The organism is Streptomyces sp. SLBN-8D4 (assembly GCF_049739545.1).
GTDB lineage: Bacteria > Actinomycetota > Actinomycetes > Streptomycetales > Streptomycetaceae > Streptomyces > Streptomyces canus_C.
The window spans coordinates 4,841,647-4,956,989 of the sequence record NZ_JBMGQC010000001.1 but is presented as its reverse complement, the minus strand read 5'-3'; the positions used below and the strand labels follow the sequence as shown (position 1 = coordinate 4,956,989).

The following is a 115,343-nucleotide window of genomic DNA, read 5'->3' as shown; positions in this document are numbered from 1 at the left end:
TCGTACGTCCGTATCGGGCTCTGTGCCTCGTCGGCCAGGCCGGGTATCTCCTCGGCGAGTGCCGCATCCTTCTCGCGGCCGGTCTCCGTGCCGGGTGGCGCTGTGTCCGAAGCGTCGGGCGGCGGCGCTGTGACCTCGGCCGACGGGCCCGCCTCAGTGGCCGGCGGAGCTGCTGGAGAGGCGCCTGCCCATGGCCTGCCGACCGGGCGCGGCGCGGTCGGCCTGCTTCCCTCTGCCGTCTCGTCCGCGGCACCGGGCGCCGTCGTCGGCTGATGGTGTGGAGCGAACCAGCCGGCCCCGCCCCCGGAGGCGCCGTTGTCGGCCGACATACCGGTCGGAGCGTCCATGGTGTGCCTCGCCTCGAACATCTTTCGGTCGGTCTGCACTTCCTCGGCCGGAAGAGTCCTGCTTTCCCCCGCGGACGGCTTGTCTTCCCACTCGACGTCCCGGCCGACGCGACCACATTCAGCCCCTGCGCGCAGTCCCCTGCAGCGTGCCACCGCGTACGGACGCCGTGGCCGCATAACCACGAATGCGGGTCTTCGATCTGTCCGTCCCGTTAGGCTGCATTGCCCCCATCACTGGGCGTGGCGCACCAATTCATAGGCTTCCCACAGATCCATGCCGTCGTAGGAGTGGGTCGAGATGTCGGACAGGTGATGGTCCGCGTTGACCGCCACCGAGACCGGCACCACGGCGAACAGGTCCTTGTCGGAGGATGAGTCGCCGTAGGCGATGCAGTCGGCCCGTGTCACTCCGAACTGCTCGCACAACCGGTCCGCGATCAGCACCTTGGCGGCGGCACTGAGTGCTCCGGTGGACTCCACCGGCTCGGTGAAGGGGACGGCCGGAAAACGGGACCCGTACGCGGCATGAGCCCCCCAACCGGTGAGCCGTTCCACAAAGAAGGACGGCGAGAGAGATACGACCGCGCAATAGTCGCCCTGTCCCCTGATCTCCGCCCAGACCTCACGAATACGGGCCAGCCATGGAGCCCCTTCGAAGGCCGCGACGACGTGCGCCTCGGTCAGGGACGCCCACAGTGCGTAAACCTGCTGCGCGTATTCGGGCGGCCCTATCAGCCCGGCCCCGATCGCCTGGTCGAGCGCCACTGTCTCTGCCTCGAGTCCGAGTTGCCGGGAAATCTGTACGGGCGCGCTGGTCCCGTGCAGCAAAGTGCCGTCGAGATCGAAGAGATGAAGTCTCGCCATGTCGTGAGGCTAGTGGTCCAAAGCCCGGTGAAGCCTCATGGGGTACTTCCGGCCGATCGCCGGACGGTCGTCGTTCTCCGATGTTTCACGTGAAACACCCAGTATGTGATCGGGCCCTGTGCGCTTGGCCACGACATGACCAAAAGCCCGTACGCACCCCGGGAAACAGGTGGACGCCAAGGCCACCCGTCGGACAGCCTGACCTGCGTGCCGACTCCTTCTCTCGCCGCTCTCCCCATCCGCCGTCTGACGCATTCGTGATCTCAACGCCTGCGCGGACTTGTCCGAGGACCGGGGGTGGCCACGCGAGGAGTACAAGTGGGGCCTCCTCCTCGCGGCCGGAAAGGGCTACGGCATCGACGACCCCGGCGGAGGCCTCGTCACCGCCTGCGTGGTCACGGAGTACGGCCCCTACAGCGAGCCCGATCTGGGAGCGATCGGGATGGTGCTGGTCGCCGAACGGCACGCCCGACAGGGCATCGGCCGTCGGCTCATGCGGCACATTGTCTCCGCCATGGGCAGCACCCCGCTGACTCTTCACGCCACGCCCTACGGCCGCCCGCTCTACGAGGAACTGGGCTTCAAGGTCACCGGCCAGGCGGAGATGCTCCGTGGACACTTCAGTCCGGACGGCCTCACACCGGCGGTGCGCACGCGCGCGGCCACCGCCGAGGACCTCGCCGCGATTCTCCGGCTCGACGAGGAGGTGCTCGGTACGGATCGCACGCACCTCATCACCCGGTTGCCCGCCTTCGCCGACCAGTTCCGCGTCGCCGAGGAGAGCGGCCGGCTCACCGGATACGCGGCTGCCTGGCCCAACATGGACACCCATGTCGTGGGCCCACTGATCGCCCGTGACACCGAGACGGCGCAGGCACTCCTCACATCGCTCGCCGCAGGTACCGACCGCCCCCTGCGCACCGACATCGACGTACGGCACGAAGAGCTACGGGCCTGGGCCAGGGAACGCGGTCTGGCGCCGGTCGCCCTCAACGCGGTCATGACGTACGGGATCCCGGAGCTGCCGGGCGACTGGAGTCGGCGGTTCGCTCCGCTGACGGTGGCCGCGCTCTGAGGCACGCCTGCACGACAGCGCCGGCGCCCCGGGCTTCGGGGAACCGGCGCCGCCGTACCCGACCGCGGGCCACGCGGTTTCAGTGGTGCACGGTGTTTCAGTGGCGCACCGCGGTCCGCTGCTCCGCGGGCGTCGCCCCTGCGACCACGGCGCTGGGAGCGCTGTGCCGGCGCTCCAGCGCGGCCGAGAGGAACGCCAGGAGGAGAGCGCCCGTGGCCAGCGCTGCGCCCACCCAGTTGGGGGCGGTGTAACCGAAGCCGGCCGAGATGACCAGTCCGCCCAGCCAGGCGGAGAGGGCGTTGCCCAAGTTGAAGGCGCCGATGTTGACGGCTGAGGCGAGCGTCGGGGCCGCGTGCGCCTGGTCGAGGACCCTCTTCTGGAGCGGCGGCACGGTCGCGAAGCCCAGGGCGCCGATGAGAGCGATCGTGAGGCCGGCCAGGACCTTGTGGTGCGCGGTGAGCGTGAAGAGCGCGAGCACGACGGCCAGGGCGCCCAGGGAGACGTACAGCATGGGCATCAGGGCCCGGTCGGCGTACTTGCCGCCCACGAGGTTACCGCCGACCATACCGAGGCCGAAGAGGACCAGCAGCCAGGTCACCGAGCCGTCGGCGAAGCCGGTCACGTGGGTCATCATCGGCGCGATGTAGGTGATGGCGGCGAAGACACCGCCGAAGCCGAGGACGGTCATCGCCATGGCGAGCAGCACTTGGGCGTTCTTGAAAGCGGCCAGTTCGTGACGCAGGCGCACCCCCTCCGGCCTGGGCATCTCGGGGACGAGCTTGGCGATGCCGACCAGACCGACGACACCGAGGGCCGCGACGGTCGCGAAGGTGAGACGCCAGCCGGCGCTCTGACCGATCAGCGTGCCCAGGGGGACGCCGACGACGTTGGCGACGGTCAGTCCGGTGAACATCATCGCGATGGCTCCGGCCTTCTTGTCCGGAGCCACCAGGTCGGCGGCGACGACCGAGCCGATACCGAAGAAGGCTCCGTGGGCGAGAGAGGCGACCACACGGCCGATCAGCATCACGGTGAAGGCCGGGGCGAGGGCGGAGAGCAGGTTGCCGACGATGAACAGCCCCATCAGCAGCATCAGCATCCGCTTGCGCGAGATCTTGGTGCCGAGGGCGGTCATCAGCGGGGCGCCGAACATGACGCCGAGCGCGTAGCCGGTGACCAGGAAGCCGGCGGTGGGGATGGAGACCCCGAAGTCGTCCGCGACCTCGGGCAGCAGCCCCATGATCACGAACTCGGTCGTTCCGATTCCGAAGGCCCCGATCGCGAGGGCCAGAAGCGCGAGCGGCATGGGGGGTGACACCTTCCCAGACGATTGCAGGAGCATGTTGCGCACGTTCACAATAATTGCAGACGCTCTATATTGGCAAGCGACGGTAATCGCGAATCGTCCCTGCCTCCCCGGCAGGCACCTCGGGACGGAGGAAGCAGGCCCCATGACCGCCACAGACCCCTCGCTCACCGCCCTCGCCCAGGGCTGGTGCGCGCTCTCCCTGCTGCACGGACGGATCGAGGCCCACATCGAGAAGGCCCTGCAGTCCGCCCACGACCTCAGCGTGCGCGAGTACTCCCTGCTCGACGTCCTGGGCCGCCAGCACGACGGCGAGGGCGGACACCTGCAGATGAAACAGGTCGCCGACGCCGTCGTCCTCAGCCAGAGCGCCACCACCCGCCTGGTCACCCGCCTCGAGGACCGCGGCCTGCTCGCCCGCTACCTCTGCCCCACCGATCGCCGCGGCATCTACACCGACGTCACCGACACCGGCCGCACCCTCCTCGACCAAGCCCGCCCCACCAACGAGAAGGCCCTCCGAGAAGCCCTCGACCAAGCCGCCACCCACCCCGAACTCGCCCCCCTCGTACGAGCCCTGGAGGCCCTCGGCACACCTGCGGTGCCCGCACACGAGTGCCCCGCATAGGGTTCGGACATGGGAGAACTCGACATTCGGCCTGCCACGACGGACGACGTCTCCGCGATCGTCGACATGCTCGCCGACGACCCCTTGGGCGCCCAGCGTGAGTCCCCGGACGACCTGGCCCCCTATCTGGCCGCGCTGGAACGCCTCTCCTGCGACCCGAACCAGCATCTGGTCGTCGCCACGCGGAAGGATCGCGTGGTCGGCACACTGCAGCTCACCGTCGTCCCGGGGCTGTCGCGGCGCGGTGCCACCAGATCGATCATCGAAGGGGTGCGCGTCCACGCCGACGAGCGTGGCAGTGGGCTCGGGTCCCGGCTCATCGAGTGGGCCATCGAGGAATCCCGCCGTCAGAACTGCCAGTTGGTACAGCTGACGTCCGACAACACCCGCACGGACGCCCACCGCTTCTACGAACGGCTCGGTTTCACAGCCTCACACGTGGGCTTCAAGCTGGCCCTCTGATCCTGGCCGTGGCCGCTTCCTCACTGCACGGCAAGGCGCCCTGTTTCACGTGAAACAGGGCGCCGCTTCGGTCAACCGGCCAGGGACACCTAGCCGATGCCTCGCCACCCCTCCGGATCCAGTCCACCCGGCACGGAAGACCCCTCGTCGTACGGCTGCCGGGTGAACACGAACGAACCGAGGTCGAGATGGTCCACGGATTTGTCAGGCCGCCGTACGGCCTTGAGGACCTCTCCTTGGAAGTAGCCCTCCAGGCCGGTCCAGGTGCCGTCGGCGTTGGCCCGGAACCGCGAGCGCCGGCCCGCGCCCGACAGGGGCTCCAGCGAGACGAGTCCATCCGCCGTCAGCCGTAGGGCGAATCCGTTCGTGCCCCAGTACCACTGACCCGCCAACTCCAGTGCGGGTGCATCGGCTTCCCGCATCGGGCGCCACGGCTCGGGGATCCTGGGCTCGGCCTCGGCGACGATCCGTACGAGATCAGCCCCTACGACGGACAGCAGCGGGCCAGACGTGCAGTTGGCCAGCACGACCGCGGCGACATCGTCCGTCACGCTGATCGTGAGATTCGCGAGGAAGCCCGGCAGCGAGCCCGAATGGCCCACGAGCAGCCGTCCCTCGCGGTGCTGGATCTGCAATCCGAGCCCGTACGTGGCACCGTCGGCCAGATCCCCCGTCCCGGAGGGTGCCGCGGGCGTGCGCATCTCACGCACGGTCTCCGCGCACAGCACCCGGTCGTCCCCGTGCGCCAGGAAGACCGCGAAGCGCGCCAAGTCCTCTGTGGTGGACCAGAGTTGCCCGGCTGGAGCCATGCGTCCCAGGTCCTCGGAGGGCTCGGGCAGCATCGCGTCGGCCCACGGATGGACCGCCCAACCGCCCGCATGGGGTGCTTCCGGTCGGCCACTGGTACGGCCGAGGCCAAGAGGTGTGAGTACTTCACGCCGGAGCACCTCCTCCCACGGAGCCCCGCGCAGCTTCTCGACGAGTGCTCCCAGCAGGGTGTAGCCGGGGTTCGAGTAGTGGAAGAGTCGTCCCGCCGGATGCAGGAAGGGGTCCTCGCCCAGCACGTCGGCGAGTTCGGGACGCAGAGCCCCTGAGGTGCGCTCCCACCAGGGCGCTGGGGACTCGGCGGCCAATCCACCGGTGTGGGCGAGGAGTTCGGCGACGGTGGCCTCCCCCGCTCCCGTGCCGGGTACGTGCTTCTCCAGCGGGTCGCCGAGGTCGAGCAGCCCCTCGTCACGCAGTCGCAGGACGAGGACGGCGGTGAAGGTCTTGGTGATCGAGCCGATGCGGTACTGCACGTTCTCGTCCGGGCCATGCCCGTCCACCGAGGTGCGCGTACCGTGCCACACGGTCCGTCCGTCCCGCACGACCGCCGCGACCAATGAGGGTGCCCTGCCCTCCGCCTGGGCCACGGCGATCCGGTGCAGCAGCGCCCGGCGCGTGCCGGGGAGCAGCTCTTCCTGAGATGTCGTCATGCCCCCAGTCCATCGCGCGAGGGACGCGGACGTCGACTTCTTTAGACCCGGGGAGATGGTGGACGGCCGACACGGATGCCGCGAGGCGCGAACCTCAGGTCTGAGCCATGTCCACGAAGCGCGAGTAGTGGCCCTGGAAAGCCACGGTGATCGTCGCCGTCGGGCCGTTACGGTGCTTGCCCACGATGATGTCCGCCTCGCCCGCGCGGGGCGACTCCTTCTCGTAGGCGTCCTCGCGGTGCAGCAGGATCACCATGTCGGCGTCCTGCTCGATGGAGCCGGACTCACGCAGGTCGGACACCATGGGCTTCTTGTCGGTGCGCTGCTCGGGACCACGGTTGAGCTGCGAGAGCGCGATCACCGGGACCTCCAGCTCCTTGGCCAGGAGCTTGAGGTTACGGGACATGTCCGAGACCTCCTGCTGACGGCTTTCGGAGCGCTTGGAACCACCGGCCTGCATCAGCTGCAGATAGTCGATGATCACGAGCTTGATGTCGTTGCGCTGCTTCAGCCGCCGGCATTTCGCCCGGATCTCCATCATCGACAGGTTCGGGGAGTCGTCGATGTAGAGCGGTGCTGAGGACACCTCGGGCATCCTGCGCGCCAGCCGGGTCCAGTCCTCGTCCGTCATGGTGCCCGAACGCATGTGGTGCAGGGCCACCCGCGCCTCGGCCGACAGGAGACGCATCGCGATCTCGTTGCGCCCCATTTCCAGGGAGAAGATGACGCTGGCCAGGTTGTGCTTGATCGAGGCCGCGCGGGCGAAGTCCAGCGCGAGGGTGGACTTGCCCATGGCGGGACGGGCCGCGATGACGATCATCTGACCCGGGTGCAGGCCGTTGGTGAGCGAGTCGAGGTCGGTGAAGCCGGTCGGCACACCGGTCATCTCGCCGCTGCGCGAACCGATCGCCTCGATCTCGTCGAGCGCGCCCTCCATGATGTCGCCGAGCGGCAGATAGTCCTCGCTGGTGCGCTGCTCGGTGACCGCGTAGATCTCGGCCTGGGCGCGGTTGACGATCTCGTCGACGTCGTCGTCGGCCGCGTATCCCATCTGGGTGATGCGCGTCCCCGCCTCGACCAGGCGCCGCAGGACGGCCCGCTCGTGGACGATCTCCGCGTAGTACTCGGCGTTCGCCGCCGTCGGAACGGTCTGGACGAGGGTGTGCAGATACGATGCGCCGCCGACCTTGTTGATCTCGCCGCGCTTGGTGAGCTCGGCGGCGATCGTGATGGGGTCGGCCGGCTCGCCCTTGGCGTAGACGTCCAGAATCGCCTGGAAGATCGTCTCGTGGGCGGGCTTGTAGAAGTCGTGGCCCTTGAGGACCTCGACGACGTCCGCGATGGCGTCCTTGGACAGAAGCATGCCGCCGAGAACGGACTGTTCGGCGTCCAGGTCCTGGGGCGGGACCCGCTCGAAGGCCGTGCCCCCGCCGTCCCATGTGTCCGTGTCTCTGCCGCGGTCGTGCTGCTCGTCGCGCCCCCGGCCCCCGTCGCCGCGGCGACGCGAGGAAGGCAGACGATCACTGGGACCGCTGTCGGCCCACGGGTCGTCCAAGGGCTCGGAAATACTCACCGAGCCACCTCCTCCCGTCCGCCGAGCGGACCTCGCCGTGCTTCTCAGTTCTACGGCACGGCACTGACAAATGAGACGCCCAACTCCGGTTCTGGCGCGTCGGTTTTGTGATGGTTTACAAGCCGACGGACGGAGCGGGTGCCGGACCACCGTAGGCCCGTCGGCACCGTCAGCCAATCTGGTTATCCACAGGCCATGTGGACGACGGCCCGGATGCTGTGGAGAACTCCGCAAAACCTGTGCACGACCCGGTGGACAGCCCTGTGAACAAGCTCCGCTCCATCCGCAAAGACATGCTCTGACCTGCATCTTCGCCGTCCACCGGCTGTGCAGAAGAAAAACTTTCCCGGTCGACTCAAGATCAGTTCGAACTGTACACACCGGTACGCACGTCCCGAATACAGGTAAGGGTCTAACATCCATTGCATCACTTACCTGTGGACGATTAGATTGGTGCACATGACACAGGCGTCCGCGACCCCCAAGGCCACCCGGCGACAACACGACCGCGAGATCGTCGCACTCGCCGTTCCGGCCTTTGGCGCGCTCGTCGCCGAGCCCCTCTTCGTCATGGTCGACAGTGCGATCGTCGGCCACCTGGGCACCGCCCAACTCGCCGGTCTCGGCATCGCCTCGGCCCTGCTCACGACAGCCGTCAGCGTCTTCGTCTTCCTCGCATACGCCACCACTGCCGCCGTCGCCCGACGTGTAGGAGCGGGCGATCTCCAGGCTGCCATCCGCCAGGGCATGGACGGCATCTGGCTGGCGCTGCTGCTCGGTGCTGCCGTCATCGCCACCGTCCTGCCCGCCGCGCCGTCGATCGTGGAGCTCTTCGGTGCTTCCGACACCGCTGCTCCCTACGCGATCACCTATCTGCGGATCTCGGCCCTCGGCATCCCGGCCATGCTGGTGGTGCTCGCTTCGACCGGGGTGCTCCGAGGACTGCAGGACACCAAGACTCCGCTCTACGTCGCCATCGCCGGCTTCGTGGCCAACGCCGTCCTCAACGCAGGCCTCGTCTACGGCGCCGACCTCGGCATCGCGGGCTCCGCCTGGGGCACAGTCATCGCCCAGTGCGGCATGGCCGCCGCCTATCTCGCGGTCGTCGTCCGCGGAGCCCGCAGACACGGCGCCTCTCTGCGCCCCGACGCCACAGGAATCAGGGCCTCCGCCCAAGCCGGTGTCCCTCTGCTCGTCCGCACGCTTTCCCTGAGGGCGATCCTGATGATCGCAACAGCCGTCGCAGCTCGCCTCGGTGACGCCGACATCGCCGCCCATCAGATCATCCTGTCCCTGTGGAGCCTGCTCGCCTTCGCACTGGACGCCATCGCCATCGCCGGGCAGGCCATCATCGGGCGCTATCTGGGCGGCGGCGACACCGAAGGCGCCCGCCAGGCATGCCGTCGGATGGTGGAGTGGGGCATCGCGGTCGGAGTCCTTCTCGGTGGGCTGGTCGTCCTCTCACGACCGCTGTTCCTTCCCCTGTTCACAAGTGACTCCGCGGTCAGGGACACTGCTCTGCCCGCACTGGTGATTGTGGCCCTCTCCCAGCCGATCTGCGGTGTCGTCTTCGTCCTGGACGGCGTACTGATGGGAGCGGGCGACGGTCCCTATCTCGCCTGGGCCATGGTGATCACCCTGGCCGTCTTCGCTCCCGCAGCGCTGCTCGTGCCGGCACTGGATGGCGGTCTCACCGCACTGTGGGCAGCGATGACGCTGATGATGGTGATCCGCATGCTGACGCTCTGGCTGCGCACCCGCTCAGGCCGCTGGCTCGTCACCGGCGCGACCCGCTGACCGTTTCACGTGAAACATCGCGGGCCGTCACGTTTCACGTGAAACACCACGCGTTCCACAACCGGCTCGGGCACGCAAGAGGGGCCGTACCTCGTAGGTACGGCCCCTCTCACCGATACTCAGGACAACCGCAGCGGTCAGGCCGCGACGACCTCGATGTTGACCTTGGCGGCAACCTCGGGGTGCAGACGCACGGACGTCTCGTGGGAGCCCAGGGTCTTGATGGGCGAACCCAGCTCGATGCGTCGCTTGTCGACCTCGGGGCCACCGGAAGCCTTGATCGCGGAAGCGACGTCGGCAGGGGTGACAGAACCGAAGAGACGACCGGCGTCGCCGGAGCGGACGGCCAGGCGGACCTTGACGCCCTCGAGCTGGGCCTTCACCTGGTTGGCCTGCTCGATGGTCTGGATCTCGTGGATCTTGCGAGCACGACGAATCTGCTCGACGTCCTTCTCGCCGCCCTTGGTCCAGCGGATCGCAAAGTTCCGCGGGATCAGGTAGTTGCGAGCGTAACCGTCCTTGACGTCGACGACGTCGCCCGCGGCACCGAGGCCAGAGACCTCGTGGGTGAGGATGATCTTCATTAGTCGGTCACCCTTCCCTTATCGCGCGGTGGAGGTGTAGGGCAGCAGCGCCATCTCACGGCTGTTCTTGACAGCCGTGGCGACGTCACGCTGGTGCTGCGTGCAGTTGCCGGTCACGCGGCGGGCACGGATCTTGCCGCGGTCGGAAATGAACTTCCGCAGCATGTTCGTGTCCTTGTAGTCCACGTACGTGACCTTGTCCTTGCAGAAAGCGCAGACCTTCTTCTTAGGCTTGCGCACAGGCGGCTTCGCCATGGTGTTTCTCCTGTGTGATCAAGAAGTGTGGGTACGACCCACCCCTCGGCCCAGGGCCTAGAAGGGGGGCTCGTCCGAGTAGCCGCCGCCACCGCCGCCGCCGGAGTTTCCACCCCAGCCACCGCCACCGCCGCCGGCCGGGCTGCCACCGGCGGGAGCGCCGGTCGCCCAGGGGTCGTCGGCCGGAGCGGCGCCGCCCTGCTGACCGCCGCCGGGGCCACCGCCCCAGCCGCCGCCACCCTGGCCGCCACCGCCACCGCCGCTGTAACCGCCCTGGCCACCACGTCCGGCACCGCCGGCAGTCTTGGTGACCTTGGCCGTGGCACTGCGCAGGCTGGCGCCGACTTCCTCGACGTCCAGCTCGTAGACCGTGCGCTTGACGCCCTCACGGTCCTCGTAGGACCGCTGCTTCAGCCGGCCCTGCACGATGACGCGCATGCCTCGCTGGAGCGACTCGGCGACGTTCTCCGCCGCCTGACGCCAGACCGAGCAGGTCAGGAACAGGCTTTCGCCGTCCTTCCACTCGTTGGTCTGACGGTCGAAGGTGCGGGGGGTGGACGCGACACGGAACTTCGCGACCGCCGCACCGGAAGGGGTGAAGCGCAGCTCGGGGTCATCGACAAGATTGCCGACGACCGTGATGACGGTCTCGCCTGCCATGGGGAACCTCTCGGCGGGTTTGCTGCTCTGGCTGCTTGGTTGCTGCTACTCGAATCCCGGGATCAGCTGAGCGGAAGCTCAGTGGGTCTCGGGGCGGAGGACCTTGGTCCGGAGGACCGACTCGTTCAGGTTCAGCTGGCGGTCGAGCTCCTTGACGACCGCAGGCTCGGCCTGCAGGTCGATGACCGAGTAGATGCCCTCGGGCTTCTTCTTGATCTCGTACGAGAGCCGACGACGGCCCCAGGTGTCGACCTTCTCGACCTTTCCGTTGCCCTCACGGACGACGGAGAGGAAGTTCTCGATCAGGGGGGCGACAGCGCGCTCCTCCAGATCGGGGTCGAGGATGACCATCACCTCGTAGTGACGCATGTGGAACCCACCTCCTTTGGACTCAACGGCCACGGTCGTTCCGTGGCAGGAGGGTTGTGATGCGTACGCAACGGTATCGGCCGCCACTGACAATCGGGGCTTCCTCGCGGTAGTCCCGGTCGTGACATGGGCAGACACCGTGCAGACGGTACAGACTACCCGCACACCGGCTTCCGGTTGAAATCCGGCCCCTGAGGCGGTCACTCTGTACACATCGGGTGTGTATGGCGCTACCGTGCGCCGTCTTCCGCAGGAGGTGCCCTATGGCACAGGCAATGCGACCCAACACCGCCGGAGGCCTTTTCGCCACGGACGGAAAGCCCCACCCCCTCCAGGACACGCTGCTCGCCGTGACCCTGGTGCTGGGCATCACGGCTTTCGTCTCGGCGATGTTCCACAACCTGCACCTGCTCAGCTCCTGGACCGGTCTCGTAGGCATCCTCACCGGTGCCTACGGCCAGTGGATCTCGGAGACGACCCGGGAGCGCTTCGGACTGATCCTCGGTCTAGGCGCCGCTGCGGTCGGTTTCTTCCTCGGCATGGCGCACGGCGGCCTCTTCGGTGGAGTCATCAGCTGACGCCACGGGCACTGTCCGCTCGACACCACCCAAAGCACCACGGAACGCCGCGGCGGCCCATGAGCCGGGGCGCAGGTTCCGTACGCTCAGTCAGGGCGCTCTCAAGGCGCAGTAGGCTTCGGCGCGAGAGCCGGAGCCCCTGTACCCATGGGGACACACCAGCCCGAGGAGCGCCCCGAAATGAGCCTGACCCTGAGGACGATCAGTCGCGAGCAGCATCTGGCGTACATCCAGAGCCTGCCGTCGGCGAGCCACATGCAGGTTCCGGCCTGGGCAGACGTCAAGGCGGAGTGGCGATCCGAGAGCCTCGGCTGGTTCGACAAGACCGGCGAACTCGTCGGTGCGGGTCTCGTCCTCTACCGTCAGCTGCCCAAGATCAAGCGCTATCTCGCCTATCTGCCCGAAGGCCCGGTCATCAACTGGTTCACGCCGAATCTGACCGAGTGGCTGGAACCGATGCTCGCGCACCTCAAGCACCAGGGTGCCTTCTCCGTGAAAATGGGCCCGCCGGTGATCATCCGGCGCTGGGAGGCCACCTCCATCAAGGCCGGCATCCAGAACCCGGACGTGAAGCGCCTGCGCGACATCGAGGCCGACTTCATCGAGCCGCGCGCCTTCGAGGTCGCCGACAAGCTGCGCCGCATGGGCTGGCAGCAGGGCGAGGACGGGGGAGCCGGTTTCGGGGACGTGCAGCCACGCTACGTCTACCAGGTGCCGCTCGCGAACCGCTCCCTGGAAGAGGTCCACAAGAACTTCAACCAGCTGTGGCGCCGCAACATCAAGAAGGCCGAGAAGGCCGGTGTCGAGGTCGTCCAGGGCGGTTACCAGGACCTCGAGGAATGGCAGCGGCTGTACGAGATCACGGCGGTGCGCGACCACTTCCGGCCCCGCCCGCTGTCGTACTTCCAGCGCATGTGGACGGCCCTCAACAGCGAGGACCCCAACCGGATGCGGCTGTACTTCGCCCGGCACGAGGGCGTGAACCTGTCGGCGGCGACGATGCTGATCGTCGGCGGCCACGTCTGGTACTCCTACGGCGCCTCCGACAACATCGGCCGTGAGGTCCGGCCCTCGAACGCGATGCAGTGGCGGATGCTGCGTGACGCCTACGCGCTCGGCGCGACCGTCTACGACCTGCGAGGCATCTCCGACTCGCTGGACGAGACCGACCACCTCTTCGGTCTGATCCAGTTCAAGGTGGGAACGGGCGGCCAGGCCGCCGAGTACCTCGGCGAGTGGGACTTCCCCCTCAACAAGCTGCTCCACAAGGCCCTCGACATCTACATGTCGCGCCGCTGACGTCGCGCTCTTCGCTTCAATAGCTCGCATACCTCTGATACACCGCAGCCACCAGAAAGGTTCCGGGTCCGGCCATGGCGCTCACGCTCTACGTCGACACCGCGCGCTGGCGTGCGCACCACAAGCACGTGCAGGAGCAGTTCCCGGGGCTCGTCCCGGTCTGCAAGGGCAACGGCTACGGCTTCGGGCACGAGCGGCTGGCAGAGGAGGCCACGCGGCTGGGCTCGGACGTCCTCGCCGTCGGCACGACCTACGAGGCCGCTCGGATCAAGGACTGGTTCGGCGGTGACCTGCTGGTGCTGACGCCGTACCGACGGGGCGAGGAACCCGTGCCCCTGCCCGACCGGGTGATCCGTTCGGTGTCGTCCATCGACGGGGTCTACGGCCTGGTGGGCGCCCGCGTGGTCATCGAGGTGATGTCCTCGATGAAGCGGCACGGCATCAGTGAGCAGGAACTGCCGCAGTTGCACGCCGCCATAGAGAACGTCCGCCTCGAGGGCTTCGCGATCCACCTGCCGCTGGACCGCACCGACGGCTCGGACGCCGTCGAGGAGGTCATCGGCTGGATGGACCGGCTGCGCGCGGCCCGGCTGCCGCTGCACACCATGTTCGTCAGCCACCTCAAGGCCGAGGACCTCGCCCGGCTGCAGCAGCAGTTCCCGCAGACCCGCTTCCGGGCCCGCATCGGGACCCGGCTGTGGCTCGGGGACCACGACTCCACCGAGTACCGCGGCGCCGTCCTGGACGTCACCCGCGTCTCCAAGGGGGACCGCTTCGGCTACCGGCAGCAGAAGGCGGCCTCCGACGGCTTCCTGGTCGTCGTGGCGGGCGGTACGTCGCACGGAGTGGGGCTGGAGGCCCCGAAGGCCCTGCACGGCGTCATGCCACGCGCCAAGGGGGTTGCCCGGGCCGGCCTGGCCACGGTCAACCGGAACCTTTCTCCATTCGTCTGGGGCGGCAAGCAGCGTTGGTTCGCCGAGCCGCCGCACATGCAGGTCTCCATCCTGTTCGTGCCCTCGGACGCCCCGGAGCCCAAGGTCGGCGAGGAGCTGGTGGCCCATCTGCGGCACACCACCACCCAGTTCGACCGAATCGTCGATCGCTGATCGCTTCGAGAACTGCTCGCAAAAAGGCCGTACACGGTTTTCCGTGTACGGCCTTTCCCACGAGTGGCCCAACTGGCGTACGCCACACAGGGGATGTTCGCTCAGAGCGAACGGTCGGTGCCTTCCCGGTCGCTGCCCCACTCCACCGGTCCGTCGAACTGGGCGGCGTGCCGCGGCCGATGGGCGGCGGCGCCGAGCACGAAGACGTCCTCAGCACCGTCGAGCACACCGCCCGAGGGATCGTCGTCCCCGGCCCGCCGCACCACGTCCCGCTCCGGCATGAGGATGTCGCGCAGGACCATCGCGCAGAGGTACGCCGTGCCCATGAGATGCAGCCCGATGGCCCAGTGGTAGCCGTCGGTCGGCAGGCCCTTGTGGGCGTTGCCGCTGGTCGTGTACGCGAGGTACATCCAGATCCCCAGGAAGTACGCGACCTCGCACGCCTGCCAGATGAGGAAGTCGCGCCACTTCGGCCGGGCCAGCACGGCCAGCGGAACCATCCACAGGACGTACTGCGGCGAGTAGACCTTGTTGGTGAGGATGAACGCGGCGACGATCAGGAACGCCAGCTGGGCGAAACGGGGCCGGCGCGGGGCGGTCAGGGCCAGCGCGGCGATGCCCGCACAGGACAGCAGCACCAGCAGCGTGGCGAACGTGTTGACGGTGTCGGTGCTCCACGGGTCGCTGGAGTTCTGGGCCAGGATCAGCCAGAAGGAGCCGAAGTCCACGCCCCGCTCCTGGCTGAACGTGTAGAACTTCGACCAGCCGTCGAAGGCGAAGAACATCACCGGCAGGTTCACCACGAGCCAGGAGACGGCCGCCCCGCCCAGGGCCTTGCCGAAGTCCCGCCACTTGCCCGCCCGCCAGCACAGCACGAACAGCGGGCCGAGCAGGAAGGCCGGGTAGAGCTTGGCGGCCGTGGCGAGCCCCAGGAGGACACCGAAGGCGAGCGAGCGGCCCCGCGCCCACATCAGCATCGCGGAGGCCGTCAGAGCGACCGCCAGGAGGTCCCAGTTGATGGTTGCGGTCAACGCGAAGGCGGGCGCCAGAGCGACCAGCAGACCGTCCCAGGGGCGGCGGGCGTGGGTACGGCTCACGCAGACGACGATGACGGCCGCGCAGACCATCAGCATCCCGGCGTTGACCATCCAGTACCACTGCTCCTGGTCCTGGATGCTGCCGCTTCCGGGCGTGAGCCAGGCGGCGACCTCCATGAACACACCGGTCAGCACCGGGTATTCGAGGTACTGCATGTCACCGGGGAGCTTGTCGAAGTACGGGACGAGTCCGTCGGCGAAGCCGCGTCCCTGATACAGGTGCGGGATGTCCGAGTAGCACGCGTGGGTGTACTGGGAGCTGGCGCCGAAGAACCAGCCGCCGTTGTAGCAGGGCGCCTTCTGGACCAGGCCGAGCGCGAACACGCCGATGGCCACGAGCGCGATGACCCGGACGGGCGTCCACCAGGAGGTTCCCAGCAGGGCGCGCCGCCCGAGGGGGCCACCGATGAACTCGCTGCCGTTCCTGGAGACCTCGTCGTCCTTGGTCGGACGCACTGGGTCCGAGTCGTGCACGCTCGCTGGCGTCGATTCAGCACTGGGCATGCGGCCCATCCTGCCGTACGAGGCCAGGAGTACGCCGAGGGCCGCCGCACCTGGTGGGTGCGACGGCCCATGTTTCACGTGAAACACCCTCGACGGGGCATTTGGCGACTAACCGCCTGGGCCGCCGAAGAGACCTCCATTGCCATTGCCGTTGGTATTGCCGCCGTTCCCGTCCGTCGATGTGGCCGTGGGTGTCGAGGTCACACCTCCGTCGGTGCCGCCGTTGTCCGTACCGCCCGCGTCGCTGCACTGCCAGTCGAACCGACAGGTCTCCGTCGCCGTGGGCGTCGGTGACGTCAGCGTCTGGCTGGGCGTCGGGGTCGGAGTCGGGGTGGGCGACTCCGTCTCGCTGGGCGTCGGAGTGGGCGTCGGACTCGGCTCCTCGTTGACGATCTCACCAATGGGCTCCGGCGTCGGGAAGGAGATCGCCTCCTGGCCCTTCAGTGCCTGCTCCATGTAGTCGTGAAAGATCTCGGACGGGAACGACGCACCATGGATCTTCTCCTGGCCACCCGTGCCGTACATCTCCAGGAACGTGCGGTTCTTCTTGGTCTCGTCGTCGTCCAGCCGGAACATAGTGATCGCAGTGGACAGCTGCGGGGTGTACCCGACGAACCAGGCGGACTTGTTGCCGTCGGTCGTACCGGTCTTGCCCGCCACCTCACGGCCGGTCAGCTGGGCGTTGGTGCCGGTGCCCTTGTCGACCACGGTCTTGAGGACGTCGGTGACGTTGTCGGCGACCTTCTTCTCGAAGGCCTGCTGGGGCTTCGCCTTGTGAATGAAGACGTCGCCGTCCTTGCTCGTGACCTTGTCGACGGAGTACGGCTCGTTCTGCTTGCCACTGGCCGCGAAGGTCGCGTACGCCCCCGCCATGCGGATCGCGCTGGGGTCGGAGATACCGATGGAGAAGGACGGGAAGCTCGTACCGGCCAGGCTGTCCTCCTTGAGACCCGCGTCCATGGCCGACTCCTTCACCTTGTCCAGACCGACGTCCATGCCGAGCTGCACGAAGGCGGAGTTCACCGACTCCCGCATCGCCTCACGAAGGTCGATCTGGTACTTGGGCGGAGAGCCGTAGGACTGCTTGCCGTCGTTCGTCTGGTTCCACTCCTTGCCCTTCTCGTTCTTCCAGATCGAACCGTCGTAGTTCCTGATCTTGAGGTCGTTCTTGCCGCTGAACAGGCTCTTCGCATTGACGACCGTGCGCTCGTCCTGCGCCTGGCTCTCGCCGAGGTCAGGATCGCGCACGCCCCACTTCATCGCCGCGGCGAGCACGAAGGTCTTGAACGTCGAACCGACCTGCGCACCGGTCGAGTCGCAGTTGTTGGTGAAGTGGGTGGTCGCGTCCTCGCCGCCGTAGCAGGCCCGGATCGCCCCGGTGGCCGGATCCACCGACGCCCCGCCGAACTGGACGTAGGTGTCCTTGTCCGGGCGCTTCTTGGGGTCGATGTTCTCCTTGCGGACCTTCTTGACCGCCGCCTCGAGCTCGCTGACCTTCTTCTTGTCGAAGGTCGTGTAGATCGAGTAACCGCCCTGCTGAAGCTGGTCGGCACTGATGATCTTGTTGTTGATCAGGTATGCCTTGGCGAGGTCGACCAGATAGCCGATCTGGCCCTTGAGCTGGGTGTTGGAACGGGGGTTCTGCCACCTGGGAAGCGTGGTGTACCTGGCCCGGTCCGTTGCGCTGAGGTGACCGTATTCGACCATCTTGTCGAGCGTGTCCTGCATCTGCCGCAGGGCCCGCCGCTGGTTGGCCTCGGCCGTGGCATTGGCCGAATCGATGGAGGTCGCGCCCGCCGGGTCGTAGTACGTGGCGCCCTTCAGCATGGCGGAAAGGAAGGCGCATTCGCCCGGGTTCAGGTCCTTCGCGTCCTTGTTGAAGTACGCGCGCGCGGCTGCCTGGATGCCGTAGGCGTTGCGGCCGTAGTACGCGGAGTTCAGGTACCCCGCCATGATCTCGTCCTTGTTGACCGTGGCGCCCACCTTGATGGAGATGAAGATCTCCTTGAACTTGCGCGTGACCGTCTGGGACTGGTCGTTCAGGCGCGCGTTCTTGACGTACTGCTGGGTGATGGTGGAGCCACCCTGGGTGTTGCCGCCCCTGGCCATGTTGAACACGGCGCGGGCGATGCCCTTGGGGTCGATACCGCTGTCGGTGTAGAACGTCTTGTTCTCCTGCGACACGACGGCGTACTGCATCGCCTTCGGGATCTGCGCGAGGTTGACGATCTGGCGGTTCGTCTCGCCACCGGTGGAGACCATCTCGGTGTCGTCGGACCAGTAGTAGACGTTGTTCTGCGCCGTCGCGGTCTGGGCGACGTTCGGAACGCTCACGAGCGCGTAACCGACGCCGGCGACCGCGACCAGGCTTCCGATGAAGCCGATGAACAGACCCGTCACCAGCTTCCAGGACGGCACCCAGCGCGCCACGCCGTACTTGCCCGCGCGCGGGTAGTCGACGAGCCGCTTCTTGCCCGGGTCGGACGCACGACCCCGACCTGTCGGCGCTCCACGCCGGCCTCCTCGGCCCGGCTCCGCCTCTCTGCGGCGACCACCACCCGTGCTTCTCTGGGCGGCGCGGCGGGCCTCGGCACGGCCGCTGTACGGACGTTCCTCGCCTCCCGGATCATAGGGAGCCGACTCCTGGGAGCTCGTCCCATAGGAGTCCGCAAGAGACCCGGTGGCGCCTCGCGGAGCCGCGCGGCGGCCGGAGGACGAGCCGGACTGGCCGCGTCGGGCCGCGGCACGTCCGCCTCCCTGCGGCTGCGGCGGTTTGCGACGGTGCTCGCTCATCGAACGACTACTCCTCGGGCAGGCGCACCTTTGCGCGCCTGGAAACGGCGGCTGGTTTCCGGTCCCCCCGAAGTACGGATGTGGTCGGTTCCGCATTCATCCGTACCGCACCGGGACAGCGACGCCCCCCAGGCGTCACTCGGTTCCCGGTGGTGTGCATGCCGCACAGACTACGCACCGTCAAAACCTGCCGAGCTCCGAAGTTCACCCCAAATCAGGCAACTTGGATCACATGAATCATTGATGTGATCCCGTTCACCGTCCCCCCACTTGTCGCTTCCGGAAGAGCGTTCTATCGTCTTGATGTATCGAGTCGATACATCGGTGCGAGATAGAGACGAGGAGGCGACGATGAGCCGGCGTTCCGGGATCCTCGAATTCGCCGTACTCGGCCTGCTCCGCGAGTCCCCGATGCACGGCTATGAGCTGCGCAAACGTCTCAACACGTCACTGGGCGTGTTCCGAGCGTTCAGTTACGGCACGCTCTACCCCTGCCTCAAGACGCTGGTCGCCAACGGCTGGTTGATCGAGGAACCGGGGCACACCACCGAGGACGCCCTCGCCGCACCACTCGCAGGGCGTCGCGCCAAGATCGTCTACCGGTTGACGGCGGAAGGTAAGGAGCACTTCGAGGAACTGCTCTCGCAGACGGGTCCCGACGCGTACGAGGACGAGCACTTCGCCGCTCGTTTCGCCTTCTTCGGGCAGACCTCGCGCGACGTCCGCATGCGAGTCCTCGAAGGCCGCCGCAGCCGGCTGGAGGAGCGCCTGGACAAGATGAGTGCCTCGTTGGCACGCACCCGGGAGCGCCTCGACGACTACACGCTTGAGCTCCAGCGCCACGGGATGGAGTCCGTGGAGCGCGAAGTGCGCTGGCTGAACGAGCTCATCGAGAGCGAGCGGGCCGGCCGGGACCTGAAGGGTCCCGGCCATGGAGAACCCGCTCGCGACACCACAGAGGGAGCGCCGGGCGTCCTGCCCCGGCCCGGGGACACCCCCGGGCCGGATACGCCCGGCGACACCGCCACGTGAGGTCCCTGCCAGGGCCTCACTCGTACACACAGGGAGCAACCGGAATGGGTTCGGTTCGCGTAGCCGTCGTCGGCGTGGGCAACTGCGCCGCGTCGCTGGTTCAGGGCGTCGAGTACTACAAGGACGCCGATCCGGCGGCCAAGGTCCCCGGACTGATGCACGTCCAGTTCGGCGAGTACCACGTCAGTGACATCGAGTTCGTCGCCGCGTTCGACGTGGACGCCAAGAAGGTCGGCCTCGACCTCTCGGACGCCATCGGAGCGTCCGAGAACAACACCATCAAGATCTGCGACGTGCCCAGCACCGGTGTCACCGTCCAGCGCGGCCACACCCTCGACGGTCTCGGCAAGTACTACCGCGAGACGATCGAGGAGTCCGCCGAGGCCCCGGTCGACGTCGTCCAGGTCCTCAAGGACAAGCAGGTCGACGTCCTGGTCTGCTACCTCCCCGTCGGCTCCGAGGACGCGGCGAAGTTCTACGCCCAGTGCGCCATCGACGCCAAGGTCGCCTTCGTCAACGCCCTCCCGGTCTTCATCGCCGGCACCAAGGAGTGGGCGGACAAGTTCACCGAGGCGGGCGTCCCGATCGTCGGTGACGACATCAAGTCCCAGGTCGGCGCCACCATCACGCACCGCGTCATGGCGAAGCTGTTCGAGGACCGGGGCGTGATCCTGGACCGCACGATGCAGCTGAACGTCGGCGGCAACATGGACTTCAAGAACATGCTCGAGCGTGAGCGCCTGGAGTCCAAGAAGATCTCCAAGACGCAGGCCGTGACCTCCCAGATCCCCGACCGGGACATGGGAGCGAAGAACGTCCACATCGGCCCGTCGGACTACGTGGCCTGGCTCGACGACCGCAAGTGGGCGTACGTCCGCCTCGAGGGCCGTGCCTTCGGTGACGTTCCGCTGAACCTGGAGTACAAGCTCGAGGTATGGGACTCCCCGAACTCCGCCGGTGTCATCATCGACGCCGTGCGCGCCGCGAAGATCGCCAAGGACCGCGGCATCGGCGGTCCGATCCTGTCGGCCTCCAGCTACTTCATGAAGTCCCCGCCGGTCCAGTACTTCGACGACGAGGCCCGCGAGAACGTCGAGAAGTTCATCAAGGGTGAAGTCGAGCGCTAGGGCTCACTCACAACGCTCCTGCCAGGGCTGCAGAGGGTCCCCGGGCTGTGCCGCCCGGGGACCCTCGCCGTGTGTGAGGCTGTGTCCCATGTCCGTCGTCCGCGATCTGCGTGTCCTTCTCCGCTTCCGGGACTTCCGGCGTCTGCTCTCCGTACGTCTGCTCTCCCAGGGCGCGGACGGCGTCTTCCAGATCGCGCTCGCCGCCTACGTCGTGTTCTCCCCGGAGAAGCAGACCTCAGCCTCCGCGATCGCCTCCGCGATGGCGGTCCTCCTGCTCCCTTACTCCTTGGTGGGCCCTTTCGCCGGCGCCCTCCTGGACCGCTGGCGCCGCCGCCAGGTCTTCCTCTACGGCAATCTCGTGCGCGCCCTGCTGGCATCGGCGACGGCCGTCCTGATGCTGAGCAACGTCCCGGACTGGCTCTTCTACGTCTCCGCTCTGTGCGTCACCGCCGTCAACCGCTTCGTCCTGTCCGGCCTCTCGGCCGCACTGCCCCGTGTCGTGGACGAGGAGCGGCTGGTGATCGCCAACTCCCTTTCGCCTACGGCCGGAACGCTCGCCGCGACTGCGGGCGGTGGCCTCGCTTTCGTCGTACGGCTCCTGGTCGCCGACTCCGACGCGGCCGTGGTGCTGCTGGGAGCGGGGCTGTATCTGTGCGGTGCGCTTGCCGCACTGCGCATGCCACCGGAACTGCTGGGCCCCGACCGTGAGTTGATCCAGCCCCGCCTGGACGCTGCCCTCGCCGGCACGGCCCGCGACCTGGCCGCCGGTGTACGGCATCTGGCCGCCCCCGCACGCCGGTCGGCCGCTCGGGCACTAGGCGCGATGTCGGTCATGCGCTTCTGTTACGGCGCTCTGCTCGTCACGGTGCTGATGCTCTGCCGGTACGCCCTGACGTCGGATCCGGACGACGGACTCGCCCTGCTGGGACTGGCGTTGGGAATCTCCGGCGCCGGCTTCTTCGTCGCCGCGGTCATCACCCCATGGGCGGCCGGGAAACTCGGACCGAAGCGCTGGATCGTCGTGTGCGCGGCAACCGCCGCGGTACTGGAGCCCGTCCTCGGGCTCCCCTTCGCCACCGCCCCCATGCTCATCGCGGCGTTTGTGCTGGGCCTGATCACCCAGGGTGCGAAGATCGCCACGGACACGATCGTGCAGTCGTCCGTCGACGACGGGTTCCGCGGCCGGATCTTCTCCGTGTACGACGTCCTGTTCAACATCGCTTTCGTCGGAGCCGCAGCCGTAGCCGCCCTGATCCTGCCGCCGGACGGTCGCTCGGCGCCCCTGGTGGCCGGTGTCGCCGCGCTCTACGCAGCGATCGCTGTGGCGATGACTAGGGAACGGCAGCTGGCGATGGAACGATGAAGGGGCGATGTTTCACGTGAAACACCGTCCCTCGAAGCGTACGGGGTCATGTTTCACGTGAAACATGACCCCGCTTCACGGCCTCAGTCCTGCGCGGCCCACCACTCCTTGAGGGCGGCCACCGCTTCGTCGTGCTCCATCGGCCCGTTCTCCAGGCGAAGCTCCAACATGTGCCTGTACGCGCGGCCCACGGCAGGACCGGGTCCCACGCCGAGGATCTCCATGATCTGGTTGCCGTCGAGGTCGGGCCTGATCGAATCCAGCTCCTCCTGCTCCTGAAGCTGGGAGATCCGCTCCTCCAGACCGTCATAGGCACGCGACAGCGCGGCCGCCTTGCGCTTGTTCCTGGTCGTGCAGTCCGAACGGGTCAGCTTGTGGAGCCGGTCGAGCAGCGGGCCCGCGTCCCGCACATAGCGGCGAACCGCCGAGTCCGTCCACTCCCCGGTGCCGTATCCGTGGAAACGCAGATGAAGCTCGACGAGCCGTGAGACGTCCTTCACCAGGTCATTGGAGTACTTGAGCGCCGTCATCCGCTTCTTGGTCATCTTCGCTCCGACCACTTCGTGGTGGTGGAACGAGACCCGGCCGTCCTTCTCGAAGCGGCGAGTGCGCGGCTTGCCGATGTCGTGAAGCAGTGCGGACAGGCGGAGGGAGAGGTCGGGCCCTTCCTTCTCCAGCGCGATGGCCTGCTCCAGGACGATCAGTGTGTGCTCGTAGACGTCCTTGTGCCGGTGGTGCTCATCGCTCTCCAGCCGGAGGGCCGGAAGCTCGGGCAGGACATGCTCGGCGAGTCCCGTGTCGACCAACAGCGTCAGTCCCTTGCGCGGATGGGCGGACAGGATGAGCTTGTTCAGCTCGTCCCTCACCCGCTCCGCGGAGACGATCTCCAGGCGTCCGGACATGTCCGTCATCGCGGTGACCACCTCGGGCGCCACCTCGAAGTCGAGCTGCGCCGCGAAACGTGCGGCCCGCATCATCCGCAGCGGGTCGTCCGAGAAGGACGCCTCCGGAGTGCCCGGCGTCCGCAGCACACGCGCCGCGAGGTCGCCGAGGCCACCGTGCGGGTCGATGAACTTCTTCTCCGGGAGAGCGACGGCCATCGCGTTCACGGTGAAATCGCGCCGGACGAGGTCCTCCTCGATCGAGTCGCCGTACGACACCTCGGGCTTGCGTGAGGTGCGGTCGTACGCCTCGGACCGGTAGGTGGTCACCTCGATCTGGTAGCCGTCCTTCTGCGCCCCCACGGTGCCGAAGGCGATCCCGACCTCCCACACGGCGTCCGCCCACGGCCGAACGATCTTCAGAACGTCCTGAGGACGAGCGTCGGTCGTGAAATCCAGGTCGTTGCCGAGCCGGCCGAGCAGTGCGTCCCGGACCGAGCCGCCGACCAGGGCGAGTGAGAACCCGGCCTCCTGGAAACGGCGGGCGAGGTCGTCGGCGACAGGAGTGACCTCAAGCAGTTCGTTCACCGCGCGGTCCTGCACCTGATGCGGGGCACTGAGGTTGTCTTCGTTGGCGTTCGGCACAACAGAAGAGGGTACGTGGCCCGGACGTCCACAGGCGCCTCCATTAAACGTGCACAGACTCGCCACCGGAACCTGCACAAGGTCTGCTCCGGAGACTCACGAGCACGCTCCCCTTTATACGTGCACATTCAGGACAGTGCGGCGGAGTCCCCCGATCTTGTGGAGCAGTCCGCGGCACTTCCCCTCAGCGCGCATCGTTACCATGCGTGGACGCACATTCCGACGACCACTGACGACGACGAGGGACGGGCGAGCGCGTGGCCGAGGCGGCAGACTTCCAGGGGACGAGTCCCTCACCTGCCCGCCGCTGGCTGCGGCGCACAGGGGCCCTGCTCGCAGGGGTCCCGCTATTGGCCGGCCTGTGCCAGCTTCCCGCCGCGGCACCCGCCCAGGCCGCCGACGCCTCCGGGTCGGTGGCCGTCGCGATCGACACGCTCAGCCCCAGCGCACCTACGGACGGTGACACACTCACCGTGTCGGGGACGGTGACCAACAACGGCAAACAGCCTGTCACCGCCGCTCATGTCGGACTGCAGGTAGGCCCCGAGCTGAACACGCGCTCGTCGATCGACACCGTCAGCAACGGCAAGGACTCCCTCCAGGGCGACACGGGGTCCGAGGTCGACGGCAAGTACGAGGCGAAGTTCGCGAAACTGACCCCCGGAGTGGCACAGCCCTTCTCCCTCTCCGTGCCGGTCGACGAGTTGGGCCTCGGTGACGCCGGCGTCTACCAGTTCGCCGTCTCCCTCTCGGGCAGGACCGCCGCACAGGCGTGGGATCAGCCCCTGGGCATCCAGCGGACCTTCCTGCCGTGGCAGTCCGACGAGGCGGACACGAAGACCAGGACGACGTTCCTGTGGCCACTGATCTCCTCCGTGCACATGACGGCGGAGACCGGCTCGAACGCCCAGCAGACGCCAGTCTTCCTCAACGACGACCTCGCCGAGGAGATCTCGGCGGGCGGCCGCCTGGACCAGATGTTGTCCCTGGGCGAGAACCTGGACGTCACGTGGGTGATCGACCCGGACCTGCTGGCGTCCGTCGACGCGATGACCCGCAGCTACCGGATCCAGGGCGAGGGTGACACCACCACCCCGGGCACCCACCAGGCGCTCGCCAAGCAGTGGCTGGCCAGGCTGCAGAAGGCGGTGGAGGACAAGGAGGTCGTCGCCCTTCCGTTCGCCGATCCCGACCTCGCTTCCCTGGCCCACAACGGCACGAGCGTCACCGGCTCGCTCAGCCATCTCGACGAGGCCACCGACGTCGCGGCGACCACCGTGCGGACCGTGCTCCATGTGACGCCGAGCACCGACTTCGCCTGGCCCGTGAACGGTGCGGTGGACCCGTCGATCGTCAAGGTCGCCACCTCCGCCGGCGCAGACAAGCTGATCGCCCGCAGCGACAGCCTCCAGGAAACCGCCGGACTGACGTACACGCCTTCCGCGGCCCGTCCCATCGGCGGCGGCACCACGGCGGTCGTCGCCGACGCACGGCTCTCGACAGCGTTCCAGGGCGATCTGACGAAGGCCTCCTCCGCCACGCTCGCCGTCCAGCGGTTCCTCGCCCAGAGCCTCGCTCTCGATCTCCAGACGGACAAGCAGCGCAGCATCGTCGTCGCCCCACAGCGCATGCCCACGGCGAGCCAGGCCGCCGCCATGGCCGAAGCGATCACCGCGCTGCAGGGCGGCAACTGGTCACAGACCCAGAAGCTCTCGGCGGCGGCCGCGGCCAAGCCCGACCCCGGGGCCACCACCAAGGTGCCCGCCGCGTCCGCCTACCCCGCCTCGCTGCGCAGGCAGGAGCTGCCGAAGTGGGCCTTCCAGCAGATCGCGAGCACGCAGAACAAGCTCGACAACTTCAAGGTGATCCTCTTCGACCAGTCCCGCGTCGTGACCCCCTTCGGGCTGGCCATGAACCGCGGGATGTCCACGTCGTGGCGGGGCAGCGCAACCGGGGCGAGCAGCTTCCGCACTGACGTCGAGGCCTACATCGACGACCTGATCTCCCAGGTCAGCCTGATCGACAAGTCGGAGACCAAGCTCTCCGGCCGCAGTGCCACGATCCCCGTGACGGTGCAGAACAACCTGGTGCAGGGAGTGAAGCACCTGAGGCTGCGGCTGACCTCGCTCAGCCCCAACCGGCTCGAGATCGGTGGCGCCTCCTACGACGAGCAGGCGGTCGAGGTCTCGGGCGGACACAGCCAGACGGTGAAGTTCACCACGACGGCCAACGCCAACGGCAAGGCCTCGGTGATCGCCCAGCTGTACACGGAGGACGGTCAACCGTACGGCGAGGCCGTACGGTTCGACGTGAAGGTCACGGAGTTCACGGCCACGGTGATGCTGGTCATCGGCGGCGGTGTCCTGCTGCTGGTGCTGGCAGGATTCCGGATGTACACCCAGCGCAAGCGCGCGGCAGCCCGTGAGGCCGAGCAGAGCGGTCCCGACGACGAGGCGGTCGAAGCCGCGGACGGTCCGGAGAACCCGGAAGGCCCGGAGGACCGTCTCAAGGAAGAGGCCGCCACCGCGACCGGGGCAGAAGACCCGGAGCAGCCGAGTGACCTGACAGCGGACACCGCAGCGGAAAGCGCCGACCCGTCCGGCACGGGTGAGAGAGTGGACCGTTGAGGATGTCGTGGCCGGTGGGCCCGGGACGATGAGGTGGGGTAACCATGAACGCGCCGTACGACGGTGATCGCGGTCAGGGCGCGGGCAACTCGGATCGCCCCGAGGGGCCGCCGCCCGAGCATGGCCAGGTGCCACCACAGGCTCCCGCGGACATGTACCTCCAGGACGCCTACGACCAGGACCCCTACCGGGCTCAGGACCTCCATGCCCAGGACCCGGTAGCCGAGGCCCTCTACGACCGTGCCGCGCATCCCCCGCCGCCCCCCGGCACCCATCAGCCACAGCAGCCGCTGTACTCCCAGCCGCCCCAGTCCCCTTACGCCCCGGACCCGAACGTGTGGGCACAGACCCCGGCGCCCGAGCCGGAGGGCCCGACGCAGTACCTGCCGTACGGCGACGACCCTCGCACCACCCAGTACGTGGGCGTCGACGATCTGGTGAGCCAGGCCGGCGAGGAACGCCACGAGCCTGACGCCTTCGCCCACCTCTTCCGCGACCAGCAGCAGCGCGGCGGCCGCCCGACGGATACCCCGTCGGTACCGGGGCCGGGCGGACCGCCGCCGGCACCGCAGTTTCAGGCTCCCGCGGCGGCTGCGCCTTCGGCCGACCAGACCATGAATCTCGGTACTGCGACGGCCGCGGCGGCGCCCGCAACTCCCGCGGCCCCCGCGAAGCAGGGTGGGAAGGCCACAGGTTTGCTCAAGTCGAGCGCCGTGATGGCGGCCGGCACGATGGTCTCGCGCCTGACCGGCTTCATCCGTTCGGCCCTGATCGTGTCGGCGCTGGGTGTCGGTCTGCTCGGTGACACCTTCCAGGTCGCCTACCAGCTCCCGACGATGATCTACATCCTGACCGTCGGTGGCGGCCTCAACTCCGTGTTCGTACCGCAGCTCGTACGTGCCATGAAGGAGGACGAGGACGGCGGCGAGGCGTACGCCAACCGGCTGCTGACCCTGGTGATGGTGGCGCTGGGCGTGCTCACCGGGATCGCGGTCCTCGGCGCCCCGTTCCTGATCCGTCTGCTGTCCGACTCGGTGGCCAGCGACCCGGCGGCCAACGAGGTGGGCATCACCTTCGTCCGCTACTTCCTGCCCTCCATCTTCTTCATGGGCATCCACGTGGTGATGGGGCAGATCCTCAACGCGCGCGGGAAGTTCGGCGCGATGATGTGGACCCCGGTCCTGAACAACATCGTCATCATCGTGACGCTCGGCACGTTCATGTGGGTCTACGGCACCGCGGCCGACTCCGGCATGAAGGTCTCGAACATCCCGCCGGAAGGGCAGCGCCTCCTCGGTATCGGCGTCCTGCTCGGTCTCGTCGTCCAGGCGCTGGCGATGATCCCGTACCTGCGCGAGACCGGCTTCCGGATGCGGCTGCGCTTCGACTGGCGCGGCCACGGCCTCGGCAAGGCCGTGACGCTCGCCAAGTGGACCGTCCTGTTCGTCCTGGCCAACCAGGCCGGCGCGATCGTCGTGTCGCAGCTGTCCACTGCGGCGGGCAAGGACTCCCCGGTCGACGGCACCGGCTTCTCCGCCTACGCCAATGCCCAACTCATCTGGGGCCTGCCGCAGGCCATCATCACCGTCTCCCTGATGGCGGCTCTGCTGCCGCGCCTGGCCCGCTCGGCGGCCGAGGAGGACGGCGGCGCAGTCCGTGACGACATCTCCCAGGGCCTGCGCACCACAGCCGTCGCGATCGTCCCGATCGCCTTCGGGTTCGTCGCCCTCGGTATCCCGATGTGCACGCTGATCTTCGGCTCTTCCGGTATCAGCGAAGCCACGAACATGGGCTTCATGCTGATGGCCTTCGCCCTCGGCCTGATCCCCTACTCGGTGCAGTACGTCGTCCTGCGTGCCTTCTACGCCTACGAGGACACCCGCACCCCCTTCTACAACACGGTCATCGTGGCGGCGGTCAACGCGGGCGCCTCCGCCCTGTGTTACGTGGTGCTGCCGCCCCGCTGGGCCGTGGCGGGCATGGCCGCCTCCTACGGTCTCGCATACGCGATCGGCGTCGGCGTCGCCTGGAACCGGCTGCGCAAGCGCCTCGGCGGTGACCTGGACGGCAACCGCGTCCTGCGGACCTACGCCCGGCTCTGCATCGCCTCCGTCCCGGCGGCGCTGCTCAGCGGAGCGGCCTGTTACGGCCTCGGTCACTCGCTCGGTCAGGGAGTTGTCGGTTCGTTCGCCTCTCTGATCGCGGGTGGGGCGGTTCTGCTCGGGATCTTCTTCATTGCCGCGCGCAAGATGCGGATCGAGGAACTGAACTCGCTGGTCGGCATGGTCCGGGGGCGTCTGGGGCGCTGAGGCAGGGGTACGCGCACAACCATCGTCCGCCACTGTGTGTCGTGCATAGCGTCGGACTGTGGGCACAATTGGATTCTGCGTCGCACGGCGCGCAATGAATGGGGAGGCAGGGAACGACGGTGGCGGAACGGAGCACGGCTGCCGTCGACGTGGCAGACAACAGCGGTGACAAACCGCTGACCGCCAAGGCGGACCAGTCCACGGCCGACGGCGTGGCCAAGAACCGGGAGCGGGACACGGAAGACGTCGAGGCACAGGGGAGTGGCGGGACCGAGAGTCCTGGCAAAGCGTCACCGCCGGAGTTGCACAGCGGCCACAAACTGGCCAGACGCTACCGTCTCGAGGAGTGCGTCACCCGTCTGGACGGGTTCAGCAGTTGGCGTGCCGTAGACGAGAAACTCCGTCGGGCCGTCGGCGTGCACATCCTGCCCGCGGACCATGCGCGGGCGCGCTCCGTCCTGGCCGCGGCCCGTTCCTCCGCGCTGCTGGGGGACCCGCGCTTCGTCCAGGTCCTGGACGCCGTGGAGGAGAACGACCTCGTCTACGTCGTCCACGAGTGGCTGCCCGACGCGACCGAGCTGACCGCCCTCCTCGCTCCCGGCCCGCTGGAGGTGTACGACGCCTACCAGATGGTCAGTCAGGTGGCGTCCGCCATGGCCGCGGCCCACCGCGAGGGGCTCGCGCACCTGCGGCTGAACCCGAACGCGGTCCTGCGTACGTCGAGCGGGCAGTGGCGCATCCGCGGCCTCGCCGTGAACGCCGCGCTGCGAGGCGTCAGTTCGGAGTCTCCGCAGCGTACGGACACCGAGGCGATCGGCGCGCTCCTGTACGCGGCGCTCACCCAGCGGTGGCCGTACGAGAGCGACGCCTACGGTCTGGCCGGTCTGCCCAAGGACGTCGGTCTCATCGCGCCCGACCAGGTGCGGGCGGGTGTCCACCGTGGGCTGTCCGAGCTGTCCATGCGGGCGCTCGCCAACGACGGTGCGACGGCCTCACGGCACGAGTCGGCGTGCACGACACCCGAGGAACTGGTCAAGGCGATCGGTGAGATGCCCCGCATCCGCCCGCCGGAGCCGGCGTTCACGGCCCCGCCCGACTACCAGCGCACGACGTACCAACAGGGCACATACGGCCGCCCGGCGCCCCACGCCGGTGTCACCTCGCCCGTACCGGCCCCGCCACCGCCGTTGCAGAGCCGTACGGGCCGAGCCCTGAAGTGGGCGGTCTCCGCCCTCCTCATCGCCGCCCTGGGTCTCGGCAGTTGGCAGCTCGCGGACGCGCTGATGGACCGTGACGGCAAGTCGGACGAGAACCAGACCCAGACGACCGACGACGGAGACAAGAGCCCGACGAAGAAGGCCGGCGCTCCGATCACCATCGTCAAGGGGTACGACTTCGACCCCTTCGGCGACGGATCCGAGAAGCCGGCCGACATAAAGAAGGCCTACGACAACGACGTCTCGTCGTACTGGGAGACGAAGTTCTACGAGGGCGCCGACTTCGGGAACCTCAAGCCGGGCCTGGGGATAATCCTCGATCTCGGCAAGGTGCAGGACATCGGCAAGGTCACCGTCACGTTCATGGGCGACACGTCCGTCGAGCTGCGCGCCGCCTCGAGCGACGCGAGTTCCAGGCCGACCACCTTCGACGCCTACACCAAGGTCGCCGAGGGCTCCGGTACGGGTGTCCCGCTGAAGCCGGACAAGGCCGTGAAGTCCCGCTACCTTCTGGTCTGGCTGACCAAACTGCCCCTGACAGAGGAAGGCACCTACCGCGGCCGGGTGGCGGACATCAAGGTCACCAGTTAAGGCTGAGGAAGGGGTTCGATGGCAGATGACAGCGCGTACGGCGACGCCAGCGATCAGGACCTCCTGACCCGTCATGTGGAGGGCGACCCCGACGCCTTCGGTGAGCTCGTGCGGCGGCACCGGGATCGGCTCTGGGCCGTCGCCCTCCGCACCCTCGGGGACCGCGAGGAAGCCGCTGACGCCGTTCAGGACGCCCTGGTGTCCGCCTACCGGGCCGCGCATACCTTCCGGGGCCAGTCGGCGGTCACGACCTGGCTGCACCGGATCACGGTGAACGCCTGTCTGGACCGCGCCAGAAAGGCCGCCTCCCGCAAGACATCTCCCGTGGACGACACCGAGCGCCTCGAACAGCTCCTGGAGCCGCACGAGTCCGCCTCGGCGCCCGCGGAGCGCAACGACCTCCACCGCCAGCTCCTGGAGGCCCTCGGCACGATCCCGCCCGACCAGCGCGCCGCCCTCGTCCTCGTGGACATGCAGGGCTACCCCGTTGCCGAAGCCGCCCGCATCCTCGACGTGCCGACAGGGACGGTGAAGAGCCGCTGCGCCCGAGGCAGAGCCAGACTGCTCCCCCTTCTCACTCATCTGCGGCCGGAAAACGCCGGAGACGGCAGAGAAGGGGGCGTTGGACGGAACCGGACTCAGGGGACATCCGTCCCACCCGCAGCGGGACCTCCGTCACAAGGCCCGCCGGATTCAGGATCAAGCGATTCAGCTGCAGTGAAGGGCGGAGGTGGGCGAGCGTGACTTCCACGACGGACACAGCCGGGCACCCGGACGTCGCGGAGATCTCCGACCTCACCGAAGGCGTCCTGCCCCCCTCCAGGACCGCGGACGTACGGCGGCATCTGGACCAGTGCGACCTCTGCGCGGACGTTCACGCGTCGCTGGAGGAGATCCGTGGCCTGCTCGGCACGCTACCGGGCCCGCCTCGCATGCCCGCCGATGTCGCCGGCAGGATCGACGCCGCCCTCGCCGCGGAGGCTCTCCTCCAGGCAACTGCTCCCGAGATCGTGAACGCACCGGAGCCGATCGAGAGCGCGCATGTTTCACGTGAAACATCGCCCACCGCCGACCGCCCGGCGGGACACGCCCGCACTTCCACCACCGGCCCGGGCCGCAAGGACCGCCGCAGGAACGGGCGTCGAAAGGTTGCCGTCCTCGGGGCCGTCTTCACCGTCGCCGCACTGGGATTCGGCTCCGTCCTGTTCTCGGCGTTGGACGACGGCAAGTCGACCGGCGCGGCAACCGGACATGTCACTGCTCCCGCCGACACCTTCTCCGCGAGCGGACTGGAGAAGCAGGTCTCGGGCCTTCTCGCCGACAAGAAGAGTGCGACCGGCGGGTCTCAGGCTCCGCACGCCAGCATGGGCGCGGCGAGCATCCCGGGCTCCGAGGATCCCCGTACCCTGCTGACGCCCGAGGTTCCCCGATGCATCCAGAACGGCATCCACACCAGTGACTCGCCGCTCGCCACCAAGAACGGCGTCTACAAAGGCACGGACGCGCTTCTGGTCGTGCTGCGTGATCCCTCCGACAGCACCCGGATCACCGCGTACATCGTGGATACCTCGTGCGTGAAGAACGCACCGACGGGCGCCGCGAAGGTTCTGCTGAAGCGGTCCTACGCGCGCTCCTGAGCGGTCACGCATCGTCTTCGTCCTGCGTGGTAATGCGTACGGTGTGGCCTCTCCGTGTGCCCGGACACACCGGGAATGCGCGCCCCTTAGGATCCGTTGGGTGGGGTGAGAGTTCTGCGAGGGGCTCCACCGGTCCGACGACGCAGTCCAGAGACGAGGAACCAAGCCGTGAGCGACGTCCGTAACGTGATCATCATCGGCTCCGGGCCCGCCGGCTACACGGCGGCGCTCTACACCGCGCGCGCGTCGCTGAAGCCGCTGGTGTTCGAGGGCGCCGTCACCGCCGGTGGCGCGCTGATGAACACCACCGAGGTGGAGAACTTCCCTGGCTTCCAGGACGGCATCATGGGCCCCGAGCTCATGGACAACATGCGCGCCCAGGCGGAGCGCTTCGGTGCCGAGCTCGTCCCGGACGACATCGTCAGCGTCGACCTGACCGGTGAGATCAAGACCGTCACCGACACCTCGGGGACGGTCCACCAGGCGAAGGCCGTGATCGTCACCACCGGTTCGCAGCACCGCAAGCTCGGCCTGCCCAACGAGGACGCCCTCTCCGGACGCGGCGTCTCATGGTGTGCCACGTGTGACGGATTCTTCTTCAAGGACCAGGACATCGCCGTGATCGGCGGCGGTGACACCGCGATGGAGGAGGCGACCTTCCTCTCCCGCTTCGCCAAGTCCGTGACGATCGTCCACCGCCGTGACACCCTGCGCGCCTCCAAGGCGATGCAGGAGCGCGCCTTCGCCGACCCGAAGATCAAGTTCGTGTGGGACAGCGAGGTTGCCGAGATCCAGGGCGACCCCAAGCTCTCGGGTCTGAAGCTGCGCAACCTCAAGACCGGCGAGATCTCGGACCTGGCGGTCACCGGCCTGTTCATCGCGATCGGCCACGACCCGCGCACCGAGCTCTTCAAGGGCCAGCTCGAACTGGACGGTGAGGGCTATCTGAAGGTGGAAGCGCCTTCGACCCGCACCAACCTGACCGGTGTCTTCGGCGCCGGCGACGTGGTCGACCACACGTACCGCCAGGCGATCACCGCGGCCGGTACCGGCTGCTCCGCTGCTCTCGACGCCGAGCGTTTCCTCGCCGCCCTCGCGGACGAGGAAAAGGCCGAGCCCGAGAAGACCGCTGTCTGACCCCCCATCCCGCCCCACCGCACCAACCCAGTTAAGGAGCCCGCCGTGGCCGGCACCCTGAAGAATGTGACCGACGATTCCTTCGAGCAGGACGTCCTGAAGAGCGACAAGCCCGTCCTGGTGGACTTCTGGGCCGCCTGGTGCGGACCGTGCCGTCAGATCGCTCCGTCCCTTGAGGCGATTGCCGCCGAGTACGGCGACAAGATCGAGGTCGTCAAGCTGAACATCGACGAGAACCCGGGTACGGCCGCCAAGTACGGCGTCATGTCCATCCCGACGCTGAACGTGTACCAGAGTGGCGAGGTCGCCAAGACCATCGTCGGTGCCAAGCCGAAGGCCGCGATCGTCCGCGACCTTGAGGACTTCATCGCCGAGTGATGTTTCACGTGAAACACGATGGGGCCGGTCCGAAAGGGCCGGCCCCATCGCGTTACAGAGGGCGCAACGCCGGTTCCTTCTGTACCGCTCCCAGAAGCCGGTCCAGTGCCATCTCCACGTCTTCCTTCCAGGAGAGCGTGCTGCGCAGCTCCAGCCGCAGCCTTGGGTACGTGGGGTGGGGCCTGACCGTCTTGAAGCCCACGGCGAGGAGATGGTCTGCGGGAAGCAGACAGGCGGGCTCTTTCCAGCGGGCATCGCCGAAGGCCTCGATGGCCTTGAAGCCCCGCCGCAGCAGGTCCTTGGCGACTGTCTGGACCATCACGCGGCCCAGCCCCTGCCCCTGATAGCCCGGCATGATGAACGACGTCATCAACTGGACGGCGTCCGGAGAGACAGGGCTCGTGGGAAACGCCGTCGAGCGAGGAACATACGCGGGAGGGGCGTAGAGGACGAAGCCGACCGGCACGTCGTCGACGTAGACGATCCGGCCGCACGATCCCCAGTCCAGGAGGACGGCGGAGATCCAGGCTTCCTTCTCCAGAGCGGCTGTTCCCGCTTTTACCGCGGCTTCTCCGCTGACGGGGTCCAACTCCCAGAAGACGCACGAGCGGCAACGCTGGGGGAGGTCCGGAAGGTTGTCCAGCGTGAGCGGTACGAGCCGACGCCCCATGAAGGCTGTTCCTCGCTTCCTTCGCCCGCCGCATCGCGGGCGGCCGTCAGAGCGCTCCGTTCCCTGAGCAGGCTGCCAACGAATCCGCCGACCGCCCCCAGTCCCAGGCCCGCGCTCACCAGTCCGCTTCGGCTCATCGTTCGCATGGCCCCTGCCTCCCCTCAGAGGTACTGCCGGGTGGATGTACCGCACCCAGTCGCATCGTATCCACCCAGCGATTCCATCGATACCGCCTGAAAGCAAAGAGCGGGCCGTGCTCCGGGGCACACCGGACACGACCCGCTCTCCGTCCTCGCCTGAACGCTGTCACCCTGGCGATCCTGGCTCAGCCCTCCGCCTCGTCGTCCTCGCCGTCCAGCAGGCTCTTCTGCAGAACCGGTCCCTCACCGGGGGCGAGGGAGCTGAGGATGCGTTCGAGGTCTTCCATCGAGGCGAACTCGACGGTGATCTTGCCCTTCTTCTGACCCAGATCGACCTTCACTCGCGTCTCGAAACGGTCCGAGAGACGGGTCGCGAGGTCGCTCAGCGCCGGAGAGACCCGAGCGCCGGCGCGCGGCCCCTTGGAACGCTGGGCGGTCTGCGGCCGCGACCCCATGAGAGTCACGATCTCCTCGACCGCACGCACCGAGAGGCCCTCGGCCACGATCCGGTGGGCCAGCCGGTCCTGCTCCTCCGAGTCCTCGACAGAGAGGAGGGCACGGGCGTGTCCGGCGGAGAGCACTCCGGCGGCCACCCGGCGCTGCACCGACGGTGAAAGCTTCAGCAGACGCAAGGTGTTGGAGACCTGCGGACGGGACCGGCCGATGCGGTCCGCCAGCTGGTCGTGCGTGCAGTTGAAGTCCTTCAGCAACTGGTCGTAGGCGGCTGCCTCTTCCAGCGGGTTCAGCTGCGCACGGTGGAGGTTCTCCAGGAGGGCGTCCAGGAGAAGCTTGTCGTCATCGGTGGCTCGCACGATCGCGGGGATCGCGTCCAGACCGGCCTCACGACTGGCCCGCCAGCGCCGCTCGCCCATGATGAGCTCGTAGCGGGCGGGACCGACCTGGCGTACGACGACCGGCTGGAGGAGGCCGACCTCCTGGATGGAGGTGACCAGCTCCTGCAGGGCGTCCTCATCGAACACCTCACGCGGCTGGCGCGGGTTCGGCGTGATGGAGTCGAGGGGGAGCTCCGCGAAGTGGGCACCCATGGGAGGCGCGGGTGTCTCCGCATAACCGTTGACCGAGGGCGTCTCGGTTTCATGTGAAACAGGCGGCAGCGTGGCCACCTTCGCCGCGGCCACGCCACGATCGGTCGTCAGCATCGGAACGGACGCCGGAGACGCGGAACCGGTGCCCCCCATCGCCGCCGGGGTCGGCGTCTTCTCCGTCGGGGCAGCGGGGATCAGTGCGCCGAGACCACGACCCAAACCCCTCCGTCGCTCGCTCACTGGATCCCCTCCACCATGTTCGGATTGCTCTGTGCGCCGATGTGCGCCTGCGTCGGGTCATAGCTGACGCCGACGCCCTTCAGCGCGATCTCTCGCGCCGCCTCAAGGTAGGACAGGGCGCCGCTTGATCCTGGATCGTAGGTCAGCACCGTCTGTCCATAACTCGGCGCCTCGGAGATACGGACCGAGCGGGGAATGCTCGTCCGCAGCACCTCCTCGCCGAAGTGGGTGCGCACCTCGTCCGCGACCTGGGACGCGAGACGCGTCCGGCCGTCGTACATGGTGAGCAGGATGGTCGATACGTGCAAGGTGGGGTTGAGGTGGCCCCGCACCAGATCGACGTTGCGCAGCAGCTGTCCCAGGCCCTCCAGCGCGTAGTACTCGCACTGGATCGGGATGAGGACCTCCGCACCGGCCACGAGCGCATTGACCGTCAGCAGGCCGAGCGAGGGCGGACAGTCGATGAGGATGTAGTCCAAGGGCTGCTCGTACGCCTGGATGGCGCGCTGCAGTCGGCTCTCACGTGCCACCAGGGACACCAGCTCGATCTCCGCACCGGCGAGATCGATGGTGGCGGGGGCGCAGAAGAGGCCTTCGACATCTGGGACCGGCTGAACGACCTCGGACAGCGGCCTGCTGTCGACCAGGACGTCATAGATGGACGGGACTTCGGCGTGGTGGTCGATACCCAGCGCGGTGGACGCGTTGCCCTGGGGGTCGAGGTCGACCACCAGGACACGGCCGCCGTGCAGAGCCAGCGAGGCAGCAAGATTGACGGTCGTCGTCGTCTTGCCCACCCCGCCCTTCTGGTTGGCAACGACCATGATCCGGGTCTGCTCGGGCCGTGGCAGGCCCTCGCCGGCGCGACCAAGAGCCTCTACCGCCAGTTGGGCAGCACGACCGATCGGAGTGTCGTCCATCGGGGGCGGTGTTTCACGTGAAACATCCTCCCCCATCGACTCGGTTCGGGGACCGGGGACCGGATCGGTCATCGGTCCCGCGATGTTGGCGTCGGACCGCAAGGATTCACTCTCCTCGACTTCAGGCTCGCAATGAACAGAGCCTCCCATGTCTTCGGGGTCGTGAACCAGTGAGGCCTGTTGTTCTGTGGAGAAATCCACCTCTGTGGACAACTCCGTTACCTCTCCGAGTGACCCGAGAGGCTTTCGGTCGCGGGGTTCGGCCGCGGCGCGGCCCCGGCTGATGATGCCGTGCAGCAGTGAGCGACGTTTCACGTGAAACACGATGCAGGGCAGCCGTGCCCGTTCTGCCGCGACACTCCGGCATGCATAGGTTTGACAGCTTGTGTGGAGTAAGTCTCGTCGGCAGGACGGATCAGCGACGCCGACGGGTGCGGCCGGTGCGGGCCGCCTTGGCACGCTTGGCCGCGAAACGTACACCGCCGGGACTTTCCCCGACTTCGACCCTCACCACAGTGGACAACGGATCGACCACGCCCTCACCCACATGCAGGATGGAGGTCCCCACGGCACCGAGCTTGCTCAGGGCCGTACCTGCCGCCTTGAGCTCCTCCTCCGCGGTGTCGCCCTTGAGCGCCAGCATCTCGCCGTAGGGACGCAACAGCGGGACACCCCAGGTCGCCAGCCGGTCCAGCGGGGCCACCGCCCGTGCTGTCACCACGTGCACGGGAGTCAGCTTGCCCATGACCTCCTCGGCACGGCCCCGCACGACCGTCACATGGTCCAGCCCCAGCAGCTCCACGACTTCCGTCAGGAAGGTCGTACGCCTCAGCAGCGGCTCCAGCAGCGTGATCTTCAGGTCTTCACGGACGAGGGCCAGAGGAATGCCGGGCAGACCGGCACCGGAGCCGACATCGCACACCGTCACCCCCTCGGGAACGACCTCCGAGAGCACCGCGCAATTGAGCAGATGCCGCTCCCACAAGCGGGGCACTTCACGAGGACCGATGAGACCGCGCTGCACACCCGCCTCAGCGAGCAGCTCGGCGTACCGCACCGCGTCCTCGTAGCGATCGCCGAACACCTCGCGCGCCTGCTCGGGCGCGGGGGGAAGCTCCGCTGCCTCCGTCACGGGGAACCGTCCTTCCGTACCGCATCAGCGCACCGGGCGCCGATCATCAGAACTATCAGGCTGACAAAGTTCGGCCCCGCCTGCTCTACAGACGGGGCCGGAGGAACGTACGGACCGATCAGGCGGGAAGCACGACGACGAAGCGCTGTGGCTCCTCGCCCTCGGACTCACTGCGCAGCCCGGCAGCCTTGATCGCGTCGTGCACGACCTTGCGCTCGAACGGCGTCATCGGGTCGAGCTTCACCGACTCGCCCGAGCTCTTCACCTCGGCGGCGGCCTTGGCGCCCAGCTCGGACAGCTCGGCGCGCTTCTTGGCCCGGTAACCGCCGATGTCCAGCATCAGCCTGCTGCGGTCCCCGGTCTCACGGTGCACAGCCAGGCGGGTGAGCTCCTGCAGGGCTTCCAGCACCTCGCCGTCACGACCGACCAGCTTCTGCAGGTCGCGACCGCCAGCGTCGCTGATGATCGAGACAGCGGCGCGGTCGGCCTCGACGTCCATGTCGATGTCGCCGTCGAGATCGGCGATGTCGAGCAGACCTTCGAGGTAGTCCGCCGCGATCTCGCCTTCCTGCTCCAGGCGGGTCAGGGTGTCTGCACCCTCGGCAGCGGCGGAGGTGGTGCCTTCCGTCACGGGATGGACTCCTTCTTACTTCTTGGACGGGGACTTGGGCCGCTGCGGACCCTTGCGCTGTCCGGACTGGGCCTTGCTGCGGGTACCGCCGCCGGACTGCTTCTTGGCGGGAGCGGCGGGCTTGGCGTCCTCGGGCTCGTCGGACTTGGTCAGCGAGGTCGGCTCCGACGACGGTGCGTCATCAGCCGCCTTCGAGCCGGCCGCAGCCGCGCCCGACTGCCGCTGGGACTTGCTCTGCCGCTTGGGCTGCTGACGCTTGGGAGCCGCCGCGCTCGCCGTCGAACCGTCCTCGGTCTGGACCGCGGCCTGGGAGTCGCTCTGGATGACCGAGCCGTCGGCCTGGGCCGCGAGGCCCGCCTTGTTCAGACCGTTGATGAACTTGCGCTCGAACTCGTTGCGGTCGCGGCCCTTGGCGACGATCGCCTTGATGATCGTGCGCTCGCTGCGCTTGCGGGCCTTGCCGTGGCTCGTGACGTGCTTGGTGAGGCGCTCCAGGTAGGCGGCCTGGGCCTTGGAACCCGGGGTCGGGTTGTTGTGGATCACGTACATCTGCTGGCCCATGGTCCACACGTTGGTGGTCAGCCAGTAGACGAGGACACCGACCGGGAAGTTGATGCCGAAGACGGCGAACATGACCGGGAAGACGTACATCAGCATCTTCTGCTGCTGCATGAACGGCGTCTTGACGGTGGTGTCGACGTTCTTCGTCATCAGCTGGCGCTGCGTGTAGAACTGCGACGCCGACATCATGACGATCATGACCGCGGTGACGACCCGCACATCGGTGACCGTGGCGCCCAGCGCCTGGACAGTGGCGGAGCCGTCCTTGAACTTCGCGGCGAGCGGAGCGCCGAAGATGTGCGCCTTACGAGCGCTGGCCAGCAGCGACTCGTTGATGACACCGATGGTGTCGCCCGTCGCGATGCCGTTGAGCACGTGGTACAGGGCGAAGAAGAACGGGGACTGCGCCAGGATGGGAAGGCACGAGGAGAGCGGGTTGGTACCCGTCTCCTTGTACAGCTTCATCATCTCTTCGGACTGACGCTGCTTGTCGTTCTTGTAGCGCTCCTGGATCTTCTTCATCTCGGGCTGGAGCGTCTGCATGGCCCGCGTCGACTTGATCTGCTTCACGAAGAGCGGGATCAGGCAGATACGGATCAGGATCACGAGGGACACGATCGACAGGCCCCAGGCCCACCCGGTGTCAGGGCCGAAGATCTTGCCGTACACCGTGTGGAACTGGACGATGACCCAGGAGACGGGTGTCGTGATGAAGCTGAAAAGACTGGCAATCGTGTCCACTAATCATGCTCCTTGGGCATGGGACGGAGTCTCTGCGGCCGGGCTCGAAGGATTCTGCCCCTCGGTGGCCGAGGCGGCGGAGGGCCCGCCCCTACGTGCACGCCAGGCGTTACGCAGCATTTCGTGCCACCGCGGACGCTTGCGCGGCGGGACATGGTCCACACCGCCCAGCGACCACGGATTGCACCGCAGGATGCGCCAGGCGGTGAGTGCCGTTCCCTTGATCGCACCGTGCCGGTCGATGGCCTGGTAGCCGTAGTGGGAGCACGACGGGTAGTACTTGCACACCGGCCCCAGCAGCGGGCTGATGGTCCACTGGTACAGCTTGATCAGCGCCAGCAGCGGGTACTTCATCGTGCGCCCCCTCCCAGCAGCCGCTGAACGGCGGCATCCAGGTCTCGGGCCAGCTGTTCGTGATCGGCGTCGCCCGCCTCGGGCAACGCTCGTACGACTACCAGGCTACCGGGGGGAAACAGGAGGACCCTGTCGCGCATCAGATGGCGAAGCCTGCGCTTCACCTTGTTACGCACCACGGCACCGCCCACGGCCTTGCTCACGACGAAACCCGCACGCGGCGGGGGAGCGCTCTCCCCAGGCGCGTGCGGGTCCGTGGCACCGCTACGAAAATGGACGACGAGGGACGGGCGGCCGGCCCGGCGCCCTCGTCGTACTGCGGTCGCGAAGTCCTCGCGCCGCCTCAGCCGATGCTCGGTAGGCAGCACGACGTCATGACCTGATCGGGATCAGGCGGACAGGCTGGCGCGACCCTTGCCACGACGGTTCGCGAGAATCGCGCGGCCGGCACGGGTACGCATCCGCAGGCGGAAGCCGTGGGTCTTGGCGCGACGACGGTTGTTCGGCTGGAAGGTGCGCTTGCTCACTCGGGGGCTCCAGAAATCAATCGGTGGTGGCGGGTGCCGTCCTGGCTGTCACCGTGCGCCCACGAGTAGCTCGCAGTTACGCCCGTGTGCACCGCTTACCGATCACCTGACGCGATCTGTGCCCATCGGAGGCAGGCGGCAGCAGCCATCGACAACTCGACCTGGTTACGGTACGCGCGGCTACGCCATCCGGTCAAACCAGTGGTCACCGGGAGACACTATCCACAGGCTGGGGACAACAACTTGAACCGCACCCGTCGCCCTGACTACCGTGACTGAACTCCGATTCGTTCCGTTGACCCCTGTCTTTCGGCTCCACCCCATTTGAATCCCGACTCGTCCCACAACCACACGTTCGTGGGACCCGTGAGAGAGCGTGCCCTGTGGCTGACGTACCTGCCGATCTTGCCGCAGTGTGGCCACGCGTACTCGAGCAGCTTCTCGGTGAGGGCCGAGTCCAGGGTGTGGAGGCGAAGGACGAGCACTGGATCCGGCGCTGCCAGCCGCTCGCGCTGGTCGCCGACACTGCCCTGCTCGCCGTACCGAACGAATTTGCGAAAGGCGTACTGGAGGGCCGGCTGGCCCCGGCCGTCAGCGAGACGCTGAGCCGCGAGTGCGGACGGCCGATCCGCATCGCGATCACCGTCGACGACTCCGCGGGCGAGCCCTCGGCACCGCCCGCACCTCCGGCCCTTCGGCCCCAGTCGCGCTACGAGGAGCCGGAGCTTCCCTCCGGCCAGTACGACAACCAGTACGAGGGCTACGGCCGTCACCGCGCCGACGACTCCCACCAGGGCCGCGGCGAACAGCGACCCGGGCACCAGGGCGACCGCTCGCCCCGCCCGGACCAGCTCCCGACCGCGCGCCCCGCCTACCCCTCGGAGTACCAGCGCCCCGAACCCGGCGCCTGGCCGCGGCCGGCACAGGACGAGTACAGCTGGCAGCAGCAGCGGCTCGGCTTCCCGGAGCGCGACCCGTACGCGTCACCGTCACAGGAGCCCTATCCGCAGGAGCCGTACGGGCAGGAGTCGTACGGCCCCTCGTCGCAGGACTACCGCCCGCAGTCGATGGAGCGCCCGCCCTACGACGGCCCGCGCTCCGACTACAACCAGCGGCCGGAGTACGACAAGCCGCGTCCCGACTACGACCAGCCCCGGTCCGACTACGACCAGCGCGACAACCGCCGGGACCTGGCCGATCCGCAGTCCGGCTCCGGCCGTGTGCACCGCGGCGGTCCGGTCGGCTCCAACCTGCCCACCACCGGCGCCCCCGGCCCGCTGGCCGCGCAGCCCGCGCCGGCGACCGGCCCCGGCGAGCCCACCGCGCGGCTGAACCCGAAGTACCTCTTCGACACGTTCGTCATCGGCGCCTCCAACCGCTTCGCCCACGCGGCCGCGGTGGCGGTCGCCGAGGCTCCGGCCAAGGCCTACAACCCCCTCTTCATCTACGGGGAGTCGGGGCTGGGCAAGACCCACCTGCTGCACGCGATCGGGCACTACGCGCGCAGCCTGTATCCCGGCACGCGCGTGCGGTACGTGAGCTCGGAGGAGTTCACCAACGAGTTCATCAACTCCATCCGTGACGGCAAGGGCGACAGCTTCCGCAAGCGCTACCGCGAGATGGACATCCTGCTCGTCGACGACATCCAGTTCCTCGCGGACAAGGAGTCGACGCAGGAGGAGTTCTTCCACACCTTCAACACGCTCCACAACGCCAACAAGCAGATCGTGCTGTCCAGCGACCGGCCGCCCAAGCAGCTGGTGACGCTGGAGGACCGGCTGCGGAACCGTTTCGAGTGGGGTCTGATCACCGACGTCCAGCCGCCCGAGCTGGAGACCCGGATCGCGATCCTGCGCAAGAAGGCGGTCCAGGAGCAGCTCAACGCCCCGCCGGAGGTACTGGAGTTCATCGCGTCCCGCATCTCACGCAACATCCGTGAGCTGGAGGGCGCGCTGATCCGGGTGACGGCGTTCGCGTCGCTCAACCGGCAGCCGGTGGACCTGGGCCTGACGGAGATCGTGCTGAAGGATCTGATCCCCGGCGGCGAGGACTCGGCGCCCGAGATCACCTCGACGGCCATCATGAGCGCCACGGCGGACTACTTCGGCCTGACCGTCGAGGACCTGTGCGGCACCTCGCGCGGCCGCGCCCTCGTCACGGCCCGCCAGATCGCCATGTACCTGTGCCGCGAGCTGACGGACCTCTCGCTGCCGAAGATCGGCGCCCTGTTCGGCGGCCGCGACCACACGACCGTGATGCACGCGGACCGCAAGATCCGCAATCTGATGGCCGAGCGGCGCTCCATCTACAACCAGGTGACCGAGCTGACGAACCGCATCAAGAACGGCTGAGGTCGGCGGCGCTGCGGCGTCGGCCACGGCGGCCCGAGGCCGCGGTCCGCCAGGACCTTCGGTCGGATGCCGTGGAGGAGTTCGCACGGCGGCTCCGCGAGGGTCTCGCCCGCCGCGTCGTGGGACTTGGCCAACTGATCGGCGGGGTGCGTCGGCGGGGCCCCCGCCGAGGCACCAGGCCCAAGGTCATCGTCAAAGCAACCAGGCGCTGCCGGGCGCCGTCGTGCAGATCGCCTTCGATGCGCCGGCACTCCGCCGCCAAGGCGCGGCAACAGATCTACGGCGTCCAGGGCGCCCTGGGGACGAGGTCCCGGGCGCCCTTCGTCATGCCCGAGGTCACGTTGCCGTAGCCGGGTGTTCGATTCCCCGCAGGGTTACGGCCTCTCTCCACAGATCCGGTGACTTTTTCCCGTCCACATCCTGGGGACTGCGAAGTTGTCCAGATCGCGGTCCACAGGCTTGCTGGGGAAAGGCGATCAGGCCAGGTCAGGTGGCTGTGGATTGGTGGACGAAGGATCTCCACAGACTGTGGACAGCGAGAAGATCCACAGGCTGTGCACCGAGTTGTCCACCGGCAACCCACAGGTTGGAGCCGGTTGTCCCCAGCGATCAGCGGCTTCTCCACATGCCTGTCCACTGTTCGGCAACGCGACGCGCCTGATCACCGGGTCGAGTGAAAGGCGTCACACGAAGGTGCCGGGTTGGGCTGTGGGAAAGGCGGGTAAAGCTGGGGACGGCGCTGGGGAGAAGTCGCCTCAGGCTGTGCACGGAGTGTGCAGAACTTTCTGTTCTCCACAGAGACACCCGGTTGTCCACCGCCGTCGCCCACAGGGCCAGTGGACAAAATTCCTGCTCTGAGCTGGGAAAACGGGGTTATCCACGGTATCCACAGCCCCTACTACTACTCCCAACTAGAGAGAGCTGGGAATCCGTTTCGAAGTGGGGCCTGTGCACAACTCGCTGTCCGGCTCCCGACTGCCCCTCGTCACGACTTGACCCCGAGAGGCACCTACTGTCAGTGGGGTGCGTCAGACTGTTCCCCGGTGTCCTTCCCGGCACAGGGACCGACGACACCGAGACAGACGACGAAGCCAGGCAGGCCGAGCAGCGCCGGCAACAGCAGGAGGCGGCAACAGTGAAGATCCGGGTGGAACGCGACGTACTCGCGGAGGCAGTGGCCTGGGCGGCGCGCAGCCTCCCGGCCCGTCCGCCGGCGCCTGTCCTCGCCGGCCTTCTCCTGAAGGCCGAGGAAGGCCAGCTGAGCCTGTCCAGCTTCGACTACGAGGTCTCCGCGCGGGTCTCCGTGGAGGCCGAGGTCGAGGAGGAGGGCACGGTGCTCGTCTCCGGCCGCCTGCTCGCCGACATCTGCCGCGCACTGCCCAACCGCCCGGTGGAGATTTCCACAGACGGTGTACGGGCGACGGTGGTCTGCGGCTCCTCGCGCTTCACCCTCCACACCCTGCCTGTGGAGGAGTACCCGGCGCTGCCCCAGATGCCGAGCGCCACGGGCACCGTCCCCGGTGAGGTCTTCGCCTCCGCCGCCGCTCAGGTGGCCATCGCCGCGGGCCGTGACGACACGCTCCCCGTCCTCACCGGTGTGCGCATCGAGATCGAGGGCGACACCGTCACGCTGGCGTCCACCGACCGCTACCGCTTCGCGGTCCGCGAGTTCCTGTGGAAGCCGGAGAACCCGGAGGCGTCCGCGGTGGCCCTGGTGCCCGCCAAGACGCTCCTGGACACCGCCAAGGCCCTCACGAGCGGCGACAGCGTCATCCTGGCGCTCTCCGGTTCGGGCGCGGGCGAGGGCCTGATCGGCTTCGAGGGCGCGGGCCGCCGTACCACCACGCGTCTGCTCGAAGGCGATCTGCCGAAGTACCGCTCGCTGTTCCCGACGGAGTTCAACTCCGTGGCCGTGATCGAGACCGCCCCCTTCGTGGAGGCCGTCAAGCGTGTGGCTCTGGTCGCCGAGCGCAACACCCCGGTGCGGTTGAGCTTCGAGCAGGGCGTGCTGATCCTGGAGGCCGGTTCCAGCGACGACGCACAGGCTGTGGAAAGGGTCGACGCCCAGCTGGAGGGCGACGACGTCTCGATCGCCTTCAACCCGACCTTCCTGCTGGACGGCCTGAGTGCCATCGACTCCCCGGTGGCCCAGCTCTCCTTCACGACGTCCACCAAGCCCGCGCTGCTGAGCGGCAAGCCGGCCCTGGACGCCGAGGCGGACGAGGCCTACAAGTACCTGATCATGCCGGTGCGCCTCAGCGGCTGAGCATGCCGACCGGCCTGGACCGGCCGGCTGCTGGGGGTGTGGGGGTCGGCCCCCACAAGATCGCAGCATGCCGGTGCGCCTCAGCGGCTGAGCGTGCCCGGTGCGGCTGAGCGGCTGAGGCAAAGCCCCAGGTGAGGGCATACGTTTGAGCGCGTATGCCCACAGGTGTGCGTGAGCGTCCGGGTTTAGGCTCGTACGTGGGTACGAAGATGCCCCACACGCCACAGCAACCTAAGGAACAACTGATGGAGCTCGGTCTCGTCGGCCTCGGCAAGATGGGCGGCAACATGCGCGAGCGGATCCGCCGCGCAGGCCACACCGTGATCGGATACGACCGCAACCCGGACCTCGCCGATGTCCACAGCCTCAAGGAGCTTGTGGACGCGTTGCAGGGCCCGCGGGTCGTGTGGGTGATGGTCCCGGCCGGTGCGCCGACCCAGGCGACCGTCGACGAGCTGGCCGAGCTCCTGGAGCCCGGCGACGTCGTGGTGGACGGCGGTAACTCCCGCTGGACGGACGACGAGAAGCACGCCGAGGAACTCGCCGCCAAGGGCATCGGCTTCGTCGACTGCGGCGTCTCCGGCGGCGTATGGGGCCTGGAGAACGGCTACGCGCTGATGTACGGCGGCGACGCGGAGAACGTCGCCAAGGTGCAGCCGGTCTTCGACGCCCTCAAGCCCGAGGGCGACGCCGGAGCGGTGCACGCCGGCAAGGTCGGCGCGGGCCACTTCGCGAAGATGGTCCACAACGGCATCGAGTACGCGATGATGCAGGCCTACGCCGAGGGCTGGGAGCTCCTGGAGAAGGTCGACTCCGTGACCGACGTCCGGGAGGTCTTCCGTTCCTGGCAGGAGGGCACGGTCATCCGTTCCTGGCTCCTCGACCTCGCGGTCAACGCCCTCGACGAGGACGAGCACCTGGACAAGCTGCGCGGTTACGCACAGGACTCCGGCGAGGGCCGGTGGACCGTGGAGGCCGCCATCGACCACGCGGTGCCGCTGCCGGCGATCACCGCCTCCCTGTTCGCGCGGTTCGCGTCCCGCCAGGACGACTCGCCGCAGATGAAGATGATCGCGGCGCTGCGCAACCAGTTCGGCGGCCACGCGGTCGAGACGAAGTAATCCACAGGGCTGTCACCACAGTCCACAAGCTGGGGGAGGTCGGCGACCGACCATGCACGTCACGCACCTGTCGCTGGCCGACTTCCGCTCGTACGCCCGGGTCGAAGTCCCGCTCGACCCGGGCGTCACCGCGTTCGTGGGCCCCAACGGGCAGGGCAAGACGAACCTGGTCGAGGCGATCGGCTACCTCGCCACCCTCGGCAGCCACCGGGTCGCCTCCGACGCTCCCCTGGTTCGCATGGGCGCCGACCGCGCGATCGTCCGGGCACAGGTCAGACAGGGCGAGCGGCAGCAGCTGGTCGAGCTGGAGCTGAACCCCGGCAAGGCGAACCGGGCCCGCATCAACAGGTCCTCGCAGGTCAGGCCCCGTGATGTGCTCGGGATCGTACGTACGGTGCTGTTCGCGCCGGAGGACCTCGCGCTGGTGAAGGGCGATCCGGGTGAGCGGCGCCGCTTCCTGGACGAGCTGATCACCGCGCGCTCCCCGCGCATGGCAGGCGTCCGCTCCGACTACGAGCGGGTCCTCAAGCAGCGCAACACCCTGCTGAAGTCGGCCGCCCTCGCGAGGCGGCACGGCGGCCGCTCCATGGACCTGTCCACCCTCGACGTGTGGGACCAGCACCTCGCGCGCGTGGGCGCCGAGTTGCTCGCCCAGCGGCTCGACCTGATCGCCGCGCTCCAGCCCCTGACCGACAAGGCGTACGAACAACTGGCCCCGGGCGGCGGCCCGGTCGCCCTGGAGTACAAGCCGTCCGCGCCCGGCGAGGCACACACGCGCGAGGACCTCCACGAGCAGCTGATGGCGGCGCTCACCGAGGTGCGCAAGCAGGAGATCGAGCGGGGCGTGACCCTCGTCGGACCGCATCGGGACGATGTGAATCTCAAACTCGGTCAGCTGCCCGCCAAGGGATACGCCTCGCACGGCGAGTCCTGGTCGTACGCGCTGGCGCTGCGCCTCGCGTCGTACGACCTGCTCCGGGCCGAGGGCAACGAGCCCGTGCTGATCCTCGACGACGTGTTCGCCGAACTGGACAGCCGTCGCCGTGAGCGGCTGGCCGAGCTGGTCGCGCCCGGTGAGCAGGTCCTGGTGACGGCGGCGGTCGAGGACGACGTGCCACACGTCCTGACGGGCACGCGGTACGCCGTGTCCGAGGGGGCGGTGGAGCGCGTATGAGCGACGAAGCACGCCCCGCCGAGAACGCCGAGAAGCCCAAGGCCGCCGAACCCTCCGGCGTCGACCTCGCGCGCGTGGCGCTCCGGGCGGCGAAGGAACAGGCACGCGCGCGTGGGGACGCGGCTCAGCAGAAGCGGCAGGCGCGGCGCGGTGGCGGTCTGCGCTCCGGCGCGCGCGCCGACGGACGCGACCCCATGGCGTTCGGCGCCGCCATCAACCGCCTGATCACCGAGCGCGGCTGGGAGACGCCGGCGGCGGTGGGCGGAGTGATGGGGCGCTGGCCGCAGATCGTGGGCGAGGACGTGGCCAAGCACTGCGAGCCGGAGAAGTACGACGAGGACGAGCGGGTCCTGGTGGTGCGCTGCGACTCGACGGCCTGGGCGACGAATCTGCGGCTGCTCGCGCCGCAGTTGGTGGCACGGCTGAACGAGGATCTCGGGCACGGCGCCGTGAAGTTGATCAAGGTGAACGGCCCCGGCGGGCCCCCTCGTCGCTACGGTCCGCTGCGTGCCCCAGGCAGCGTGGGACCCGGTGACACCTACGGGTGACAGACATCACATCAAGGGCGTCGGCGGTGCCTTCGGGGCGCCGCCGACGCCTTTGTCGTGGCACTGCACGCGGTCGCGAATTCCGACCTGACTCCCAAGTAGCCAAGGCTTGACAGCCAGAAGCGCTGAAAGCCTGCGTGAGCCTCTTGGAGCCCCGCTCCGTATATGGGGACCCGGAAGACGCCGGTTCAGGGCGGCACATGCGGACTCAGGTACCCGCAAACCCCCATCAGTGTCGGCGCTACCGGTAGACTGGAAGCCAATCCCGCCCCGCCCGTGGGGACCGCCCGGGAGAAGCTGAGCAACGCTGATCAAGGCTTACCAACGCAACATGCCGCAGCCGCTCCGGCAACCCGCCGACGAGCCCGGCTCGTGCTGTGCCAGAAAGGGCGCTTCGTGGCCGATTCCGGCAACCCCAACGAGAACATTCCGTCCACCGACGCCGAGGCGACCTCGTCGAACGGCGAGGTAACCGCCTCGTACGACGCCAGCGCCATCACCGTCCTCGAGGGTCTGGACGCGGTCCGCAAGCGACCCGGTATGTACATCGGCTCGACCGGCGAGCGCGGCCTGCACCACCTGGTGCAGGAAGTCGTCGACAACTCCGTGGACGAGGCACTGGCCGGCCACGCGGACACCATCGACGTGACGATCCTCGCCGACGGCGGCGTGCGCGTCATCGACAACGGCCGCGGCATCCCGGTGGGCATCGTCCCGTCCGAGGGCAAGCCGGCCGTCGAGGTCGTGCTGACCGTGCTGCACGCGGGCGGCAAGTTCGGTGGCGGCGGCTACGCGGTCTCCGGCGGTCTGCACGGCGTGGGTGTCTCCGTCGTGAACGCCCTGTCGACCAAGGTGTCCGTCGAGATCAAGACCGACGGCTACCGCTGGACGCAGGACTACAAGCTGGGCGTGCCGACGGCCCCGCTGGCCCAGCACGAGGCCACGGACGAGCACGGCACCACGGTCACCTTCTGGGCCGACCCGGACATCTTCGAGACCACCGAGTACTCCTTCGAGACGCTCTCGCGGCGCTTCCAGGAGATGGCGTTCCTCAACAAGGGCCTGCGGATCAACCTCACCGACGAGCGCGAGTCGGCGAAGGCCACCGCCGGCGCGGACGAGGCGGGCGAGGACGAGAAGCACGAGGTCAAGACCGTCTCGTACCACTACGAGGGCGGCATCGTCGACTTCGTGAAGTACCTCAACTCCCGCAAGGGAGAGGTGGTCCACCCCACCGTGATCGACCTCGAGGCCGAGGACAGGGACAAGAGCCTGTCCCTCGAGCTCGCGATGCAGTGGAACGGCGGTTACAGCGAGGGTGTGTACTCCTTCGCGAACATCATCCACACGCACGAGGGCGGCACGCACGAAGAGGGCTTCCGCGCCGCGCTGACCTCGCTGATCAACAAGTACGCGCGCGACAAGAAGCTGCTGCGCGAGAAGGACGACAACCTCACGGGTGACGACATCCGCGAGGGTCTGACCGCGATCATCTCGGTGAAGCTGAGCGAGCCGCAGTTCGAGGGCCAGACCAAGACCAAGCTGGGCAACACCGAGGTGAAGACCTTCGTCCAGAAGGTCGTCTACGAACACCTCACCGACTGGCTGGACCGCAACCCCGTCGAGGCCGCGGACATCATCCGCAAGAGCATCCAGGCGGCCACCGCGCGCGTGGCGGCCCGCAAGGCCCGCGACCTGACCCGTCGCAAGGGTCTGCTGGAGACCGCGTCCCTGCCGGGCAAGCTCTCCGACTGCCAGTCGAACGACCCCACCAAGTGCGAGATCTTCATCGTCGAGGGTGACTCCGCCGGCGGCTCGGCCAAGTCCGGCCGTAACCCCGAGTACCAGGCCATCCTCCCGATCCGCGGCAAGATCCTGAACGTCGAGAAGGCGCGGATCGACAAGATCCTGCAGAACCAGGAGATCCAGGCACTGATCTCCGCCTTCGGCACCGGAGTCCACGAGGACTTCGACATCGAGAAGCTGCGCTATCACAAGATCATCCTGATGGCGGACGCCGACGTCGACGGCCAGCACATCTCCACCCTGCTGCTGACCTTCCTGTTCCGCTTCATGCGGCCGCTGGTCGAGGCCGGGCACGTGTACCTCTCCCGTCCTCCCCTGTACAAGATCAAGTGGGGCCGGGACGACATCGAGTACGCGTACTCCGACCGCGAGCGCGACGCACTGATCGAGATGGGCCGCCAGCGCGGCAAGCGCATCCGCGAGGACTCCATCCAGCGCTTCAAGGGTCTCGGCGAGATGAACGCCGAGGAACTGCGCGTGACCACCATGGACCAGGAGCACCGCGTCCTCGGCCAGGTCACCCTCGACGACGCCGCCCAGGCGGACGACCTGTTCTCCGTCCTGATGGGCGAGGACGTCGAGGCACGCCGGCAGTTCATCCAGCGCAACGCCAAGGACGTCCGCTTCCTCGACATCTGAGTCGGTCTCAGCTGACCGCACCAGGAAGGATCTTCACCCGCAATGGCCGACGACATCACCCCTGCCACCCCCGAAGCAGGCGGCATCATCGCCCAGCGTGTCGAGCCCGTCGGGCTCGAGACGGAGATGCAGCGCTCGTACCTGGATTACGCGATGTCCGTCATCGTGTCCCGCGCGCTGCCGGACGTCCGGGACGGCCTCAAGCCCGTCCACCGCCGCGTCCTGTACGCCATGTACGACGGCGGCTACCGCCCCGAGCGCGGCTTCTACAAGTGCGCGCGCGTGGTCGGCGACGTCATGGGCAACTACCACCCGCACGGCGACTCCTCGATCTACGACGCCCTGGTGCGCCTCGCCCAGCCGTGGTCGATGCGGATGCCGCTGGTGGACTCCAACGGCAACTTCGGCTCCCCGGGCAACGACCCGGCGGCGGCCATGCGCTACACCGAGTGCAAGATGGCGCCGCTGTCCATGGAGATGGTGCGTGACATCGACGAGGAGACCGTCGACTTCACGGACAACTACGACGGCCGCTCCCAGGAGCCGACCGTCCTGCCGGCCCGCTTCCCGAACCTGCTGATCAACGGCTCGGCCGGTATCGCGGTCGGCATGGCCACCAACATCCCGCCGCACAACCTGCGCGAGGTCGCGTCCGGCGCCCAGTGGTACCTGGAGAACCCCGAGGCCTCGCACGAGGAGCTGCTGGACGCGCTCATGGAGCGCATCAAGGGCCCCGACTTCCCGACCGGCGCACTCGTCGTCGGCCGCAAGGGCATCGAGGAGGCGTACCGCACCGGCCGTGGCTCCATCACCATGCGCGCGGTCGTCGAGGTCGAGGAGATCCAGAACCGCCAGTGCCTGGTGGTCACGGAACTGCCGTACCAGACCAACCCCGACAACCTCGCGCAGAAGATCGCCGACCTGGTGAAGGACGGCAAGGTCGGCGGCATCGCGGACGTCCGGGACGAGACGTCGTCGCGTACGGGCCAGCGGCTCGTGATCGTTCTGAAGCGTGACGCGGTCGCCAAGGTCGTCCTGAACAACCTCTACAAGCACACGGACCTGCAGTCGAACTTCGGCGCCAACATGCTGGCGCTCGTCGACGGCGTCCCGCGCACGCTGTCCCTGGACGCGTTCATCCGGCACTGGGTGGCGCACCAGATCGAGGTCATCGTCCGCCGTACGAAGTATCGGCTGCGCAAGGCCGAGGAGCGGGCGCACATCCTGCGCGGTCTGCTGAAGGCCCTGGACGCCATCGACGAGGTCATCGCGCTGATCCGGCGCAGCGACACCGTCGACATCGCGCGCACGGGCCTGATGGAGCTCCTGGAGATCGACGAGATCCAGGCCAACGCCATCCTCGAGATGCAGCTGCGCCGACTGGCCGCCCTGGAGCGACAGAAGATCGTCCAGGAGCACGACGAACTCCAGGCGAAGATCACCGAGTACAACGAGATCCTCGCCTCGCCGGTGCGCCAGCGCGGCATCGTGAGCGCCGAACTCGCCGCGATCGTCGAGAAGTACGGCGACGACCGCAAGACCATGCTGGTGCCCTACGACGGCGACATGTCCATCGAGGACCTCATCGCCGAGGAGGACATCGTCGTCACGGTCTCGCGCGGCGGCTACGTCAAGCGCACCAAGACCGTCGACTACCGCGCCCAGAAGCGCGGCGGCAAGGGCGTACGCGGCACGAAGCTCAAGGAAGACGACATCGTCGACCACTTCTTCGTCTCCACCACGCACCACTGGCTGCTGTTCTTCACCAACAAGGGCCGCGTCTACCGGGCGAAGGCCTACGAACTGCCGGACGCCGGGCGGGACGCGCGCGGACAGCACGTCGCCAACCTGCTGGCCTTCCAGCCGGACGAGGCGATCGCCGAGATCCTCGCGATCCGCGACTACGACGCGGCGCCGTACCTGGTGCTCGCCACAAAGGCGGGTCTGGTCAAGAAGACGTCACTGAAGGATTACGACTCTCCGCGTTCCGGTGGTGTCATCGCCATCAATCTGCGGGAGCGCGAGGACGGTTCGGACGACGAACTGATCGGTGCCGAACTCGTCTCGGCCGACAGTGATCTGCTTCTGATCAGCAAGAAGGCGCAGTCGATCAGGTTCACCGCTTCGGACGACACCCTGCGTCCCATGGGCCGTGCCACCTCGGGTGTCAAGGGCATGAGCTTCCGCGAGGGCGACGAGCTGCTCTCGATGAATGTTGTTCGACCCGGTACGTTCGTGTTCACTGCTACGGACGGCGGGTACGCGAAGCGGACCCCCGTCGACGAGTACCGCGTCCAGGGTCGCGGCGGCCTCGGCATCAAGGCTGCCAAGATCGTGGAAGACCGCGGATCGCTCGTCGGAGCGCTGGTGGTCGAGGAGACCGACGAGATCCTCGCCATCACGCTGTCCGGCGGTGTGATTCGTACGCGAGTCAGCGGAGTCAGGGAGACGGGCCGTGACACCATGGGCGTCCAACTGATCAACCTGGGCAAGCGCGATGCCGTGGTCGGCATCGCACGTAACGCCGAGGCGGGGCGTGAGGCGGAGGAGGTCGAAGGCGATGTGGCCGACGACGAGACCGTCGAAGGTGCCGCCGAGACCATCGGCACGGACGAGGGTGAGGCACCCTCGGCCGAGTAGCACGAGGAGTGAGTCATCGTGAGCGGAGCCACGGGCGCCGGATCGACCGGAACCTCTAGGGGGCCGACCCCCGGCACGGAGGCGGACGGCGGCGGCCGTGGCTCTGCCGCGCGTGCGACGGACGCGCGGGCCGCGGATGCGCGGACTCCGGAGGCGCGGCCGACGGAACCGCATCCGACAGATACGCACACGACTCAACTCAAGGCGATCAAGCCGCCCGCGACGGAGTCGCGCTCGCCCGAGGCTCGTGGATCCCAGGGGGGACCTGTGACGGACACCCAGCCGCCGGCCCAGCCGACGGCGCCCGCCGCACCGCCGCAGGCTGCGGTACAGCCCCAGCCTTCGCCCTCTCCGCTGCCGGGGGAACGGCAGCCGCAGCAGCAGGCCGGCCCGTACCACCCGCCGCAGGCCTACCCGACACAGGCCGCCCAGGCCGGTGCCGTACGCCGTCCGCGCACCGGCGCGCGCACCATGCCCCGTACCCGCAAGGCACGTCTGCGGGTGGCCAAGGCCGACCCGTGGTCCGTCATGAAGGTCAGCTTCCTGCTCTCCATCGCGCTCGGCATCTGCACGATCGTCGCGGCCGCCGTGCTGTGGATGGTCATGGACGCGATGGGCGTCTTCTCGACGGTCGGCGGGACGATCGCCGAGGCAACCGGCTCGAACGAGTCGAACGGCTTCGACCTCCAGGCGTTCCTCTCCCTGCCGAACGTCCTGATGTTCACGTCGATCATCGCGGTCATCGACGTCGTCCTCGCGACGGCGCTCGCGACCCTCGGCGCGTTCATCTACAACCTCTCCGCGGGCTTCGTCGGTGGCGTCGAGCTGACGCTGGCCGAGGACGAGTAACCCTGCCTCAAACGTGCGGGGGCGGTCCTCGGGGAACCGATTTTGGGACTGCCCACGTCGTGCGCTAATCTTCAGGAGTCAGCGCGCGGGACACACTCCGCAGAGCGCGGCGGGGCTATAGCTCAGTTGGTTAGAGCGCATCCCTGATAAGGATGAGGCCACAGGTTCAAATCCTGTTAGCCCCACCAGCACGAAGACCCTCAGCCGATCACGGTTGGGGGTTTTTGTCATCTACGGCGGACGCATGGCTTGGGGATGCTGCCAAGCGTGTCGAGTCGGTCAGGGTGACCAGGCGTGGGTGGTCATGGCCGACCCCGTAGGCGGCGAGCTCTGTGTCTCGGGCCATGGTGTCGGTGCGAAGCCCTGAGCGGCTTGAGCACGTGCAGGGGCTGGTGAACACGGATGGTGTGTTCATCATGTGCGGTGTCCTTCGGAGTGCGTCCCGCAGGTGTTTCCGTGCGGTGCGGTGTGCGATGTCGTCACTTCTTCGGCGCTGCTTCGAGGCGTCTGCGCTGCGTCTTTGCTGCATCGTCGCTGCTTCTTCGGTGCGTGTGCGGTGCGTCTTCAGTGGGTCTTCGGTTCGGCTTGGGTGGTTCTCGGGCGGGGCGGTGGGCTTCAGGTGCAATCCGCGCCGGCCGCTTCGGCTGTGTCCGCTTCCGTGCCCGGGTGAGTGGCCGTGTCCGCGGCCGTGTCCGTGTCGGGGAGGGAGCGGGGGCGGCAGCTGGGAGTCTTTCCGTGGGCCTCCGCCCGGATGCGCTGCTTCATCGTGGGGGGCAGGGACCTGGCGTAGGACCAGAGGCCCTGGGAGATCGCCGGGGGCTCCGGATGTGCGACGGTGCTGTTGCCGGCCGGCTGGGTCTGCGGTACGGCAGCGGCTGCGGTCGTCGTGATGAGTCCGAGCGCCGTGAACAGCGCGAGGACGGCGGTGATGACGACGGTCCACAGCTTCATGACCTTGTTCCGGGCCATGGTCCCTCACTTTCGGGTTGGGCGATTTGCGTACTTTCCTCATGATGTGTATGGGCGCCGTGAAATCACGGACCTGAGCCTGTGGCGCGTCGATCTTCAGATGAACACCACACGGATGGGTGCATGAAGGGAGAAAAAGTGGAGAATCGGTGCGAAAGAGGCTGAAGTGACCGTGCGGGGGGTGTGATCACCCGCTGATCGGAGGTCCCTGTTCCGCTTCTACTGGGCCGTTCCCGACGGGAGTTGAGGGCCCGGACGCAGGTCACCGATCGGTATCGGTCGGTGTGTATAGTCGGGCGCCAGAGGTCCCCTACGTCAAGGAAAGACGAGGTCGCGCGGTGAAGAAGCTTCTCCTGGTCGCACTGGCCGCCATCGGCGGGCTCCTCGTGTACCGCCAGATCCAGGCGGATCGCGCCGAGCAGGATCTGTGGACGGAGGCGACTGACTCCGTGCCCACGGGTTCGTGAGGACCGACATCCGGTTCTGAGCAGACCCCGGCCGTTGTTGCGGTCGGGGTTTTGTGTTGTCCGGGGCCAGGTTCGGTGCCGGAATCAGCGGCGACCGGGGGTTTCGGACGGTCGTACGGATTGCGAGGGTGGGCGGCGGCCCGGCGGCCCGGCGGGGCAGGATGGGCCAGGCCCGCCCGGCCGCACGGGCGGGCATGGCGCATCGGTGACGGTCGGTCGTAGGAGCTCGGGCGCGGGCACGGAGGGGTGGCGCGGGATGGGGCGGCGGTGTACAGCGTGGTGGCGGGTGGCCGTCGTGACGGTCGCGGGGGTCGTGCTGGGCGCGGTGGGCGGTGCGCCGGGATCTGTCGGCTTCGCCGCGTCGGCCGCTCCCCTCAGGTCCCCCTCGGCTTCTCCTTCTTCGTCAGTCACGGCTTCGTCGTCCACTACGGCCTCCTCCTCGACCACGGATTCCGCGTACGCCTTCGCCGAGGGAGCCCCATCGGTCAGGGCAGCTACGGACACCGGGGACGCCGAGCGTCTTGTCCCCGGCACCACGTACCGGAGTTCGCTGCCGAGCGAGGGCAAGGTCTACTACCGCCTCGTACTCGACGGCACGTCGACCGCGTACGTCGCCGCGACGGCCGTACCCCCGGCGGACACCGTGGTCACCCCGACAGAAGGCGTCAGGGTGTCCGTACAGGACGCCGACGGCCGTACCTGCTCCGCGCCGGACACCGCCAGCATCGGCGCCGGCCGCAGCCCGCGACCTCTCACCGTGTGGGGCGTGCGTCAGCTCCCGTCGAGCCGGTCGCTGTGCCGGGGCGCCGGTACGTACTACGTGGTCGTCGAGCGGGTGCTGCGCACCGAGTCCTCGCCGGGCGACTGGGACCTGGAGCTCGCGCCCGTGCTGGAACCGCGGCTGCGGGAGGCCGGTTCGACCAGTGCGCCCGAGGCCTGGGACTCGGCCACGCCCTCGCCTCTCGGCGGTAAGGCCGTACGGCGGCGGGGCGGCGGGGGCTTCACCTCGGCGACCGCGCTGGAGCAGGGGGCCTGGCGCGACGACGTACGGCCCGGACAGACGCTGTTCTACAAGGTGCCCGTCGGCTGGGGACAGCAGGTGTACGCCACGGCCGATCTGAGCAGCGCGGGCGGTGGCGGGGCGGGTGGGGGCTTTGTGCCGGGGGGCGTGAATCTGGCGCTGTACAACCCCGTGCGCGGCCTCGTCGACGACACGAGCATCAGTTACAACGGCAGCCAGAAGTCGGGCGCGCTCGCTGCCCTGCCGCCGGTCGGGTACGACAACCGGTACGCCGTTTCCGACCGGGTGGGCGGGATGCGGTTCGCCGGGTCGTACTACCTCGTCGTGCATCTCGCCGCGCGGGTGGGCGAGCAGTTCGGGGACGGGCCGCTCGGGCTGACGCTGCGTGTGCGGGTGAAGGGGCAGGCGACGGCCGGGCCCGCTTATGCGGGGCGGTCCGAGCCTTCTGGGATCTTCCAGGTGGGGCTTCTCGGGCGGGGCTCGGGGGCGGTGGGGGACGCGGGTTCGAGCGACGCTGGTGGGAACGGCGGTGGCGGCGCCGGGATGAAGCTGCTGGCCGTCGGGGGGATCGGGGCGGGGACCTTGCTCTTGGTGGTCCTCGGGGTGTGGGTCGTGGCGGGGCGGCGGAGGGCTGCCGGGGTGTAGGGCGGCGGGGCGGAGCGGCTCGGGGCCGAGCGAGTCGGGTCTCGGGGGCTTCGGATTGTCCAGGTTTCAGGGGTGTATGTGCCGGGGCCTTGGGGGTGCCGGAGCTCGGAGCTGGGTGTCCGGGCTGAGTACGGCTGCTGTGCGGACGGGCGGGGCGACTGACTGCGATTCCCGGGCTGCGGGTGGGTCAGGACAGGACTGTGGGGCTGCCTGGGGCCGCGACCGCTCAGGAGGCCGGTCTGTCGGCGTGCCGGGCCCTCAGATCTGGGTGAGCGCCCAGAACCCCACGGCGTAGCAGGCCAGGGCCAGGAGCAGGAGAGGGATCGCCACCTTTGCGGGCGGGCCACTGCGGCGTGCTCGCGAAATCGACCTGGCGGGGAGTGGAACCTGCGGGCTCTGAGCGGTGTACGAAGCAGTAGAGGTATCAGCGTGGAGCTGGTGCGGGGCCGGTGCCGGAGCCCGCGTGGGGAAGCGTGGGGCGTGGGGTTGGGGGGAGGGCAGGACGTGAGTGGAGGGTGTGGGGTCGTGGGGGGAGACGTAGGCGGAGTGTGCCGGGGTGGCAGGCCGGTGCGGTTGTGCTTGGGCCTGTGGATGCGGGTGGCGGTGGCGCGGTTGTGGCTGGTGCTCCGGTGGAGTGGGGGGCTGCGAACGGGAGTCGGTGGGCTGGGGCGGCGGCAGGTGGAAGCTGCCGGTTTCCGACGCCGAGGATGGGCCGTCAGCGGAAGCGGGCCAGGGGGTCCCTTGGTCTGTGGTGGGGGAGGACGCGTTGGTGCCGGTGTTCGGATGGGTAGCGGGGGCGGCGGTACCCGGGGAGTGCGGAGGGCCGGCCTCGCGGGGCCAGGACGTCTGGTCGGCCTGTTCGGGCCACGGTGCCGGGTGCGATTCCCTGGGCCAGGACGCCGAGTTCGCCTCCGCGGGCCAGGCGGGCGGGTTGCCTTCAGCAGGCCGAGATACGGGTCTGCTCTCCCCTGGGCGCCGGGAGACGTCGCTGCCCTCGCCGGGCCAGGACTGGTCGCCTCCTCGATCGGGCCAGGACGACTGGTTTCCCCCACCGGGCCAGGAGGCCGCCCCGTACGCTTCGCCGGGCCGGAACCCAGGCCCGTTCGGCTCACCAGGTTGGTAAGCGGGGCCGTTGGCGTCGCCGGGCGGGTAAGCGGGCCCGTTCGCGTTGCCGGGCTGGTAAGCGGGCCCGTTCGGCTCACCGTGCCCGTGGGCGGCCCCGTTCGCCTCGCTGGGCTGGTAAGGCGCCTCGCTTGCCTCGTGGGGCTGGGGAGGAATGCCACCTGCCTCGCTCTGCCAGGAGGGCACCCCGCCTGGCGCCTCGGGGTGGGAGGACCGTCCGTTTCCTTCACCGGACCAGTTGGGCGCTCCGCTTGCCTCCCGGGGCCGGGAGGGGGTGGGCCCATCGCCTGGCTGGACGGAAGGCCCGCCTGCTTGATCAGGCCGGAATCCCGCCGCGTTGCCATCGCCGGACCAGGAGGGGGCCACGCTCGGGTCCTCGGGCTGCGAGGCGGACGGCCCACTGTCTGCGCCGGGCCGGGGAGGGGTTCCGCTCGCTCGGCCAGGCCGGGGCTCCAGCCCGTTTCCTTCGTCGGGCCAGGAGGGGGCCCGCTCCGCCTCCCCAGCCCGGAAGACGCCCGGCCCATGCCCTTGGCCGGACCGGAAGTAGGCCTCGCCCGCGTCACCAGGCCGCGGCCCCATCCCATGTCCTTGTCCTTCACCGAACCAGGAGGGCGCCTCACCCCTCTCACCTGGCTGGGAAGCCCCGCCGCCGTTGCCCTGACCAGGGTCCGAAGGCCACTCACCGACCTCACCAGCACCGCGCGCCCCACCGCCACCGGCCCCAGAGCCGGCCCCAGCATCAGCACCAGGTCCAGCAGCACCGCCAGACGTCCTACCGGCACCTGATTCAGCAGCGGCACCGGATCCAGCACTAGCGCGAGTCCCAGCAGCACCACCGGACCCAACACCAGCCCCGGGCCCAGCAACACCACCGGCTCCGACACCGAAACCGGACCCGGCGCCGCCGGCGCCCGCGGAAGGAACCCCGCTCCTCCCACCACCCCCGAACGAACCGCCGCTCCCCTCACCCATTCCGAAGGCCGTCGCTCCCCCTGTCCCGGACCCCCCGTTCCGTGTCCGGTTCGGGTCCACGCCCGGTGCCTGCTTGAGGGGGCCTGCCGGGCCGAACCCGGGGGGCAGGGGGCCGAGTTGGTCGAAGATTTCGATGGTCTCGTCGTCGGGGCCGGGGTCAGAGAGGAGTTCTCTGGCGGCGGCGAGGGCTTTGCGGGCCCCCGTGGCGGTGCGGAAGCGTGCGTGGGGGTCCGGCTGGAGGAGAGAGGCCACGACCTGCCAGAGCGGTTCGGGGACGCTCTGGGGCGCGCCGGGGGTGCCGTGGGCGGCGAAGTACTGGATGAGCGCCTTGGCGTCGGGCTTGGCGCCCTCCAGGAGGTACAGCGCGACCAGGCCGACGGCGAACAGGTCGGCGGGGAAGTCCGGTTCCGCGCCCATCATCTGCTCGGGGGCGAGATAACCGGGCGTGCCCACGACGAGGTTGGTCTCGGTCAGGCGGGGTTCGCCCAGCCGCATGGCGATGCCGAAGTCGGACAGCCGCAGCCGCGGGCGGGCCGTGCCGGTGGCTTCGAGCAGGATGTTGGCGGGCTTGATGTCACGGTGCACGACACCTTCCGCGTGCACCGCGGCCAGCCCCGCGAGGAGTTGGTCGAGCAGGGTGCATACGAAGGCGGGCGGCAGGGGGCCGTAGTCCCCGATCAGATGGACCAGCGAGCCGCCGGCGACCAGGTCCATGGTGAACAGGACCTTGTCGTCGTCGGCGGCCCAGCTGGCGGGCGCGAGGACATGGGGGTGGTCGATCCGCAGGGCCTGTTCGCGGACGAAGCGCAGCAGGGAGTGGGCGTCGCTCTGCAGCAGGACTTTGGCGGCCACGTAGCGGCGGCGCCGGTGGTCCCAGGCACGCCAGACGGCGCCGACGCCTCCGCGTCCGATCGGATCGGCCAGTTCGTACCGGCCGGCGAACACCTCGCCCATGACTGTGTGTCGCTCCTCCCCCTGCGGCTACTCCCCGGGTTACCCCCCTTGCTTCCCCCTCGATGAGCGATACGACCCCTCGCGGCCTCCCGGATGAGAGATACGGCCCCGTGTTCCTCGTCCCCTCGGCGGCCGACACACCCCCGTATGTCGCCCGCCGGTGAGGAGCGCGACCCCCCGCGCTCCTCCCTGGCACCGGCACCGCCCCGGCCCGGCTGCCGAACCCCCTTCGGTGACCGGGCGGACGGCTCAGTTCTGGTGGGACTGGTAGTGCGTGACCGCGTCGGAGGTGCGGCCGGCGCCGTAGACCCGGAGGAACTCTGCCAGTTCCGGGTGGGTCGGGGCGAGAGTGTCGGCGGCGTCGATGATGTCTCCGGCGGCGGCGACCGAGCGCAGCAGCGACTGGATCTCGCGGACGACCCGCTTGACCGTCGGCGCACCCGAACTGCTCGTCGTGGTCGTGGTGTTGCTGAGCACCGAACCCCCCTGCGACTTCTTGATCTCGTCCATGCGCTCCGTCGCCTCGGCCGCGCTCACGCTGCCGTCCGCGACCTGCCCCGCCAGGTCCTGCAGCAGCTGCACCCGCTGGACCACGGCGGGATTGCCGATCTTCGCCCGCTGACCGCTCATCAGCTGTGACAGCATCGGAGCGGACAGTCCCAGCACCCCCGCGAGACGGGCCTGGTTGAGGCCCAGGTCCTCTATGAGCTTACGGAAGAGCGCCCCCAGCGGCTCCCCGTACCAGTTCCGCTGCAGTTCCCGCGCTCTTGCGGTCGCTTCCTGCTGTGCGGCGTCCATGTGCGTCTCCCCATCGCTTCCCCAAAAAACCGTGGTTCGCGACAGCGAACCACGCCGAGCATCTTACGGAGAGTGGTCGTTCGCGGGGACCCCCAATCCCTTTTGCGGAATCCTGGGGGTGACCCGGTACTCTGGTCTGCGACGCCCACCGGTACGTGGTTCTTCCGGCGGACGTTCCTCTTCCCGGGGCCTTAGCTCAGTTGGTAGAGCGCTGTCTTTGCATGGCAGATGTCAGGGGTTCGACTCCCCTAGGCTCCACCCCAGGAATCCCCTCCGACCTGCGAATACGCGGGCGGAGGGGTTTTTCGTGCGCGCGGTGGAAGCGGTCCGGAACGCCGGCGCCGGGCGTCGTCCGCTCGACCGGCCTACCTCATCAGCGAGCGATACACCGCAGCCGACCTCGGATGGGCCCGGCAGCCCCACACACCGTGCGGGCAGTAGTCCGTGATGGCCTGGTAGAGGGGACGCTGCCGGGCGAACCAGGTGAGCATGCCGCGCATGTACGCCGGGTCGTCGCCGTTCTCGTACAGGCCCCACTCCTGGTAGGAGAAGGGTTTGCGGTGGGCGCGGGCGAAACGGACATGGGCGCGCAGGCCGTACGGCTCGGTCACCTGGTCGGAGAAGCGCAGGCCGCGCGGGGCGTCGTAGGCGTCCATGCCGATGATGTCGACGACCTCGTCGCCCGGATAGCAGCGTGGCCACGGGATCGCGTCGCGGCCGCGGTTGGGCGTGAACTCGAAGCGGAAGCGCCGGCCGGGCACCGAGCGCATCGCCCGCACGATCCTCGTCCAGTACGCCTTCCACGCGGCCGGGTCCGGGCCGCAGCGGTGGGTGTAGGTGGTGCCGTTCATCTCCCAGCCGAGGACGACGATCGTGTCCGGGACGCCGAGAGCCGTCAACCGCCGGGCCAGGGCGCGGAAATGGCCGTCGTAGTCGCCTTTCGCACCGCGCCGGAGTTCCTCGCGGACCGTGCTGTCGGGGAGGTGGGCCTCGGTGCGCTCCAGCATCGGCACGTCCAGGACGAACATGCGCCGCGGGTCGGCTCGTCACCAGGACGCCCAGGCCTCCAGGTAGCCCGGCGCTCCCTCGATGTTGCTCCAGCGGTCGCCGGGCAGGTACACGTGCCCGACCCGGGGCGCCGGGCCGCCGAGCCAGGCGCCGAACGCGTCGAGACGGCCCACGTCGGCGGGCTCGTAGCCGACGTACGCGCCGTACGCGGAAGCCGCCGCGGGCTCGGGGGCGCGGGCGGTGCAGGCCGAGGCCAGGAGCAGCAGTACGGCGGCCGGGGCGAGCGGCCCGCGGCGCGAGGGGTTCATCAGGGCGGCGGTCCGTCCGGTGGGCAGAGGTGTCCCCGCGACTGTGGTGCACGGGAGCCCTGCCGTACCGGTTCGCTCACACCGTCGGGTGAACATGACGGTGGGGCGGAGAACTTCCGCCCCACCGCTGGTACACGCCGGTTTCGGCGTCAGCGCCCTTCGTCGTGCCTTGCGGCGTCCTCCTCGGCCTCCTTCGCCTCGACCTCCGGGTCGAGGACGGACTGGCCGGTGCCGTCCACGGATGTCAGTCGCCCCGTCTCGGGCACCTCGGTCGCGGCGGGCGGCTCGACCAGCCAGTCGGGGTTGGCCTGCTTGTCCCACCACTTCCAGGCGGCGTAGGCTCCGCCCGCGACGACGCCCGCGACCGCCAGCGCCTTGGCGAGCCGTCCTGCGCGGGCCCGCCGCTCGTGCTTGCGGACCAGCTTCTGGACCTCCTTGGGCGAGATCTGACCGCGCAGTGCGGCCAGTGCGGCCACGCTGCGGGCTGTGGCCTCCTCACGGACCGGGCCGGCCGCGGCGACGGCCTGCTCGATCCTCGGGCGGGAATAGTCGGCGGCCTGCCGAGCTGCCTTTCGGGTGCGTTCGGCGGCCTCGTGGGCGGCCTGGTCGACCTTCGGCGGAACATGCGGTACGGGCCTGCTCCAGACGCGGCGCGAGATGAGCGCCGTACTGGACACGCGCCTGCTCGGCCGCAAGGGAGACCTTGGGCGCGAGCCGTACGCGTGCCTCCGTCGCGTAGTGCGAGGCCTTGTCCTTTGCCGTGTCGGCGTAGGGCGCCACCACTTCCGCGGCGTGCAGCACGCTGTCCTTCGCCGAGCCGGTCGCGGCGCGCACGCTGTCGATGCGGGTCACGGGATCCTCCTCCTCGGTGGCGTACGGTAATTCGACTTTCCACCCTTTTACGGATCATGCCTGCCGGAGCGCAGCCCGGCACCTGAGGGCGGGCATCCGGATCAATAACGGATGAATGCGTGGCAACAGGAGCTTGTCGACGACAATGCCACGGATCGCCGCTCCGCGCCCCTGCCCGGACTCTCCTCGGCCGGATCCGTGCGAGGATCGGTCGGGCACAAGAAGACAACGGAAGGCAGATCGTGGCCGAGCAGCTTTACGCCACCCTGAAGACCAACCACGGCGACATCGAAGTCCGGCTCCTGCCGAACCACGCCCCGAAGACGGTCAAGAACTTCGTCGAACTCGCCCAGGGCGAGCGCGAGTGGACGCACCCGGGCACCGGTGAGAAGTCCACCAAGAAGCTCTACGACGGCACGATCTTCCACCGCGTCATCAGCGGCTTCATGATCCAGGGCGGCGACCCGCTGGGCACCGGCATCGGTGGCCCGGGCTACGAGTTCGAGGACGAGTTCCACCCGGACCTCGGCTTCAACAAGCCCTACCTGCTCGCCATGGCCAACGCCGGCCCCGGCACCAACGGCTCGCAGTTCTTCATCACCGTCTCCCCGACGGCCTGGCTGAACCGCAAGCACACCATCTTCGGCGAGGTCACGGATCCGGCCAGCCAGAAGGTCGTCGACGCCATCGCCGGCGTCAAGACCACCCGCCCCAACGACCGTCCGGTGAACGACGTCGTCATCGAGCAGGTCGTCGTGGAGACGCGCCAGGGCTGAGGCCCCGGGCAACCACCGCGAAGGGAACCAAACGCCCCGCTCAACCGTAAGGATGAGCGGGGCGGTGCATGTGGGCACGACGGCTCAGGGCGAGTTAGGGGATGGCATGAATCAGGAGGCGGGCACTTCACCGGAGGCCCAGAACCTGCCTGGCTGCTACCGGCACCCGGACCGTGAGACCGGCATCCGCTGCACCCGCTGCGAGCGCCCGATCTGCCCCGAGTGCATGGTCAGCGCCTCCGTCGGCTTCCAGTGCCCCGAGTGCGTGCGCGACGGGGGCGGCAGCGGCCCGGCTCCGGCCACGGCGAGGCCCCGCACCATCGCGGGAGGTACGGTCACGTCCGATCCCCGCCTGTTCACGAAGATCCTGATCGGGATCAACATCGCGGTGTTCATCGCCATCCAGGCCAAGGCGTCCCTGGCGGCGGACCTCAGCCTCGTCGGTGCCTGGCCGCCGAAGCCGTTCCAGCCCACCGAGGGTGTCGCGGACGGGCAGTACTACCGCCTGGTGACCTCGATGTTCGCGCACCAGGAGATCTGGCACATCGGCTTCAACATGCTGAGCCTGTGGTGGCTCGGCGGCCCCCTCGAAGCCGCCCTGGGCCGGGCCCGCTATCTCGCGGTCTACTTCGTCTCCGGTCTGGCGGGCGGCGCCCTGGCCTATCTGCTGGCCGGCCCGGTCACCCAGACGCTCGGCGCCTCCGGTGCCATCTTCGGCCTCTTCGGCGCGACCGCGGTCCTGATGCGCCGGCTCAACTACGACCTGCGGCCGATCATCGCGCTCCTGGTGATCAACCTGATCTTCACCTTCAGCTGGAGCGGCATCTCCTGGCAGGCCCACATCGGTGGCCTCGTCGCCGGGCTCATCACGGGCTACGGCATGGTCCACGCCCCGCGTGAGCGGCGGGCGCTGGTGCAGTACGGCACCTGTGCGCTGGTTCTGCTGGTCATCGTGGTCATGATCGTGATCAGAACGGCCCAGCTGACCTGACGGGGCCCGCACACCCCCTGTGAGCGGCCGTTGTCCACAGCGCGTGCCCGATCTTGTGCATACAGTGCGGGAACAGCTGTGCCCCCTGGCACTGACCCGCGTTTTCGCAGGTCAGGTAGGGGGCGAACAGGCTTGCGGAAGCTGGTGCGATGGTCGTACCGGCGTCAACACCCGATGGGTTATCCACAGATCGTCGTCTTTTCCCCAGGCCCTGTGGAAATTGCTCCAAGCTGTGGATAACTCAGCGGATACCCCTGGGGAGAGCTACTTCCACTGGGTGGAGACGCCGAATCCGGCGGCGATGAAACCGAAGCCCACCACGATGTTCCAGTTGTCCAGGGCGTCGATGGGCAGGGAGCCGTCGGTCACATAGAAGACGACGATCCAGGCGAGCCCGATGAGGAACATGGCCAGCATCACCGGGGCGACCCAGGCGCGGCTGTTCAGCTTGATGGCGGTCGCCTGCTTCGCCGGGGGCGGCGTGTAGTCGGCCTTCTTGCGGATACGTGACTTCGGCACGAGGGTCTCTCCTGTCGATGCGCTGCGTGGCCGCGCAGGTAACTGGTCGGGCTCCGGGCAGCGTACAAGGGGACTCTTAGCGCTCCCCCGGGCGTCCGTTAGCGTAGTGCTTCCGCGGCGCCGAAGGAGATAAGGGTACGTTGAGCAATTCTGCCGACTCCCCCCAGTCCGGATCCAGTCCTGTCCGCAGGCGAGGTTTCCGGCCGGTGCGGGTGCTCACCGCGGCCGTCTTCGCTCTCGCGGGACTCATTTTCTTCACGAGTTTCAATACGGCCAAGGGCACCGACATCCGCACGGACGCCTCCATGCTCAAGCTCTCGGACCTCATCCAGGAGCGCAGCCGCAACAACGGCACGCTCGACGAGTCGAACGGCTCGCTGCGCCGGGACGTCGAGTCGCTGGCCGAGCGCGACGACGGCAGCACCAAGGCCGAGGACGACAAGCTCGCCGCCCTGGAGGACCGGGCGGGCACCCAGAAGATCAAGGGGAAGGCGGTCACGGTCACGCTCGACGACGCCCCGCCGAACGCCACCGCCAAGCTCCCCGGCTATCCCGAGCCGCAGCCCGACTACCTGGTCATCCACCAGCAGGACCTCCAGGCCGTGGTCAACGCCCTGTGGAAGGGCGGCGCCAAGGGCATCAAGGTCATGGACCAGCGGCTGATCTCCACCAGTGCCGTGCGCTGCGTCGGCAACACCCTGATCCTCCAGGGCCGCGTCTACTCACCGCCGTACAAGATCCAGGCGGTCGGTGACCCCGGCAGGCTGAAGCAGGCGCTCGCGGACTCCAAGGCGATCCAGAACTACATGGTCTACGTCAACGTCTACGGCCTCGGCTGGAATGTCGCCGACGACGGCACGGTGACTCTTCCCGGCTACTCGGGCACAGTGGATCTGCAGTACGCCAAGCCCGTGGAGTGAGCACGGTGTGAGTCCCTGGAGCCGCCGGTGCGTGTCGTCGTCCGGACCGTCAGCGAGCTGTGCATCACCGCCGGCGCCCTGATCGTGTTGTTCGTCGCCTATGTGCTGTTCTGGACCGGTGTGAAGGCCGACACCGTCATGGACGACCAGATCGACCAGTTGCAGCAGCAGTGGTCGCAGGGGAGTGTGCGGCAGCCCAAGGTGACGGCCGGCGCCTCCGCCTCTCCCGCTGCCTCTCCCGCGCGGCCGGCGCCGTACCGGAGCGGGAAGCCCTTCGCGATCATGTACATCCCCCGGCTCGGTTTCACGTGGAACAAGCCCGTGCTCGAAGGCACCCAGGTCGGCACCCTGAAGAAGGGTCTCGGCCACTACGCGAACACCGCGCAGCTCGGGCAGCCGGGCAACTTCTCGGTCGCCGGGCACCGGCGCACCTACGGCGATCCCTTCAAGGACTTCCCGCGGCTGCGGCGCGGAGACGCGGTCGTCCTGACCGACGGAACGACCTGGTTCACGTATCGGATCGACAAAGGGCCTTACAAAACCGTGCCCTCCGACATTGAGGTGATCGATCCTGTGCCACGTAAATCCGGGTACACGCGGCCTGGCCGCTATCTCACGCTGACCACGTGCGATCCGGAGTGGGGCCACAGTCACCGGCTGATCGTCTGGGCACACCTGGACTCCACACAGCCTGTGGAGGACGGCAAGCCTGTTGCCCTGCGCCGTTAGTCTGGTGCGGTACGGCGTGTGTGTGGTGCCGTGGTGCGACGGAAGGGACGGCATGTACGGCTGGATCTGGCGGCATCTGCCGGGCAGCGCATGGGTGAAGGCGCTGCTCTCACTCATGCTGGTCGTTGCTGTGGTCTACGTCCTGTTCCAGTACGTGTTCCCGTGGGCCGAACCGCTGCTGCCCTTCAACGATGTGACGGTGGACAACCAGTGAGCGCGCGCATTCTCGTCGTCGACAACTACGACAGCTTCGTCTTCAACCTGGTCCAGTACCTGTATCAGCTGGGCGCGGAGTGCGAGGTGCTGCGCAACGACGAGGTGTCGACGGCACACGCCCAGGACGGCTTCGACGGCGTCCTGCTCTCGCCCGGCCCCGGCACACCGGAGGAGGCCGGGGTCTGCATCGAGATGGTGCGCCACTGTGCCGCGACCGGGGTCCCCGTCTTCGGTGTCTGCCTCGGCATGCAGTCGATGCAGGTGGCGTACGGCGGTGTCGTGGACCGCGCCCCCGAGCTGCTGCACGGCAAGACCTCCCTGGTGGAGCACGAGGGCAAGGGAGTCTTCGCCGGTCTGCCGACGCCGTTCACGGCGACCCGCTATCACTCGCTGGCCGCCGAGCCGGCGACGGTCCCGGCGGAGCTGGAGGTCACCGCGCGGACGCACGACGGGATCGTCATGGGGCTGAGGCACCGTGAACTCCCGGTCGAGGGTGTGCAGTTCCACCCCGAGTCGGTGCTGACGGAACACGGTCACCTGATGCTGGCCAACTGGCTGGTGGAGTGCGGGGACCAGGGCGCGGTGGCGAGGTCGGCGGGGCTCGCCCCGGTGGTGGGCAGGGCCACGGCGTGACGGCCCTGCGCCCCGAGCGCGAGGACTTGTACGGCGACGCGTCGTACGAGTCCTACGGCGGCGACCCCTACGGCGGGCAGTCCTTCGGCGCTGCTTCCTACGTCGATGAGCCGTACGCCGAGAAGCCCTTCGCCGAGGGGCAGTACACCGAGCAGCCTTCCGGCGGGGTGTCGGACGGCGGAGTGTCCGACGGCCGGGCGTCGGCGCCGTACGTGCCGCCGGCCGACGACGAGACGGTGGCGCTGCGGATACCCGATCCGCCCCCACCCTCCATTTCCGCCTCCACGGCCTCTTCTGTCACATCCGCCACTGGATCCCCACAGGGGGGCCGTGCGGCCCGCAGAAAGGCCGCCAAGGGCCGTCACGGACGCCATGGCGGCGGAGCCGCAGCCGAAGCGCAGCCGGAGCAGGAGTCGCCGGACGGCAGGCCGCTGTCCCGCGTCGAGGCCCGCAGACAGGCGAAGGCGCGCAAACCCGGCGCGGCCGTCGTCGCGAGCCGTGCGATCGGTGAGGTGTTCATCACCACCGGTGTGCTGATGCTGCTGTTCGTCAGCTACCAGCTGTGGTGGACCAACGTCCGGGCGCACGCGGCGGCGGACAAGGAGGCGAGCAGCCTCCAGAACGACTGGGCGAGCGGCAAGGGCGCCCCGGGCACCTTCGAGCCGGGCCAGGGCTTCGCCCTGCTGCACATCCCCAAGCTGGACGTGGTGGTGCCGATAGCCGAGGGCGTCAGCAACAAGAAGGTGCTCGACAAGGGCATGGTCGGGCACTACAGCGAGGGCGCGCTGAAGACTGCGATGCCCGACGCCAAGACCGGCAACTTCGCTCTCGCCGGTCACCGCAACACGCACGGCGAGCCCTTCCGCTACATCAACAGGCTCAGCCCGGGCGACTCGATCGTCGTCGAGACGCAGGACGAGTACTTCGTGTACAAGATGACGTCGACGCTCCCGGTGACGGCTCCGAGCAACACAAGCGTGATCGCCCCCGTCCCCAAGGGATCCGGATTCACCACGGCCGGCCGCTACATCACCCTCACCACCTGCACGCCGGAGTTCACCAGCAAGTACCGCTTGATCGTCTGGGGCAAGATGGTCGAGGAACGGCCGCGCAGCAAGGGCAAGCCGGATGCGCTCGTCCAGTAAGGGCAGATGATCAGTGGCAGCGACCACAGAGCAAGAGCAGAAAGCCGGCAGCCCCGCGCCGCGCCGCCGCGGCACCGGCCGGATCGCGATGGCGGTCAGCTTCTTCGGTGAACTCCTCATCACGGCAGGCCTGGTGCTCGGCCTGTTCGTCGTCTACTCGCTGTGGTGGACGAACGTCGTCGCCGACCGCGCGGCGGACAAGCAGGCCGACAAGGTGCGTGACGCCTGGACCGAGCGGACCACGGGCGGCCCGGGCGCGCTGGACACCAAGAACGGCATCGGCTTCCTGCATGTCCCCGCGATGAAGAACGGCGAGGTCCTGGTCGAGAAGGGCACCTCGACGAAGATCCTCAACGACGGTGTCGCCGGCTACTACACCGACCCCGTCAAGGCCACGCTCCCCACCAGCGGCAAGACCGGCAACTTCGCCCTCGCCGCGCACCGGGACGGCCACGGCGCGAAGTTCCACAACATCGACAAGGTCAAGAAGGGCGACCCGATCGTCTTCGAGACCAAGGACGAGTGGTACGTCTACAAGGTCTACGCCGTCCTTCCCGAGACCTCGAAGTACAACGTCAAGGTCCTCGGCCGGGTCCCCAAGGAGTCCGGCAAGAAGAAGGCCGGCCACTACATCACGCTGACGACGTGTACACCGGTGTACACGTCCCGGTATCGGTATGTGGTGTGGGGGGAGCTGGTCCGCACCGAGAAGGTGGACAGCGAGCGGACGCTGCCGAAGGAACTGGCCTAGCATGACGGAGGCCCGAAGCCGCAACTTTCTCTTGCGGCTTCGGGCCTCTTGCGCCGACCGGCGACCCGATCGTCTTCGAGACGCGGGACGCCCTACGACACCCTGACGACCTGCACCCCGGTGTACTACCCCGGATCAGTTCACAGCCAAGATCTTCTTCGCGCGCTTCAGAGACTCCTGCCACTTCGCGCGTTCAGCGCGAATCTCCTTCCCGTGTTCACGCAGAAGCTCTGTTTGGTATCCAGTTTCGACCCGCTGCCAGGTTTCCACGTAATGGATTGCAGCCTTGCATTTGACGTCCGCCATGGCGGTCTCGACCTCGACCTGTGCCGGTTTGCGCACGAAGTCCGCATCCGAAGTGGGAAGCCACCTTTTGTCACCTGCGGCTTTGTGCGGATTCGGGTACACGTGCCCGGCACGCTTCATACAGCTGCTCCAAGCGGCGTCGGCGGCGAGCGCTTCGGGATCACGCGTAGTCCGTTCCCAGGCTTCACGTGATGCGTCGGCGACAGGCGAGATCTCCATTTCTTTTGAATCCGAGATTGCCAGCGCCTTGCGTGCCTTTCCCCTGCAGCCGCCGGCAGGGTCCATCGAACCGTCATCTGATTCGCCTGTGTACAGCGCGGTCAGCTGGTCGGTCAATTTGGTGTCGCGCCGCTTCTCGTCCTTGATCCGTTCCGCCAGTTGCTTGCGCGTCACCCCGGCGGCCGGTGGAAGATGGTACCCGTATTCGGCAACTGTTCGTTCGTCTATGACCCCGTATCGCCGTTCATTGGGAGAGTGCGGAATTCCCATCAACGGCAGAGGGGCGGGCCAGGACGCACCCTCGGCAGTCATGCATTTCTGAGCCAGCACATACGTTGCTCGCTCCACGATGCTCTCTTCCTGAGCAGTGGGGACGTACGCGTCCAGCGGGAGCACGGGTACGACGACACCTGCCACCTTCTGGGTGGGCAGCGCTCTGTCCCTCTGCTCCTCTGAGGCCTTATGGGGTGAATCGAGACCCAGTGAACTGCACGCCGAGCTGCACAGGAGAGTGGCAAGAAGCAGCGGGGCGAGGGAACGCTTAGTGGCTACTCGTGAGGGCATGACGCTGTGCTCCGGATTGCGCAGGTCGGTACAGCAGAGCGGTGGGGCCCCGAGCGGAGCCCCACCGGACAGTGCTACGGGCAGGCGGTGTTGCTGGTGAAGCAGTGCGACGAAACCGAGTAGTAGGACTTGAGGTAGCCCACGCTGTGACCCGACGGGACGCTGAGCGATATCCCGGTGTAGTTCTGGCCGGAGAACAACTTGACCGAGTTGTCGGGATCCTTGTTCTCGGCGCCACCCGTGTTGTTGTCGATCGGCGTCGAGGTGCCGTAGAAGGTGCTTCCCGCGTAACTCGTCTTGCTGTACAAGGTGTCGTAGACAGGGCTGTTAATGTCGTTCTCTTGGTGCAGGCAGACCTCGCCACCGTTGGACGATTCGCACACCCCATTGTATGAGCCGGCATAAGCCGGACCAGCAATGACGACCGCGCCAACAGTTGCACAGGTGGCCGCAAGAACACGCAGTGAACGCTTCACGCTTTCAGTTCCCTTTTCGGTCAGGGGCTATCACCGAATTAATGGTTAGCCGCTCGAACCTTACATGATCATGACCTGAAGGGCGCCAGGGTATGCTGCGTGTGAGGTATGTCACGTGCCATTGTCTATTGGGATGAATCAAATTGTGAAGCATTGCTGTTGAACGCCCGTTGGGCCTGATTTCTGTTACTTAGGGGCCCGAGCACGTGGAGCTGTGGAAGCAGCCTGCCCGTGCAACAGGAAAAGCCAGGGCCCCGGCACCCTCGAGAGGATGCCGGGGCCCTGACTGGCGCTCTTGGCAACGGCTCGGCCGTCAGCCGCCGGTACCGCCGAAGAAGTTGGTACCGCCGTTGTCGTTCCCGCCGTTGTTGTTGCCGCCCACCGTGGTGAGGGTGATCGTCGTGCCGCCGGGGTTGTCGACGCCGGTGTTGGGCTGCGGGTCCTCGCCGGTGACAATCGCGTTGTCGCTGGAGTCACCGTTGAACTGGATCTGGGTGAAGCCGGCCGCCTGCAGGGTCTGTTTGGCCTGCTTCACGGTCTGGCCCCGCACCTCCGGCACGGGCGTCTGCTGCTTGACCTTGCCGACCTTGATCGTCACCGTCGAGTTCTTGTCGACCTGCTGGCCCTGATCCGGAGACGTCGAGATGACCTTGCCGTCCAAGTTGGGGTCGGTGGTGGGTTCGTCGACGCAGGTGCCGACCAGGTTGTTGGCCGTCATCTGAGCCCTGGCCTCGTCACACGACTTGCCGGCGACGTCGGGCACGGTCGACTTCTCCTCGGCCTTCGCCACGGTGAGGGTGATCGTCGAGCCCTTCTGGACCTCTTGGCCGAGGTTCGGGTTCTGCCCCAGGACGATGCCCGGTTCCTCCGGCGACACCTTTTCCTTCTTCTCGACCTTGAACTGGTACTTGTCGCCCTCCAGCAGCGCCTTGGCCTCGTCGAAGCTCTGGCCCAGGACACTGGGGACGGCCACCTTCGGCGCCCCGGTGGACACCACGATGCTGACGGCGGAGTTCTTGTCGACCTTGGTGCCGCCCGTCGGGTTCTGCTCGCAGATGTTGCCCTTGGCGGTGTTCTCGCACGCCTTCTGCGTGACCTCGCCTAGCTTCAGGTCGACGTTGCCCAGTTGTCTGGTGGCGTCTGCCTGCGTCTGGTTGACGAGGTTCGGCACGGCCACCTGGTCGTTGCCCGCACCGCCGCCGCTGAAGATCCACTTGCCGATCAGGATCGCGCCGACGAGCACCAGGATGCCCGCCACCACCAACAGGATCGTCGAGGTGTTCGACTTCTTCTGGCGGCGCCGGTCGGGGCGGTCGTCGTAGCCGTAGCCGCCGTCGTCCGGGTTCATCGGCGGCAGCATGGTGGTGGCTCCGGCGTCGGAGCGCAGGGCCGTGGTCGGCTGGTCGTCCGGGTAGCCGCCGTAGCCCACCGAGCCCATCGCCGCGGTGGCCGCGACCGGCTGGCCGTCGAGGCAGGCCTCGATGTCGGCGCGCATCTCGTCGGCCGACTGGTAGCGGTAGTTCGGGTCCTTGACCAGGGCCCTGAGGACGATGGCGTCCATCTCGGGCGTGATCTCGGGGTCGAAGACCGACGGGGGCTGCGCCTCCTCGCGTACGTGCTGGTAGGCGACGGCTACCGGGGAGTCGCCCACGAAGGGCGGCCGGACCGTCAGCAGCTCGTAGAGGAGACAGCCGGTGGAGTAGAGGTCCGACCTCGCGTCGACCTGCTCGCCCTTCGCCTGCTCCGGGGAGAGGTACTGGGCGGTGCCGATGACCGCGGAGGTCTGCGTCATGGTCATGCCGGAGTCGCCCATGGCGCGGGCGATGCCGAAGTCCATGACCTTGACCTGGCCGTTGCGCGTGAGCATGACGTTGGCCGGCTTGATGTCCCGGTGGACGATCCCGCTGCGGTGCGAGTACTCCAGCGCCTGGAGGATCCCGATGGTCATCTCCAGGGAGCGCTCCGGCAGCAGCTTGCGGCCGGAGTGCAGCAGCTCGCGGAGCGTGGAGCCGTCGACGTACTCCATGACGATGTACGGGATCGAGACCCCGTCGATGTAGTCCTCGCCCGTGTCGTAGACCGCCACGATCGCGGGATGGTTGAGCGAGGCGGCCGACTGGGCCTCCCGGCGGAACCGGGCCTGGAAGGACGGATCGCGCGCGAGGTCCGCGCGCAGCGTCTTCACCGCCACCGTGCGGCCGAGGCGCGTGTCCATGGCGAGGTAGACCTCCGCCATGCCACCACGGCCGAGCACCTGGCCCAGCTCGTACCGGCCGCCGAGGCGACGCGGCTCTTCCATAGCTTCCTACCAGCCCTCTCCGTCGGTCCCGACGGACACGTGTGTGCCGTCGGAGGCTGCACTCCGGGCCTACCGTACCCGGCTAGCTTTGTGTGACCTGGCCAAGTGCGTCACCCGATACAGGACCGGTATCGCAACGTGCACCGATGTGAAGGCGACGTGAGCGGGGTCACTTCTTGGAGTCGATGACCGCCTCCATGACGCGCTTGGCGATGGGCGCCGCGAGACCGCTGCCGGAGATGTTCTCGCGGACCGCGTTGTCGTCCTGGACGACCACGGCCACGGCGACCGGCGCGCTGTCACCGACCTTGGCGTACGAGATGAACCAGGCGTACGGGTTCTTGCTGTTGTTCTCGCCGTGCTGGGCGGTACCGGTCTTGCCGCCGACGGTGACGTTGTCGATCTGGGCCGTGGTGCCGGTGCCCTTCTGGACGACGGTCTCCATCATCGACTGGAGGATCTGGGCGTTCTCCGCGGACAGCGGCTCACTCAGCTTCTCCGGCTGGGTCTTCTCCAGGGTGTCCACGTTCGGTGCCTGGAGGGAGTCGACCATGTACGGCTTCATCAGGGTGCCGTTGTTGGCGACGGCCGAGGCGACCATGGCCATCTGGAGCGGGGTCGCGGCGGTGTTGTACTGGCCGATGGAGGACAGCGCGGTCTGCGAGGGGTTCATGTCGTTGGAGAAGACCGACGCGCTGGAGCGGACCGGCGTGAACTGCTCCTCGGTGAAGCCGAACTTCTTGGCCTCTTCGAGCATCTTGTCGTTGCCGAGGTCGGCGCCGATCTTGCCGAAGACGGTGTTGCACGAGTACTGCAGCGCGACCCGCAGGGTGGCGTTCTTGCAGGGGATGTTGCCCTCGTTCTTCAGCTGGGTCGTGGTCCCGGTCATGGTCCAGGGCAGCGGGGAGTCGGTCTTCTCGTCGGCCGTCTTGTACAGGCCGTTCTCCAGCGCGGCCGCCGCGGTGATGACCTTGAAGGTGGACCCGGGCGGGTAGACCTCGCGCAGCGCCCGGTTGAGCGCTGGGTCGTCGGGGTTGTTCTTCTTGTCGATCTTCTTCCACGCCTCCGCGTCGGAGTCGCTGCCGCCGGCGATCGTTGAGGGGTCGTACGACGGGTAGGAGGCCAGCGCCAGGATCTTGCCGGTGGAGGGCTCGATGGCGGCGACCGCGCCTTTGCCGCCCTGCTTCTTCAGACCGTCGTAGGCGGCCTTCTGCGCGGCGGAGTTGAGGGTGGTGACGACATTGCCGCCCTCCTTCGGCTTGCCGGTGAGCATGTCGAGGGTGTTGCGGAAGAAGAGCCGGTCGTCGGTGCCGGTGAGAATGCCGTCCTCGATGGACTCCAGCTGGGTGGCGCCGTAGGACTGCGAGACGAAGCCGGTGACCGGCGCCCACATGGCACCGTCCTTGTAGGTGCGCTTGTACTTGAAGTCGCCCGAGGTGGTCTCGGCGTGCCCCGTGATGGCCTTGCCGCCGACGATGATGTCGCCGCGGGGGGTGGCGTACCGCGCGATGAGCACGCGGCGGTTGTCCGGGTCCTCCCTGAGGGTGTCGGCCTTGACGTACTGGAGCCAGTTGTCGCGGATGAGCAGGGCGAGGACCAGGAGGCCGCAGAAGATCGCGATCCGGCGCAGGGGCTTGTTCATGACGGGCGGACCACCTGGGTCATCTCGGCGTCGGGGCTGGGGGCGGGGGCGGGCGCCGGGCGGCGCGCGGTGTCGCTGATTCTGATCAGGATGCCGATGAGGGCCCAGTTGGCGATGACGGAGGAACCGCCGTACGCCAGGAAGGGCATCGTCATACCGGTCAGCGGGATCAGACCCATCACACCGCCGGCCACCACGAAGACCTGGAGCGCGAAGGCGCCGGACAGTCCGATGGCGAGCAGCTTGCCGAAGGGGTCGCGGGCGGCGAGGGCGGTGCGGACGCCGCGCTCCACGATCAGGCCGTAGATCAGCAGGATCGCCATGAGGCCGGCCAGGCCCAGCTCCTCGCCGAAGGTGGCGAGGATGAAGTCGGAGTTGGCGGCGAAGCGGATCAGCTCGGAGTGGCCCTGGCCCCAGCCGGTGCCGAGGGTGCCGCCGGAGCCGAAGGCCCACAGGGCCTGCATGGCCTGATCGGAGTGGACACCGGTGACACCCGGAGTGCGACTCAGCGTGTACTCGCGCATCGGGTCGAGCCAGGCCTGGACACGTGTTTTGACGTGCGGTTCGAAGCTGGCCACACCGACCGCACCCGCCGCGGACATCAGCAGACCGAAGACGATCCAGCTGGTCCGCTCGGTGGCGACGTACAGCATGATGATGAACATTCCGAAGAACAGCAGCGAGGTACCGAGGTCGGTCTCGAACACCAGGATGAGGATCGAGATCATCCATACGACGATGATCGGACCGAGGTCACGGCCGCGCGGCAGGTACAGACCCATGAAGCGGCGGCTGGCGAGGGCCAGGGCGTCGCGCTTGACCATGAGGTAGCCGGCGAAGAACACCGCGAGGACGATCTTGGCGAACTCACCGGGCTGGATGGTGAAGCTGCCGATCTGGATCCAGATCTTGGCGCCGTAGGTGATGTTGGCGCCGAGGCCCGGGACCAGCGGGAGGAGCAGCAGGACCAGCGCGCCGACCATGGAGATGTAGGTGTAGCGCTGCAGGACCCGGTGGTCCTTGAGGAAGACCAGGACGACGGCGAAGAGGGCGATGCCCATCGCCGTGTAGATCAGCTGGTTGGTGGCCTTGCCGCCGGCGACATGGATCTGCTGGAGCAGCTTGGACTGGTCGAGGCGCCAGATCGCGACGAGCCCGAGGCCGTTGAGCAGCGTGGCCAGCGGCAGCATCAGCGGGTCCGCGTACGGGGCGAACTTGCGGACGACGAGATGGGCGACGCCGGCCAGCAGGCCGAGGCCCAGGCCGTAGCTCAGCAGCCCGGCCGGGACCTGGTCGTTGATGGCCAGGCCCACGTTGGCGTAGGCGAAGACCGGGATGAGGACGGCGAACACCAGCAGCGCCAGCTCGGTGTTGCGACGGCTGGGAGCGCCGATCGCGCCGATCGTGGACGTGTGGTGCGTCGACGTGTTCGAAGTACTGCTGCTCATCGTGTGCCAGGGCCTCTCACGGCTTGCCTACTGCGTACCGCAGTTCCCGACGACCTGCTTCTCCTCGTCCGAGAGAGTGGGGCCGGGGGTGGGAGTGGGCTTCGGGGATGCGGAAGCGCTCGGGGACGGGGAGGTCGTGCTCGTCGGGGTCGGTGTGGCCTTTGACGTCAGAGAGGACCGAGTGGTTCCCGTGGTGCCGCCGGCCTGGCCCTCGCCCGTCTTGGAGTTCTTCTTGCCCTCCGTGGCCTGCGCCTGGGCCTCCTTCTTGCACGCGGAGGCCTGCACGCCCAGTTCGTCGATCTTCTTCTGGGCCGTCTTCAGATCGCCCTCGGCGATGGTGCCCTCGACCGACTTCTGCTGGTACGGCGGCAGGTACTTGAGTTCGATCTCGGGGTGGTCCTTGGACACCTTCGAGAGCGAGACCCACGCCAGGTCCTGGCTGATGCCCCGGTACAGCGCGACGTGCTCGCCGTTGGTGCCGACGTAGTACTGGGTCTGCGTCCAGCGCCAGCCGCCGTACAGGCCACCGCCGATGACGGCGAGGGCGAGGACCGAGTAGAACGATCTCTTCAGCCACTTGCGGCCCTTGCGGGGCTTGACGAAGTCGTCGTCGGAGTAGTCGCCGAAGCTGGCCGCGGGGATGTAGCCGGTGGTGTCGGAGGGGTTGGACGGCCCGAAGTCGCCGCCCCCGCCCTGCCCGTGGCCCTGGCGGCCGAGCCCGGAGGCGCGGCCCGCGGGGGTCTGCATGATGCCGTTGTCGTGCAGTTGGTGCTGGTTCTCGGCGACCGCGCCGACCACGACCGGGGTGTCGGAGAGCTGCCCGGCGAGGGTGTCCCCGGTGTCCAGGTCCAGGACGTCGGCCACGATGACCGTGATGTTGTCGGGGCCGCCGCCGCGGAGCGCGAGCTGGATGAGCTCCTGCACGGTCTCCTGGGGGCCCTGATAGCTGGCGAGAGTGTCTTCCAGGGTCTGGTGGGAGACCACGCCGGAGAGGCCGTCGGAGCAGATCAGATAGCGGTCGCCGGCGCGGACCTCGCGGATGGAGAGGTCGGGCTCGACGTGTTCGCCGCTGCCCAACGCCCGCATCAGCAGGGAGCGTTGGGGGTGGGTGGTGGCCTCTTCCTCGGTGATGCGGCCCTCGTCGACCAGGCGCTGCACCCAGGTGTGGTCCTGCGTGATCTGCGTGAGGACGCCGTCGCGCAGCAAGTACGCGCGCGAGTCGCCGACGTGCACGAGGCCGAGCCGCTGGCCCGTCCACAGCAGCGCGGTCAGGGTGGTCCCCATGCCTTCGAGCTGGGGGTCGTCCTCGACCATGGAGCGCAGCTGGTCGTTGGCGCGCTGGACGGCCACGCCGAGCGAGGTGAGGACGTCGGAGCCGGGGACGTCGTCGTCGAGGGCGACGATGGTGGAGATGGCCTCGGAGGAGGCGACCTCGCCGGCGGCGGCGCCGCCCATGCCGTCGGCGATGGCGAGCAGGCGGGGCCCGGCGTATCCGGAGTCCTCGTTGCCCTCCCGGATCATGCCTTTGTGCGATCCGGCGGCGAAGCGCAGTGACAGACTCATGCGCACCTCGCCTGTCGGCTCCGGGTACATCCGCACGGTGCCCACCCTCCGGTCGGGAGCGCGCCGGGGCCCGGGGTGGGGGCCCACACCGCGTGCTCGCTCCGCTCGCGCCTATTCATGATGTAGCACTACTTCCGCAGCTCGATGACGGTCTTGCCGATGCGGATCGCCGCGCCCAGCGGAATCGGTGTCGGGGTCGTCAGCCGCGTTCGGTCGAGGTACGTGCCGTTGGTGGAGCCCAGGTCCTCGACGATCCACTGACCGTCGCGGTCCGGGTAGATCCTGGCATGCCGGCTGGAGGCGTAGTCGTCGTCCAGCACGATGGTGCTGTCGTGCGCCCGGCCCAGCGTGATGGTCTGGCCTTGGAGCGCGACCGTGGTGCCGGTGAGGGTGCCCTCGGACACGACGAGCTTGGTGGGTGCGTTACGGCGCTGGCGGCCGCCGGCGGCCTGCTGCTGGCGCTGTTGCGGAGGCGCCTGCCGCTGGGCCTGCTGGGCCCGGCCGGCCTCCCGGCGCGCGCCGCGCTGGGTGACGCGCGTACCGAACAGGTCGCTGCGGATGACCTGAACGGCCACGATCACGAACAGCCACAGTACGGCCAGGAAACCCAGCCGCATGACCGTCAGGGTCAGCTCTGACATTGCCCCCGCTTCACCCTTCGGCTTGCCGGTAAATGATGGTGGTACTGCCCACGACGATCCGCGAGCCGTCGCGGAGCGTAGCGCGGGTGGTGTGCTGCCCGTCCACCACGATGCCGTTGGTGGACCCGAGATCCTGGATCGTCGAGGGCGTTCCGGTCCGGATCTCACAGTGCCGGCGCGAGACGCCGGGGTCGTCGATCCGCACGTCGGCTTCGGTGCTGCGGCCCAGCACCAGCGTGGCGCGGGAGATCTGATGGCGGGCGCCGTTGATCTCGATCCAGTGGCGGGTACGGGAGCCCGGCGCGGGCGCGCCGACCGGGCCGCCGGCGCCGGGGCGCTGGGCCTGGGCCGACTGTGGATAGCCGTAGCCGCCGGGGGCGCCACGGCCGGGAGGCGGGGCGGCCGGCATGGGCGGGGCGCCCGCCGGAGCGGCCGGCGGGTAGCCGTAGCCGCCGCCGGGTGCCGGTGCGCCGCCCCGGCCGGCCGGGGCCGCGGGGCCGGGGGCCTGCTGGTTGGTGGAGGAGGCGAGCGTACGGCTGCGCACCCGGTACAGGCCGGTGTCGAGGTCGTCCGCCTTTTCCAGGTTGACCTTGATCGGGCCCATGAAGGTGTAGCGCTGCTGCTTGGCGTAGTCGCTCACCATGCCGGCGAGCTCGTCGCCGAGCTGGCCCGAGTACGGGCTGAGCCGCTCGAAGTCCGGCGTGCTCAGCTCCACGATGAAGTCATTGGGTACGACCGTGCGGTCGCGGTTCCAGATGGTCGCGTTGTTGTCGCACTCCCGCTGGAGCGCGCCCGCGATCTCCACGGGCTGGACCTCGGACTTGAACACCTTGGCGAAGGTGCCGTTGACCAGACCTTCGAGACGCTGCTCGAACTTCTTCAGGACTCCCATGAGGCACCTCCTCCGTCCTTGCCGTCCTGGGTACTGCGCCGGCTGCTGCTTACCTGGTACTGCTTACTGATCGTATCCACGCGCCGGTGAATCGGCTGGTTCCCCCTGTCGGCACGGTCGACGGGTGTCGACGCCTCCGAAGTTCCCTGTGGAGCTCCACTTCGAACTCCGCAGTCGAAGTCCTCTGTGCACTCCTCTGTCAAGGATCGTAGAGGCGGCCGCAGACCAGTGTCCCGCACCTGACTGTGGACCCCTACCTGCTCCTGGGGAGACGGGTGCTACCGGTACGAGGTTGATACGTGAACCGGCACAGGTTGATACGTGGCCGACGGCACCCCGTTTCGGTGGACCGTTTGCGAAGCCGCTGGTGGGCGGCTGCCCCCGGATATGGGATGTGAACCCACCCCCTCCAGCGTGCTAATGTTCTGCGTGTCGGAAGGCGCCGCACCGCAAGGCGAGGAGCCCGAGGACACACCCAATGCGCGGGTGGCGGAATAGGCAGACGCGCTGGATTCAGGTTCCAGTGCCCGAAAGGGCGTGGGGGTTCAACTCCCCCCTCGCGCACCACTGGAAGCCCCTCAGGTCCTGGACCTGAGGGGCTTCTTTTTGTCCCTTCGCGGGGCCGGGTGGTGGGCGTGTACGAGGGGGTGGGGTGGTGGTGTGGCTCACCCTGTGAGGTCTCTCTCACTCCCTCGTACCGGCCAGTTCCACGGCTCTGCGGCGCATCGCCCAGGCGGCCGGGAGGACCGAGAACGTCACGGCGAGGACCGCGCAGGCTCCGCCGACCACCGCGAGCTCCGGCCACGGGATCCGCATCGGAGCGTGCACCGACAACAGGCCCAACGCACCCTGCATCCCGGCCAGGTTGATCCCGGCGACCAGGAGCCCGAGCACTCCGCCCACCGCCACGACCGTCAGCGCCTCGGCGCCGACCAGCCGCAGCAACTGGCGGCGGGTGGCCCCGGCGAGGCGGAGCACGGCCAGGTCGCGCAGCCGGTCCGAGGTCGCCATGACCATCGTGTTGGCCAGCGAGATCCCGGTGTAGAGCAGGGCGATGCCGAGTACCAGCAGAAAGCCGTACCGGGTGGTCCGGTCGGTCCCGGGGTGACTCGCCCGCAGCCACTCGTCCCGGGTCAGGACGTGTCCGCCCGTGGTGCGCAGGGCTCCGGCCACGGCAGCCGGGTCGGCACCGGCCGCGAGGGTGACGTCCACGCGGTCGATGTGGGCGCCGGGGGCGTTGGCCGGGGTGACATAGACGCCGTTGTCACCGGTGCCGGTCGTCATCACCGCGGCGATCCGCAGCGACTTCCTGGTGCCGTCGCCGAGCCACACGTCCACGGTCTGCCCGACGGTGTGCCGCTCCCATTCCTCGTTGACGATGATCGACCCGTCGTCGAGGTCGCTCACCTTTCCGGCGGCCAGGGGGAGGCCGGCGGTTGCGGCGAGCGGTGCGGCCTCGGCGGCGCGGGCCTCGGACCTGATGAGGGCCACGCCGTCCTCCAGGACGAAGACGGCGCTCGACGAGCTCGCGGAGACCGTGGTGCCGGGGATCGCTCGGAGCCTCTGGAGTGTGTGCGCGTCGAAGCCCGGGGTCTCGGTGGAGATGGTGTCCCAGCTGTCCGCGGGGCGTTCGCTCCCGGCATGGTCGGCGTCCCCGGCGGGGACGACCACGAAGTCGGCCGTGGTCCGCTCGCGTGCCTCGGTGGCCCTGGCCGCGTTCAGCGTGGCGGTCGCGCCCAGCAGTGAGCCCGTGAGGGCGACCGTGACCAGGACGGGTGCCGCCACGGCTGCTGTACGGCGGACTCCCGCGGTCGCGTTCTCCCGCACCAGCATTCCTCCCGCGCCCGGGAGCTGGGCCGGCAGCCAGGCGAGCAGCCGGGTCAGCGGCCGCACCAGGACCGGCGCGAGCAGCGCGACCGCGGTGATCAGCAGCATCGGACGGCTGACGTACGTCTTGCGGTGCAGCAACTCACCCGGGTCGGTGACCAGCGCCAGGGCCAGCGTCACCGCGGCGGTCAGCAGCAGGCCGGAACCGAACAGCAGGCGGCCCCGTGTCATCGCTCGGGCATCCACGGAGGCCTCGCGCAGTGCTTGGGCGGCACCGGTGCGGCCCGCCCGCCAGGACGCGGCGACAACACCGAGCAGCGCGACGAGCAGACCCGTCCAAAAGGCCATGTGGTACGGCCACTTGGCATCACCGATGGCGAACCAGCCAGGAGCGAGGCCGACTTCGACCACCCAGGCGGCGAGGCGCGGGGCGCCGTACGAGCCGAGCACACAGCCGGTGGCCGAGGCGAGGACACCGACCAGCAGCGCCTCCGCGGACACCGTCCGGCGGATCTGCCCGGGCGTGGCTCCCGCGGTGCGCAGCAGGCCGAACTCCCGGCGCCGCTGGGCGACCGCGAAGGCGAAGGTGGACGCCACGACGAACACCGACACGAAGGCGGTGACTCCGCCGGCGGTGCCGAACAGGGCGTTCATCGCGGTGAGCGCCTCCCGGTCGCGGTCCGGGCCCGGGTCGGCGAGACGGCGGGCGCTGCCGGTGAGCACGTGGACGGAGTCGCCTTCCACTGCTTCTCGTACGTCTCGTGCGGCTGCCTCCACCACGAGTTGCGTGTTCTTCGGGGACAACGCGGCGGCGCGGGCGTCGGTGTAGAAGACAGCGGTCTCGAAGCCCCGCGAGAGGACGGTGCCTACGACCCGCACCGTGCCGTGGTCGGTGCGGAGCCGGTTGCCGGGATGCGTCCAGTCACCGGTGACGACCACTTCGTCCGCTGTACGGGGTGCGCGGCCCTCGGCGATCTCGTACGGGGCGAAGGCGGCGGTGGACCAGGGGTGGCCGACGAGATGGCCAGGGCCGCCCTCGGCGCGCACCGGGAAGGAGCGGTCCGGGACGACCGTGCCGAGCTCCTTCAACGCGGTCACGGTGGCCTCGGGCACCGCCCGGGGGTGGGCGAGTGTGCGTGTTTCACGTGAAACATGGGCGCCGATCGAGGTCGGCACGCTCAAGGTGTTCTGGCCCTGGACGACGACTGGTGCGAGGGCGAACCGCTCCGGCTGTCTCTCCGGCGCGTCCAGGGAGGAGGCGAGGGTCAGGCCCATCACGGTGAGCAGGGCGACGCCGAGGGAGAGCGCGACGAACGTGCCCAGGAAGGTGGACCACCGGGTGCGGAGGGTGTGGAGGGCGATGATCAGCACGGCTGGCCTTCCGGGCGGGTCCCGGTGCCGGACGCGGGGTGAGGTCCGGGGTGCGGTGTGGGGTGGGGTGCGGGAAGGGCGGCCGGTCGGGCCGGTGGTGTGGTTTCCAGCGTGGCCATGTGGGTGGCGATGTCGCTGGTGCCCACTCCGACGAGTTCACCGTTGACCCGGCCGTCGACGAGGAAGACCACGCGGTCGGCGTAGGACGCGGCCACGGGGTCATGGGTGACCATGACGACGGTCTGGCCCTCTCGGTCGACCATGGCACGCAACAAGGTCAGTACCTCGCGGCCGGTCTGCGAGTCCAGGGCGCCGGTCGGTTCGTCGCCGAAGAGGACTTCAGGGCGGGTGACCAGGGCACGGGCCAGGGCGACGCGCTGCTGCTGGCCGCCGGACAGCTCTGTCGGCCGGTGCCGGGCGCGATCGGCGAGGCCGACCTGCTGGAGCACCTCGCGGATGCGGACCTTCGGAACGCGCCGGCCGGCCAGCCTGAGCGGCAGGGCGACGTTCTGCTCGGCGGTGAGTGAGGGCAGCAGGTTGAACGCCTGGAAGACGAATCCGATGCGCTCCCGCCGGAGCAGGGTCAGTCTGGTCTCGCTGAGCGTCGTGAGCTCGGTGCCGCTCATGGTGACGGAACCCGAGGTGGGCCGGTCCAGGCCCGCGGCGCACTGCAGCAGGGTCGACTTTCCGGAGCCGGAGGGGCCCATGACGGCGGTGAAAGTGCCGCGGGGGAAGGCGAGGGTGACGTCGTGGAGTGCGGTGACGGTCAGGGTGGTGTCGTCTGGTGAGGCGGGTCTGCTGTTCCTGTGGTGCGTTCTGTTGCGCGTCCTGCCGTATGCGCTGCCAGGTGCCCTCCCAGATGCCTTGCCGTACGTCCTGCTGACGGATCGCAGGCTGATGGCGTCGGTGGTCATGGGTCCCCCACTCGTCCGGTGTTCTCGGTGGCTCCACGAAACCGTTCGGAGGTACTCGGGCGCAGTGCGGCGGGACCGAGTCCTGGGGTAGGGCCGGCCATACCCCGACTCCTCCGTCCTGGCTCATGGCCCCGCCCCGCGCCGCGCTTCTACGGTGATCCGCATGCATCCTCGGAATGTGTGGCAAGCCATGTCCCGGCCGGGCTTCCTGCTGTCGGCGTGGCCCTGGCGCTCGGTCGGTTATCTGCTGAGCGGTGCGGTGGCCGGCATGGTCGCGCTGGTGGGGATCGTGACGCTGGCGGTGGTCGGCGGGGCGCTCACCGCCGTACTCGTGGGACTGCCGTTGCTCGTCATGCTGGCGCTGTCCGGTGTCGTGGTCGCGCGGGTGGAACGGCGGCGGCTGCGCCTGGTCGACGCGGACCCGGTACCTGATCCGCACCGGGCGCCTGCCGCCACGGGGCTGCGGCCCTGGCTGACGACGCGGCTGAGGGAACAGGCGACCTGGCGCGAGTTCGGGTACACCCTGCTGTTCGCCGGGCTGCTCTGGCCGGTCGACGCCCTCGCGGTCACCGTCGCTCTGCTCTTTCCGCTCTCCACGGCCGCCACCCCGCTGCTCTTGGCCACGGTCGGGGACGGCCGGGAGACGAAGGTGCTCAAGCAGTGGACGGTCACCACCTGGCCGACGGCCTTCGGGGTGGCCGTACTCGGGCTGCTGATCCTGGCAGTGGGCCTGTACGTGCTGGGGGTCGTGGCGGGCGCCCGGGCCGGCCTGACGCGGCTGTTGGTCGCTTCGCGTGACGGTGAGCTGGACGCCAGACTGGTCGAACTGAGCCGTTCGCGTGTGCGGTTGGTGGACGCCTTCGAAGCGGAGCGCAGGCGCATCGAACGCGATCTGCACGACGGGGCCCAACAGCGCCTGGTGGCCCTGACGATGGCTCTCGGCCTGGCCCGTCTCGACGCCCCGTCCGGACCGCTCGCCGACCAGCTCGCCAAGGCCCACGACGAGGCGGGCAAGGCCCTGGCCGAGCTGCGCGAGCTCATCCAGGGCATCCACCCCAAGGTCCTCGCGGACTACGGTCTGAGCGCCGCCGTCGCCGACGCCGCGGACCGCTCCGTCGTTCCGGTCGACGTCGATCTGTCGGTGCCGGGGCGGCTGGACCAGGCGGTGGAGGCGGCCGCCTACTTCGTGGTCTGCGAGGCGCTGGCCAACGTTGCCAAGCACAGCGGGGCGGGCCGGGCCGAGGTGCGTGGCGGCCACTCGCGCGGACGGCTGCTGCTGGAGGTGCGGGACGACGGCCGCGGCGGCGCGGACGCCTCGGCGGGCAGCGGGCTGACCGGACTCGCCGACCGGGTGTCGGTCCTGGATGGCAGACTCTCCCTGTCCAGTCCGCCGGGTGGTCCGACCCTGTTGCGTGTGGAGTTCCCTTGCGAGGTGACGGAGCCGGCCGAGGCGCGCGGGACGCACGGGGTGACGGCGAAACGCGATCGCTCCGGATAGTGCTCGCCGAGGACAGCGTGCTGCTGCGCGAGGGGCTGATCGGTCTGCTCGGCCGCTGCGGCCACGAGGTCGTCGCGGCGGTCGGCGACGCCGAGGCCCTGCTGGTCGCGGTCGAGGAGCACAGCCCCGACATCGTCGTGACCGACGTCCGTATGCCGCCCGGCTTCCAGGACGAGGGGCTGCACGCGGCGGTCCGCCTGCGGGAGCGGCGCCCCGGCCTGCCGGTGCTGGTCCTCAGCCAGTACGTGCAGCGGGCGTACGCCTCCGAACTCCTCGACTCCGGAGACGGCACGGGTGTCGGCTATCTGCTCAAGGACCGGGTCGGCCAGGTCGAGCAGTTCGTCGACGCCCTGTGCGAGGTCGCGGACGGGGGGACCGTCGTGGACCCCGAAGTCGTACGGCAGTTGCTGCGCCGGCGCCGTGATCCGCTGGAGCGGCTCACCCCGCGCGAGCGGGAGGTCCTCGCGCTGATAGCCGAGGGCAAGTCCAACGGGGCGATCGCCCGGGAACTGGTGGTGTCCGAGGCCGCGGTCGGCAAGCACATCGGCGGCATCCTGACGAAGCTGGACCTGCCGCCGGCGGAGGAGACACATCGGCGGGTGCTGGCTGTGCTGGCGTACTTGCGGGCGTGAGGGGCGCGGGCCGTGTCTTTTCTCCCAGGGGTTTTCCACAACTGTGGAGTCACGGCTGTGGAGTTGTCCACAGGGTCTGACGCGTTTCGGCCGGTGGTTGTACGGTCTGCACGAGTTGATGTTCTTGCGAGTCACGGGGGAGGCGGTCGCTGTGACCGGTGCCGGTGTGGAGGCGACGGCCGGGGCGCAGGCCGGTGAGGGGGCCGGGGCGTCGGAGGTGCCTGCCTCGGAGTCGGCCCATGCGGCCCCCGGCTCGGCCCGGCGGCGACCCAGGGTGCGCGGCTTCGCCCAGTGGCCCGTCGAGGGCTCGCCCAAGAAGGAGGGCAAGGCCCTGCGGGAGAGCGTCCCGCGCAGTGCCCATGCGGCGCTGGACCTCGACCCCTCCCGCCCCGGCGCGGTCGACGCGGTCGAGGAGTCGAGCCGGGGCCGTCTGCCCGAGCTCACTCCGCTGCGGGTCGGCCGGATGGCGGCGACGCCGTTCGCCTTCCTGCGCGGCTCGGCCGGCCTCATGGCCTACGACCTCGCCCGCACCCCGATGACCAGGATCAGCGCCCAGATCTGCGGCGACGCGCACGCGGCGAACTTCGGCCTGTACGGCGACGCCCGCGGCGACCTGGTCATCGACCTGAACGACTTCGACGAGACGGTGTACGGCCCCTGGGAGTGGGACCTCAAGCGGCTCGCCGCCTCCCTGGTCCTCGCGGGCCGGGAGACCGGCGCCGACGAGGACACCTGCCGTGCGGCGGCGCACGGGGCGGTGGGCGCGTACCGGCGCACCATGCGGCTGCTCGCCAAGCTCCCGGTGCTGGACGCGTGGAACGCGATCGCGGACGAGGAGCTCGTCTCCCACACCGACGCCCATGACCTGGTCGGCACGCTGGAGCGGGTCTCGGAGAAGGCGCGGGCCAACACCAGCGGGCGCTTCGCGGCGAAGTCGACGGAGCTCGCCGAGGACGGCGGCCGGCACTTCGTGGACGCCCCGCCGGTCCTGCGCCGGGTGCCGGACGAGGAGGCCGCGGCGGTGGCCGCGTCCCTGGAGCACTACCTGTCCACGCTCTCCGAGGACCGCCTCCCGCTGCTGGCCCGCCACGCGGTGCACGACGTGGCGTTCCGCGTCGTCGGCACGGGAAGCGTGGGCACCCGCTCCTACGTCGTCCTGCTGCTGGACCATCGCGGCGAACCGCTGGTCCTCCAGGTCAAGGAGGCGCGGCCCTCGGCCCTGCTGCCGCACCTGGTCACCGCGGGCTTCGACGTGCCGCCGGTCGACCACGAGGGCCGCCGGGTGGTCCTCGGCCAGAAGCGGATGCAGGTCGTCAGCGACATCCTGCTGGGCTGGACGACCGTCGAGGGCCGTCCCTTCCAGGTGCGCCAGTTCCGCAACCGCAAGGGCAGCGTCGACCCGGCCGCCCTGTCCGCCGACCAGATCGACGACTACGGCCGCATGACAGGCGCCCTCCTGGCCCGCGCCCACTCGCACAGCGTCGACCCGCGACTGGTCTCCGGTTACTGCGGCAAGAACGAGGAGCTCGACGAGGCCGTCGCCACCTTCGCGGTGACCTACGCGGACCGCACGGAGGCGGATCACGCGGAACTGACGGCGGGGATCCGGGCGGGGAGGGTCGCGGCGGAGACCGGGGTGTGAGGAGCAGCCGGGGACCCCGGGCGTCACCCCGGTTGGCGTCCGGCTCCGGTCGACACGGTTACGCTGTTCGGATGACGTCCCCGGAAGCTGACCCCCACGGCACAGCCGCCGCAGGTACGGAGCGGTTGGAGCGGGCCGTGCGGGCCGCGGAGCAGGCGCTCATCGAGTACGAGATCGCGGTGGAGACCTTCCGCATCGAGGTGGAGAACTTCTCCCGCCTGCACCACCAGAAGCTCGGCCCGATGTACACCCGCCTCGACGAGCTGGACGCGCAGATCGCGGAGATCCGGGCCGCCCGCAGCGGCGACCCCGAGGATCTGCGCCAGGCGCAGGAGGCCCGCGCCCGGGTGATGCCGATGCCCGGCGTCGAGGAACTGTTCCACGGCTGGATGGACGGGGAGGGCCTGTTCCCCGAGGCCGCCGCGATGCTCACCGAGCAGCCGGTGCGTCCCCCGCAGCGGGTGCGCCCCAGCGACGAGGCCCGCAAGCTCTACCGCGAGCTCGCCCGCAAGGCGCACCCGGACCTCGCTCAGGACGACACCGAGCGGGCGCGTCGCGAGGAGTTCATCACCCGGGTCAACGCGGCCTACTCCCGTGGCGACGAGCCTCTCCTGCGGGAACTGGCCGAGGAGTGGGCCGCCGGTCCCAAGCCTCCGGAGCAGGGCCCCACTCCCAGCGAGGAGCTCTACGCCCGCCTCGAATGGCTCGCCCGGCGCAAGGAACTGCTCTCGGTGGTCGCGCGGGAGCTGGAGGAGAGCGCGATCGGCTCGATGCTCCGGATGGCACCGGACGACCCGGACCGCCTCCTGGAGGAGATCGCCGAGAAGCTCCTGACCGACGTCTCCACGCGTGAGGCGGAGCTCGGGGAACTGCTCGCACAGGAGTGACCGGCCGCGCCCCCGGGGCGTCGGGTAGCGTCGGACTCATGAATTTCGGTGCTGGTGTGCCCACGGTCCAGGTCACGGACCTCAAGGACGACGATTTCCTGCTGGACGTCCGTGAGGACGACGAGTGGCAGGCGGGTCACGCCGAAGGGGCGCTCCACATCCCCATCAGTGAGTTCGTGGCCCGCTACGGCGAGCTGACCGAGGCCGCCCCGCAGGACGGCCGCGTCCATGTGATCTGCCGGTCCGGCGGCCGCTCGGCCCAGGTCACGATGTACCTGGCCCAGCAGGGCATCGACGCCGCGAACGTGGACGGCGGCATGCAGCTGTGGGCCGAGGTCGGCCGCCCCGTGGTGACCGACGACGGCCGACCTGGCTTCGTGCTCTAGCCGGGGCAGCTCGGATCGCTGGCACCTGGTGGCGAATATCTGGTGCCGGGTGCCGGGTGCCGGGTAGCGAGCGTGCCGGATGTCGGACGGCGGGCGCTTGGTGTGGGGTGTCAGGGTGTCAGCCCAGGGGATGTGCCGCCAGCAGATCCCCCAACGCCTCCTCGTGCGCCGCCGCCGGACCGAGTGACAGCTCCAGATGCTTGGCCCAGGCGTGGTACCGGTGCAGGGGGTAGTCGACATCGGCGCCGAACCCGCCGTGCAGATGCTGTGCCGTCTGCACCACCCTCCGCACCCCCTCGGAGGCCCAGATCTTCGCCACGGCGACATCCCCCGCGACCGGCAGCGCTCCCCGCGCTCCCGAGGCGATCCGCCACGCGGCCTGCCACAGCGTGACCTCCATGGCGCGCAGGTCGATGTAGCGGTCGGCGGCCTGCACGGCGACGGCCTGGAAGGTGGCGACCGGGAACCCGAACTGCTCCCGCTTGCTGGTGTATTCACTGCTCATCTTCAGCACCCGCTCGCCCAGCCCGAGCGCCAGCGCACAGGTTCCCGTGGTCAGCAGATCCCGCAGCCACTCCCACGCGCCCTCGACGTCGATCATGTCCCGCGTGGTGATCCTCACGGACTCGAGGCGCAGCTCGCCCAGCCGCTCCCCGCTGGTGGAGAACTGTTCGCCGAGTGCGAGCCCGTCATGGGCCCGGGGCACCAGCGCGAGGACGGTCCGGCCCGCGGCCGTGTGCGCCGGGACGACGACGAAGTCCGCGTCGTACGCCCACGGCACAGCCGTCTGCATCCCGTCCAGGATCCAGTCGGCGCCCTCGCCCTCGCCCGCCCCCTCCTCCTGCCGTGCGGTGACGGCGAGTTCGGCGGCATCGTGCCCGGTGCGGCCGCTCGCGGCGACGGTCAGCACGATCTCCCCGCGCCCGGCCCGCTCCAGCAGCTGCCCCCTCAACTCCGGTCCGCCGTAAGCATGTACGGCCGCCATGGCCGCACTGTTCTCCAGCAGGGGCACCCGCGCCAGCACCTTCGCCGATTCACGCAGCACCAGGCACAGCGCGACGGCGTCCAGGCCCGCCCCGCCGTACTCCTCCGCCGCCAGCAGGCTCAGCAGGTCCGCGTCGGCGAGCCTGGCCCACAGCGCGCGGTCGAACTCGTCGGCCACGGCACCCGTGGTCAGCGCCGGGGACGGCACCGCGTCCGGCACCACGTCGGCGAACACCCCCCGCGCCGCCTCGGCCGCCGCCTGCTGCTCCTCGCTGAAGGTGAAGTCCACGGTCCCTGTCCTTCCGACGGGTCGGCAGATCGGGTCAGCTGATCTGGCGGTCCGTCAAGATAGAACAGGTTCTAGAAGAAGGGAACGGGCTTCCCCGGCCTACCTGTCGAAGTCCAGCTCCACCTTCTCCGTCGCCGGATGCGACTGGCACGCCAGCACATAGCCCGCCTGCGTCTCCTCCGGCTCCAGCGCGAAGTTGCGGTCCATGCGCACCTCGCCGGAGACCAGGAAGGCCCGGCAGGTCCCGCACACCCCGCCCTTGCAGGCGTAGGGCGCGTCGGGCCGGTTGCGCAGCACCGTGTCCAGCAGCGACTCACCGTCCTGGACGGGCCAGCTGCCACCGCGTCCGTCGAGCCGGGCGGTCACCGTGCTGTGCGCGGGCGCGGGGACCGTCCGTGCCGGGGCGGCCCCCGCGTCCACATGGAAGATCTCCTCGTGGATCCGGGTACGCGCGACCCCGAGCTCCCGCAATGCCTTCTCCGCACCCTGCACCAGGCCGAACGGCCCGCACAGGAACCAGCCCGCCACCCGGTCCACCGGCAGCAGTGCCGGCAGCAGCCCGGTCAGCCGTTGCCTGTCGAGCCGCCCGGAGGGCAACCCGGCCTGCTGCTCCTCCCGGGAGAGCACCGTGACCAGCTGGAACCGCTCGGGGTAGCGGTCCTTCAGGTCGGCGACCTCCTCCAGGAACATCGTCGACGCGGAAGTGCGGTCGCTGCGGATCAGACAGAACCGGGCCTCGGGCTCGCGCGCCAGCAGCGTCGCCACGATCGACAGCACCGGGGTGATGCCACTGCCGCCGACGACCGCCGCGTACAGACCGGGCGCCGGGTCGAGGGTGAACCGGCCCGCCGGTGTCATCACCTCCAGCTCGTCGCCGACATTGATCTCCTTGAGCGCGTAGGTCGAGAAGGCGCCGCCCTCCACCAGCCGCACGCCGACCCGCAGTTCGCGTGGTCCCTCGCCGTCCGGTGCCGGGGAGCAGATGGAGTAGGTCCGGCGTATCTCCGTGCCGTCGGCCGTGCGGCGCAGGGCGAGATGCTGGCCGGCGGCGTACCGGAACTCCTCGCGCAGTTCGGGCGGCACGGTGAGGGTCAGGGCCACGGAGTCGTCGGTGAGCCGGTCGACCGCGGCCACCGGGAGCGGGTGGAAGCGGGCCATCACAACTCCTTGAAGTGGTCGAACGGTTCACGGCAGTCCAAGCACCGCCGCAGCGCCTTGCACGCGGTGGAGGAGAACCGGCTGAGCAGTTCGGTGTCGGCGGAGCCGCAGTGCGGGCAGAGGACCGCTTCGGCCATCGCGTCGCGTGTCCGCGTCGGCCCCAGTCCCACCGCTACCGGACCGGCCGCCGCCGCCACGCGGGGTGGGGCGATGCCGAACTCCCGCAGCTTGCGGCGCCCTTCGGCGGTGATGTCGTCGGTCGACCAGGCGGGCGCGAGCACCGTGCGCACCATGACCTCCCGCACGCCGTGGTCGCGCAGCACCCGCTCTATGTCCTGGGACATCGCCTCGATGGCCGGGCAGCCGGTGTACGTCGGGGTCAGCTCGACCTCGACCGAGTCCGCGTCCCGGACATGCACCGCGCGCAGCACGCCCAGCTCGCGCAGGGTGAGCACCGGCAGCTCGGGGTCGGGCACCGAACCGGCGAGCGCGAACAACTCGGTCTCCAGCGGGGTGAGCGTCACCATGACGCCCCCGGGTGGCTGCGGTGCAGGTGCTGCATCTCGGCGAGCATCCGCCCGAAGGACTCGGTGTGCAGGCCCTGCCGTCCCGCCCCGGCGGCCCACGCGCCCGAGCGCGGCCCCTCGGGGACGCTCAGGGTGGCCCGGCGCAGGATCTCCCCCACGGACGCCAGCCAGGCGGCCTCCATGCGCTCCCCGTCGACCTCCACGCCCTCCACCGGCTGGAACATCTCACCGGTGAACCGCCACAGCGCCTCGCACGCCCGCTGCATCCGGGCGTGGCTCTCCTCGGTGCCGTCACCGAGCCGCAGGGTCCACTGCTCGGCGTGGTCGCGGTGGTAGGCGACCTCCTTGACGGCCTTCGCCGCGAGCGGGGCGAAGGGGCCGCCGCCCGCTGCCAGTTCGGCGTAGAGCAGGTGCTGGTAGGTGGAGAAGTAGAGCTGGCGGACGATGGTGTGGGCGAAGTCGCCGTTCGGCTGCTCCACCAGCTGGAGATTGCGGAAGGCGCGCTCCTCGCGCAGATACGCCAGTTCGTCCTCGTCGCCGGCCAGGGACAGCAGCACCCGGGCCTGGCCGAGCAGGTCGAGGGCGATGTTGGCGAGGGCGACCTCCTCCTCCAGGACGGGGGCGTGGCCCGCCCACTCGCCGAGGCGGTGCGAGAGCACCAGCGCGTCGTCGCCGAGGGCGATGGCGGCAGCCCGGGGAATCGGGGAGGCCGCGGGAGCGGCCGTCGTCTCAGGTGTGCTCACAGGTGCTTCACCCCCTCCGGGATCTCGTAGAACGTGGGGTGCCGGTACGGCTTGTCGGCGGACGGCTCGAAGAACGGGTCCTTCTCGTCGGGCGAGGAGGCGGTGATCGCGGACGAGGGGACGACCCAGATGGAGACGCCCTCGCCGCGCCGGGTGTACAGGTCGCGGGCGTTGCGCAGGGCGAGCTCCGCGTCCGGGGCGTGCAGGCTGCCGGCGTGGGTGTGGGAGAGCCCGCGGCGAGAGCGCACGAAGACCTCCCACAGGGGCCAGTCGGTGTTCGTCATGCGCGTGCCGCTCCTGTCTCGCCGGTGTGCTTCGCCGCGTGGGCCGCGGCCGCCTCGCGCACCCAGGCGCCCTCGTCGTGCGCCTTCCTGCGCTGGGTGATGCGTTGTTCGTTGCACGGGCCGTTGCCCTTGAGGACCTCCCGGAACTCCGTCCAGTCGATCGGGCCGAAGTCGTGGTGTCCCCGCTCCTCGTTCCACCGCAGGTCCGGGTCGGGGAGGGTGAGGCCCAGGGACTCGGCCTGGGGGACGCAGATGTCGACGAAACGCTGGCGCAGCTCGTCGTTGGAATGGCGCTTGATCTTCCAGGCCATCGACTGCGCGGAGTGCGCGGACTCGTCGTCGGGCGGGCCGAACATCATCAGGGACGGCCACCACCAGCGGTCCACCGCGTCCTGGGCCATCGCGTGCTGCTCGGGCGTGCCCTTGCTCAGGGCCAGCAGCAGCTCGTATCCCTGGCGCTGGTGGAAGGACTCCTCCTTGCAGATACGGACCATCGCGCGCGCGTACGGGCCGTAGGAGCAGCGGCACAGGGGGACCTGGTTGGTGATCGCGGCGCCGTCCACCAGCCAGCCGATCGCGCCGACGTCCGCCCAGGTCAGGGTCGGGTAGTTGAAGATCGAGGAGTACTTCTGGCGGCCGGAGTGGAGCTTGTCGAGGAGCTCGTCGCGCCCGGTGCCCAGGGTTTCCGCCGCGCTGTAGAGGTAGAGGCCGTGCCCCGCCTCGTCCTGGACCTTGGCCATCAGGATGGCCTTGCGGCGCAGGGAGGGGGCGCGCGTGATCCAGTTCGCCTCCGGCTGCATGCCGATGATCTCGGAGTGGGCGTGCTGCGCGATCTGACGGACCAGGGTCGCGCGATAGGCGTCCGGCATCCAGTCGCGCGGCTCGATGCGCTCGTCGGCGGCCACGGCGGCGTCGAAGACGCTCTGGTACGCGGTGGTGTCGCCGACGGCTCCCTGAGCGCCGTACGCCTGTGTGCTCGCCGTCTGTTGCGCGGCTGCTGTCGCCATGAGGCCCCCTCACCTGGGCTCCGCCGGAATCTGCTCCCGACCGATCGTTCGGTTCGTGCGATTCCATGGTGTGCCGGGCGCCGTAAGGTGTCAACCGCTGTGGAAAACCGGGGCGGAAGTGAGAACGGCCACGGTGGGGCCGGTCCACAGGGGCTGTGCGGGGCGCTCGGGCCTGAGTACCGTGCCGTGCGAGCCACCGCGGCGAGGCGGGTGCGGGCGCCGGCCACCGGGCGCCGCCGCCTGCGGCCGGGCGGCGGTGCACGGACCGGAATCGGGAACGGGGCGGAATGGACGCGTACGACGGAGGCTCGAACGCCCGGCGAGGACCGGGCGCCGCGAGCGAGCCGGGCGATGCCCCTGAGCCAGAGCGACCAGAGGAGGCCTACGGGTCGCACGGGGCGAACGGTCCCGGGGCGCCGGGTGAGCCGGACGCGGCCGTCGAGTCGCGGGCGAGGGTCCCCGCGCAGGATCGTGAGCGCGCCGAGGTGCGGTCGGCCACGAGCAGTCCGTCCTCCGAGCCCGCCCACCCCGGCCCGTCCGAGCCCGCCCACCCCGGCTCCTCCGAGCCCACCGACACCCGCCCCTCCGCGATACGCCCGGCCGCCCCGGCCCCGGGCCTCGCCCCCTACCGAGCCCCCGACCCCGAGCCCCGTACCGGCGTGGCCGCCCTCTCTCTGCGCTATCAGATCGGGGTGGCCCTGGCGCTCGCCGTCGTGGCCGTCGCGGTCTGTGTGCACATCGGGATGGTGTTCCTGCACGTCGCGCCGTCGAACACGGTGACCAAGCAGCACGGCGGGGCGGTCGACGACTGGGTCTATCCGGAGTTCGAGCAGAACTGGAAGCTCTTCGCGCCGAACCCCCTCCAGCTGAACATCGCGGTGCAGGTCCGGGCCCGGGTACGGAGCGCGGACGGCGGCAGCCGTACGACCGGCTGGTACGACCTGTCCGCCCAGGACGGCCGGGCCATCGACGGGAATCTGCTGCCCAGCCACACCCAGCAGAACGAGCTGCGCCGCTCCTGGGACCTCTTCGTCGCCACGCACGACGCCGACAACCGCCCGGTCGGCCTGCGCGGCACCCTGTCCGGGACGTATCTCCGCCGCATCGTGGTGCTGCGTCTGGAGCGCGACCACGCGACCGCGCGGGGCGACGTCCTCGTGAGCGTCCAGGTCCGCTCCAGGACCTCCAACGTGCCCCCGCCGAAGTGGAGCGAGGAGAAGGTGCCGGTGCAGCCGGTCTACCGCGAGCTGCCCTGGTGGGCCGTGACGGCGGACGACACCGAGGGGAGCGCCCGGTGAACCGATTCGCCCTGGCGGTGTCCACCGGCATCGCCCGCGTCACCGAGGCCGCCCTCGGCCCCTACCAGACCGCGATGATCCGTATCGGTTTCAGCGCGACCTGGCTGCTGTTCCTGCTGCGCGAGTTCCCGCACCGCCAGGAGCTGTACGGTCCGGACGGTCCGTGGAGCTGGAATCTCGCCGAACAGCTGGTCTCGCTCAACGGCGCGTTCACGGTCCTGATGTGGTCGGACGGGCAGTTCTGGTTCGAGACGGTCTATGTGCTCGCCGTCGTGTCGAGCGTCCTGCTGCTGCTCGGCTGGCGCACCCGCGCGATGTCCGTGCTCTTCATGGTCGGGGTGCTCTCGCTCCAGAACCGCAGCATCTTCATGGGCGACGGCGGCGACAACGTCCTGCATCTGATGTGCATCTACCTGGTCTTCACGCGCTGCGGCCAGGTCTGGTCGCTGGACGAGCGGCGGGCCCGGCGCACGCGGGAGGCACACGCGCGTGGAGAGCAGGTCGTGGACCGCGTCGGGCCGGCCCTGTGGGGCGTCCTCGGGCTTGTGCTGGTGTCGTCGGCCTTCCTGGACAGGCTGAGCGGCGACTGGGTCGTCCCGGCGCTCCTGTGGGCCCTGTGGCTGGCGCAGGGCCTGTGGTGGGTGGTCGGACGGTTCACCCGGTCCGGGCAGTCGCGGATCATGCTCGACGTCGTCGCCAACATCGTCCACAACGGCGCCCTGCTCGTGATCATGGCCGAGGCCTGTCTCATCTACGCGACGGCGGGCTGGTACAAGATCCAGGGCTCCCGGTGGCAGGACGGCACCGCCGTCTACTACCCCCTGCATCTGGAGTCCTTCTCACCGTGGCCCGCTCTCGCCGACCTGCTGTCGGCGAACGGTGTCATGGTGATGCTGGTGACGTACGGCACGGTCGCCGTGCAGGTCGCCTTCCCGTTCACGCTGTTCAACCGGCGGGTCAAGAACGTCCTGCTGGCGGCGATGATCACCGAGCACGCGGTGATCGCGGTCGTCCTCGGACTGCCGTTCTTCTCGCTGGCGATGATCGCCGCCGACTCGGTCTTCCTGCCGACGTCGTTCCTGCGCCGGCTGGGCGAGGGGGCCGCACGCGTGCGTGGTCGGCTGTGGGCGCGCTCGGCCCCGGGCGGGGACGGCCCGGGAGCGGGGCTGCTCGGACGGCGCGTTCCGAAGGGGCGGCCAACTCCTGAGGGGCACCGGACTCCCGGTCGGCCGGCCCCACCGGCGGAGCAGGGATCCGCGAAGACCCCGCGGCCCGCCGACCGCCGCGACGACAACCCCGGCGACCCCGAGAACCCCGGTCACCGACCCGTAGGCTTCCCCGCATGACCGGTCCCGATCCCGTGAGCCTGTGGCACCGGCTCGCCGACACCTGCGTGCTGCTCGACGGATTCCACGCCCTCAAGCACGCCGTGCGCTTCGGGGCCGAGGTCCCGGTGGCGGTCGCCGTCGACCGGGGCGCCGCGCTCGCCCTGGCCGAGGAGCTGGCACCGGACGTACGGAACACCCTGGACGCGCTGCTGACACAGGTCCCGGAGCCGGCGTACGCGTCCCTCGTGCCGCGCCCGCATCCCACGGGGGTCGCGGCGCTGGCCGTACGTCCGTCCCGGGCGGCCCATCTCGAGAAGCTGGCGCACACGCCGCGTACCGCCCCCGTGGTGGTCCTCGACAATCCGCGCAACCTCGGCAACGCGGGGGCGGTGATCCGGCTGGCCGCGGGCTTCGGGGCGACCGGCGTGGTCACCACGGGCACGCTCGACCCCTGGCACCCGACCGTCGTCCGCGGGGGCGCGGGCCTGCACTTCGCGACCGCGGTGGAGCGCCTGGAGGTCGCCGAGCTGCCGCCCGGGCCGGTGTTCGCCCTGGACCCGGAGGGCGACGACATCCGGGGCGTGAAGCTCCCGGACGACGCCGTCCTCGCCTTCGGCTCGGAGCGCAGCGGGCTCTCACCCGAACTGCGCGCGCGTGCCGGTCACCTGGTGGCGCTGCCGATGCGCCCCCAGGTCTCCAGCTACAACCTGGCGACCAGTGTGGCGATGACCCTCTACCACTGGAGTCTCGGCGAGGCCTAGGCCTCCCGGCGCACCTCGACCACCCGGAACCGGTTGGCGACGAACGCCCCGTCGCACAGCGCGGAGTTGGCCGCCGGGTTGCCGCCCGACCCGTGGAAGTCGGAGAACGCGGCCGTCTGGTTGACGTACACCCCGCCGACGAGGTTCAGCGACAACTGCGCCGCCTCCTCCAGACAGACCTCCCGGACGGCCTGCTCGACCTCCTCGTCCGTGGTGTACGCGCCGACCGTCATGGCGCCCTTCTCGCGGATCGTGCGCCGCAGCAGCTCCACCGCGTCGGCCGCCGAGTCGACCGCGACGGCGAAGGAGACGGGCCCGAAGCACTCGCTCATGTAGGCGGCCTCGGCGTCGGGCTTGGCGCCGTCCAGCTTGACGACGACCGGCGTGCGTACGACCGCGCCCGGGAACTCAGGGTTGGCGATCTCCCGCGAGGTCAGGGCGACTTCGCCGAGACCGGCCGCGGCCTCCAGGCGCGCCTTGACGTCCGGGTTGACGATCGCGCCCAGCAGCGCGTTCGCGCGCGCGTCGTCGCCGAGGAGGCCGTCGACCGAGCGGGCGAGGTCGGCGACCACCTCGTCGAAGGTCTTGGGGCCCTCGTCGGTGCGGATGCCGTCCCGGGGGATCAGCAGGTTCTGCGGGGTGGTGCACATCTGGCCGCTGTACAGGGACAGGGAGAAGGCCAGGTTGGAGAGCATCCCCTTGTAGTCGCCGGCCGACTCCACGAGCACCGTGTTGACGCCGGCCTTCTCCGTGTAGACCTGCGCCTGGCGGGCGTTGGCCTCCAGCCAGTCGCCGAACTCCGTCGAACCGGTGTAGTCGATGATCCGGATCTCGGGGCGCGTGGCCAGGGTCTTCGCGATGCCCTCGCCGGGGCGCTCGGCGGCGAGCGCCACCAGGTTCGGGTCGAAGCCCGCCTCGCCCAGGACGTCCCGCGCCACCTGGACGGTGAGCGCGAGCGGCAGCACCGCGCGCGGGTGGGGCTTGACCAGGACCGCGTTGCCGGTGGCCAGGGAGGCGAACAGGCCCGGATAGCCGTTCCACGTCGGGAAGGTGTTGCAGCCGATGACCAGGCCGGTCCCGCGCGGGACCGGGGTGAACTGCTTGGTGAGCGCGAGCGGGTCGCGCTTGCCCTGCGGCTTGGTCCACTCCGCGGTGTCGGGGGTGCGGACCTGCTCCACGTACGCGTACGCCACCGCCTCCAGGCCGCGGTCCTGCGCGTGCGGGCCGCCCGCCTGGAACGCCATCATGAAGGCCTGGCCGCTGGTGTGCATGACCGCGTGCGCGAACTCGTGGGTCCGGTCGCTGATCCGCTTGAGGATCTCCAGGCACACCACCGCGCGGATCTCGGCACCCGCGTCCCGCCAGGCCTTCTGGCCCGCCTTCATCGCGGGCAGCAGCACGTCCAGGTCCGCGTGCGGGTACTCGACGCCCAGCTCGATGCCGTAAGGCGAGACCTCGCCGCCCACGAAGCCGTCGGTGCCGGGCTGGCCGAGGTCGAGGCGGGTGCCCAGCAGGGCGTCGAAGGCGGCCTTGCCCGCCGCCATGTCGAGGCTGCCGCCCTCGCCGTAGGCCTTGGGGTGCTCCGGGTGCGGGGACCAGTACGCGCGTGTGCGGATCGCTTCCAGCGCCTGGTCGAGGGTGGGCCGGTGCGCGGCGATCAGCTGGTGGGCGGTCAGTTCGGCGGCCATGCGGGACCAACTCCTCGTCTTTCGAACTCTTCGTCGAGTTCACGACCTGGGCAGAAATATGGGCAGGAACAGCCGGTCAGGGTTAGAGTAACCGAACGATCGGTCGGGACAAGGGGGTCCGCCGCATCTGTGGAAAACCCCGTGCGGGAGGATCGCGCACATGACAGGACTCGACCTCAGCAGCCCCGTGGCCGTCGTCGGCACCGGCACCATGGGCCAGGGCATCGCCCAGGTCGCGCTGGTCGCCGGGCATCGCGTGCGGCTCTACGACGCCGTCCCCGGCCGTGCCCGGGAGGCGGCCGACGCGATCGGGGCCCGCCTCGACCGGCTCGTCGAGAAGGACCGGCTCACCGCCGCCGACCGGGACGCCGCGCGCTCCCGTCTCGTGGCCGCCGGGCACCTCACCGACCTCGCGGACTGCACCCTGGTCGTCGAGGCCGTCCTGGAGCGGCTGGACGTCAAGCAGCAGCTCTTCCGGGAGCTGGAGGACGTCGTGGGCGAGGACTGTCTGCTCGCCACCAACACCTCCTCCCTGTCGGTGACGGCCATCGCCGGCGCCCTGCGCCACCCGGGCCGTTTCGTGGGCCTGCACTTCTTCAACCCCGCGCCGCTGCTGCCGCTGGTCGAGGTCGTCTCCGGGTTCGCCACCGACGTCTCCTCGGCCACGCGCGCGTACGAGACGGCACGCGCCTGGGGCAAGACGCCGGTCGCCTGCGCCGACACCCCCGGCTTCATCGTCAACCGGATCGCGCGGCCCTTCTACGCCGAGGCGTTCGCGGTCCACGAGGCCCAGGGCGCCGAGCCCGCCACCATCGACGCGGTCCTGCGCGAGTGCGGCGGCTTCAAGATGGGCGCGTTCGAACTGACCGACCTGATCGGGCAGGACGTCAACGAGTCCGTGACGCACTCCGTGTGGCGCGCCTTCTTCCAGGACGTGCGCTTCACGCCCTCGCTGGCCCAGCAGCGCCTGGTGGAGTCGGGCCGGCTCGGCCGCAAGAGCGGGCGGGGCTGGTACGACTACACGGACGGCGCCGAGCGCGACGAGCCGCACACCGCGGAGCCGGCCCAGGCGCCCGCGTACGTCGTCGCCGAGGGCGATCTGGGCCCCGCGTCCGAACTGCTCGCGCTGATCCGTGAGGCGGGCGTACAGGTCCGCGAGGACGAGGAGGACCACGGCAGCCGTCTGGTCCTGCCGAGCGGCGGGCAGCTGGCGCTCGCCGACGGGCAGACCTCGGTGGAGTTCCGGGACGTCGTCTACTTCGACCTCGCGCTCGACTACCGCAGGGCCACGCGCATCGCTTTGTCCGCGTCCCAGGACACCTCGCAGCAGACCCTCGCCGAGGCCACCGGGCTCTTTCAGGCGCTCGGCAAGGACGTCAGCGTCATCGGGGACGTGCCGGGCATGATCGTCGCCCGTACGGTCGCCCGGATCGTCGACCTGGCGCACGACGCCGTCGCCAAGGGGGTGGCCACCCGGGAGGACATCGACACCGCCATGCGGCTCGGGGTGAACTACCCGCTCGGCCCGTTCGAGTGGAGTCGCAGGCTCGGCCGCAACTGGGCCTACGCCCTCCTCGACGACCTGCACCTGCGCGACCCGTCCGGCCGGTACGCGCCCTCGCTCGCGCTGTACCGGCACGCGTACGCCTCCGACAAGCGGGAGGGCAGCACCTCATGACGACCGCCAAGCGCGACACGTACACGCCGGAGACGCTGCTGTCCGTCGCCGTCCAGGTCTTCAACGAACGCGGCTACGACGGCACCTCCATGGAGCACCTCTCCAAGGCGGCGGGCATCTCCAAGTCGTCGATCTACCACCATGTGGCCGGCAAGGAGGAACTCCTGCGCCGGGCCGTCAGCCGGGCCCTGGACGGCCTCTTCGGGATCCTCGACGAGGAGGACGCGCGCGTGGGCCGCGCCTCCGGCCGCCTGGAGTACGTCGTGCGGCGCATGGTCGAGGTGCTGATCGCCGAACTCCCCTACGTCACCCTGCTGCTGCGGGTGCGCGGCAACACGGGCACGGAGCGGTGGGCCCTGGAGCGCCGCCGCGACTTCGACCACCGGGTCGCCGAACTCCTGAAGGCGGCCGCGGCGGACGGCGACGTACGCCGTGACGTGGAGGTACGCCTCGCGACCCGCCTGGTCTTCGGCATGATCAACTCCATCGTGGAGTGGTACCGCCCGGACGGCCGCGGCATGAACGAACGCGAAGTGGCCGACGCGGTGGCCCAGTTGATCTTCGGGGGACTGCGCAGGGCGTCCTGAACTCAGCCCTGCGGCTCCAGGTCCTCCTCCTCGAAGACCAGCAGGGTGCGGGTGCTGAGGACCTCCGGAATCGCCTGGAGGCGGGTGAGGACCAGTTCGCGCAGGGATCTGTTGTCCGGGGTGTGGACGAGCAGCAGCACATCGAAGTCACCCCCGACCAGCGCGATGTGGGAAGCGCCCGGCAGCTGTCTGAGCTGTTCGCGGACCGTGCGCCAGGAGTTCTGGACGATCTTCAGGGTGATGTACGCCGAGGTGCCCTGGCCCGCGCGCTCGTGGTTGACGCGGGCGCCGAAGCCGCGGATCACGCCGTCCTCGACAAGGCGGTTGATCCGCGCGTAGGCGTTGGCGCGCGAGACGTGCACCCGTTCGGCGACCGACCGTATCGACGCACGGCCGTCCGCCTGGAGCATCTGGAGGATGTCCTGATCGATGGCGTCGAGCGGACGCGGGGGCGGAAGGGGGGCGCCGCCCTCCGCGCCTTCGGCCATTTGTTCAGGTGCCATGTCCCCCCGCCTCCCTACCATGGACGTACTGCGTCCATCTCAGGCTGTGGAGAACCGTTTGTCCACAGCCTGAGGGGGCCTGTAGCCAAAATGTGCCGACGACCGAACAATCGGTAGGTGAGGCGCCTCACACCCGTGGTGCGCCACCAGCCGCTCCCACGAGGAGGTGCCGTCATGACGGTCATGGAGCAGCGTGGCGCGTATCGGCCATCGCCGCCGCCCGCCTGGCAGCCCCGCACGGACCCCGCACCCCTGCTGCCCGACGCGCAGCCCCATCGCGTCCTCGGCACCGAGGCGGCCGCGCAGGCCGACCCGGCCCTGCTGCGCCGGCTCTACGCCGAGCTGGTGCGCGGCCGGCGCTACAACACGCAGGCCACCGCCCTCACCAAACAGGGCCGCCTGGCCGTCTACCCCTCCAGCACCGGCCAGGAGGCCTGCGAGATCGCCGCCGCGCTGGCCCTCCAGGAGCGCGACTGGCTCTTCCCCAGCTATCGCGACACCCTCGCCGCCGTCGCCCGGGGCCTCGACCCCGTCCAGGCCCTGACCCTCCTGCGCGGTGACTGGCACACCGGCTACGACCCGCGCGAGCACCGCGTCGCACCCCTGTGCACCCCCCTCGCCACCCAGCTCCCGCACGCCGTCGGCCTCGCGCACGCCGCCCGCCTCAAGGGCGACGACGTGGTCGCGCTCGCCATGGTCGGCGACGGCGGCACCAGCGAGGGCGACTTCCACGAGGCGCTGAACTTCGCCGCCGTCTGGCAGGCCCCGGTCGTCTTCCTGGTCCAGAACAACGGCTTCGCGATCTCCGTCCCGCTCGCCAAGCAGACCGCGGCCCCCTCACTGGCCCACAAGGCCGTCGGCTACGGCATGCCCGGGCGTCTGGTCGACGGCAACGACGCGGCCGCCGTGCACGAGGTCCTCACCGCCGCCGTACGCCACGCGCGCGCGGGGGGCGGGCCCACCCTGGTGGAGGCGATCACCTACCGCGTGGACGCCCACACCAACGCCGACGACGCGACCCGCTACCGCGGCGACGCCGAGGTCGAGACCTGGCGCGGGCACGACCCGATCGCCCTCCTGGAGCACGAACTGACCGAGCGCGGCCTGATCGACGAGGCCGGCATCGAAGCCGTACGCCAGGACGCCGAGGAGTTCGCCGCCGGGCTGCGCGAGCGCATGAACCAGGACCCGGTCCTCGACCCCATGGACCTGTTCGCCCATGTCTACGCCGAGCCCACCCCGCAACTGCGCGAGCAGCAGGCACAGTTGCGTGCCGAGCTCGACGCCGAGCACGACTCCCACGGGGGTGCGCACCGATGACCACCGTCGCCCTCAAGCCGGCCACCATGGCGCAGGCCCTCACGCGCGCGCTGCGCGACGCGATGGCGGCCGACCCCACCGTGCACGTCATGGGCGAGGACGTCGGCACCCTCGGCGGTGTCTTCCGGGTCACCGACGGGCTGGCCAGGGAGTTCGGCGAGGACCGCTGCACCGACACCCCGCTCGCCGAGGCGGGCATCCTCGGCACGGCCGTCGGCATGGCGATGTACGGACTGCGGCCGGTCGTGGAGATGCAGTTCGACGCCTTCGCCTACCCGGCGTTCGAGCAGCTGATCAGCCATGTGGCGAAGATGCGCAACCGCACCCGCGGGGCGCTGCCGCTCCCCATCACCATCCGGGTCCCCTACGGCGGCGGCATCGGCGGGGTCGAGCACCACAGCGACGCCTCCGAGGCCTACTACATGGCGACGCCTGGGCTCCACGTCGTCACCCCCGCGACCGTCGCCGACGCCTACGGACTGCTGCGCGCCGCCATCGCCTCCGATGACCCGGTCGTCGTCCTGGAACCCAAGCGGCTGTACTGGTCGAAGGACTCCTGGAACCCGGACGACCCCCAGACCGTTGAACCGATAGGCCGCGCGGTGGTGCGGCGCCCCGGCCGGAGCGCCACACTCATCACGTACGGGCCGTCCGTACCCGTGTGCCTCGAAGCCGCCGAGGCCGCGCGGGACGAGGGCTGGGACCTCGAAGTCGTCGACCTGCGCTCCCTGGTGCCGTTCGACGACGACACGGTCGCCGCCTCGGTACGGCGGACCGGTCGAGCGGTCGTCGTGCACGAGTCGGGCGGGTTCGGCGGACCGGGCGGGGAGATCGCGGCCCGGGTCACGGAGCGCTGCTTCCACCATCTGGAGGCGCCGGTGCTGCGCGTGGCCGGGTTCGACATCCCCTATCCGCCGCCGATGCTGGAGCGTCACCACCTGCCCGGCGTGGACCGGATCCTGGACGCCGTCGGGCGTCTGCAGTGGGAGGCGGAGAGCTGATGGCGCAGGTGCTGGAGTTCAGGCTGCCGGATCTCGGCGAGGGCCTGACCGAGGCGGAGATCGTCCGCTGGCTGGTGGAGGTCGGCGACGTCGTCGTGGTCGACCAGCCGGTCGTCGAGGTCGAGACGGCCAAGGCGATGGTCGACGTCCCCTGCCCCTACGCCGGTGTCGTCACGGCCCGCTTCGGCGAGGAGGGCAGTGAACTCCCGGTGGGGTCACCCCTCATCACCGTGGCGGTGGGAGCGCCGTCGTCCGACTCCGACGCGCAGAGCGAGGGCTCGGGGAACGTACTCGTGGGGTACGGCACCTCGGAGGCCCCCGCGCGCAGGCGCAGGGTGCGGCGCGAGCAGCAGGTTCCCGTGCCGGTGAACGGCCGGTCGGCACCTGCCGAGGTGGTCGAGGGCCCCGTCCCCGTGATCTCCCCGCTGGTCCGCCGCCTCGCCCGCGAGAACGGCCTCGACCTCAGGGAGCTCACCGGCTCCGGCCCCGAGGGACTGATCCTCAGGGCCGACGTCGAGTACGCCCTGCGAGCCGCCGCCTCCCAGGGCCGCCAGGCACCGACGCCGACGCCGACGCCGACGCCGGCACAGGCCGTGGTCCCCCAGACCCCGGCGGCAGCCCCGGCCTCCACCCCCGCACAAACCCGTGTCCCCCTCAAGGGCGTCCGCGGCGCGGTCGCCGACAAGCTGTCCCGCAGCCGCACCGAGATCCCCGACGCCACCTGCTGGGTGGACGCCGACGCGACGGAACTCATGCGTGCGCGGGCGGCGATGAACGCGACCGGCGGTCCGAAGATCTCCCTGCTCGCGCTGCTCGCCCGGATCTGCACCGCCGCCCTCGCCCGCTTCCCCGAGCTCAACTCCACCGTGGACACGGTGGCCAGGGAGATCGTGCGACTGGACGCCGTGCACCTGGGGTTCGCCGCGCAGACCGAGCGCGGGCTGGTCGTGCCGGTCGTGAAGGACGCGCACGCGCGGGACGCGGAGTCGCTGTCCGCGGAGTTCGCCCGGCTGACCGAGGCGGCCCGCACCGGCGCCCTCACCCCCGCGGAACTCACGGGCGGCACCTTCACGTTGAACAACTACGGCGTGTTCGGTGTCGACGGCTCCACGCCGATCATCAACCACCCCGAGGCGGCCATGCTCGGCGTCGGCCGCATCATCCCCAAGCCGTGGGTGCACGAGGGCGAGCTGGCGGTGCGTCAGGTCGTGCAGCTCTCGCTCACCTTCGACCACCGGGTGTGCGACGGCGGCACCGCGGGCGGCTTCCTGCGGTATGTGGCGGACTGCGTGGAACAGCCGGCGGTCCTGCTGCGCACCCTGTGACCCAGGCACCCGCCGACCACGGCCGCGGCACCGGCACCGGCACCCGGACTCCGCGTACAACCTGGCCGGGTACGGCGGCACGCACCCGCCCACCACGATCGCGCGCCGCCACCCCGGCGGCGCGCGATCCCGGTGCCGCCGCACGTTCCCTGTGATCGCGGCGGCCCGCATACTCGGGGGGTGACCTCGCACCAGCCCTCGCGCGCCCCGGACGCCGGTCCTGTGTACGACGTGGTCGTGCTCGCCGGGGGTGCCGCCCGGCGGCTCGGCGGCGCGGACAAGCCCGGTGTGCGGGTGGGCGGACGTGCCCTGCTCGACCGCGTCCTCGCGGCCTGCGCCGACGCGGGCACCACCGTCGTGGTCGCCGACCCCCGCCCCACCGCCAGGCCGGTGACCTGGGCCCGTGAGGACCCGCCCGGCGGCGGCCCGCTGGCCGCCCTGGACGCAGGACTGCGGCACACCACGGCGCGGTACGTCCTGGTGCTCTCCGCCGACCTGCCCTTCCTCCGGGAGGACACCGCACGCCTGCTGCTTACCGTCCTGCGCACGGGCGGCGCAGACGGCGTGCTGCTCACCGACGCGGACGGCCGCGACCAGCCGCTGGTGGCCGCGTACCGCACGCCCTCGCTGCGCATTGAACTCGCCGCACTCACGAAGGAGCACGCCGCTCTCACCGGCCTTCCGCTGCGCCGGCTGACCGCCGCGCTCGATCTCACCCGAGTCCCCCACCCCGTCGCGTCCTTCGACTGCGACACCTGGGACGACATCGCCACCGCCAGGGCACGCATCAGGGAGCATGGGCACGTGTTGGATGAATGGATTTCCGCAGTCAAGGACGAGCTGGGCATCGACCTCGACGTCGACACCGGCGTGCTGCTCGACCTCGCCCGTGACGCCGCGCACGGCGTGGCCAGGCCCGCGGCACCGCTGACCACCTTCCTCGTCGGCTATGCGGCCGCACAGGCGGGCGGCGGACCCGAGGCGGTCGCCGAGGCCTCCCGCAAGGCCGCGGCCCTGGCCCTGCGCTGGGCGGACGAGGCCGACGGGAAGACCGCCGCCGCGCCCGACGGGACCCCGGACAACCGCCCGGACGCCGGATGACCGCCCGGTCCGTGCGCACCGGCGACGCCCAGGCCGGCCCCGCCGCAGACGCCGACGATCTCGACGTCGAGGAGGCGCTGGCCCTGGTGAGAGAAGACAACGGCACCGCGCACCCCGGGGGTCAACGCCCTCCCGCGCCGCCGCCCCAGGGCTCCGGCCCGGCGGCCCGGCCGGACGCCCACCACCGGGCGACCCCCTGGCCCGAGGCCCGCGCCCTCGCCGCCCGGGCCGCCCGCGCGGTCACCCGCGGCGCCCGTCGCGCCCCCGTCTCGGTACGGCTCGACGACGCTCTCGGTCTCACCCTGGCCGCCCCTCTCGACGCCCTGACCGACCTCCCCTCCTTCGACACCTCGGCCATGGACGGCTGGGTGGTCGCCGGGCCCGGGCCCTGGGCCGTACGGGACGAGGGGGTGCTGGCCGGGCACGCCGAGCCCGCGCCCCTGACCGACGGCGAGGCGGCCCGGATCGCCACCGGCGCGCGCGTGCCCCCGGACACCACCGCCGTCCTGCGCAGCGAGCACGGGCGGACCGACGAGAAGGGCCGGCTGCACGCCACCCGGGCCGTCGTGCCCGGCCAGGACATCCGCCCCCGCGGCCAGGAGTGCCGCAGCGGCGACCAGCTCCTGCCGCCCGGCACCCTCGTCACCCCGGCCGTCCTCGGTCTTGCCGCGGCCGCCGGATACGACACCCTCACCGCCGTCCCCCGCCCCCGGGTCGAAGTCCTCGTCCTCGGCGACGAATTGCTCACCGAGGGGACTCCTCGGGACGGCCTGATCCGGGACGCGCTCGGGCCGATGCTCCCGCCCTGGCTGCGCGCGCTCGGCGCCGAGGTCACCGCCGTACGCCGGCTCGGCGACTCCGCCGAGGCCCTGCGCAAGGCGATCACGAAGTCGCAGGCCGACGTGATCGTCACGACCGGCGGCACCGCGGCCGGACCCGTCGACCACGTCCACCCCGTCCTTCGCCGTATCGGCGCCGAACTGCTGGTCGACGGCGTCAAGGTGCGCCCCGGCCACCCCATGCTGCTCGCCCGCACCAAGGAGAACCAGCACCTCGTCGGCCTGCCGGGCAACCCCCTCGCCGCCGTCTCCGGCTTGCTCACGCTCGCCGAGCCGCTGCTGCGCACCCTGGCCGCCCGCCCCGCCCCGGAGCCATACACCCTGCCCCTGAGGGACGAGGCTCACGGTCACCCGTACGACACCCGGCTCGTCCCGGTCGTCCTGCGCGGTGACAGCGCGGTGCCGCTGCACTACAACGGCCCGGCCATGTTGCGGGGCGTCGCGGCCGCCGACGCTCTCGCCGTCGTACCGCCCGGGGGCGCCCGGCCGGGGCAGGAGGCCGAACTGCTCGATCTGCCCTGGGCGTCCGCCGGGATCGGGGTGTGTTTCACGTGAAACTTCCGGGCCATGACGCGATCGCCCGCCAGGCGGACGAGCATCTCGTGACCCACAAGGTGAAGCTGCCGCGCAAAGTGGTGGAGCATCCCTTCCGTCAGGTCGCCAAGCGGGTGCTGATGGCTCTGCTGGTCCTCGCGGCGACGGCCCTGATCGTCTACGCCGACCACGACGGCTACAACGACAACTCGGACGGGTCGGTCGACTTCCTCGACGCCTGGTACTACGCGACCGTCACCCTCTCCACCACCGGCTACGGCGACATCACGCCGGTCAGCGATGGCGCCCGGCTCACCAACATCTTCGTCATCACGCCCCTGCGTGTGCTGTTCCTGATCATCCTGGTCGGCACCACGCTCGAGGTCCTCACCGAGCGCACCCGCGAGGAGTGGCGACTCAACCGCTGGAGGTCCACCTTGCGCGACCACACCGTCGTCGTCGGCTTCGGAACCAAGGGCCGTTCGGCGATCCAGACCGTGTGCGCGACGGGTCTGAAGAAGGAGCAGGTCGTGGTGGTCGACCCCAGCGGCAAGGCGGTCGAGGCCGCGACGGCCGAGGGCTATGCGGGGGTCATAGGGGACGCCACGCGCAGCGAGGTGCTGAAGCGGGCCGAGGTGCACAGGGCCCGGAAGATCATCATCGCCACCCAGCGTGACGACACCGCCGTCCTGGTGACGCTGACGGCCCGGCAGCTCAACAAGGCCGCGAAGATCGTGGCCGCGGTGCGCGAGGAGGAGAACGCCCCGCTGCTCAAGCAGTCCGGGGCCGACGCGGTCATCACCAGCGCCAGCGCGGCCGGCCGGCTGCTCGGCCTGTCGGTGCTCAGCCCCGCGGCCGGCATGGTGATGGAGGACCTCATCCAGCAGGGCAGCGGGCTCGACATCATCGAACGGCCGGTCATAAAGGCCGAGGTGGGCAGGAAGCCGCGGGAGACGGACGACCTGGTGGTGAGCGTGCTGCGCGGGCACCGGGTGCTCGGCTACGACGATCCGGCCGTCGGGACGCTGGAGCTGACGGACCGGCTGATCACGATCGTGCGGGCGACGCCGGGCACCCAGGTGGCACCCGACGCCCGCCCGCTTCGGCAGGACTGAACGCCGGACCGCAGGCCGGTGCGGTCACTTGCGGTTGTACAGCCGCATGGTGACCGGCCCGAAGACCGCGACGAACAGCCCCGCCCACCCCAGCGACCACGCGATCTCGTCGGCGGGCCAGTCGCCCGCCATCAGCTCGCGCACGGCCGAGGACAGATGGGTGATCGGGCTGTTGTTGACGAAGGCCTGGAGCCAGCCCGGCATGGTCCTCGGGTCGACGAAGACGTTGGACAGGAAGGTCAGCGGGAAGATCACCATCATGCTGACGCCCATCACCGACTTCTCGGTCCGCAGCAGCAGCCCGAACATCGTCCAGATCCACGAGAACGCGAACGAGAAGGCGACCAGCAGTGCGATCCCGGCGGCCACACCGCCGACCCCGCCGTCCGGGCGGTAGCCGATGACCAGGCCGACGACGAGCATCACCACGGACGCGATCGTGTAGCGCAGGGCATCGCCGAGCAGATAGCCGACCATCACCGACGGCCGCCAGATGGGCAGCGAGCGGAAGCGGTCGAAGACGCCCTTCTCGATGTCGGTGTTGACCGAGACGCCGGTGTACATCGTGATCATCACGACCGACATCACCAGGATGCCCGGCAGCAGGAACTGGATGTACTCCGTCGGGGACCCGGCCAGGGCGCCCCCGAACAGGTACGTGTACATCAGCACCATCATGATCGGGAACGCGGTGACGTCGAAGAGCTGCTCCGGCACGTGCTTGATCTTGAGGACGGCCCGCCAGCCGAAGGTCAGCGAGGCCGACAGCGCGCTCGGGCGCGGCGGCCGCTTCCCGGTGACCAGCAGCGCGGCCAGCGACTCGGCACTGACGGGGGCGAGGTCCTGGGCTGCTTTGGACGGGGGCTGGGTCACGGTGCTCATGCGGCCATCTCCTCGGTGCCGTGGGTGGGGTGCCCGGTGAGGGCGAGGAACACCTCGTCCAGGCTGGGCTGGCCGAGCGAGAAGTTGTCGACGGTGATGCCGGTGCGGGCCAGTTCGGCGAGGGCGCGGGAGGCCTGTTCGGCGGCCGTGTCACCGGCTGCCGTGGCGAGCCGGGCCGTCAGCGCGACCGAGTCCGGTTCCAGCTGGACCTGGGCGTCCAGGGCCCGTCGCAGGATCTCCGCCGCCTCGGGCCGACGTCCGCCGTCCCGCAGGCGCAGATGTACGGTCCCGGCGCCCACGGAGGCCTTCAGCTCGCCCTTGGTGCCCTCGGCGATCACCCGGCCGTGGTCGATGACGGCGATCCGGGAGGCCAGCTGGTCGGCCTCGTCCAGGTACTGCGTGGTCAGCAGCACGGTGGTGCCCTGGGCGACGACCGCGCGCACGATGTCCCAGACCTGGTTGCGGCTGCGCGGATCGAGGCCGGTGGTGGGCTCGTCGAGGAAGAGCAGCTCGGGGGTGTTGAGGATGGACGCGGCGATGTCGATCCGGCGCCGCATGCCGCCGGAGTAGTGCTTGACCTGCTTTCCGGCCGCCGCCGAGAGACCGAAGGCCTCCAGAAGCTGTCCGGCACGCTCGCGTGCGGCCTTCTTGTGGTGGCCGAGGAGACGGCCCAGCAGGACCAGGTTCTCGGCGCCGGTGAGGTCCTCGTCGACGGAGGCGTACTGGCCGGTGAGGCTGACCCGGCCGCGGACCTCGTCGGCCTCGCGGACGACGTCGTGGCCGAAGACGTGGGCCTCTCCGCCGTCGGGCCGCAGGAGGGTGGCGAGCATCTTCACGGTGGTGGTCTTGCCTGCGCCGTTCGGACCGAGGACGCCGTAGACCGTGCCGGCCGGCACCGCGAGGTCGACTCCGTCGACGGCCCTGGTCTCACCGAACGTCTTCACGAGGCCCGCGGTCTCGATCGCCAGGGCTGACGTGTGCTGGCTCATGGGCGGGTTCCTTCCGCGTACTTGGGCTACGCATGGGGAGACCTTTACCGTCGCGCGAACTCATCGGTGGCGCACGCGGATTTTCGGGCCGGGTGCCATCCGGGGGCCCAGGGCCGGGTGGTCGGGCGGGGAGTAGCGTCGGGCCCATGCATGCGATCACGATTCCCGAACCCGGTGGACCCGAGGCGCTGGTCTGGAGCGAGGTGCCGGATGCCGTGGCCGGCGAGGGCGAGGTCCTGGTCGAGGTGGTGGCCAGTGCCGTCAACCGCGCCGACATCCTGCAACGCCAGGGCTTCTACAACCCCCCGCCCGGCGCCTCCCCCTACCCCGGCCTGGAGTGCTCGGGGCGCATCGCCGAGATCGGCCCCGGTGTCTCCGGCTGGTCCGTCGGCGACGAGGTGTGCGCGCTGCTCGCGGGCGGCGGATACGCCGAGAAGGTCGCCGTACCGGCCGGACAGCTGCTGCCGGTGCCCAAGGGTCTCGACGTGAAGCGGGCGGCCGCGCTGCCCGAGGTGGTCTGCACCGTCTGGTCGAACGTCTTCATGGTCGCCCACCTGCGCCCCGGCGAGACCCTGCTGGTGCACGGCGGTTCCAGCGGCATCGGCACGATGGCGATCCAGCTCGCGAAGGCCGTGGGCGCCAAGGTCGCGGTGACCGCGGGCACGCCTCAGAAGCTGGAGCGCTGTGCCGAGCTCGGCGCGGACATCCTGATCAACTACCGGGAACAGGACTTCGTCGAGGAGGTCGGGAAGGCCACCGACGGGGCGGGCGCCGACGTCATCCTCGACAACATGGGCGCGAAGTACCTCGACCGCAACGTCAATGCCCTCGCCGTCAACGGACGGCTCGCGATCATCGGCATGCAGGGCGGTGTCAAGGGCGAGCTGAACATCGCCACGCTGCTGGGCAAGCGCGCCGCGATCAGCGCCACCTCGCTGCGGGCACGGCCGCCGGCCGAGAAGGCGGCGATCGTGGCGGCCGTACGCGAGCATGTGTGGCCCCTGCTGGACGCCGGGCACATCCGTCCCGTCGTCGACCGCGAGCTCCCGATGAGCGATGCGGCGGCCGCGCACCGGGTCGTCGAGGAGAGCGGCCACATCGGCAAGGTCCTGCTGGTCACGCAGTAGGCGTACGGCCCTGCCCGCGCCGTACCCGCAGCGCCTCTATCCGCGCCGCACCCGCAGCGCGTAGAGGCCGAGCCCGAGTCCCAGTCCGACCAGGACCAGCCCGGTGCCGAGCGGCAGGATGAACACCTTGGGCCCGGCCACCGGCCGCTGCGCGGGGCGTGACGGCCGCGCCACGGCGGTCTGCGGGGGCGGCTCCGACACGGCGGTGAGGTCATCGTCCCCGGAGTCGGTCCCCGCGGAGGCCGTCCCGTCGGCGTCCGCGTCCTCCGTCACCGGCTCCTCCGGCCGGCCCGGCCGCTCGCGGCCCTCACCCGCGCGGCTCCCGGCACGGGAGGGAGCGGCGGCCGAGGGGGAGGGCGCGAGGGAGGCCGAGGGCGAGGCGCGCTCCGGACCGTGGCCGCGCGAAAGACCCGGGGGACCGGCGGATGCCGACGCGGGGTGCCGCGGACCGTGAGCCGGCGTCGGGATGCCGGAGGGGGAGGCCGAGACGCCCGGCGCGGTGTGCGACGGGAGCACGGTGGCGTACGGCCGGGCGGTCTTCCGCAGGCTCTGGTGGGCCGATGCCGAGTCCGGCGACCGCGTGGCGGACACGGAGGCCGACGTGCTCGTCCTGCCATGCGGGGATCCCTGAAGGGGCACCGAGTCCGCCGCCCGTCGGGCGGGCGCGGCGGCCGGGACGAGAGGCGTGAGTTCGGCGCCGTACGCGCGGTCGGTCTGCGGCACGGCGGTCACGCTCGCGCCCACCAGGATCGCCAGTACCGTCGCGCGCAGCCAGGGAGTCACGGGACAAGACTGGCATCGCGGAAGGATACCGGCATTCCGGGTGACGCCATGGGGGCGATCCGTGCCGGGAGCGGTGTATCAGCACACAGTGGGGGCGCCCCGGTGGTGAGGTGTACGGGTGCGAGAGAATGGCGGCATGGAGATGCCGAGGAACGAAGGTTCGCCGGAAAGCCCCCAGATCCTGGTCGTGGGCCAGGACGGGATGGCGCTGGGCGGCGGGGGTGACGACGACTCCCGCGAGGTCCCGGTCACGGAGATGGTCGAGCAGCCCGCGAAGGTGATGCGGATCGGCAGCATGATCAAGCAGCTGCTCGAAGAGGTGCGCGCGGCTCCTCTCGACGAGGCCAGCCGGGCCCGGCTCAAGGAGATCCACGCCAGCTCGGTGAAGGAGCTGGAGGACGGTCTGGCCCCCGAGCTGGTGGAGGAGCTGGAGCGGCTGTCCCTGCCCTTCAATGAGGAGTCGACCCCGAGCGACGCGGAACTGCGCATCGCCCAGGCCCAGTTGGTGGGCTGGCTGGAGGGCCTCTTCCACGGGATCCAGACCACCCTGTTCGCCCAGCAGATGGCCGCGCGGGCCCAGCTGGAGCAGATGCGCCGCGCCCTCCCGCCCGGTGTCGGCGGACAGGAGGACGGCATCGACCCCCGCGCGGGCGGCCGCTCGGGCGGACCGTACCTGTAACTCCCCGACCAGGAAGGGCCCGGCAGCCGACGCTGCCGGGCCCTTCGTGTCGCCGAGGGAAAGTCGATGGTGGGAAACGTTCGTTCGGGTTCTTCTTCGTGAGTTTGGCCACGGCGTCCTGTCCGGTGGCCCTTCGGAGGCGGTGCCCGTTCCGTGACCGTAAGAGAAAGAAAGGTCGTGCGGGCGTTACAGCTGCTCTACGGCCGGTACACAGAATTTGCACGCCGAGACGTAGTACAGGTTTGATGGCCGGTCCGTCTCGGGCCGGTCCCCGGGCTCATCCCGGACCGGCGGCTTGCGCGAAGGCTGTAGCGTGGCCGACGGAGACCGTAACAACACCGCGCGCACCGCGGGCAGAAACGACGGCGAGGACCGATGGCACAGCAGCAGCGCGCTCAGGGCCCGTCCGACCCCGAGGCGACTGGCGGCGGAATGTCAGATGCGCCGGAGCTGTGGGGTAACGGCGGACTGGTGGGGGACGGCCGGTACCGGCTGACCCGCAGACTCGGTCGGGGCGGTATGGCCGAGGTGTTCGCGGCCGAGGACGTACGGCTCGGGCGCACCGTGGCGGTCAAACTGCTGCGCGCCGACCTCGCCGAGGACCCGACCTCCAAGGCCCGCTTCACGCGTGAGGCCCAGTCCGTGGCCGGCCTCAACCACCACGCGATCGTCGCCGTGTACGACTCCGGCGAGGACTTCGTCGGCGGTCAGTCCGTGCCGTACATCGTCATGGAGATCGTCGAGGGACGGACGATCCGGGACCTGCTGCTCAACGCCGAGGCGCCCGGGCCCGAGCAGGCCCTGATCATCGTCTCCGGGGTCCTTGAGGCGCTCGCCTACTCGCACCAGCACGGCATCGTGCACCGCGACATCAAGCCCGCCAACGTGATCATCACGCACAACGGCGCGGTCAAGGTGATGGACTTCGGCATCGCCCGCGCCCTGCACGGCGCGTCCACGACGATGACGCAGACCGGCATGGTCATGGGCACCCCGCAGTACCTCTCCCCGGAGCAGGCCCTCGGCAAGGCCGTCGACCACCGCTCCGACCTGTACGCCACGGGTTGTCTGCTGTACGAACTCCTCGCGCTCAGGCCGCCGTTCACCGGCGAGACCCCGCTCTCCGTCGTCTACCAGCACGTCCAGGACATCCCGACCCCTCCCTCGCAGGTCTCCAACGCCGTCCCGCCGGAGCTCGACGGCCTGGTCATGCGCTCGCTCGCCAAGGAGCCGGACGACCGCTTCCAGACGGCCGAGGAGATGCGCGGGCTCGTCCAGTACGGGCTCCAGATGCTGTACGACCAGGGCGGCCACACCGGCACCTGGAACACCGGCCCGGTGACGGCGCACGACGGCCGCGGCACGCCCGCCGCGGGCTTCGCGAGCACCAGTGTGCTGGCGCACCCCGGCGCCGCCTCCGGCACCACCCAGATCCCGCAGCAGATCCTGCCCTCCGGTTACGGCGGCGGGGACGAGGGCGGCTTCGAGGGACACGGCAACCGGGGCAGCGGCCGCGGCAAGCTGTGGATCCTCGCCGTCCTCGCGGTGATCGCCGTCGCGGCGGGCGTCGCCCTGGCGCTCAACAACGGTGGTGGAGGCGGCGGCGGTGGCGGCACCGGCAACTCCGTGTCGCCGACCACCTCGAAGACCACCGACGACCAGACGCCAAGCGAGACGCCGAGCGACGAGGCGACGAGCCAGGAGACCGACACCTCGACGGACGACAGCGGCAGCTCGG

At 69.4% G+C, this 115,343-nt stretch carries 100 protein-coding genes, 3 tRNA genes and 4 pseudogenes (2 of these 107 only partly in view); 57 read left to right on the top strand and 50 right to left on the bottom strand.

Annotated elements, in window-relative coordinates; genetic code table 11:
• Both RKD20_RS22390 and RKD20_RS22385 read right to left on the bottom strand, forming a co-directional pair.
• A protein-coding gene (locus tag RKD20_RS22390) for a globin domain-containing protein (protein ID WP_424883288.1) crosses the window boundary here: on the bottom strand, window positions 1-347 show its beginning. Its footprint begins 1,303 nt before the window's first position; the window shows 347 of its 1,650 coding nt (coding positions 1-347); it begins with the start codon at window positions 345-347; its stop codon lies beyond the left edge, outside the window.
• A gap of 231 nt (window positions 348-578) precedes the next feature.
• Entirely contained in the window at window positions 579-1,211 is a 633-nt protein-coding gene (locus RKD20_RS22385) for an HAD family hydrolase (RefSeq protein WP_424879276.1), read from the bottom strand.
• 207 nt (window positions 1,212-1,418) lie between these two features.
• Between RKD20_RS22385 and RKD20_RS22380 the strand changes: the two are divergent.
• Window positions 1,419-2,286 (top strand): annotated as a pseudogene (locus tag RKD20_RS22380) (GNAT family N-acetyltransferase).
• 97 nt (window positions 2,287-2,383) lie between these two features.
• On the opposite strand, the gene RKD20_RS22375 reads toward RKD20_RS22380, so the two are convergent.
• The gene (locus RKD20_RS22375; protein WP_424879275.1) at window positions 2,384-3,592 is read right to left on the bottom strand and encodes an MFS transporter; all 1,209 of its coding nucleotides are present in this window, start codon (window positions 3,590-3,592) and stop codon (window positions 2,384-2,386) included.
• 145 nt (window positions 3,593-3,737) lie between these two features.
• On the opposite strand from RKD20_RS22375, the gene RKD20_RS22370 reads away from it, so the two are divergent.
• Together RKD20_RS22370 and RKD20_RS22365 are read left to right on the top strand one after the other, a co-directional pair.
• Window positions 3,738-4,220 (top strand): MarR family winged helix-turn-helix transcriptional regulator, encoded by a 483-nt coding sequence (locus tag RKD20_RS22370; protein WP_424879274.1) that lies wholly within the window; start codon window positions 3,738-3,740, stop codon window positions 4,218-4,220.
• Window positions 4,221-4,229: 9 nt separating this feature from the next.
• A complete protein-coding gene (locus RKD20_RS22365; RefSeq protein WP_424879273.1) occupies window positions 4,230-4,682 on the top strand; it encodes an N-acetyltransferase family protein in 453 nt (150 codons plus the stop codon).
• 89 nt (window positions 4,683-4,771) lie between these two features.
• Here RKD20_RS22365 and RKD20_RS22360 read toward each other — a convergent pair whose 3' ends face one another.
• Window positions 4,772-6,157 (bottom strand): serine hydrolase domain-containing protein, encoded by a 1,386-nt coding sequence (locus RKD20_RS22360; protein ID WP_424879272.1) that lies wholly within the window; start codon window positions 6,155-6,157, stop codon window positions 4,772-4,774.
• Between the two features lie 94 nt (window positions 6,158-6,251).
• The gene (gene dnaB, locus RKD20_RS22355; RefSeq protein WP_424879271.1) at window positions 6,252-7,730 is read right to left on the bottom strand and encodes a replicative DNA helicase; all 1,479 of its coding nucleotides are present in this window, start codon (window positions 7,728-7,730) and stop codon (window positions 6,252-6,254) included.
• Window positions 7,731-8,189: 459 nt separating this feature from the next.
• Between dnaB and RKD20_RS22350 the strand changes: the two genes are divergently transcribed.
• Window positions 8,190-9,527: an MATE family efflux transporter gene (locus tag RKD20_RS22350; RefSeq protein ID WP_424879270.1), complete on the top strand. Its 1,338-nt coding sequence runs from the start codon at window positions 8,190-8,192 to the stop codon at window positions 9,525-9,527.
• A 137-nt stretch (window positions 9,528-9,664) separates the two neighbouring features.
• On the opposite strand, the gene rplI is transcribed toward RKD20_RS22350, so the two are convergent.
• The 4 genes from rplI to rpsF all read right to left on the bottom strand — a co-directional run bounded on the left by rplI (window position 9,665) and on the right by rpsF (window position 11,395).
• A complete protein-coding gene (gene rplI / locus RKD20_RS22345; RefSeq protein WP_007383256.1) occupies window positions 9,665-10,111 on the bottom strand; it encodes a 50S ribosomal protein L9 in 447 nt (148 codons plus the stop codon).
• An 18-nt stretch (window positions 10,112-10,129) separates the two neighbouring features.
• Entirely contained in the window at window positions 10,130-10,366 is a 237-nt protein-coding gene (gene rpsR, locus RKD20_RS22340) for a 30S ribosomal protein S18 (protein ID WP_003949403.1), read from the bottom strand.
• A gap of 57 nt (window positions 10,367-10,423) precedes the next feature.
• The gene (locus tag RKD20_RS22335) at window positions 10,424-11,026 is read right to left on the bottom strand and encodes a single-stranded DNA-binding protein (RefSeq protein ID WP_381335763.1); all 603 of its coding nucleotides are present in this window, start codon (window positions 11,024-11,026) and stop codon (window positions 10,424-10,426) included.
• 78 nt (window positions 11,027-11,104) lie between these two features.
• The gene (rpsF, locus tag RKD20_RS22330) at window positions 11,105-11,395 is read right to left on the bottom strand and encodes a 30S ribosomal protein S6 (RefSeq protein ID WP_007383258.1); all 291 of its coding nucleotides are present in this window, start codon (window positions 11,393-11,395) and stop codon (window positions 11,105-11,107) included.
• Window positions 11,396-11,658: 263 nt separating this feature from the next.
• Between rpsF and RKD20_RS22325 the strand changes: the two genes are divergently transcribed.
• The 3 genes from RKD20_RS22325 (at window position 11,659) to RKD20_RS22315 (ending at window position 14,378) form a co-directional block, all read left to right on the top strand.
• The gene (locus RKD20_RS22325) at window positions 11,659-11,973 is read left to right on the top strand and encodes a hypothetical protein (protein ID WP_007383259.1); all 315 of its coding nucleotides are present in this window, start codon (window positions 11,659-11,661) and stop codon (window positions 11,971-11,973) included.
• Window positions 11,974-12,153: 180 nt separating this feature from the next.
• Window positions 12,154-13,272 carry a peptidoglycan bridge formation glycyltransferase FemX gene (femX, locus tag RKD20_RS22320; protein ID WP_424879269.1) on the top strand — a complete coding sequence of 373 codons (1,119 nt, stop codon included), beginning with the start codon at window positions 12,154-12,156 and terminating at the stop codon, window positions 13,270-13,272.
• A 74-nt stretch (window positions 13,273-13,346) separates the two neighbouring features.
• Window positions 13,347-14,378, top strand: coding sequence for an alanine racemase (locus tag RKD20_RS22315; RefSeq protein WP_007383261.1), 1,032 nt, complete (start codon window positions 13,347-13,349; stop codon window positions 14,376-14,378).
• Window positions 14,379-14,479: 101 nt separating this feature from the next.
• On the opposite strand, the gene RKD20_RS22310 is transcribed toward RKD20_RS22315, so the two are convergent.
• A complete protein-coding gene (locus RKD20_RS22310) occupies window positions 14,480-15,979 on the bottom strand; it encodes a glycosyltransferase family 87 protein (protein WP_424879268.1) in 1,500 nt (499 codons plus the stop codon).
• Between the two features lie 108 nt (window positions 15,980-16,087).
• Entirely contained in the window at window positions 16,088-18,772 is a 2,685-nt protein-coding gene (locus tag RKD20_RS22305) for a transglycosylase domain-containing protein (protein ID WP_424879267.1), read from the bottom strand.
• Between the two features lie 351 nt (window positions 18,773-19,123).
• Here RKD20_RS22305 and RKD20_RS22300 point away from each other — a divergent pair, with 351 nt between their 5' ends.
• From RKD20_RS22300 to RKD20_RS22290, 3 genes are all read left to right on the top strand, one after another.
• Window positions 19,124-19,804: a PadR family transcriptional regulator gene (locus RKD20_RS22300; RefSeq protein WP_424879266.1), complete on the top strand. Its 681-nt coding sequence runs from the start codon at window positions 19,124-19,126 to the stop codon at window positions 19,802-19,804.
• A gap of 44 nt (window positions 19,805-19,848) precedes the next feature.
• Entirely contained in the window at window positions 19,849-20,931 is a 1,083-nt protein-coding gene (locus RKD20_RS22295) for an inositol-3-phosphate synthase (protein WP_424879265.1), read from the top strand.
• Between the two features lie 88 nt (window positions 20,932-21,019).
• Window positions 21,020-22,294, top strand: coding sequence for an MFS transporter (locus RKD20_RS22290; protein ID WP_424879264.1), 1,275 nt, complete (start codon window positions 21,020-21,022; stop codon window positions 22,292-22,294).
• A gap of 83 nt (window positions 22,295-22,377) precedes the next feature.
• On the opposite strand, the gene RKD20_RS22285 is transcribed toward RKD20_RS22290, so the two are convergent.
• The gene (locus tag RKD20_RS22285) at window positions 22,378-23,820 is read right to left on the bottom strand and encodes a CCA tRNA nucleotidyltransferase (protein WP_424879263.1); all 1,443 of its coding nucleotides are present in this window, start codon (window positions 23,818-23,820) and stop codon (window positions 22,378-22,380) included.
• Window positions 23,821-24,077: 257 nt separating this feature from the next.
• Between RKD20_RS22285 and RKD20_RS22280 the strand changes: the two genes are divergently transcribed.
• The 7 genes from RKD20_RS22280 to trxA all read left to right on the top strand — a co-directional run bounded on the left by RKD20_RS22280 (window position 24,078) and on the right by trxA (window position 33,716).
• Window positions 24,078-26,447 carry a DUF6049 family protein gene (locus RKD20_RS22280; RefSeq protein WP_424879262.1) on the top strand — a complete coding sequence of 790 codons (2,370 nt, stop codon included), beginning with the start codon at window positions 24,078-24,080 and terminating at the stop codon, window positions 26,445-26,447.
• A 44-nt stretch (window positions 26,448-26,491) separates the two neighbouring features.
• Complete coding sequence (murJ, locus tag RKD20_RS22275; RefSeq protein WP_424879261.1) at window positions 26,492-28,756, top strand: murein biosynthesis integral membrane protein MurJ; 2,265 nt, start codon at window positions 26,492-26,494, stop codon at window positions 28,754-28,756.
• Between the two features lie 119 nt (window positions 28,757-28,875).
• Window positions 28,876-30,564: a protein kinase family protein gene (locus RKD20_RS22270; RefSeq protein ID WP_424879260.1), complete on the top strand. Its 1,689-nt coding sequence runs from the start codon at window positions 28,876-28,878 to the stop codon at window positions 30,562-30,564.
• An 18-nt stretch (window positions 30,565-30,582) separates the two neighbouring features.
• Window positions 30,583-31,308 carry an RNA polymerase sigma factor SigM gene (sigM, locus tag RKD20_RS22265; protein ID WP_424879259.1) on the top strand — a complete coding sequence of 242 codons (726 nt, stop codon included), beginning with the start codon at window positions 30,583-30,585 and terminating at the stop codon, window positions 31,306-31,308.
• Complete coding sequence (locus tag RKD20_RS22260) at window positions 31,305-32,201, top strand: anti-sigma factor family protein (protein ID WP_424879258.1); 897 nt, start codon at window positions 31,305-31,307, stop codon at window positions 32,199-32,201. The genes sigM and RKD20_RS22260 overlap by 4 nt, the downstream gene beginning before the upstream one ends.
• A 168-nt stretch (window positions 32,202-32,369) precedes the next feature.
• Window positions 32,370-33,338: a thioredoxin-disulfide reductase gene (gene trxB, locus RKD20_RS22255; protein ID WP_402268264.1), complete on the top strand. Its 969-nt coding sequence runs from the start codon at window positions 32,370-32,372 to the stop codon at window positions 33,336-33,338.
• A gap of 45 nt (window positions 33,339-33,383) precedes the next feature.
• Entirely contained in the window at window positions 33,384-33,716 is a 333-nt protein-coding gene (trxA, locus tag RKD20_RS22250; RefSeq protein WP_161066965.1) for a thioredoxin, read from the top strand.
• Between the two features lie 52 nt (window positions 33,717-33,768).
• Here the strand turns inward: trxA and RKD20_RS22245 are convergent, their stop codons facing one another.
• The 9 genes from RKD20_RS22245 to rpmH form a co-directional block, all read right to left on the bottom strand.
• A complete protein-coding gene (locus tag RKD20_RS22245; RefSeq protein ID WP_020119498.1) occupies window positions 33,769-34,386 on the bottom strand; it encodes a GNAT family N-acetyltransferase in 618 nt (205 codons plus the stop codon).
• Window positions 34,387-34,711: 325 nt separating this feature from the next.
• Window positions 34,712-35,812 (bottom strand): ParB/RepB/Spo0J family partition protein, encoded by a 1,101-nt coding sequence (locus RKD20_RS22240; RefSeq protein WP_424879257.1) that lies wholly within the window; start codon window positions 35,810-35,812, stop codon window positions 34,712-34,714.
• On the bottom strand, window positions 35,809-36,882 hold the full coding sequence (locus RKD20_RS22235; protein WP_078612614.1) for a ParA family protein: 1,074 nt from the start codon (window positions 36,880-36,882) through the stop codon (window positions 35,809-35,811). The genes RKD20_RS22240 and RKD20_RS22235 overlap by 4 nt, the downstream gene beginning before the upstream one ends.
• A gap of 265 nt (window positions 36,883-37,147) precedes the next feature.
• Window positions 37,148-37,864 (bottom strand): 16S rRNA (guanine(527)-N(7))-methyltransferase RsmG, encoded by a 717-nt coding sequence (gene rsmG, locus RKD20_RS22230; protein WP_007383279.1) that lies wholly within the window; start codon window positions 37,862-37,864, stop codon window positions 37,148-37,150.
• 118 nt (window positions 37,865-37,982) lie between these two features.
• Complete coding sequence (locus RKD20_RS22225) at window positions 37,983-38,495, bottom strand: protein jag (protein ID WP_424879256.1); 513 nt, start codon at window positions 38,493-38,495, stop codon at window positions 37,983-37,985.
• Window positions 38,496-38,510: 15 nt separating this feature from the next.
• Entirely contained in the window at window positions 38,511-39,797 is a 1,287-nt protein-coding gene (gene yidC / locus RKD20_RS22220; RefSeq protein WP_424879255.1) for a membrane protein insertase YidC, read from the bottom strand.
• A gap of 3 nt (window positions 39,798-39,800) precedes the next feature.
• Window positions 39,801-40,151, bottom strand: coding sequence for a membrane protein insertion efficiency factor YidD (gene yidD / locus RKD20_RS22215; protein ID WP_031036269.1), 351 nt, complete (start codon window positions 40,149-40,151; stop codon window positions 39,801-39,803).
• Window positions 40,148-40,519, bottom strand: a complete 372-nt coding sequence (gene rnpA / locus RKD20_RS22210; protein ID WP_391176566.1) for a ribonuclease P protein component — start codon at window positions 40,517-40,519, stop codon at window positions 40,148-40,150. Before rnpA ends, yidD begins: the two co-directional genes overlap by 4 nt.
• A gap of 21 nt (window positions 40,520-40,540) precedes the next feature.
• Entirely contained in the window at window positions 40,541-40,678 is a 138-nt protein-coding gene (gene rpmH, locus RKD20_RS22205) for a 50S ribosomal protein L34 (RefSeq protein WP_006381191.1), read from the bottom strand.
• Window positions 40,679-41,061: 383 nt separating this feature from the next.
• On the opposite strand from rpmH, the gene dnaA reads away from it, so the two are divergent.
• A complete protein-coding gene (dnaA, locus tag RKD20_RS22200; protein ID WP_424879254.1) occupies window positions 41,062-43,029 on the top strand; it encodes a chromosomal replication initiator protein DnaA in 1,968 nt (655 codons plus the stop codon).
• Between the two features lie 12 nt (window positions 43,030-43,041).
• Here the strand turns inward: dnaA and RKD20_RS22195 are convergent.
• Window positions 43,042-43,294: pseudogene (locus tag RKD20_RS22195) on the bottom strand (histidine kinase); the annotation flags it as partial.
• Between the two features lie 870 nt (window positions 43,295-44,164).
• Between RKD20_RS22195 and dnaN the strand changes: the two are divergent.
• From dnaN to RKD20_RS22155, 8 genes are all read left to right on the top strand, one after another.
• Window positions 44,165-45,295, top strand: a complete 1,131-nt coding sequence (gene dnaN / locus RKD20_RS22190; protein WP_020119489.1) for a DNA polymerase III subunit beta — start codon at window positions 44,165-44,167, stop codon at window positions 45,293-45,295.
• 245 nt (window positions 45,296-45,540) lie between these two features.
• Complete coding sequence (gene gnd / locus RKD20_RS22185) at window positions 45,541-46,416, top strand: phosphogluconate dehydrogenase (NAD(+)-dependent, decarboxylating) (protein WP_424879253.1); 876 nt, start codon at window positions 45,541-45,543, stop codon at window positions 46,414-46,416.
• A gap of 52 nt (window positions 46,417-46,468) precedes the next feature.
• Window positions 46,469-47,590: a DNA replication/repair protein RecF gene (gene recF / locus RKD20_RS22180; RefSeq protein ID WP_424879252.1), complete on the top strand. Its 1,122-nt coding sequence runs from the start codon at window positions 46,469-46,471 to the stop codon at window positions 47,588-47,590.
• The gene (locus RKD20_RS22175; protein WP_424879251.1) at window positions 47,587-48,138 is read left to right on the top strand and encodes a DUF721 domain-containing protein; all 552 of its coding nucleotides are present in this window, start codon (window positions 47,587-47,589) and stop codon (window positions 48,136-48,138) included. Before recF ends, RKD20_RS22175 begins: the two co-directional genes overlap by 4 nt.
• Before the next feature lie 396 nt (window positions 48,139-48,534).
• A complete protein-coding gene (gene gyrB, locus RKD20_RS22170; protein WP_424879250.1) occupies window positions 48,535-50,583 on the top strand; it encodes a DNA topoisomerase (ATP-hydrolyzing) subunit B in 2,049 nt (682 codons plus the stop codon).
• Between the two features lie 42 nt (window positions 50,584-50,625).
• Entirely contained in the window at window positions 50,626-53,223 is a 2,598-nt protein-coding gene (gene gyrA / locus RKD20_RS22165) for a DNA gyrase subunit A (protein ID WP_424879249.1), read from the top strand.
• 18 nt (window positions 53,224-53,241) lie between these two features.
• Window positions 53,242-54,072, top strand: coding sequence for a DUF3566 domain-containing protein (locus RKD20_RS22160; protein ID WP_424879248.1), 831 nt, complete (start codon window positions 53,242-53,244; stop codon window positions 54,070-54,072).
• A gap of 111 nt (window positions 54,073-54,183) precedes the next feature.
• Window positions 54,184-54,260, top strand: a tRNA-Ile gene (locus RKD20_RS22155).
• 427 nt (window positions 54,261-54,687) lie between these two features.
• On the opposite strand, the gene RKD20_RS22150 is transcribed toward RKD20_RS22155, so the two are convergent.
• A complete protein-coding gene (locus tag RKD20_RS22150; RefSeq protein WP_424879247.1) occupies window positions 54,688-55,041 on the bottom strand; it encodes a DUF6344 domain-containing protein in 354 nt (117 codons plus the stop codon).
• A 338-nt stretch (window positions 55,042-55,379) separates the two neighbouring features.
• Between RKD20_RS22150 and RKD20_RS22145 the strand changes: the two genes are divergently transcribed.
• Entirely contained in the window at window positions 55,380-55,508 is a 129-nt protein-coding gene (locus RKD20_RS22145) for a DLW-39 family protein (RefSeq protein ID WP_003999697.1), read from the top strand.
• Between the two features lie 256 nt (window positions 55,509-55,764).
• Window positions 55,765-57,174: a hypothetical protein gene (locus tag RKD20_RS22140; RefSeq protein WP_424879246.1), complete on the top strand. Its 1,410-nt coding sequence runs from the start codon at window positions 55,765-55,767 to the stop codon at window positions 57,172-57,174.
• Window positions 57,175-59,324: 2,150 nt separating this feature from the next.
• On the opposite strand, the pseudogene RKD20_RS22135 reads toward RKD20_RS22140, so the two are convergent.
• A pseudogene (locus tag RKD20_RS22135) lies at window positions 59,325-60,222 on the bottom strand (serine/threonine-protein kinase); the annotation flags it as partial.
• A 249-nt stretch (window positions 60,223-60,471) separates the two neighbouring features.
• Window positions 60,472-61,020, bottom strand: a complete 549-nt coding sequence (locus RKD20_RS22130; RefSeq protein ID WP_020119478.1) for a helix-turn-helix domain-containing protein — start codon at window positions 61,018-61,020, stop codon at window positions 60,472-60,474.
• Window positions 61,021-61,205: 185 nt separating this feature from the next.
• On the opposite strand from RKD20_RS22130, the gene RKD20_RS22125 reads away from it, so the two are divergent.
• A tRNA-Ala gene (locus RKD20_RS22125) sits at window positions 61,206-61,278 on the top strand.
• Window positions 61,279-61,385: 107 nt separating this feature from the next.
• Here the strand turns inward: RKD20_RS22125 and RKD20_RS22120 are convergent.
• The 3 genes and pseudogenes from RKD20_RS22120 to RKD20_RS22110 all read right to left on the bottom strand — a co-directional run bounded on the left by RKD20_RS22120 (window position 61,386) and on the right by RKD20_RS22110 (window position 63,188).
• Window positions 61,386-62,048 (bottom strand): glycoside hydrolase family 26 protein, encoded by a 663-nt coding sequence (locus tag RKD20_RS22120; RefSeq protein ID WP_424879245.1) that lies wholly within the window; start codon window positions 62,046-62,048, stop codon window positions 61,386-61,388.
• Window positions 62,049-62,066: 18 nt separating this feature from the next.
• Window positions 62,067-62,336: a hypothetical protein gene (locus RKD20_RS22115; RefSeq protein WP_424879244.1), complete on the bottom strand. Its 270-nt coding sequence runs from the start codon at window positions 62,334-62,336 to the stop codon at window positions 62,067-62,069.
• 149 nt (window positions 62,337-62,485) lie between these two features.
• Window positions 62,486-63,188: pseudogene (locus RKD20_RS22110) on the bottom strand (DUF5324 family protein).
• A 242-nt stretch (window positions 63,189-63,430) separates the two neighbouring features.
• On the opposite strand from RKD20_RS22110, the gene RKD20_RS22105 reads away from it, so the two are divergent.
• On the top strand, window positions 63,431-63,964 hold the full coding sequence (locus RKD20_RS22105; protein WP_007383300.1) for a peptidylprolyl isomerase: 534 nt from the start codon (window positions 63,431-63,433) through the stop codon (window positions 63,962-63,964).
• Window positions 63,965-64,070: 106 nt separating this feature from the next.
• Entirely contained in the window at window positions 64,071-64,955 is an 885-nt protein-coding gene (locus RKD20_RS22100) for a rhomboid family intramembrane serine protease (protein ID WP_424879243.1), read from the top strand.
• A gap of 264 nt (window positions 64,956-65,219) precedes the next feature.
• Here RKD20_RS22100 and crgA read toward each other — a convergent pair whose 3' ends face one another.
• Window positions 65,220-65,474, bottom strand: coding sequence for a cell division protein CrgA (crgA, locus tag RKD20_RS22095; RefSeq protein ID WP_020119474.1), 255 nt, complete (start codon window positions 65,472-65,474; stop codon window positions 65,220-65,222).
• A 140-nt stretch (window positions 65,475-65,614) separates the two neighbouring features.
• On the opposite strand from crgA, the gene RKD20_RS22090 reads away from it, so the two are divergent.
• From RKD20_RS22090 to RKD20_RS22065, 6 genes are read left to right on the top strand one after another with little or no spacing between them, the layout of a single operon-like run.
• Window positions 65,615-66,394, top strand: coding sequence for a DUF881 domain-containing protein (locus RKD20_RS22090; protein ID WP_424879242.1), 780 nt, complete (start codon window positions 65,615-65,617; stop codon window positions 66,392-66,394).
• Window positions 66,395-66,421: 27 nt separating this feature from the next.
• Window positions 66,422-67,123 carry a class E sortase gene (locus RKD20_RS22085; RefSeq protein WP_424879241.1) on the top strand — a complete coding sequence of 234 codons (702 nt, stop codon included), beginning with the start codon at window positions 66,422-66,424 and terminating at the stop codon, window positions 67,121-67,123.
• Between the two features lie 52 nt (window positions 67,124-67,175).
• Window positions 67,176-67,337 (top strand): hypothetical protein, encoded by a 162-nt coding sequence (locus tag RKD20_RS22080; protein ID WP_020119471.1) that lies wholly within the window; start codon window positions 67,176-67,178, stop codon window positions 67,335-67,337.
• Complete coding sequence (locus tag RKD20_RS22075) at window positions 67,334-67,972, top strand: aminodeoxychorismate/anthranilate synthase component II (protein WP_125192026.1); 639 nt, start codon at window positions 67,334-67,336, stop codon at window positions 67,970-67,972. The genes RKD20_RS22080 and RKD20_RS22075 overlap by 4 nt, the downstream gene beginning before the upstream one ends.
• Entirely contained in the window at window positions 67,969-69,117 is a 1,149-nt protein-coding gene (locus RKD20_RS22070; RefSeq protein ID WP_424879240.1) for a class E sortase, read from the top strand. The genes RKD20_RS22075 and RKD20_RS22070 overlap by 4 nt, the downstream gene beginning before the upstream one ends.
• A 13-nt stretch (window positions 69,118-69,130) precedes the next feature.
• Window positions 69,131-69,868: a class E sortase gene (locus RKD20_RS22065; RefSeq protein WP_424879239.1), complete on the top strand. Its 738-nt coding sequence runs from the start codon at window positions 69,131-69,133 to the stop codon at window positions 69,866-69,868.
• Between the two features lie 135 nt (window positions 69,869-70,003).
• Here RKD20_RS22065 and RKD20_RS22060 read toward each other — a convergent pair whose 3' ends face one another.
• The 8 genes from RKD20_RS22060 to RKD20_RS22025 all read right to left on the bottom strand — a co-directional run bounded on the left by RKD20_RS22060 (window position 70,004) and on the right by RKD20_RS22025 (window position 79,918).
• On the bottom strand, window positions 70,004-70,789 hold the full coding sequence (locus RKD20_RS22060; RefSeq protein WP_424879238.1) for a hypothetical protein: 786 nt from the start codon (window positions 70,787-70,789) through the stop codon (window positions 70,004-70,006).
• A gap of 242 nt (window positions 70,790-71,031) precedes the next feature.
• Complete coding sequence (locus tag RKD20_RS22055) at window positions 71,032-71,433, bottom strand: hypothetical protein (RefSeq protein ID WP_424879237.1); 402 nt, start codon at window positions 71,431-71,433, stop codon at window positions 71,032-71,034.
• A 313-nt stretch (window positions 71,434-71,746) separates the two neighbouring features.
• On the bottom strand, window positions 71,747-73,732 hold the full coding sequence (gene pknB, locus RKD20_RS22050; protein WP_424879236.1) for a Stk1 family PASTA domain-containing Ser/Thr kinase: 1,986 nt from the start codon (window positions 73,730-73,732) through the stop codon (window positions 71,747-71,749).
• Between the two features lie 169 nt (window positions 73,733-73,901).
• Entirely contained in the window at window positions 73,902-75,374 is a 1,473-nt protein-coding gene (locus RKD20_RS22045) for a peptidoglycan D,D-transpeptidase FtsI family protein (protein WP_424879235.1), read from the bottom strand.
• Window positions 75,371-76,822, bottom strand: coding sequence for an FtsW/RodA/SpoVE family cell cycle protein (locus RKD20_RS22040; protein ID WP_359427140.1), 1,452 nt, complete (start codon window positions 76,820-76,822; stop codon window positions 75,371-75,373). Before RKD20_RS22040 ends, RKD20_RS22045 begins: the two co-directional genes overlap by 4 nt.
• Before the next feature lie 27 nt (window positions 76,823-76,849).
• Window positions 76,850-78,415 (bottom strand): Stp1/IreP family PP2C-type Ser/Thr phosphatase, encoded by a 1,566-nt coding sequence (locus RKD20_RS22035; protein WP_424883287.1) that lies wholly within the window; start codon window positions 78,413-78,415, stop codon window positions 76,850-76,852.
• Between the two features lie 98 nt (window positions 78,416-78,513).
• Entirely contained in the window at window positions 78,514-79,026 is a 513-nt protein-coding gene (locus tag RKD20_RS22030) for an FHA domain-containing protein FhaB/FipA (protein WP_020119464.1), read from the bottom strand.
• 10 nt (window positions 79,027-79,036) lie between these two features.
• Entirely contained in the window at window positions 79,037-79,918 is an 882-nt protein-coding gene (locus RKD20_RS22025; protein WP_020119463.1) for an FhaA domain-containing protein, read from the bottom strand.
• A gap of 480 nt (window positions 79,919-80,398) precedes the next feature.
• On the opposite strand from RKD20_RS22025, the gene RKD20_RS22020 reads away from it, so the two are divergent.
• A tRNA-Leu gene (locus RKD20_RS22020) sits at window positions 80,399-80,485 on the top strand.
• Window positions 80,486-80,602: 117 nt separating this feature from the next.
• Here the strand turns inward: RKD20_RS22020 and RKD20_RS22015 are convergent.
• On the bottom strand, window positions 80,603-83,116 hold the full coding sequence (locus tag RKD20_RS22015) for an FtsX-like permease family protein (RefSeq protein WP_424879234.1): 2,514 nt from the start codon (window positions 83,114-83,116) through the stop codon (window positions 80,603-80,605).
• Window positions 83,110-84,030: an ABC transporter ATP-binding protein gene (locus tag RKD20_RS22010; RefSeq protein WP_424879233.1), complete on the bottom strand. Its 921-nt coding sequence runs from the start codon at window positions 84,028-84,030 to the stop codon at window positions 83,110-83,112. The genes RKD20_RS22015 and RKD20_RS22010 overlap by 7 nt, the downstream gene beginning before the upstream one ends.
• Window positions 84,031-84,220: 190 nt before the next feature.
• Here RKD20_RS22010 and RKD20_RS22005 point away from each other — a divergent pair, with 190 nt between their 5' ends.
• The 5 genes from RKD20_RS22005 (at window position 84,221) to RKD20_RS21985 (ending at window position 89,075) form a co-directional block, all read left to right on the top strand.
• A complete protein-coding gene (locus RKD20_RS22005; protein ID WP_424883286.1) occupies window positions 84,221-85,528 on the top strand; it encodes a sensor histidine kinase in 1,308 nt (435 codons plus the stop codon).
• A complete protein-coding gene (locus tag RKD20_RS22000) occupies window positions 85,528-86,160 on the top strand; it encodes a response regulator transcription factor (protein WP_402268004.1) in 633 nt (210 codons plus the stop codon). Before RKD20_RS22005 ends, RKD20_RS22000 begins: the two co-directional genes overlap by 1 nt.
• A gap of 118 nt (window positions 86,161-86,278) precedes the next feature.
• Window positions 86,279-87,802, top strand: a complete 1,524-nt coding sequence (locus tag RKD20_RS21995) for a DUF2252 domain-containing protein (RefSeq protein ID WP_424879232.1) — start codon at window positions 86,279-86,281, stop codon at window positions 87,800-87,802.
• A gap of 71 nt (window positions 87,803-87,873) precedes the next feature.
• Window positions 87,874-88,689, top strand: coding sequence for a J domain-containing protein (locus tag RKD20_RS21990; protein ID WP_424879231.1), 816 nt, complete (start codon window positions 87,874-87,876; stop codon window positions 88,687-88,689).
• A 56-nt stretch (window positions 88,690-88,745) separates the two neighbouring features.
• The gene (locus RKD20_RS21985) at window positions 88,746-89,075 is read left to right on the top strand and encodes a rhodanese-like domain-containing protein (protein ID WP_362656625.1); all 330 of its coding nucleotides are present in this window, start codon (window positions 88,746-88,748) and stop codon (window positions 89,073-89,075) included.
• A 118-nt stretch (window positions 89,076-89,193) separates the two neighbouring features.
• Here the strand turns inward: RKD20_RS21985 and RKD20_RS21980 are convergent, their stop codons facing one another.
• From RKD20_RS21980 to paaA, 6 genes are all read right to left on the bottom strand, one after another.
• Window positions 89,194-90,348: an acyl-CoA dehydrogenase family protein gene (locus RKD20_RS21980; RefSeq protein ID WP_424879230.1), complete on the bottom strand. Its 1,155-nt coding sequence runs from the start codon at window positions 90,346-90,348 to the stop codon at window positions 89,194-89,196.
• A 99-nt stretch (window positions 90,349-90,447) separates the two neighbouring features.
• A complete protein-coding gene (locus tag RKD20_RS21975) occupies window positions 90,448-91,506 on the bottom strand; it encodes a 2Fe-2S iron-sulfur cluster-binding protein (protein WP_424879229.1) in 1,059 nt (352 codons plus the stop codon).
• Window positions 91,506-92,033, bottom strand: a complete 528-nt coding sequence (gene paaD, locus RKD20_RS21970; protein ID WP_424879228.1) for a 1,2-phenylacetyl-CoA epoxidase subunit PaaD — start codon at window positions 92,031-92,033, stop codon at window positions 91,506-91,508. The genes RKD20_RS21975 and paaD overlap by 1 nt, the downstream gene beginning before the upstream one ends.
• Entirely contained in the window at window positions 92,027-92,776 is a 750-nt protein-coding gene (gene paaC / locus RKD20_RS21965; RefSeq protein WP_424879227.1) for a 1,2-phenylacetyl-CoA epoxidase subunit PaaC, read from the bottom strand. The genes paaD and paaC overlap by 7 nt, the downstream gene beginning before the upstream one ends.
• Window positions 92,773-93,060: a 1,2-phenylacetyl-CoA epoxidase subunit PaaB gene (paaB, locus tag RKD20_RS21960; RefSeq protein ID WP_020119451.1), complete on the bottom strand. Its 288-nt coding sequence runs from the start codon at window positions 93,058-93,060 to the stop codon at window positions 92,773-92,775. The genes paaC and paaB overlap by 4 nt, the downstream gene beginning before the upstream one ends.
• A complete protein-coding gene (gene paaA, locus RKD20_RS21955; RefSeq protein ID WP_424879226.1) occupies window positions 93,057-94,067 on the bottom strand; it encodes a 1,2-phenylacetyl-CoA epoxidase subunit PaaA in 1,011 nt (336 codons plus the stop codon). Before paaA ends, paaB begins: the two co-directional genes overlap by 4 nt.
• A gap of 287 nt (window positions 94,068-94,354) precedes the next feature.
• On the opposite strand from paaA, the gene RKD20_RS21950 reads away from it, so the two are divergent.
• From RKD20_RS21950 to RKD20_RS21940, 3 genes are read left to right on the top strand one after another with little or no spacing between them, the layout of a single operon-like run.
• On the top strand, window positions 94,355-95,365 hold the full coding sequence (locus tag RKD20_RS21950; RefSeq protein WP_424879225.1) for a DUF5819 family protein: 1,011 nt from the start codon (window positions 94,355-94,357) through the stop codon (window positions 95,363-95,365).
• Window positions 95,362-96,711, top strand: a complete 1,350-nt coding sequence (locus RKD20_RS21945; protein WP_424879224.1) for an HTTM domain-containing protein — start codon at window positions 95,362-95,364, stop codon at window positions 96,709-96,711. The genes RKD20_RS21950 and RKD20_RS21945 overlap by 4 nt, the downstream gene beginning before the upstream one ends.
• Window positions 96,708-97,454, top strand: a complete 747-nt coding sequence (locus RKD20_RS21940; protein ID WP_424879223.1) for a TrmH family RNA methyltransferase — start codon at window positions 96,708-96,710, stop codon at window positions 97,452-97,454. The genes RKD20_RS21945 and RKD20_RS21940 overlap by 4 nt, the downstream gene beginning before the upstream one ends.
• Here the strand turns inward: RKD20_RS21940 and paaN are convergent.
• A complete protein-coding gene (paaN, locus tag RKD20_RS21935) occupies window positions 97,451-99,142 on the bottom strand; it encodes a phenylacetic acid degradation protein PaaN (protein WP_424879222.1) in 1,692 nt (563 codons plus the stop codon). The two genes, RKD20_RS21940 and paaN, sit on opposite strands and share 4 nt — an antisense overlap.
• Window positions 99,143-99,302: 160 nt before the next feature.
• Between paaN and RKD20_RS21930 the strand changes: the two genes are divergently transcribed.
• Window positions 99,303-100,820, top strand: coding sequence for a 3-hydroxyacyl-CoA dehydrogenase (locus RKD20_RS21930; RefSeq protein WP_424879221.1), 1,518 nt, complete (start codon window positions 99,303-99,305; stop codon window positions 100,818-100,820).
• A complete protein-coding gene (locus tag RKD20_RS21925) occupies window positions 100,817-101,407 on the top strand; it encodes a TetR/AcrR family transcriptional regulator (protein ID WP_424879220.1) in 591 nt (196 codons plus the stop codon). Before RKD20_RS21930 ends, RKD20_RS21925 begins: the two co-directional genes overlap by 4 nt.
• 2 nt (window positions 101,408-101,409) lie before the next feature.
• Here the strand turns inward: RKD20_RS21925 and RKD20_RS21920 are convergent, their stop codons facing one another.
• Window positions 101,410-101,895, bottom strand: a complete 486-nt coding sequence (locus tag RKD20_RS21920; RefSeq protein ID WP_031049960.1) for an Lrp/AsnC family transcriptional regulator — start codon at window positions 101,893-101,895, stop codon at window positions 101,410-101,412.
• A gap of 189 nt (window positions 101,896-102,084) precedes the next feature.
• Here RKD20_RS21920 and pdhA point away from each other — a divergent pair, with 189 nt between their 5' ends.
• The 6 genes from pdhA (at window position 102,085) to RKD20_RS21890 (ending at window position 109,145) form a co-directional block, all read left to right on the top strand.
• Window positions 102,085-103,230, top strand: coding sequence for a pyruvate dehydrogenase (acetyl-transferring) E1 component subunit alpha (pdhA, locus tag RKD20_RS21915; RefSeq protein ID WP_424879219.1), 1,146 nt, complete (start codon window positions 102,085-102,087; stop codon window positions 103,228-103,230).
• Complete coding sequence (locus tag RKD20_RS21910) at window positions 103,227-104,231, top strand: alpha-ketoacid dehydrogenase subunit beta (RefSeq protein ID WP_424879218.1); 1,005 nt, start codon at window positions 103,227-103,229, stop codon at window positions 104,229-104,231. The genes pdhA and RKD20_RS21910 overlap by 4 nt, the downstream gene beginning before the upstream one ends.
• Window positions 104,231-105,556 (top strand): dihydrolipoamide acetyltransferase family protein, encoded by a 1,326-nt coding sequence (locus RKD20_RS21905; protein ID WP_424879217.1) that lies wholly within the window; start codon window positions 104,231-104,233, stop codon window positions 105,554-105,556. The genes RKD20_RS21910 and RKD20_RS21905 overlap by 1 nt, the downstream gene beginning before the upstream one ends.
• A 180-nt stretch (window positions 105,557-105,736) precedes the next feature.
• Entirely contained in the window at window positions 105,737-106,657 is a 921-nt protein-coding gene (locus RKD20_RS21900) for an NTP transferase domain-containing protein (protein WP_424879216.1), read from the top strand.
• A complete protein-coding gene (locus RKD20_RS21895; protein WP_424879215.1) occupies window positions 106,654-108,051 on the top strand; it encodes a molybdopterin molybdotransferase MoeA in 1,398 nt (465 codons plus the stop codon). Before RKD20_RS21900 ends, RKD20_RS21895 begins: the two co-directional genes overlap by 4 nt.
• Window positions 108,048-109,145: a potassium channel family protein gene (locus RKD20_RS21890; RefSeq protein WP_424879214.1), complete on the top strand. Its 1,098-nt coding sequence runs from the start codon at window positions 108,048-108,050 to the stop codon at window positions 109,143-109,145. The genes RKD20_RS21895 and RKD20_RS21890 overlap by 4 nt, the downstream gene beginning before the upstream one ends.
• A 24-nt stretch (window positions 109,146-109,169) precedes the next feature.
• On the opposite strand, the gene RKD20_RS21885 is transcribed toward RKD20_RS21890, so the two are convergent.
• A complete protein-coding gene (locus tag RKD20_RS21885) occupies window positions 109,170-110,027 on the bottom strand; it encodes an ABC transporter permease (protein ID WP_424879213.1) in 858 nt (285 codons plus the stop codon).
• On the bottom strand, window positions 110,024-111,016 hold the full coding sequence (locus RKD20_RS21880; protein ID WP_424879212.1) for an ATP-binding cassette domain-containing protein: 993 nt from the start codon (window positions 111,014-111,016) through the stop codon (window positions 110,024-110,026). The genes RKD20_RS21885 and RKD20_RS21880 overlap by 4 nt, the downstream gene beginning before the upstream one ends.
• Before the next feature lie 146 nt (window positions 111,017-111,162).
• Between RKD20_RS21880 and RKD20_RS21875 the strand changes: the two genes are divergently transcribed.
• Window positions 111,163-112,143 (top strand): NAD(P)H-quinone oxidoreductase, encoded by a 981-nt coding sequence (locus RKD20_RS21875; RefSeq protein ID WP_424879211.1) that lies wholly within the window; start codon window positions 111,163-111,165, stop codon window positions 112,141-112,143.
• 36 nt (window positions 112,144-112,179) lie between these two features.
• Here RKD20_RS21875 and RKD20_RS21870 read toward each other — a convergent pair whose 3' ends face one another.
• A complete protein-coding gene (locus RKD20_RS21870) occupies window positions 112,180-112,926 on the bottom strand; it encodes a hypothetical protein (RefSeq protein ID WP_424879210.1) in 747 nt (248 codons plus the stop codon).
• Between the two features lie 136 nt (window positions 112,927-113,062).
• Between RKD20_RS21870 and RKD20_RS21865 the strand changes: the two genes are divergently transcribed.
• Both RKD20_RS21865 and RKD20_RS21860 read left to right on the top strand, forming a co-directional pair.
• Window positions 113,063-113,605: a bacterial proteasome activator family protein gene (locus RKD20_RS21865; protein WP_007383385.1), complete on the top strand. Its 543-nt coding sequence runs from the start codon at window positions 113,063-113,065 to the stop codon at window positions 113,603-113,605.
• A 375-nt stretch (window positions 113,606-113,980) separates the two neighbouring features.
• Window positions 113,981-115,343, top strand: partial view of a protein kinase domain-containing protein gene (locus RKD20_RS21860; RefSeq protein WP_424879209.1) — the 5' portion only. 206 nt of this gene lie beyond the right edge of the window; only the first 1,363 of its 1,569 coding nucleotides appear in the window; it begins with the start codon at window positions 113,981-113,983; its stop codon lies off the right edge, out of view.

Coding starts and splice junctions, on each gene's coding strand:
- RKD20_RS22385 (WP_424879276.1), bottom strand. CDS start 1,211: ATGGCGAGACTTCATCTCTTCGATCTCGACGGCACTTTGCTGCACGGG.
- RKD20_RS22375 (WP_424879275.1), bottom strand. CDS start 3,592: ATGCCGCTCGCGCTTCTGGCCCTCGCGATCGGGGCCTTCGGAATCGGA.
- RKD20_RS22370 (WP_424879274.1), top strand. CDS start 3,738: ATGACCGCCACAGACCCCTCGCTCACCGCCCTCGCCCAGGGCTGGTGC.
- RKD20_RS22365 (WP_424879273.1), top strand. CDS start 4,230: ATGGGAGAACTCGACATTCGGCCTGCCACGACGGACGACGTCTCCGCG.
- RKD20_RS22360 (WP_424879272.1), bottom strand. CDS start 6,157: ATGACGACATCTCAGGAAGAGCTGCTCCCCGGCACGCGCCGGGCGCTG.
- RKD20_RS22350 (WP_424879270.1), top strand. CDS start 8,190: ATGACACAGGCGTCCGCGACCCCCAAGGCCACCCGGCGACAACACGAC.
- rplI (WP_007383256.1), bottom strand. CDS start 10,111: ATGAAGATCATCCTCACCCACGAGGTCTCTGGCCTCGGTGCCGCGGGC.
- rpsR (WP_003949403.1), bottom strand. CDS start 10,366: ATGGCGAAGCCGCCTGTGCGCAAGCCTAAGAAGAAGGTCTGCGCTTTC.
- RKD20_RS22335 (WP_381335763.1), bottom strand. CDS start 11,026: ATGGCAGGCGAGACCGTCATCACGGTCGTCGGCAATCTTGTCGATGAC.
- rpsF (WP_007383258.1), bottom strand. CDS start 11,395: ATGCGTCACTACGAGGTGATGGTCATCCTCGACCCCGATCTGGAGGAG.
- RKD20_RS22325 (WP_007383259.1), top strand. CDS start 11,659: ATGGCACAGGCAATGCGACCCAACACCGCCGGAGGCCTTTTCGCCACG.
- femX (WP_424879269.1), top strand. CDS start 12,154: ATGAGCCTGACCCTGAGGACGATCAGTCGCGAGCAGCATCTGGCGTAC.
- RKD20_RS22315 (WP_007383261.1), top strand. CDS start 13,347: ATGGCGCTCACGCTCTACGTCGACACCGCGCGCTGGCGTGCGCACCAC.
- RKD20_RS22310 (WP_424879268.1), bottom strand. CDS start 15,979: ATGCCCAGTGCTGAATCGACGCCAGCGAGCGTGCACGACTCGGACCCA.
- RKD20_RS22305 (WP_424879267.1), bottom strand. CDS start 18,772: ATGAGCGAGCACCGTCGCAAACCGCCGCAGCCGCAGGGAGGCGGACGT.
- RKD20_RS22300 (WP_424879266.1), top strand. CDS start 19,124: ATGAGCCGGCGTTCCGGGATCCTCGAATTCGCCGTACTCGGCCTGCTC.
- RKD20_RS22295 (WP_424879265.1), top strand. CDS start 19,849: ATGGGTTCGGTTCGCGTAGCCGTCGTCGGCGTGGGCAACTGCGCCGCG.
- RKD20_RS22290 (WP_424879264.1), top strand. CDS start 21,020: ATGTCCGTCGTCCGCGATCTGCGTGTCCTTCTCCGCTTCCGGGACTTC.
- murJ (WP_424879261.1), top strand. CDS start 26,492: ATGAACGCGCCGTACGACGGTGATCGCGGTCAGGGCGCGGGCAACTCG.
- sigM (WP_424879259.1), top strand. CDS start 30,583: ATGGCAGATGACAGCGCGTACGGCGACGCCAGCGATCAGGACCTCCTG.
- RKD20_RS22245 (WP_020119498.1), bottom strand. CDS start 34,386: ATGGGGCGTCGGCTCGTACCGCTCACGCTGGACAACCTTCCGGACCTC.
- RKD20_RS22235 (WP_078612614.1), bottom strand. CDS start 36,882: ATGGGAGGCTCTGTTCATTGCGAGCCTGAAGTCGAGGAGAGTGAATCC.
- yidD (WP_031036269.1), bottom strand. CDS start 40,151: ATGAAGTACCCGCTGCTGGCGCTGATCAAGCTGTACCAGTGGACCATC.
- gnd (WP_424879253.1), top strand. CDS start 45,541: ATGGAGCTCGGTCTCGTCGGCCTCGGCAAGATGGGCGGCAACATGCGC.
- recF (WP_424879252.1), top strand. CDS start 46,469: ATGCACGTCACGCACCTGTCGCTGGCCGACTTCCGCTCGTACGCCCGG.
- RKD20_RS22175 (WP_424879251.1), top strand. CDS start 47,587: ATGAGCGACGAAGCACGCCCCGCCGAGAACGCCGAGAAGCCCAAGGCC.
- gyrA (WP_424879249.1), top strand. CDS start 50,626: ATGGCCGACGACATCACCCCTGCCACCCCCGAAGCAGGCGGCATCATC.
- RKD20_RS22150 (WP_424879247.1), bottom strand. CDS start 55,041: ATGGCCCGGAACAAGGTCATGAAGCTGTGGACCGTCGTCATCACCGCC.
- RKD20_RS22140 (WP_424879246.1), top strand. CDS start 55,765: ATGGGGCGGCGGTGTACAGCGTGGTGGCGGGTGGCCGTCGTGACGGTC.
- RKD20_RS22130 (WP_020119478.1), bottom strand. CDS start 61,020: ATGGACGCCGCACAGCAGGAAGCGACCGCAAGAGCGCGGGAACTGCAG.
- RKD20_RS22120 (WP_424879245.1), bottom strand. CDS start 62,048: ATGTTCGTCCTGGACGTGCCGATGCTGGAGCGCACCGAGGCCCACCTC.
- RKD20_RS22115 (WP_424879244.1), bottom strand. CDS start 62,336: ATGAACCCCTCGCGCCGCGGGCCGCTCGCCCCGGCCGCCGTACTGCTG.
- RKD20_RS22100 (WP_424879243.1), top strand. CDS start 64,071: ATGAATCAGGAGGCGGGCACTTCACCGGAGGCCCAGAACCTGCCTGGC.
- RKD20_RS22080 (WP_020119471.1), top strand. CDS start 67,176: ATGTACGGCTGGATCTGGCGGCATCTGCCGGGCAGCGCATGGGTGAAG.
- pknB (WP_424879236.1), bottom strand. CDS start 73,732: ATGGAAGAGCCGCGTCGCCTCGGCGGCCGGTACGAGCTGGGCCAGGTG.
- RKD20_RS22045 (WP_424879235.1), bottom strand. CDS start 75,374: ATGAACAAGCCCCTGCGCCGGATCGCGATCTTCTGCGGCCTCCTGGTC.
- RKD20_RS22040 (WP_359427140.1), bottom strand. CDS start 76,822: ATGAGCAGCAGTACTTCGAACACGTCGACGCACCACACGTCCACGATC.
- RKD20_RS22035 (WP_424883287.1), bottom strand. CDS start 78,415: ATGTACCCGGAGCCGACAGGCGAGGTGCGCATGAGTCTGTCACTGCGC.
- RKD20_RS22030 (WP_020119464.1), bottom strand. CDS start 79,026: ATGTCAGAGCTGACCCTGACGGTCATGCGGCTGGGTTTCCTGGCCGTA.
- RKD20_RS22025 (WP_020119463.1), bottom strand. CDS start 79,918: ATGGGAGTCCTGAAGAAGTTCGAGCAGCGTCTCGAAGGTCTGGTCAAC.
- RKD20_RS22010 (WP_424879233.1), bottom strand. CDS start 84,030: ATGACCACCGACGCCATCAGCCTGCGATCCGTCAGCAGGACGTACGGC.
- RKD20_RS22005 (WP_424883286.1), top strand. CDS start 84,221: ATGTCCCGGCCGGGCTTCCTGCTGTCGGCGTGGCCCTGGCGCTCGGTC.
- RKD20_RS21995 (WP_424879232.1), top strand. CDS start 86,279: ATGTTCTTGCGAGTCACGGGGGAGGCGGTCGCTGTGACCGGTGCCGGT.
- RKD20_RS21990 (WP_424879231.1), top strand. CDS start 87,874: ATGACGTCCCCGGAAGCTGACCCCCACGGCACAGCCGCCGCAGGTACG.
- RKD20_RS21975 (WP_424879229.1), bottom strand. CDS start 91,506: ATGGCCCGCTTCCACCCGCTCCCGGTGGCCGCGGTCGACCGGCTCACC.
- paaD (WP_424879228.1), bottom strand. CDS start 92,033: ATGGTGACGCTCACCCCGCTGGAGACCGAGTTGTTCGCGCTCGCCGGT.
- paaB (WP_020119451.1), bottom strand. CDS start 93,060: ATGACGAACACCGACTGGCCCCTGTGGGAGGTCTTCGTGCGCTCTCGC.
- paaA (WP_424879226.1), bottom strand. CDS start 94,067: ATGGCGACAGCAGCCGCGCAACAGACGGCGAGCACACAGGCGTACGGC.
- RKD20_RS21950 (WP_424879225.1), top strand. CDS start 94,355: ATGGACGCGTACGACGGAGGCTCGAACGCCCGGCGAGGACCGGGCGCC.
- RKD20_RS21940 (WP_424879223.1), top strand. CDS start 96,708: ATGACCGGTCCCGATCCCGTGAGCCTGTGGCACCGGCTCGCCGACACC.
- paaN (WP_424879222.1), bottom strand. CDS start 99,142: ATGGCCGCCGAACTGACCGCCCACCAGCTGATCGCCGCGCACCGGCCC.
- RKD20_RS21930 (WP_424879221.1), top strand. CDS start 99,303: ATGACAGGACTCGACCTCAGCAGCCCCGTGGCCGTCGTCGGCACCGGC.
- RKD20_RS21925 (WP_424879220.1), top strand. CDS start 100,817: ATGACGACCGCCAAGCGCGACACGTACACGCCGGAGACGCTGCTGTCC.
- RKD20_RS21920 (WP_031049960.1), bottom strand. CDS start 101,895: ATGGCCGAAGGCGCGGAGGGCGGCGCCCCCCTTCCGCCCCCGCGTCCG.
- pdhA (WP_424879219.1), top strand. CDS start 102,085: ATGACGGTCATGGAGCAGCGTGGCGCGTATCGGCCATCGCCGCCGCCC.
- RKD20_RS21910 (WP_424879218.1), top strand. CDS start 103,227: ATGACCACCGTCGCCCTCAAGCCGGCCACCATGGCGCAGGCCCTCACG.
- RKD20_RS21905 (WP_424879217.1), top strand. CDS start 104,231: ATGGCGCAGGTGCTGGAGTTCAGGCTGCCGGATCTCGGCGAGGGCCTG.
- RKD20_RS21895 (WP_424879215.1), top strand. CDS start 106,654: ATGACCGCCCGGTCCGTGCGCACCGGCGACGCCCAGGCCGGCCCCGCC.
- RKD20_RS21885 (WP_424879213.1), bottom strand. CDS start 110,027: ATGAGCACCGTGACCCAGCCCCCGTCCAAAGCAGCCCAGGACCTCGCC.
- RKD20_RS21880 (WP_424879212.1), bottom strand. CDS start 111,016: ATGAGCCAGCACACGTCAGCCCTGGCGATCGAGACCGCGGGCCTCGTG.
- RKD20_RS21875 (WP_424879211.1), top strand. CDS start 111,163: ATGCATGCGATCACGATTCCCGAACCCGGTGGACCCGAGGCGCTGGTC.
- RKD20_RS21865 (WP_007383385.1), top strand. CDS start 113,063: ATGGAGATGCCGAGGAACGAAGGTTCGCCGGAAAGCCCCCAGATCCTG.